Genomic DNA, 115,343 nt, shown 5'->3' with positions numbered 1-115,343 from the left:
GTCGTGCTCGCGCACGCCCACGATGTACAGCGGCAAGCCGATGGCGTACACGATGCAGGCCACCATGAGGTAGTTGAGGCCGGCGGCGTAGATGAGCCAGATGCCGTACAGCGAGCCGGCCGCGCCGGTGAAGATGGCCATGCCGCGGCTGGCGAAGATGCCGGAGGGGTATTCCTTCTTGATGGCGATCTTGAACAGGAACAGGGTGCAGAAGAAGTAGCACGGAAGTGCCATGACGCTCGTGATGCTGATCATCGTGGTCCAGGCGTTGCTGCCGATGAAGAACGAGATGATGAGCACCACCTGCACGACGATGGTCGTCCACAGCAGCGCGGTGGAGGGCGAGCCGTTCTTGTTCTCCTTCACGAACATCTTGGGGAAGATGCCGCTCTTGGAGGCTGCCAGCGGCATCTCGCCCAGCATGAGCATCCACACGAGCCAGGAGCTCAGCACCGAGATGATCACGCCGGCGTTCACCATGATCTCGCCCCATTTGCCGAACGAGTCCAGCATGATGGCGGCCATGGACGGGTCGGCCATGTTGCCGATGGTCTCCTGCGAGTACACGCCCAACGGCAGCAGCGACACGACGATGTAGAGGGCCAGCGTGACGAGGAAGCCGATGGTGGTGGCCTTGCGCACGGCGGCCTGCGACTTCGCCTTGCCCGACACGACCACGGCGCCCTCGATGCCGAGGAACAGCCACAGCGTGACCAGCATGGTGGAGGATACCTGCGGCATGACGTTGTCGAAGTTCAGCGTCAGCGCGATGCCGTCCTTCATGCCCCAGAAGCCTTCCATGAACACCGAGAACTTGAAGATGGTGGCCACGGCCAGGATGAAGATGATGACGGGCACGAGCTTGCCGATGGTGCCGATGATGTTCAGGAAGCTCGTGGACTTCGCGCCGCGCAGGGCGAGCAGGTACATGATCCACGTGATGATGGACCCGCCGATGATGGACGGGATGTTGTTGCCGCCCGAGAAGTCGGGCACGAAGTAGTTCAACGTGGCCATGACGAGCACTGAGTAGGCAACAAGCGCGAAGCAGTTGCAAATCCAGTAGCCGTACGCCACGAAGAAGCCGATCAGCTTGCCGAAGCCCTTTTCGGCGTACGTGTACAGGCCGTTCGTGAGCTCGGGTCGTGCGGCCGACAGGATGCGAAACGTGTTCGCGATGAACCAGATGCCGATGCCGGTGACGACCCAGGCGATGATGATGGCTCCTGCGGAGGCGTCTGCCGCCATGTTCTGGGGGAGGTTGTAGATGCCTCCGCCGATCATGGCGCTGATGACGATGCCAACCAGGCCGATCAGGCCAACTTTTTTCGAGCTGGCCTGGGCTGATGATCCGCCGGAACCGGAAGCGGTTTTATCTGCCATGTTTCCAGTCCTTGTCTAAACGTGATCGAGCCGCCCGGGGACCACCTGGACGGCTCGAAAGATGAAAAATGCCGTCGATTACGCGATGTCGGTGAGAGGCTCGAAGTCCATGTCCTTCAGCCAATCGGTGAGATGCATGTTGTTGAGCGAGCCGAAGCCGGTGGCAGGCACGGCGTTGCGGGCCAGCGTGACGTAGGGGCCGACGGTGATGGCGTTGCCGATCTCGCCCGGCTTCATGATGCGGTGCGCGAAGCCCACGTAGGTGCGGTCGTACAGCACGTTCTGGTCGCGGCCGCATTCGACGACGGACCAGACGATGGCCTTGCGGTGCTGCTCGAGGAAGGCGACCATGTCCTCTTCGCTGTCGTTCTCGGTCCAAATGCCGGCGTCCTCGATGAACAGGTCGGCTGCGAAGTCGCGGTCGGCGGACAGGGAGATGGCGATGAAGGACCACACGCCGTAGCCTTCGCCCTCCTTGAGCGCGCGGTCGGTCTTCGGGCGGTAGGCGACGACGCCTTTGTTCGCGCAGATGGTGTGCGCGCCCGGGATGGGGTGGTAACGGCGGTTCTGCTCGGTGCCGAACAGCTCGACGCCGGCGCTCAGCAGCGGGGCGGCGTCGTACACTTCCAGCTCGCGGCCGTTCCATTGCTTTTCGGTGAACAGCGGCTTGCTCTTGCCGTTGTCGACGGAGTCGTGACGGGCGAGGTCGTAGCCCCATACCTGGCCGGCCATGCCGCAGAACGACGAGGCGGTCAGCATGTTGATCTGGCCGACGTAGGCGTCGGCGGCCTCGGCCTTGTCGTAAGCGACGATGCGGTCGACCAGCTCGTCGTTGGTCTTCTCCACCGTGCCGGCCGAAACCTTCAGCACGGACACGTAGCCGTTGCCGTAGGCGCCGGGCATGCCGTAGCCGTCGCAGTAGTCGTCGTACGGGCTGATGGCCGTCTTGTCGATGTGCGGCGCGCGCATGGTTGCATGCTGATCGGCCTCGCGGGCGATAGTGCGGTTGCGTCGCTCCTCAACGTTCTTCATGGATGGGTCTCCTTTCGTATGTGAACGATTTCAGCGCCGATTGTAGGGCCCTTCGCGCGCGCCGAATTTCGAATACGGGTTTCGATGGCGAGCCGTGCCTTCCCCGATGACTGGTCGTCATGCGCTCGAAACGGGGGCGTGATCTTGACAAGCCGGTCGGGAGGTGTATATTACAACTGTAATATAACGGATGTTATACACGGGAGGAACGTATGCCGGAACAGCGGGTGAGCAGGGAGCAGGTGCTTGATGCGGCGCTTGCCATCGTGCGCGAACAGGGGGAAGCGGCGCTGAGCGCGCGGTCGGTGGCGCAGCGGGCGGGATGCTCGGTGCAGCCGATCTACAGCCTGTTCGGCGACATGCAGGAGCTTGTGCGGCAGCTGTACGACCACGCCCGCGCATGGGTGGGCGCCTACAACCGCGAGCACCGGCACGATGGGGACAACGCGTTCGAGTCCAACGGCCTGTCGCACCTGCGGCTCGCGCGCACGGAGCGCGCGCTGTTCCACTTCCTGTACCTGTCGCCCCACATGGAGGCGACGGGCTTCAACGAGGTGTACGAGAGCGTCGCCATCGACGGCGTGCAGCAATGCATCGAGGAGCTGGGGCACCTGTCGCCTGAGGCGGCGCGCGAGCTGTACCTCAACATGATCGTCTTCGTGCACGGCATGGCCGCGATGCTGGCCACGGGCGCGCAGTTCTCCGACGAGGAGCTGCACGCGCGCATGGACCGCGCGTTCGAGGGCTTCGTCGCGATGGTGCGCTCGTGAGCGCCCCGGACGCCCGCACCGATGTTTCACGTGAAACATCTGGTCGTACAGAACGAATGTTTCACGTGAAACATGCGGCGGCGGCATGCGACGCCGCCGAGGGTTCCCGCGGGGCGACGGCCGGGCTGCGCGAGCGGCGGGCGCGCGGGCGGAGGCGCCAGAGGGTGCGGCGGCTGGTGTTGCTCGTGTCGTTCCTGCTGTTCCCGATCACCATCTTCTACTTCTCGCCCGTGCTGGTCATCGAGGGTGCGCTGTCGGGCGCGGTGGTGGGCAGCACGATCGCGTTCGGCCTGCAGTTCTTGCTGGCGATCGTGCTGCGCCGCGCGTGGTGCGGGTGGCTGTGCCCGGCGGGCGGCCTGCAGGAGTTCGAGGCCGACGCGGTGGGCAAGCCCGCGAAACTGGGCTGGAGGGTGCGCATCAAGTACGCCATCTGGGTGCCGTGGATGTGCTCCATCGCCGCGTGCGCGTGGATGGCGGGCGGCTTCGCGCTGGTGGACCCGTTGGCCGGCATCCCGGGCGGCGTGTCGATGAACAACCCGCTGGGGCTGCCCATCTACTTCGGCATCGTGGCGCTGTTCTTCGTTCCCAACCTGGTTCTGGGTCGGCGCGCCATGTGCCACTGTATCTGCTGGATGGCGCCGTTCATGGTGCTGGGCGAGAAGCTGGGCAGCGCGCTGCGCGTCCCGCAGCTGCACGTGAGCGCCGAGGCCGACCGTTGCGTCGGCTGCGGGAAGTGCGACTGCGCCTGCCCGATGAGCCTGCCGGTGGAGCAGCTGGCGCAGGGCGGCGCGATCGTCGACGCCGAGTGCATCCAGTGCGCCGCCTGCGCCGACGCGTGCCCCAAAGACGTGTTGAAGCTGCGCATGGGAGGCGTGCGATGAGCGGGCGGTTGATCGTGTACGATGCGGGCGAGCGGGATGCAGGGGAGTTCGCGCGCGGCTTCGGGGCCGACGACGCGTTGTTCTCGGCGACGCCCCCGGTGAAGACGTGCGTGGGCTGCTTCGGCTGCTGGGTGAAGACGCCGGCCCGCTGCGTGATCGCCGACCGGGCCGTCGACATCCCCGCGCTGTTCGCGCGCAGCGACGAGGTGGTCGTCGTCAGCCCGCTCGCCTGGGGCGGCTACTCGCGCAACGTGAAGGCGGTGCTCGATCGCTCGATCGGCTACCTGTTGCCGTTCTTCCGCACGGTGGACGGCGAGATGCACCATCGCATGCGCCACGACCACGCCTTCGCCTTCGCCGTGCATTTTTACGGCGAAGCAGCGCCGACCGTGCGGGAGAACGCGCGGCGCCTCGTGGAGGCGAACGCCGTGAACCTGGGCGCGCGCAGCGTCGACGTGCGGTTTCACGAGGGGATCGCGGCGGCGAAGGAGGCCGTGCTATGACGGTGCGCAGGGTGCTCTTGCTGTGCGGCAGCCCGCGGCCGAGCGGCAGCAACTCAGCCGCCCTGCTGAACGGGCTGCGGGACAGGTTGGACGGCCGCGCGGAGACGACGCTCTGCCGGGCTGCGGACGTGCTTAAGGAGTCGCGCGGGCCGTCGGCGGCGGAGGTGCTCGCCTTCGACGCGGCGGTGCTCGCGTTCCCGCTGTACGTGGACGGCGTTCCGGCCAGCTTGTACGATCCGCTCGAGGCGATCGGGCGGGCGGCGGCGAACGATCCGGGGGCGGCGCGCACGCTGCGGTTCCACGCGATCGCGAACAACGGCTTCTACGAGGCGCGGCAGAACGCCGTGGCGCTCGATATGCTGGGGAGCTGGTGCGACGCGTGCGGCATCGCGCGCGGTCGCTCGCTCGCGCTGGGCGCGGGCGAGATGGCGCAGGCGGCGCCCATCGGCCGCGGGCCGCTGACCAGCCTGGGGAAGGCGCTCGACTGGCTGGCGGACGACGTCACGGAAGGCCGTCCGGGCGAGCCGCTGTTCGTCGAGCCCGATTTCCCCCGCGCCCTCTACCAGCTGGCCGGCCACGCCCAATGGAAGCGCCAGGCGAAAGCCAACGGCCTCAAGCCGAAGGAACTGCTGTGGCGCGGGTAGCGTTTGCATCGAGGTGTGGAGGACGGAGAACGGAAAGGGGGAGGCACGAACGTGGTCGCGGGCGTCTTGTCGATAGCGTCGTCGAGCGGGGTATTCTCGTCGTCGAGCACCGTCTGGCTGTTGCTCTTGGGGGCTTGCCTTCTCCAGGGATCGAAATTCACCCTTGACCCTCACGTTACGTGAGGGTGTAGGCTGTGAGCATGATCGCGATCGAAGGAAGGAGGCTGCTCATGGAGCGCGAGCGGGAAGGCGACGGCTACACGGTGCACGAGCTGGCTGCGTTGTCGGGATGCACGGTGCGCACGCTGCACCACTACGACGAGCTGGGGCTGGTGAGGGCGCGGCGCGCGGCGAACGGGTACCGTCGCTACGGGCCCGCCGAGGTGGACCGGCTGCAGCAGGTGCTGCTGTATCGCGAATGCGATATGCCGCTGGCCGACATCGGTCGGCTGCTGGACGACCCGGCGTTCGACGCGCGCGATGCGCTGGCCGGTCATCTGCACGAGCTGCATGCGCGCAAGGAGCGCCTCGACGGATTGATTGCGAGCGTGGAGAAAACGCTCGCCTGTATGGAAGGTTCCACCGTCATGGAAGACCAGGAAAAATTCGAGGCTTTCAAGCAGGGCCTCGTCGACGAGAACGAGCGGCGGTACGGCGAAGAGGTGCGCGAGCGCTGGAGCGACGACGCCGCCGACGCGAGCAACGCGAAGCTCATGGGCATGAGCGTGGAGCGGTACCGCCAAACCCAGGAGCTTGAGCAGGGCGTCAAGGACGCGCTGCGAGCGGCGATGGAGGCGGGCGATCCGGCGGGCGAGGATGCGCACCGCGCGGCCGACCTGCATCGCCAATGGCTGTGCGCCTTCTGGAAGGACGGCACGTACTCGAAGGCTGCCCACGAGGGCCTCGCCGAGATGTACGTGGCCGACGACCGCTTCAAGGCCTACTACGAGGCCGTCGCGCCCGGCGCCGCCGAATTCCTCCGCGACGCCATCCGCGCCTACTGCGCGTAAAGCGTCCGCCCGCGTCCCCGCAGGCTTGCGCGGCGGCAGGGTTGCATCTTCGCCCGAAACACACGCCTCAGGCGCGTGAGGCGTGTGTTTCGGGCGAAGATGTTTTGGGGCGACAGAGATTAGTCGTTCCCTTCGCTTGCCAGCAGATAGGTTGTTTCGAGGGCTTGCGACAGCTCCTTCTCGGTTGGCAGGCAGAGCACGTACTGCGAGGCGAATATTCCTTTCCCGTCGGCGAGTGCGGAATACTTGGCAACCGCCTCGTTGCGATTCGCACAGAGGACGATGCCGATCGTGGGATTGTCGTCAGGCTGGGTGCATTGAGCGCTCCTTGACGGCGGAACGTACGTAAAAGTCGCGACGAATAGGGTCTTCTATACGGATGATCAGGCGATAATGCGACCAGCTCAATTCGGCACACAGTGTGTGCCGAATTGGGAAGGCCAGATACAGTTGCCGCATGGCGCGAAGGTTTCTCTCCGTAAACCCCTTGCCGAACTCGGTTGTCAGCCGCTCTGACAGATACTCCATCAGATGCTTGCCGTATTCGGCGCGATCCCCCTGCGCTTCGGCGATTTCGAGCGTGTTGCGAACGGATTGATAGACGGCTTCATCCGGGGTAGGGTCGTAAATCTGCTCCACGGACAGCCTCCTTTCAAGAAGGCGGCTGTCCTTTGCGGGAAAGTTAGGGTAGCACCCAGCCAAGGTATACGATGCACTCCATTATATAGAACACAAGTTCGTATTTCAAGCGTTTTCTTCCGTCAGATCGAGGCGGTTGATGCGGTCGACCAGGTCGGAGCCTCGTTCGTAGAACAGGAGGTTCTCGTTGTGGGCGAAGTAGCGCTCGCAGCCGTGGTCGTTGATGAAGGCCATACCGTAGCGGTTGACGGACAGGTCGGTGACGAGCAACAGCATCTCCTGGCCGCCGCCGAACGCGTCCTCGACGAAGCGGAAGGCGTTGTCGAGCGCGCTCGAGGTGGCTGCGATGCGCGCGTCGAGCGCGTCGACTTGCTGGGCGAACAGCTCTTTGACGCGCGAGAACGGCACGCCGCCACCCGCCGCGTCGCAGCGCAGCGCGCGGTCGATCAGCGCGAGCGTGCGCTCGTACGCCACGTACTTCTCATCCGACAGCAGCCCCGCTTTGCGCTCGGTGGTCAGCCGCGCCTGCAGCGAGGCGGCTTCTTCGCGCAGGAGGGGCAACGCGTTCGCATCATCGCCTTCGAGCGCGTCGCGCATCGCGGCCAGCCTCCCGTGCATGAACGCCACGGCGCGCTCCTCCAGCACGGCGTCGCGCAGGCGGCTGCCGAGGGCGTCGGTGATGAGGCCCATGAGCGAGACGCGCTCGTCGAAGGCGGCCTCGCGGGCGCGGTCGAGCACGGAGGCGTCGGCCTCGCCGGCCAGGATGCGGTCGATCTGGTAGTCGGCGCGGTACTTCGTGAACAGGTCGTAGTACACGCTGAACCGCTTCGCGATCTCGGCGTTCTGCACGTATTGGCCGATCAGCAGCTCGTCCACGGGAATGTCGCGCTCCTCGTAGAGCTTCATCATGGCCGAGAGGTCGTCCCAACCGCGCGCCGTGACGAACGACTTTCCGTCCACGGTGGTCTCCACGCGGTAGAAGTGATCGCGCTCGATGTCGAGGTAGGTGAGCACGGCGGGGTGCACGCCCGTCTCCACGGCGAAGTCGCGCCAGGCGGCGAAGTCGGGCTCCACGTCGATGCGCTTGAGGCGGTCCCAGGTGGCGATGTCGAAATCGTGCGCCGTGCGGTTGTACTCGGGCGGGTTGCCGGCCGTCACCACGATCCAGCCGTCCGGCACGCGGTGGCGTCCGAAGATCTTGTATTGCAGGAACTGCAGCATCGCGGGCGTCAGCGTTTCCGACACGCAGTTGATCTCGTCGAGGAACAGGATGCCCTCGCGCTTGCCGGTGGTTTCCATGGCGTCGTACACGGCGGCGATGATCTCGCTCATCGTGTACTCGGACACGTCGTATTCCACGCCGTCGTACGTCTTCTTCGCGATGAACGGCAGGCCGAGCGCGCTTTGGCGCGTGTGGTGCGTCATCGAGTACGACACGAACCCCACGTCGAGGTCCTGCGCGATCTGCTCCATGATGGCCGTCTTGCCGATGCCGGGCGCGCCCAGCAGGAACACGGGCCGCTGCCGCTCGGTGGGCAGGCGGTAGTTGCCGAACTCGTCCTTCGAGAAGTAAGCGACCATCGCGTTTTTGATCTGCTGCTTTGCCTGACGGATATCCATGGCTTTCCTTTCTAGCGTGGGCGCGGCCTGCTCGCCGCGTGCGGGGCGTCGTCCAATATGACGGTTTCGTCGAGTTCCACCTTCATGGCCCACGCGGGAACGTGGGGGCTGGCGGCGGCGGACGCGTCGTCGACGAAGACGAACGCGGTATCGTAGTCGGGCTTGCGGGCGGGGTAGGTGCCCTGGCCGTCGGTGAAGTAGATGAGGCCGCCGAGGTTCGTGAGGTCGCCGCGCTCCACGGCGTCGTCCACGTAGGCGAAGACGGGGCGGAAGTCGGTGCCGCCCAGCCCCTTGATCTCGAGGTCGTCCAGGTAGTCGTCCAAATCGCGCAGGTTCGCGATGCGCGCGACGTCCGTGATGGCGGCGTCGCACTGCACGATGAGCACGTTCATGTCGGCGAAGAAGCTCGTCTCCTGCTCGAGGACGGCGTACGTCTTCTCGATGAAACGGCGCACGAGGCCGTCCTTCGTCGAGGCCGAGGTGTCGATGGCGATGACGAAGTCGCGGATGCGCTTCTCCTCCACGTACTCGAGCGGCTCGATGAGCGGGAGGTTGCCGTAGCGCTCGAGGCCGTAACAATAGTAGACGTAATCGAACTCGTCGTCGTTCACGCGGATCTGCTCGCCCATGCGGGCGAATTTGCGCAGGAATTCGCGGTAGTCCTGCTTCTCGCGCGTGACGGCGCGCAGGTTCATGGCGAGGTTCGCGCCCTTCATGCCCCACAGCTTCGCGTACGCGTCCAGCTGCACGCCCATCTCGAGCGCGGCGTTCTTCCACTGCTCGCGCGAACGGTCGAGGTTCACCGTGTCGGCGAACCGTTCGCCCACGGAGGGCTTGGCGTTCTCGGGCGCTTCCTTTTGCGTGATGTCGTCCGGATCCATGCCGCGATGCGAGGCGTGGCTGCGCTTGGCGCGGGCCGCGTCGGGCGGCAGCTCGGCATCGGTGCCGTTCTCGGCGGGGCCCGACGCGGGCGCCGTGGATGCGCCGTCGTCCTGCTCCTCGGCGCGGTGTCCCTCCTCGGTATCGCCGCCATCTTCGCCCTCGGCGGCCGTCAGGCGGTACCAGGGATCGTGGTCGTCCACGTAGAACGGCGCGCGCAGTTCGGCCAGCTCCGCCTCGGTGAAGCCCTCGTCCTGCAGGTAGCGGTAGACGGTTTCGGCGGTGGCCAGCGGTAACGCCGCATCGATGCGGGCGAGGACGGCTTGCTGGCGCGCGGCGCGCACGGTGCGGGTGGCGGGCAGGTCGAGCTCGGCGATGGTGCGCTCCACCACGATGTCGCAGGCCGCGTCCCAGCGTGCGGCGTCCACGTGCGGCCCAGGGTAGAGGTGCAGGAACACGTTGTGCAGCACGATGTGGAGGTAGGCCCGGGTGAGCTCGGCCGGCTCGGCGGCGTAGAGGCGCGCGAGCGCGGCGGGATCGTAGCGGAGGTGCGTGCCGTCGGTGGCCAACGTGGCGCCCGCGATGGGGAAGGGATGCAGGCGCGCGAACGCTGCGTTCATGAAGCGCAGGTTCACGAGCAACGCGTTTTTCGCAAGGTCGAGGGCTTGGCGGGCAAGCGGCTCGGCGGCATCGGACGCCATGGGGCCTCCTTCGACGGATGGTGCGTGGGGCGGCGGGCGGCAGCGCGGTGCGCGCGTGCTCGACACGCGTCGGCTTGGTGCTTGCCATCGCCACCACGGGCAGTGTAGCATGGGGGAAGCGGGTGGTAAACACGCAGCGTGGCGATAAGTTTTGGGAGGTAGCACGAAACTATGCCTATGGGTGATCTGGTGTTCTTCGATGTGGAAACCCCTATCGACAATCTTATTGTGCAAGTGCATAAAAACGAGCCGATGCTGGACATCGCCGAAGTCGACGTGGTGGACGCGGCGCGGGCCGTGGACGGCGAGGTGTGGTCGCCGCAGCTTCCGGCCTATCGGGCGTGGGCGTCGCACGGTGCCGACGAGGGAACCGACGGCGACCTGCTGGTGGTGGGATCGCTGGGGATGGGCCTGACGGACGAGGAGCGCGAGGCGCTGCTTGCCCAGGCCACCGAGCGGGAACGCCGTGCAGCGAAGGCGCGGGAGGAGGGGGCGAAGCCGGAGGCGGTCGACCTGCGCGGGGCGCTCGGCGTGCGCCGCGACGAGGACGGCTACGCCATCGTCGCCGTGGACCTCCGACGCTTCGCAGCGGCCGTCGGGCGAAGCGAGGGGCTCGTGGTGGCGCTGCCTGCGCATCTGGAAGGCGTGCCGGTGGTGCGCATCGCGGCCGAGGCATTCGCACGCCGTTTTGTGCAGGGCGTCGGGGTGCGGCTGCTCGCGATTCCCGACACGGTGGAGCGTATCGGCGCGAACGCGTTTTTGGCGCTGTCGGTGCAGCGCATCCATCTGGGGGCGGGCGTGCGCATTCTGGGCGAGCAGCCATGCGACCTCGCCGGCGTGTCGCCGCGCCTCAGGCGACGCGAGTATTCCGTCGACGCGCGCAACGGGCGGTTCTCCGCGCGCGACGGCAACCTGTTCGCCGATGGCGGGGCGTCGCTGCTGTTCCTGGCTTCGCCGTACGACGAGCGCATCGAGCTGCCGGCGGGGGTCGAGCGCATCGGCGCGGCGGCGTTCGCCGCCGGGTGCGAGCCCCCTTCGGTGGTGTCGTGCCCGGCGACGCTCGCGCGCGTGGACGCGAAGGGATGGGACGACGCCGTGTGGCTGTGCCCGCCCGAAGCGTTGGCGCACCGCCCGCTCGCGGCGCGCGGCGTGCGGCTGGCGGGGCCGCGCGCGGTGGAGCGCGAAGGGTGCTGGTACGACTTCGACGACGCGGGCGCGGTGCTGGTGGCCGGGCCGCCCGCGCCCACCTCGGTGTCGAAGCGGTTCGCGGCCGCCGCGGCCGTGCGCGCGGCGACCTTGCGCGGGCAGAGCGCGGTGGCGCAGGCGCCGTCGCCGGGGCAGGTGGCGCACGTGGCCGCGCATTCGGCTGCGCCGGAGGATGTGCTCGTGCTGCCGCGCGCGGTGGAGGGGCGGCCGCTCGTGCGCATCGGCGTGCGCGCGCTGCCGTACGCTCCCGCTTCGCTCGTGGTGGCCGATACCGTGCGCGTCGTCGAGCGCGACAACGCGTGCCGCAACGCGAAGCGGCTCGCGCTTCCTGAGGGGCTCGAGGTCATCGGCGCGCACTGCTTCTGCTCGCGCGTCCTCGAAGGGCCCGTGTCCATCCCGGCCAGCGTGCGCTCCATCGGGGAGGGCAGCTTCGAATACGCGGTGTGCCGCCTCGAGCATACGGGGACGATCGTGCACGTATCCGCCGATCAGCTGCTCACGTGTTTCGTGGCGGACGCTTCCGACGGCGTGCCGTTCGACTACGGTTGCTACGACGACCTGCTGCGCTCGGGAAAGAACCTGCCGGACAAGCTGGGCGCGGTGCTGCATCGGCTGACCGTGCCGTACCGCTTGGAGGACGCGACGCGCGCGGCGTTGGTGGCGTACCTGCGCGACTGCGAGCGCGCAGCTCAGGAGCGGGTGGCCCAGGAGGGCGACCGGGCGATGGTGGAGGCGCTCGTGCGGGACGGCTTCATCGACGAGCGCACGTTCGATCGGCAGATCGAGCTGCTGCGCGCCTGCAACCGAACCGACTGCGTGCTCTATCTCATGGAGCAGCACCGCGCCCAGACCAAGCCGACGAGCGCGAAGGAGCGGTTCGCCCTGTAGCCCTTTTGCGCTCGAGCATCCTGCCCGCTCGCTACTCGGCGGCAACCGCTTCCGCGTCGGCGGCGTCGGCTGCGGGTTGCGCGGCGGCCAGGGCGTTCGTGCGCGCGTCGAGCGCCCGCACGCTCGGCATGAGCAGCAGCGCCGCGCCCAGCGCCAGGATGACCGCGCCGTCCGCCACGAAGAAGCTCGTCACGCCGATGCCCTGGGCCACCGCGCCGCCGATGGCGGTTCCCAGCGGTATGCCCAGCCCCATGAACGCCGACAGCAGCCCCATCACGCGCCCGAGCTTCTCCTCGTCCACGTTCTTCTGCATGAGCGTCATGAGCGGCCCGTTGAAGCCGGCGCACGCCATGGCCATCACGCCGATGGCGATCACGAACACGGTGAACATGCCGGTGGGCAGCATGCCCGCAACCATGGTGGCCAGCCCCACCACGATGGCGGCGACGGCGATGATGCGGGCGAGCCAGGTGCTGCCGCCGCGTACCATGAGCGCTGCCGAGCCGGCCAACATGCCGATGCCGAACACGGCCGTCACGAGCGAGGCCATGTATCCGTTGCCGTTGAAGTGCGACGACACCATGAGCGGCAGGATGGAGTCGAGCGGCCCGTACGCCATCATGCCCAGCACGACGCACAGCACCACGACCGGCAGCCCCTTGGCCGCCGACAGCTCGCGCCACCCCGACTTCACGTTCTGCAGCGCGCTTTGGTTGGCCACGTCGTGCGCGACGATCGTGGGGACGCTGGCGGCCAGCATGGCGAGCACCGACAGCAGCGCGCCGGCGACGTCGACGAACATGACCGCCTGGAACCCGAGGGTGGTGTACAGGAAGATGCCGAGCGCGGGCGCGCAGATCATCGAGATGCTGCTCAACAGGTTGTCCAGCGCGTTGACGCGCAGCAGGTGCTTCTCGGGGACGAGCAGCGGCATGGTGGCGTTGAACGAGGGCGTGCGGAACGCCTGCGCCACGCCGCACGCCGTGGCCATGACCAGCACGAGCGGGAACGACACGTGCCCGACGGCGATGGCCACGCCCACGACCAGCGCTATGGCGGCGATGAAGAGGTCGCAGACGATGATGACGGTTTTACGGTTGAAGCGGTCGGCCACCACGCCGCCGAGCGGCGCCAGCAAACCGACGGGCAGGAAAGCGCACACGTACACGACGGCCAGCGCGAGCGGGCTGCCGGTGGTTTCGGTGACATACCACACGGCGGCGTAGTTCGCGGCCATGCTGGCGAAGCTGGTGAAGGCGAAGCCCGCCCACACCGCGACGACCGCCGCCAGCCAGCGGCGCGGCAGTCGTCGGCCGCCCACGGCGGCGACGGGTCCGCGGTTGTTGTCGATGTCGGGTGCGTTCGATGGCGTGCTCATGGGGTGCTCCTTGTGATCGGGGAAGGGCGGGTCGTTCGATTCCCCAACAGTTTGCGGTTGCGCCTTGTTCGTCACCAGCGCTTTTGGTTGGAATTCCCCGCAAGAATCGGTTGCGGAGGCAGGTTCGCGTCGGAAACGCGTTGATAGCGCGTTGGATCGGAGAGCCATCCGCGTTGGATCGGCGTGAGAACCGCGCTGGGTTTGCGCGACTGGGGGGAATCTCTCCGATGAGGCTCTTCGACGCTGGTATACTTGATGGTTCCAGAACGATCGAAGGTGTGAAGAGGTGCGCGATGATCGATGAGATCCAGGTTGAGAACCTCGCGTTGATCCGCGAGGCGACACTCGTGCCGGCGCGTGGGTTGACCGTGCTCACGGGCGAGACGGGTGCGGGCAAGACGGCGCTGCTCTCGGCGTTGAAGCTGCTCATGGGCGCGCGCGCCGACAAGGACGCCGTCCGCGACGGCGAGGAAGCCCTCGCCGTGTCGGGAAGGTTTTACGGCATCGCCTCCGCCGACGGCGCCGAATCCGACGCTGACCTGGATGCGGGCGACTTCGACGACCTCCGGGAGCTCGTGGCCACCCGCCGCGTGACGGCCGACGGCCGCTCGCGCGTGTCCATCGACGGCCGCATGGCCAGCGTCGGCGAGCTCGCGCGCGCCGTGGCGCCCACCATCGACCTGTGCGGCCAGCACGAGCACCAGCAGCTCATGAAGACGTCCCAGCACGTGCGCATGCTCGACGCGTGGGCGGGCGAGGCGGTGGCGCAGGCGCATGCCGTCTACGAGGATGCGTTCGCGACGGCGAACGCGGCTGCGGCCGAGCTGGCGCGGGTGCGCGAGGCGGGCGTGGCCTCCTCGGCCAAGCTCTACGAGGCGCGCTTCGTGCTGCAACGCATCGACGCGGTGGATCCGCGCGAGGGCGAGTACGACGAGCTGCTCGACGAGCTGGCGCGCGTGGAGCACGCCGAGACGCTGGCCGTGTCCGCGAACGCGGCACACGAGGCGCTCGCGGGCGAAGAGGGGGCCATCGACGCGCTGGGCAGCGCCATCTCGGCGCTCGACGGCGCGGCGCGCTACGACGCGAAACTCGGCGAGTTCGCCGACGCGCTGCGCGAGGCGGGCTACGTGTTGGAGGACATGGCGCGCGAGACGCGCGACTACCGCGAGGGCGTGGAGTTCGATCCGGAGGCGCTCGCCCAGCAGCAGGAGCGCATGGCTTCGCTGCAGGGGCTTTTGCGCACGTACGGCCCGCGCATGGAGGACGTGCTCGAGCGTCGCGCGGAGGCGGCCGATCTCGTGTCGCTCGTAGACGATGCCGCCGAGCGCGAACGCGCGGCGCAGCAGGAGCTCGATCGGGCCGAAGAGGCGCTCGCGCAGGCGGCGGTCGCGCTGACCGAGGCGCGCGCCGAGGCCGCGCCGCGGTTCGCCGAGGCCGTGACGGCGCAGATGGGCCGTCTGGAAATGGGCGGCGCGCAGCTCGTGTGCGACCTCGTGCCGCTCGAGCGCGACCAGTGGACGAAGGTGGGGCCGCAAGCGGTGGAATTCCTGTTCCGCCCGGGCGCCGGGATGCAGGCGCGCCCGCTCGCGCGCATCGCGTCGGGCGGCGAGGTCAGCCGCGTCATGCTGGCGGTGAAGGTGGTGCTCGGCGAGGTGGACGAGGTGGACACGCTCGTGTTCGACGAGGTGGACGCCGGCGTGGGCGGCTCGACCGCCGTGGCCTTGGCCGACGTGCTGGCCGATCTCGCGCGCACCCACCAGGTGATCGTCGTCACGCATCTCGCGCAGGTGGCCGTCCGCGGCCAGGCGCACTACGTGGTGCAGAAGGCTGCGGGGGACGAGGACGCCATGCCCGAGACCGATCTGCGCAAGCTGGACAGCGCCGAGCGACCCGCCGAGATCGCGCGCATGCTGTCGGGCGACGCCACGGAGACGTCGCTCGCCCACGCGCGCGAGCTGCTCGAGCGGGCCGTCGACTAGCGCGTTCCCGCCGCCGCGCCCTCTACCTGCGGCGTTCGATGAGCCGCGGCAGCGTGCCCGACAGCGCGAGGCCCGCGACCGCCGCGCCGATGCAGAGGGTGAACACGGGCAGCGCGGCGCTCGCGAACGACGCGCCGGCCACCGCGCCGCATGCCGCCGATCCCACCGTGCCGCCCAGCCCGCGGAAGAACAGCGCGAGCGAGGTGACCTTGCCCATGTCGCGCGGCTCGACGGCGGTCTGGGCGGCGATGTTGGTCATGGGCATGTTCACGCCGATGCCGAACCCCAGCACCGCCGACGAGCACGCGAGCTGCACCATGCCGGTCTCGGGGTTCACCAGGCACAGCAGCATCGCCCCGACGCCCAGCGCGAGAAACCCGATGCGGCTGATGATGCGCATGCGGCCGTTCGCCCCGAACACCCGCCCCGCCAGCGTGCTGCCCACCACGAGCGCCAGCGTCATGGGGATGGTGGCCAGCGCCGAGGCGGTCGACGACAGCCCCAGCCCCTCCTGCACGAACCGCGGCACGAACATCACGCCGACGAGCAGGGAGAACTGCGAGCAGAACCCCATCGCCACCGCTCCGTTCACCTGCGCGCGGCGGAAGAACCGCACCGGCACGATGGCGTGATCGCGACGCCGTTCGACCAGCACGAGCACCGCGATCATGACGCCCGCCAGCGCGAGAAGCCCGAAAAACGGCACGGAGAACCAGGCGAACGCGTTGCCGGTCAGGCTGAACGCCAGCGTGAGCGGCACCACGGCGGCGGCTGCGCATGCGGCGCCAGGCAGGTCGAACGACCGCTCCGCATGGGCCTGCTTCCCGGGAAGGAACCGCACCACCAGCACGAGCGCCACGATGCTCAATGGCAGGTTGACCAGGAATATCCAGTGCCAGCCAACCGTGTCGGCGATCAGCCCGCCGGCCAGCGGCCCCGCGATGCTGGCCAGGCCGTACATGGACGAGAGGATGCCCATGTACTTCCCGCGCACGCGCGGTTCGAACAGCTCGGCCATGGCGATGAACACGCCGGCCTCCACGAGCCCGCCGCCCACGCCCTGTACGGCGCGCCACGCCGTGAGCGTGTCGAGGCTGTTCGACAACGCGCAGCACACCGACGCGATGGCGAACACGCTGATGCCGCAGGCGAACACCCGCTTGTGCCCGAAGCGCGTCGCGCACGCGCCGCACAGCAGCGTCGCCAGCGTGCAGGTGAGCAGATACGAGGTGAACGGCCAGGTGTAGTGGTCGAAGCTGCCCAGGCCCGCGGCGATCTTCGGCATGGCGGTGCTCACGATGGTAGCGTCGAGCGCGGCCATGAACAGGCTCAACGCCAGTCCTCCCAGCACGGCGGCGGTGGGGAAGGGCTTGCTCTCCATCTGCGTCCGCCCGTTGCGCCGAGCCGCGCCGCGCGCCGCGTCCTCGAGCGCCCTGGTGCGCGCGGCTGCGGCCGAAGTGCGCGTTCCCGCGTCGAGCGCCTGTTCCCTCAAATCTTCCACGTCCATGATTTCTCCTATCTACAATACTACTATCAATGATAGTTAATGCCGAAAAAGAAACCGGGCAACCCGGTTCATCAGTTCGTTCGTGCGTTGGCACCCCCTCCTTCTCCACGGTGCGACCGCGAGGATCCTCATCGATCCACACGGCTCTCCACGGACGCACGCGGGGCCGATTCGGGGCCGATGAGCGAAACAAGGGGAAAGCGGGCGCAACGCGGGGGAGGGCGTCGGGCGACGCAATGTTTCACGTGAAACATTCGTTCGCGTTTTGCGCGTCAAGCATCGCCGTACAGATTCTTCTCGAACTGCTCGAGGTGCTTGGCGACCAGGCGGTAGGTGTCGGCGCACAGTTCCATGGTCGCTTGCGCCTCGAGGCGCCCGTATGCGGGAATCAGGCGATCCACGCGCTCGGCCGTGCTTTGGTGCGTCTCGATCAGCTCGTCGATGAGGGCGCGGCCGGTCTCCTCGTCCACGAGGCTGATGTTCGCCAAGACGGGCAGGAAGCCGAAGTCCACCCGCGCGGGCAGCGCCGCCGCCACGCCCATAAGCTCGGCGAACCGCTCGCGACCTTTGTCCGTGATGGTGTACACCGTCTTCTCGGGCATCTCGCCCTCCTTGACGACGGTGCCGTCGGCGTAGCCTTCGTCGCACAGGCGGATGACGTTGCGGTACACCGACGGCGAGCTGATGCGTATCCAGCGGCGGACGTTGCGCTCTTCCAGCGTCTTGTCCATCTCGTACGCGCTCATCGGCCGCTCGATGAGCGCTCCCAGGATCATGATCTCGATCGACGTGCTTGCCATGGACGCTCCTTCCTGTCGCTGCAAATACTATCACTGATAGTATTCAATCGCAAGGGGAAAGAACGGGGAGCAGGAAGCGGGAAACAAGAAGCGCTTAACGACGCGAGCGCTTCCGGCGGTTCGCGACGCACAGGGCAAGCGCGCCTCCGGACAGCAGGGCGATGCCGAGCGCGGCCTGCGGCAGCGCGCCGTCTCCCGTTGCGGCAAGAGCGGTGGCGCTCGACGGGACCGCGGGAGCCGCCGCATCCGTGGGCGCGGGGTCGGGCGTCGAAGGCGTCGGCTCGGGAGGGATCGGCGGCTCACCTGCGACAACGCCGTTCGCGACGACGAACAGCGGCCCAACGACGGAGCCCTTCTTGATGGCGATCGCGCCTGATGCCGCATCGTAGGCGTAATCGACGCCCGCGACGAGCTCCGGCCCGCCCGCCGTCCCGCAGCGCACGGAGATCGCGTCGGGCAGCGCGTACCCTTCGCCGGCGACGAGCGTGAGACGATTGCTCTCGTCGCTGTCCTTCTCGTACGTCGCGACCAGCTCCGCGTCTTCGGCTTCCGCTATCGAAAGCCCGGTCAGGGTTGCACGCACCGGATAGACGCACGCGTTCGTCGCTCCGCCCTGCTCAATGAGGGGAAGCGCGAAGAAGCCGCCTTCGATGGTGCCCGCGTTGGTCACGTTGCCGAAGAACGTCCCGTCTTCGATGGTGTCGTGGTTCGCTACCGCGCCCGCGAACGTGCCGCCCGTGATAGTGGCACGGTTGTATTCGGGGTCGAAGTCGGAGTCGCAGTTGCTGACGGGGCCGTCGAACGTGCCTCCCGCGATAATGCCGCCGTACTGGCTCGAAACGGAGCCGGTGGACGCGAACGTGCCGCCCGAAATAGTGCCGCCGTTCGACTCGACCGCTTTGCCGAACGTTCCGTTGCGTATCTCGCCGAAATTGTAGGTCGTGTCGCTGTTGAACACCCCGTCGCCGATGATGCCGTTATTGAAGAACATCACGCCGCCGAACGTGCCGCCCGAAACGATTCCATCGGAGTCGTTTTCCGCGCCGTCGTTGAACGTGCCGTCTTCGATGGTCCCGCTGTTGTATACGTTTACGTTGAACTCGCCGCCGCGTATCGTGCCGTAGTTGGTCACGCTGTTGTTGCCGCCGTTGAATACGCCACCCGAAACGACGCCGCCCTCGTAGTTGTACACGTAGCCGCCGAACTCGCCGCCGACTATCGTGCCTGTATTGGTGGTTGACCCGGTGTATGCGGCTCCGGTAAGCGAGAACGTGCGTCCGGCATCGAGCGTAAGTCTCCCTGCGTCCGCGTCGTAGCGCCAACCTTCTCCCCATGCGGCGACGGGCGTTCCGTCCGCGCCGATCTCGATCTCGACGGCGATGAGGGCGCCGGAATCGCCTCCTTCGTCCGAAAACGCGACGCTCGGCGCGAGCGAGCAGACAAGGGTAAGGATTGCGACCAGGGCGAACAGTCGTTTTCTCACAGAGGGCCTCCTTCGAGTACGGTGACCCTCGAATGCTAGCATGGGGGAGGGAGCTGCAGGCATCCTTTGCGAAACCGGGCGGATGCACTGCGAAAAAAGGCGGCAGCCATCGGGCTGCCGCCTTTTCGGAGCGGAACAGGGGCGCGAACGGCGCTAGATGGACGATGCCACCGCTTCGTCGTCGGGGAGCGCCGCGGCCTCCTCGGCGCGCTCGAGCTTCGACACGCCCTCGGCGTCGCGTTCGGCCAGGTACTGCTCCATGGAGTAGTGGGTGATGTCGGATCGGTTGATCACGCCCACCACCTGGCCTTCGTCAAGCACGGGCACCTTCTTCAAGTGGTTCTCGCCCAGCACGCGGCACACCTCGGGCAGGTCGGCATGCACGTCCACGCCGATGATGCCCTTTGCGCCGATGCTCTTTGCCGGCATCGTCATGAGCTCGTCGAGCTTGCGCGCGAAATCCTGGTTGCCGCCGTCGGTATCCACGGTCTGCATGATCATGACCACGGGGTCCATCATCATGGTGCTGCGCTTCGACAGGTAGCGCATGATGTCGCCGTCGGACACGAAGCCCACGGCCTTGCCCTGCGCGTCCACGAGGGGAGCAGCGCTGATGTGCTTGTCCACGAGCACCTTCATGGCCTCGGCCACGGTCGCGTTCGCGGGCAGGGTGTACACGTCGCGCTTCATGATGGACTCGAGCACCGTGCGGCGCGCGTTGTCCTTGTCCTTCTCGGCGGCCTCGCCCGGCTTGTTCTTCACGAGCGCCACCACCATGATGAAGCCGATGAGGCACAGCACGCCGGCCAGGGCGAACGCCACGTCGATGCCGAAGATGCTGCCCTGGAGCTGCCCCATGGACTCGGAAGTCATGTTCGTGGCGATGGTGGACGCCGACACGATGATGGCGGTGCCCAACGAGCCTGCCACCTGGCGGAACGTGTTGTTCACCGAGGTGCCGTGGTTCACCAGCTCGTTGTCGAGCGCGTTCATGCCCCAGGTGGTGATGGGCATGTTCACCAGCGACAGCGAGAACAGGCGCACCGTGTACAGGATGGTCAGCGTGATGATGCCCGTCTCGGTGCCGAGGAACGCGAAGCAGAACGTGGTGAGCGTCAGCACGCCCATGCCCACGAGCGCCAGCACGCGCGGGCCGTGCTTGTCGAACAGGCGGCCGGCGATGGGGCCCATGGCGCCCATGATGATGGCGCCGGGCAGCAGCACGAGGCCCGACACGGTGGCCGAGTAGCCCATGAGCGACTGCAGGTAGATGGGCACGAGGATGCCGGCGGCAAGCAGGGCGCCCTGCACGAGCATGCCGATGATGGTGGCGATGAGGAACTTGCGGTTCTGCAGCACGCGCACCTGCAGCATGGGATGCTCCATCTTCAGCTGGCGGCGGAAGAAGAACACGAGCGCCACGACGCCCACGAGCGTGCCCGCGATGGCGTCGACGCGCAGGCCGTACGAGCCGATGGTGGACAGGCCGTACAGGAGGCCGCCGAAGCCGAACGACGACAGGACGACGGACGGCACGTCGAGGCTGACGTCCTTGTTCGTCTCGCCGCCCTTCTCCAGCACGAACGCGCCGATGAGCACGACGATGGCCGACAGGACGGTGATGATGTAGAACATGTCGTGCCAGGTGTAGCGGTCGATGATCACGCCGGCGACGGTGGGGCCGATGGCCGGGCCGAACGCGATGACGATGCCGAACAGGCCCATGGCCGTGCCGCGCTTGTCGACGGGGAACGTCCACATGAGCACGGTCATCACGAGCGGCATGAGGATGCCGGCGCCGGCGGCCTGCACGAGGCGGCCCAGCAGCAGCAAGGCGAAGTTGGGACCCCAGCCTGCCAGCAAGCTGCCTGCGGTGAAGATGACCATGGACACGAGGAAGAGCCGCTTCGTGGTGAAGCGGTCCGTCAAGAATGCCGTGATGGGGATCATGATGGCGTTCACGAGGGTGAAGCCTGTGGTGAGCCACTGCGCCGTCGAGGCGTCGACGCTCATCTCGGCCATGACCGACGGCAGCGCCGGGGCGACGACGGTCTGGTTCAGAACCGTCACGAACGTGCCGAACACGAGAACGGCCAGCATGACGATCTGCTTACGCGATAAACCCATATACCTGTTCCTTCCGAGTATGCGCCGCGAACAAAAGCGCCTTTGAAGGGGAGCTTGCAGCAAACCCGACTTCAAAGACGCCCGTTTTCATGCGGTTGACGTAATTTACACTCAGTATAAATATTCATTCGGTAGATGAAAAGTCCTCGCCTGAAAAGTTGTGGTACCCTGCACGGAAACGGCACATCATCGGCATCGAAAGGGCGCGCGTCGTGGAACAGGAACAACCTTCGGCGGAAGGTCTGCGGTATCGCAAAAAGCTCAAGGCGCGGCTCGCGGTGGAGCGATCGGCGTTGGAGCTGGTCATCGAGCGGGGATACGACGGCGTGACGGTGGAGGATATCTGCGCCCGCGCCGAGATCTCCAAGAAGACGTTCTTCAACTACTTCTCGTCGAAGGCGGCGGCCATCATGGGCCGCATGGACTCGTTCCCCGACGACGAGCGGCTGGCCGAAATCCTCGAGGAGCACGACGAGGCATGCTACCTCGACGTGCTCGTGGGGGTGGTGGGCACGAGCCTCGCGTCGGGCGTGGACGAGAGCATCGTCAGCCTGCGCCGCGAGGCCCTGCGCTCCATGCCCCAACTGTTCTTCCAAGGCCAGCGCGACCTGCTGGCCGTGCAGCGCTCCATCGCCGCCGCGCTGCGCACGTACCTCGTCGAGCATCCCGAGCGCCGCATGCTCCCCGGCCGACCCGTCGAGGAAGAGGCGCTCGTGGCGTCGTCCACGGCCATCGGCCTGGCCCGGACGCGCTCCATGCTGCACGTGTGCAGCGACGTGGAACCCTCGGCGGCCGACACGCGCCGCCTTCTCGTCACGTACCTGTCGGCGGAGGACCCCGTTTCGAACTAGGGCGCCGTTCGCGCGGAAACCCCCTGCACCTCGCCGCGTTCGCTCGGTATACTGAAGCGACGAGATGCACGGCGCGCTGCCGTGCGCGTTCGACCGCGTTCCTGAAAGAGGCGCCCCATGCACATTCGCCCCGCTCGCCTGCTGTTCGACCGCTTTGCCGCCGCGCTGTGCGCGCTCGCGCTCGCGCTGGGGCTCGTGCCCCTCGCTCCCGCAGCCGCCGTTGCCGAAGAGCGCGACGACGCGCCTGTCGCGGCTTCCGTCGAGGAGCTGCTGGGTGCCGGGGCGTATCTCGAGGGCGAGGCACTCGTGGTGTACCGCTCCGACGATGCGTCCGCGCGCTCGCGCTCGCTCGATGCGGCCGATCCGCTTGCCGCGGCGGGCTTCTCGGTGGGCGAATCGTGGGACTTCGCGGGGGCCGACGGCGCGTCGGGCGCGAACGCGCTCGCGCTCGACGAGGATGCCCCGCAGGACGATGCGGCCGTGGTGGCGCGCGTCACGAAGCCCGGCGCCGACACCGCCGCGCTGCTCGAGGAGCTGCAGGCGATGGACGGCGTGCTGGCGGCGGCCCCGAACTACGTGCACGAGAGCGTCGGGGCCGTGGAGCCTGCCGAGCGCGGGACGGGGCCGGCGTCCGACTCCCTGTTTGCGCCGGCGGGCGAGGCGGAGGTTTCCGAGCAGCCGATCGTCGGGGGCACGGGCGTGCTTTCTGCGAACGGGTCGACCCCAACTGCCACCAACGATCCGCTGTCCGCTCTGCAGTGGTCGCTCAACAACGAGCTCACCTCCGATTCGGGGATTGCGGCCAATTCGGACGTCGACTTTTCCTCCGTGTACACGAGGGCGATAGCGGGCGAGGAGAACATCGTCGCCGTGCTCGATAGCGGCGTCGACTACAACAACGAGGATCTGCGCGAGGCGATGTGGGAGAACCCCGGCGACCTCCCCGGCGTGTCGGGACGCGCGGGCACGCACGGCTTCGATTTCGTCGACGGCGATGACGAGCCGCTTCCGGAAAGCGACAGCCTCGAAGAATCGCACGGCACGCATTGCGCCGGCGTCATCGCGGCGACCGGCAACAACGACACGGGCGTCGCGGGCGTCTCGCCGAACACGAAGATCATGGCGTTCAGGACGAATGGGGCTTCGACCGGCGGCAACGTCAACGACGGCGCCATCCTGTCCTCGTACGAGTTCCTGCTGCATGCGAAGCTGGCAGGCGAGAACGTCGTGGCCGCCAGCAACTCGTGGGGCGGCGTCATCTCGCCGGTGACGGAGTACGCGATGAACCAGGCCGGTCGCGCCGGGGTGCTCACCGTGTTCGCCGCCGGCAACGACGACGCCGACGTGGGCTCGATCGCCGATGGTCGCATCACGTACGGCCTGTCGGACAGTCCCTACATTCTTTCGGTCGCGGCATCGTCGCCGCTGGGCACGTACGCGACCTATACCAATTACAACGAGACCATCGTGGATGTGACCGCACCTGGCTCGACCATCCTGTCGACGGTTGCCGAGGGTGCGCAGACCTACCTGCCCGCCGTGGCGAAACTGCAGGACAACGCGGACGGCACGCCGGGCACGCGTTCGCTCTACTACCACAATATGGTGGACTTTTCCCAGGTGGACAGCGGTGCTGACATACTCCTCTACGGGGAAGAGGGGAAGCCGGCGGCCGATCAGAACAGGCTTGCGGTAACGACGGGCGCCGGCCTTGATGGCAGGCAGGCGCTCAAGCTGATGGTGAACGATATGACAAGTTCGGAAAGCGTCACGATTACCTGGCGCATCGACAACCCCTTCAAGAACATGACCTGGGAGCAGGCCGAAAAAGTATGCGTGAGCGCCCTGCCGGGCGTTTCGGTAGGCGATGGCATCGCCGATGATTCAGTGTGGGCTCTGCCCCTTCTGCTGACCGACGACGGGTATGCGCTTACCAATGCCGCCTATTCGGGAGGGAGTCAGGACAACCAGTCGCTCGCTTCTGCCCATCTGCAAGATCAAGAAGCCTTCGAGAGTATCAAGGATCAAGACACGCTGCGCGTCGGCGTCGACCTGTCGCTCTCTCCAGATGCTTCAACCAAGAACTCCGTTTCGTTAACCGTTACCGATTTCGGCATGGGGTATGCCAGCAGCGATCAGGCGTATGACTACATGTCGGGCACCTCTATGGCGTGCCCGCTGGTGGCAGGAGCCGTCGGTCTGCTGGCGTCGCTCTACCCGGATGAAACGGCGCTTGACCTGCGTGGGCGCATCGTCGGCGGCACGAAAGCGAGCAACCTTGCGAGCGATCCGGTCAAGCAGACTGCGTCGGACGGCACGCTCGATTTGGCGGTGGCTGCGGACGACGCCGTTCATCCGAACACGTGGGGCGCACACGAGGGGGAAGATGCTTCGGGCGGCGCGGCGCTCGTGCTGGAGGGGTACGGGCTGGCGGCCACGACGCAGCTCTCGATCGACGGCGCGGCGGTGGACGCCGCCGCGTGGTCGGTTGACGCTGATGGTTCCGAGCTGGTCGTTCGCGACGCGGGGCTGCTCGACGGCGCTCGGCATGTCGTGGAGGTGGAGGACGGCACGGCCGCCCATAAGGCGGCGTACTCATTCCCGAAAACCGATCGGCGGCTATCCTTCGAGCGGGTGGTCGACCTGCCCGATCCGGAGATTCCCGGCGAGGTCGGGTTCGATTCGGGCATGCTGATAGCCGCAGCGGATCGGCTGTTCTGCATAGATTCCAAGGGACGCTACCTGTACGCGTACGATCCGGAAAGCGCCGATGGGTGGACGGCGTGCGCGTCGCCGAGCGATGCAGGGTTTGACTTGTCGTACTTCCGGGCGAACAGTGCGGCTGCCTATGCCGATGGGAAGCTGTATATGACGGTGTTCCACGATGAGGAAACGGACGATCCCGAGAACCCGTATACGCTGTTCATGGGAGTTGTCACGTATGATATAGCCACCGATACCTGGGATGGCGAGGTGCTCGATTTTATACAATCGGCCCCCGGTGCAGCCGGCAGGCATTTTCCATCGCCGAGCTTGGCCTCGCTCAAGGGTTGCATCTACTTCAGCATAGGTTCAGGCGAGGATCGTACGATCATGCAGTACGACCCTGCAACGGGCGAAGGGGCCTCGATCGACTTCGAGGAAGCTGATCCTCAGGGGAGCTTCGGCACGCTGGCGTCGGGGCGCACGGCTCCGCTTGCGGCGGTCGGCGACGAACTGCGCTTCGTCGGCTTCGTCCCCGAGGGAGACGGCTATGCGATGACGCTCGGGACGTTCGACGGCGAGACGTTCGGCGTGCTGGAGCCGGGTGCCGACGCGCCCCGATTCGGTGCCGACGAGCTCGACGCGTTGGAAGGGTATGCGCGGCAGGCCTCGGCCGCCACGGGTGACGAGATCGTGTTCGCGGGCGCGTCGGCCGACGGGCTGGGCGACGCCTATGCGGTCGATGCGGCCACCGGCGCCTGGCGTGCGCTCGATGCGAAGGCTCCCGGCGACGGCTCGGCGGCCGTGCCCACCGCGTGCTTCTATCGCGGAACGTACTACGTGCTGGCAGCGAGCGCGAGCGCGGACGGCACGCCGACGACGTCGCTGTACCGGCTGCCGGACGAGGCGGCGCTCGCGCCGAACGACCACGTGGCGAGCGCGCAGGCGACCGAGGGCGGCACGGTGGACGTGCGCTACGGTGCCGTGTCCGCGGCGCGCGTTGCGGCGTCCTCGCAGGTCGAGCATGTGGCCCTCGGCGACACGGTGACGTGGATCGCCACGCCCGACGAGGGGTACGCGTTCTCGGGTTGGTACGGAACGGACGGGTCGCTGATCAGCGAAGATGCCAGCTATCGGCAGCCGGTGACCGCCGACGTCGCGCTGAGCGCCCGCTTCGTCGCGACGAGCGGCCCCGCGCCGGCCCCCGATCCCGCGCCGGGCGACGGCCTCGATCCGAAGCCGCTGCCCTCCACCGTCGCGAAGCCCCTCGCCCCCACCGGCGACGGACTGGGCGCCGCACGTACGCTCGCCGCGGCGACAGCCGCCGCAGGGCTCGCCGCCGCCCTCGGTGCTCTCGCACGGATTCGAAAAACTTCTTGACAGCTTTCCGGATCATTGTGCTATAGTTTGCGCCACAACTTAATACCTTGAAACCTATGAGGCGAAAGTCAAGCCATCATGAGCACTCACAGAGAGCGGGCGTAGCTGGGATTCCCGCAGTAAGCTGGATGGTAAATGGATCGCCGAGGGAAAGGGGAAAGGGAGGCGCGGCGCGCAAGCGGCCAAACCGACCGAGTATCTGGACCGTGAGCCTGCGTTAAGGGCAGAACATGTGTTGGCATGTTCGTGAGAGGGTTCTGCATTGCAGAATCAACGGTGAAGGTGGCACCGCAGGTTACAAGACCTGTCCTTCGATGAGAAGGACAGGTCTTTTTCATTGTGGGGGAGCGGGGCGCCGAATTCATGCAGTTGTCTGCGAGGTCGATCCTCATCCGCGAAGTTCGTGCCGGCAAACCAAACGCCCCGGGAGGGGCAATGACCGGCGGGAACTCCGCCAAAGAAAGGATTGAGGAACATGGAACAGCAGATCAAGCGCGAGGTTGCAACGCAGACGGCAGCGGCGGGCGAGGCGGCCGCGCCGCGCAAGCGCGAAGTGGCGGCAGCGCCCAAGAAGGCGGGCCTCTCCACGCAGGATCTCATCCTCATCGCCGTGCTGCTGGCGGCCGGCGCGGTGCTCAAGCTGACGGTGGGCTCGCTGCTCTCGTCGATGGGCATGAAGCCGAACTTCATCATCGCCATGTACTGCCTGGCCATCATCCTGACGCGGCCGAAGCTGGGCCAGGCCCTGATCATCGGCTTGCTGGCGGGGCTCATCTGCCAGATTCCCCTGCTGAACGCCACGCCGCTCTTGAACATCCCCTCCGAAGTGCTCGGCGCGCTCGCCTGCGGCCTGCTCATCAAGGTGCCGATGCGCATCGGCGGCAAGCTCGACCTCAACCCGCTCGTGAACACGTTCATCTCCACGGTGGTGTCCGGCGGCACCTTCGCCCTGCTGTCCATCTACATCAACGTCGTGTCCACGGGCGGCGACGTCATGGTGGCGCTGGCGACGTACGCGGCCATCGTCTTCGGTACGGCCACCTTCAACTGCATCCTCGTGCAAGTTCTGGCCGTGCCGCTGAAGAAGGTTCTCAAGCGCTAGGAGGGTTCCACGGGCCTACGTCCCGCGGAACCTGCCGACGCTGCGGTCGGCCGTGGCGCCCGATCTCGCGGCGATGACGAGGGCTCGCGTACGCAAGTACGCGTCGCCCTCGCCCTCCCCACGATCTCGGGCGCCACGGCCGACCTCGCTGACTTACTGCGCCAACCTGCGATTCGGAAGAAAGACTCGACATGATAGAGATACGCGATTTCACGTTTCAGTACCGCGAAAGCGAGCGGCCGGTGGTGAGCGGCATTGACCTCACCATCCCGGACGGCGCGTTCGTCGGCGTCACCGGGGCCGCCGGCTCGGGCAAATCGACCCTGACCTACGCGCTGAACGGCATCATCCCGCATTGCTATCCGGGCGACTTCTACGGCTCCGTCGTCATCGACGGGCTCGACACCTGCGAGGTTGCGCTGACCGACGTGTCGCAGGTGGTGGGCAGCGTCTGCCAGGACGTCGACAGCCAGTTCGTCACGTCGGTTGTGGAGGACGAGGTGCTCTACGGCCTCGAGAACTTCGGCGTGCCGCGCGACCAGATCGAGGGCCGCGTGAGCCGGGCACTGGCCGACATGGGCATCTCCGACGTGCGAGACCGCGTGATCTCGTCGCTGTCCGGCGGGCAGAAGCAGAAGGTGGCCATCGCGTCCATCCTGGCGCTGAACCCGCGGGTGCTCGTGCTGGACGAGCCCACCGCCGAGCTCGATCCTCTGAGTTCGCGCACGGTGTTCGACCTGTTGGCACGCTATGCGCGCGAGCACGGCACCACCGTCGTGGTGGTGGAGCAGAAGATCGCCCTGCTGTCCCAGTACGCCGACCTGCTGGTCATCGTCGACGAGGGGCGCATCCGCTTCGCCGACGAGCCCGCGAAGGTGCTGGAGCACAGCGACGAGCTCAAGCGGATCGGCGTCAACTGCCCGCGCTCGACCACCCTCATGAACCGTCTGCGCGCCGAGGGCCTGTACGGCGGCGCGTCCGTCCGCAACGTGCGCGAAGCGCGCGAGGCTTTGAAGGAGGTGCTCGCATGATCGAGTTCGACGACGTGCGCGCGTCCTACGACGCGTCGCTCCCCATCTTGAAGGGCGTCAGCTTCACGATCCGCGACGGCGAGTTCGTCGCGTTCGTGGGCACGAACGGGGCCGGGAAATCGACCACGATGCGCCTGATCAACGGGCTGCTCAAGCCCGATGCCGGCCAGGTGCTCATCGACGGCGTGCCTACGACCGATCTGCGGACGAGCGAGCTTGCGCGGCGCGTGGGCTTCCTGTTCCAGAATCCCGACAGCCAGATCTGCTGCAACACGGTGCGCGAGGAGCTGCTGTTCGGCTTCAAGGCGCTTGGGGCGGACGGCCCGGACGCCGATGCGCGCGTGCAGGACATCATCGAGGAGTTCCATTTCAACGCCGACGACGACCCGTTCCTGCTGAACCGCGGCGCGCGCCAGCTGCTGGCGCTCGCGTCCATCGTGGTGCTTGCGCCGCCGGTGGTGGTGCTCGACGAGCCCACCACGGGCCTGGACTACCGCGAGTGCGTGAAGGTGATGGACATCATCCGCCGCATCCACGAGCGGGGCACGACGGTGGTCATGGTATGCCACGACATGGAGGTGGTGGCGGACTACGCCGAGCGTTGCATCGTGATGAGCGGCGGCACGGTGGTGGACGACGCCCCCACGTTCGACGTGCTGCGCAATCGCGACACGCTCGAGCGCGCCTCGCTCGTTCCGCCGCAGATCGTTGACTTGTCGCTTGAGCTGGCGTGCGAGATGCCGCAGCTCGCCGAGACGGCCGTCGCCCGCGCCAACACGGTGGACGAGATGCTGGCCGCCGTCGCGGCGCAGGCTCGAACAACCCAGGATGTCGAAAGGGGCGTGTGCGCATGAGCTCGTTTCTCGAATACGTGCCCGGCACCAGCCTGCTGCACCGCATGAACCCGGTGGCCAAGCTGGTGGCGGCCGTGGCGTTCGCGCTCGCGTGCTTCTGCTCGAGCAACCTCGTGTTCCTGGCCGCGATGCTGGCGGTCGGGTTCGCGCTGGCCGCGACGTGCGGCATGGTCAAACCCACCATCGGCCTGGCGAAAGCGGTGTTCGCGTTCTCGCTGATCCTCGCCATCGTCCAGATTCTCACGACGCCGAGCGGAGCGGTGCTGGTGGAGCTGCCGTGGGGCTACATCGGCACGGACAGCCTGCGGGCGGCGCTCACCACGGTGGTGCGCCTCATGGCCGCCGCCATCCCGCTGTTCCTCGTGTTCTACGTCACCAAGATGAACGACATCACGAACGCCGTGGTGAAGGTGCTGCACGTGCCGTACAAGTACGCGTTCACGTTCACGTCCACCATCCATTTCATCCCCATGTTCATGAACGACATGAGGGGCATCATGGAGGCGCAGACCGCGCGCGGCGTGGAGTTCGACGCGGGCGGCATCGTGCGGAAGGTGCGCCTGATGGTGCCGCTGTGCGTGCCGCTGCTCGTGTCGTCGGTCCGCAAGACCAACAGCGCCGCCATCGCCGCGGAGGTGCGCGGCTTCAACCTGCGCACCGCGACGAGCGGCTACAAGGAGTACCCCTTCGCCGGCTCCGACGTGGTCGCGATCGCGGCCTCGCTCGCGCTGGTCGCCTGCGCCGTAGTGTTGGGCGTCGTGTTGTAGGGAAGGTCAGGCGTCCTTGCGAAGGTACACCATGTCTCGGAGTTGGATGCCGTCTTCGAACATGGGGTGGTCGTAGTTGTCGGTGAAGAAGTTCTTGTCGCGGTGCGAGATGCGGAAGCCGCATCGCTCGTAGAAGCCCAAGGTTTCGGTACGTCGCCCGTGCCGACGTACATGGTTTCGAACGCTCCGAGGTAGCGGTCGCAGAGGTATTCGACCATGGCCCGCCCGTACCCTTTTCCCTGGTGCTGCGGGTACGTGGCGATGTTCTTCAGCTCGAACTCCTCGGCACTCAGCGCGACGACCACGGCAACGCACTTCGTCCCGTCGTCGTCGAGGACGAAGAGCCTGCCGTCGTCCAGGTACCGGTCGATCATGTCCTCCTGCTCGTCTGCCAGCAGCAGCAAGTCGAGGTACCGCTTCTTGTCGGCGGTCACCTCGACGATGCGGTATCCCATGGCCCATCCCTTCGCAGCTTCGGTTCGTTAACGGCTAGTATACCCCGAAGCTTGTGCGATAATAGGCGGCCATGATGGCGGCGAAGGAGGGCGGATGGAGTACGCGGTGGCTGCGGAAAGTCAGGTCGACGAGCTGTACGAGCTGGTGCAGCGCACGATACGGGCGGTGTATCCGCGCTACTACCCGCAGGCGGTGGTGGAGTCGTTCTGCGGGCTGCACAGCCGCGACGCGATCGCGGCCGACGTGGCGGCGGGGCGCGAGGGCGTCGTGCTCGTGGACGGCCGCGTGGCCGGCACGGGCTGTCGCGACGGCAACCACATCACGCGCGTGTACGTGGCGCCCGCCTTCCAGGGTCGCGGCGTGGGCAGCTTCATCATGCAGCGCCTCGAGGACGAGATCGCGCGCGATCACGCGACGGCCCTGCTCGACGCCTCGCTGCCGGCGACGGGGCTCTACGAGCGCCGCGGCTACCGCACGCTGCGCCACGAGCAGTTCCCCGTCGAAGACGAAGCCGTGCTCGTCTACGCCGTCATGGAGAAAGAGCTTGCCTAGCCCTGCATATCCTTGCAGGCGAAGTACGAGCCGACGATGCTGACGAGGGTCCAGGCGACGAAGATGACGATGGCGACGACGAACGCAACCTCGCCGTCGAAGAGGATGCCGCAGGCGACCATGAGGATGCCGGCGGGGATGGACGCGTACGCGCCGAACCGCTGACCCTTTCGCCAGGCCTCGTCGCTGCTCTGCGTCCACGGCAAGCGGATGCCGAACGCGGCGTTCCGCGTCGTCTTCGGCATGAGGTTCCCGAGGAACAGCAGCGTGGCTCCCACGATGACAGCGGCGATCTTCGACATGCCGCTGTCGGGCGTGCCCACGGCGACGGCGGTGGAATCGTACGACAGGGTGTTGAGCGACACGAACACCGATACGGCGATGAACATCGCCTGCATGCCGACGTTGAGCTTCATCATGGTGGCGCGGTTCTCCTGCTCGCCGAACCTCGCGAGCAGCATCAGGAACAGCCCGAACACGAACGCGAGCGCCACCACCGTGAAGGTTTCGTAGCGGCTGCCGATGCGGTCGACTTCGCCGCCCGTGAAGTGAACCGGCACCTGATCGGGCATCATCGCCACGAACGCCGCCGTCACCGCCACGTCGATCGCGAACAGGACGCCGACGGCGAGATACCCCTTCTTCATGCTCCGCTCCTTCGGCTCCGCTCTTGCACGACGACCCGCCCCCACGCGTTCCAGTATAAAACTTCCGGGGGGGGGGGGGGGGGGCGTCAATGCGGGCTTCTTTCCGGGCGGCCCTACGCGCGCTTCTTGCGGAACTTGGCGGCGGCCAACGCGAAGAACAACGCGACGAATCCCCAGATCACGGCAAGGTCGAAGCCGACGCTGGCGAAATCGGCGCCGCGCAGCATGACGGCGCGCAGCGCGTCCACGCCGTAGGTGATGGGGAAGCATTGGCTGAGCACCTGCATCCACTCCGGCGCGCTCGCGAGGTCGAACAGCCCCGACAGCAGGATCTGCGGCACCACGAACAGCAGCATGAGCTGGATGACCTGGAACCCGCTTTTGGCCAGGCCCGACACCAGCAGCCCCAGCGTGACCGAGGCGAGCGCCATCGACACCACCACGAGTGTGACGAGCCAGACGGGCCCCTCGTTGGGGAAGCCGATGAACGCGAGCGCGATGAACAGGATGACCGCGGCCTGCACGAGCGCCAGCAGGCCGAAGCCCGCGGTGTAGCCGCCGAGGATCTGCACCGGCTTCACGGGCGTGGCCAGAAAGCGCGTCATGGTGCCCGCGCCGCGCTCGTTCACGAGCGACATGCCGCTGGTCAGGAACACGAACACGAATACGAATATGCCGATGAACACGGGGCCGTAGAAGTCGAACATCTTCCAGTCCTCGGTGCCGTGGAGGTACGTCGTCTCGACGTCCTGCACGGGAAGGTAGGCCGCCGTGTCGAAGTCGAGGGCGTCGAGCTCTTCGGCCAGCGGGCTCGCGGCGGCGCCCTGGGCGAGCAGCATGTCCGCGATGCCGTCCTTGCGCTCTTCGACGTCGGCCTGCATCTCGTCGGCCGCCTCCTGCTGCGCCTCGCTCAGCGCTTTCGCCACGACGTTCGCCGCTGCGGCCGTCTTCGTGGAGTCGCTCCCCTCGGCCCACAGCTCCAGCGTGGCGTCGTCGCGCATGCGCAGCACGGCGTCGGCCTCGTTCGCGCGCAGCAGGCGCTCGGCTTCGGCCTCGGTGGTGTCGACGATGCGGGCGTCCTGGCCCTCGAGCGCGGTTTGGAAGCTGGCGGGCAGGTCCACGGTGGCCAGCCGCGGCTCGTAGGCGTCGGTGCCCAGCAGCACCGACAGCAGCCACAGCACCAGGACGGGGGCCACGAACAGCAGGGCGAGCGTGCGCTTGTCATGCGCGAACTGCGACAGGACGCGCCGCGCGATGGCGAAGGTGTTACGCATGGGAGGCCTCCTCCCGCTCGTTGCCGGCCAGCGCGAGGAACGCGTCTTCCAGGTTCGCGGCGCCGGTCTGCGCGAGCAGCGCGGACGGCGTGCCCTGGGCGATCACGCGCCCGGCGCGCAGCATGGCCACGTCGTCGCACTGCAGGGCCTCGTCCATGATGTGCGTGGTCACGAGCAGCGTGGCGCCCCCGGCGGCCAGCTCGCGGAAGCACTCCCAGATGTGCCGGCGATGCTCGGGATCGAGGCCCACCGTGGGCTCGTCCAGCACGAGCAGGTCGGGGCGGTGCAGCATGGCCACGCCCAGCGACAGGCGGCGCTTCATACCGCCCGAGAACGCTCCCACCAGCCTGTTTCGATCAGAGTCGAGCCGCGTGAAGGCCAGCATGTCGTCGATGGCGTCGGCCAGCTCGGGCGCGCGCAAGCCGTTGAGCGTGCCGAAGAAGCGCAGATTCTCCGCGGCGGTCACGTCCTCGTACAGCGCCGTGTCCTGCGGCATGAAGCCGATGCGTCGGCGCGCCGTGGGGTAGGGCGCCTGCTCGCCCAGCACGCGCACGGTGCCCGCGGTGGGAACGAGGATGCCCATGACGAGGTTGACCATCGTGGTCTTGCCGCAGCCCGACGGCCCCAGCAGGCAGACGATGCGTCCTGCCGGAACGTCGAGATTCACCTGGTCGAGCACTGTTTTGCGCCGGTCTCCCAGCGGCGTTTTGCGCCCGAAGCGCATGGTCGCGTCGGAGAACGCTATCATCGGCTGCGCGTGTTCCATACGGGGTCCTTTGCGGTCGTCTGTCCTTTTCTGCTATCATAAATCAAACAGGTTGTTGGAAAAAAGGAACAAGAGTGGAACGCCTGTTGGATTATCGCGTCGTCGCACGTCGGAAAGGAACGCCCATGGCCCGCCCTCGCAAGGATTCGCCCGGCCCCTCGGCGGAGGAACGCCTCCAGGCGGCGTTTTGGGAGCTCATCGAGGAGCAGCCGCTCGAGCGTATGACGGTGGGCGACCTGACGGCGCGCGCGGGATGCAACCGCGGCACCTTCTACTATTACTACGACGATATGTACGAGATGCTCGACGCCATGATCGACCGGAACCTGCCCAAGCAGCTGCCGTCGTTCCTGTTGCAGCATTTCACGGGCGAAGCCCCGTCGGCGGATCACGATCGCGAGCTCGCGGTGGCCCTGCGCACGTTCCAACCCATGATCGACCGGCTGTGCCTGCTGCTGGCGAACGCGTCGTCTCCCCTGGTCACCCGACGCGTGAAAGGGGCCGTCATGGAACTGTGGGCGGGAGAGTTCGCCGCGGGCGGCGAGGCCGCGCTTGCGGGCGACGCCCGTATCGTGCTCGAGTTCGTGGTGAGCGGCATCCTCGGGCTCATGGCGTACCGTGCCGAGACGGGCATGCGCGTGTCCGTCGAAGAGATCGCGCAGGTTCTCGCTCCCGCTCTGCCCGACGCGCTCGCGCCGATACTCAAGCGCATCCTGGAAGCCGACGCCGCTCCTGCCTGAGTCGTCGGCGTTACAACCGCTTCGCGAAGCAGATGAGGCGGTTCGCTTCCTCGAACCCCGCGTGGAGGTGAAACGCCAGGCTGGCCGCGTCGCCCAACTCGCAATCGCTGGCGAATTCGGTGCAGCCGCGCTCCTTCGCCCACGCTTCGCAGGCGCGCAGCAGCTCGCGCGCGTGCCCCCGATGCCGGCACGCCTCGTCGACGTAGATGCCCTCCAAGTACCCGACGGGGCTCGAGGACGTGCCTTCCACGTAGTCGCGGCGTGCGCCGCACGGGCGCGGCGGTGGGGTATGATGGTCGTCGTCGGATACGGTAGCAGAAACGCAGGTGACTTGTCTTGGATGGTTCGGTGCTGGTGCAGGGGTTCACCATGGGGCTCGCGTACGTCGCGCCCATCGGCATGCAGAACCTGTTCGTCATCAACGCGGCCGTGTCGCAGCCGCGTTCGCGCGCCCTGGCAACGGCTCTGTTCGTCACCATGTTCGACATGATGCTGACGCTGGCCTGCTTCTTCGGCATCGGGGCCGTCATGGACGCCGTCCCCTGGCTCGGCCCGCTCATGCAGCTCGTGGGCGGCGCGCTCGTGGTGCTCATCGGCGTCGTGCTCGTGCTGCCCCGCAAAAAGGCGTCGAAAACCGAGCCGAATGCGGCGGGGAGCGCTGCGTACGAGCGCGCGAAGGGGCCGGGCCTGCGCGGCGTGTTCGTGGCAGCGCTGCTGGTCACCTGGTGCAACCCGCAGGCGTTCATCGACGGCACGATGATGCTCGGCGCGTTTCGCGCCACGTTCGGCGGGGCGGACGGCCTCGCGTTCGTGACGGGAGCGTGCGCGGCGTCGCTCGTGTGGTTCCCGGGGATGGCCCTTATCGTGTCGGTTCTCGGCAGCCGTTTCAACGATCGCGTGCTGCGCATCATCAACGTGGTGTGCGGCCTCGTGGTCATCGCGTACGGCGTGCGCCTCATCGCCGCGTTCTTCGGCATCGGGTGATCGGGCCGCAACAGCCTGCCAACAAATGCGCGGCGGCGCGCGCCTGCGCGTCGCGTGCCCGCGGGCCGTTCGCTAGGATAGACGGCATTGTTCCCTGATCGTCCTGATCGGGCCTGATCGGCTCCGATCGGAAAGGATGCCGCTATGTTCACCATCGGCTGCCATCTCTCGGATAAAGACGGATACCTTCACATGGCGAAGGACGCCGTGTCCATCGACGCCAACACGTTCCAGTTCTTCACGCGCAACCCGCGCGGCGGCGCGCAGAAGGCGCTCGACCCGAAGGACGTCGCCGCGTTCCGCGCCTACGCGCCCGAGCACGGCATCGACGTCATCATGGGATACGCGCCCTACACGGTGAACCCCGCCAGCGACAAGATGAGCGAGCACGATTTCACGATGATGGTGCTGGCTGAGGATCTGGCGCGCATGGAGGAGACGCCGCATGCGCTGTACACGCTCCAGCCTGGCAGCGCCCTCGGGCAGCCGGAGGACGTGGCGCTGGCTCAGGTGGCCGCAGCCCTCAACGACGTGGTGACGCCCTCGCAGACGACGCGCGTGCTGCTGGAAACCATGTCGGGGTCGGGGACGGAAGTGGGCAGCACCTTCGAGCAGCTGGCCGCCATCCTCGAGGAGATCGACCTGCGCGACCACGTGGGCGTGTGCTTCGACGCGTGCCGGGTGTGGGGCGCCGGCTACGACATCGTGGACGACCTCGACGGCGTGGTGGAGGAGTTCGACCGCGTGATCGGCCTCGATAAGCTGTGGGCCATCCACTTGAACGACAGCGTGGACGCCTGCGGCTCGCACAAGGACCGCCATGCGCCCATCGGCGACGGGCGCATCGGCCTTCCGGCGCTCGCCGCGATGGTGAACCATCCGAAGCTACGCGCCGTGCCGTTCTACCTCGAGACGCCGGACCCGACGCTCGCGAAGTACGGTGCGACTATCGAGAAGCTGCATCAGGCTCGCGCGAACGCGTAGGCGCATCTGCTACTATATGCGTCACGATTAAATCACCGGAAAGGACGCGGGCATGTTCACCATCGGATGCCACCTCTCGAGCGCCAAGGGCTACCTTCACATGGCGAAGGACGCCGTGTCCATCGACGCCACCACGTTCCAGTTCTTCACGCGCAACCCGCGCGGCGGCCGCGCGAAGGCCATCGACCCGAAGGACGTGGCGGCGTACGCGGTCTACGCGCCCGAACACGGCATCACGCGCATCCTGGCGCACGCCCCCTACACGCTGAACCCCGCATCCGACAAGCAGCAGACGCGCGATTTCGCGCTCATGGTGCTGGCCGAGGATCTCGGCCGCATGGAGGAAACGCCGCATCAGCTGTACAACATGCACCCTGGCAGCGCCGTGGGCCAGACTCACGAGGAGGCCATCGCGAAGATCGCCGACGCGCTCAACCAGTCGCTGCTGCCCGTGCAGACCACCACGTTGCTGCTTGAAACGATGGCGGGGAAGGGCAGCGAGATCGGCGGGACGTTCGAGGAGCTGGCGGCCATCATCGCGCAGGTGGAGCTCGAGAGCCACGTGGGCGTGTGCCTCGACACGTGCCACGTGTGGGATGCGGGCTACGACATCGTGGGCGACCTCGACGGCGTGGTGGAGGAGTTCGACCGCGTGATCGGCCTCGACCGCCTGCGCGCCATCCACCTCAACGACTCCCAGAACGCCCGCGGCTCGCACAAGGACCGCCACGCGCGCATCGGCGAGGGCGAGATCGGGTTCGCGGCGCTCGCCGCCGTCACGAACCACCCGAAGCTGCGCGACCTGCCGTTCTACCTGGAAACCCCCAACGACAAGCTGTCAGGCTACGCCGAAGAAATCGCCGCGCTTCGAGAAGCGCATGCCATTTCCTAGGGCGCGGCAGAGGCGGAGGGACGCACGCGCCCTGTGCCGCGCCGACCGCACGGCGCACCCATCTCGAATCAGGAAATCGTACAAATGTTCTTGACTACCGAACCGATGTTCGTTATACTGATGCTATAGCGGCTGGACGTTCATCCTAACCGCAGGGCAACCTGCGGAACAGTCGCCTTCCTTAACGGTAGGCAGCTGAGAGAAGGGATGGACGCATGGCTGCTTTTTCTGATCCTCAAACCCCTGACGCTTGCTTTTTACTATATATATGTAGTAAATTGAATACGCAAGGGAGGCGAGTATGATGCTCGTCGATTACTATGCGCTTCCGAGTGGCCGTCAGCCCGCGAAAGACTACATCAAATCGCTTGACGGCAAACTGAAGAGCAAGACGATGCGCTCGGTCGAGCTGTTGCGCACGAAAGGGCACCTGATAGGCGAGCCGGAATCGAAGCACCTCGAAGACGGCATATTCAAGTTGCGAACGACGATGGGAAACAATACCAGTCGGATACTGTTCTTCTTCTGCGTCGGCGACGTGGCGGTTTTGACGCACGGGTTCGTCAAGAAGACCCAGCGCACGCCCCGAAGGGAGATCGCAAAAGCGAAACGCTATCGTGAAGACTATCGAGCTAGGGACTTGAAAGGGTGATGGACGTGGAAGATCACTACGAAGACGATTTCACGAGGCATTTGGCCGAAGAGTTGAAAGACCCCGAATTCCGGAAGTATTGGGAAGAGGACGAGGCGGAGTTCCAGCTGCGGCTCGCCATCATCGACGCGCGCAACGAAACCGGCATGACGCAGGAGCAGCTTGCGAAGGCGTCGGGGCTGAACCAGCGCGTGATCAGCCGCATCCAGACCGGCAACGCGAACCCGACGCTGCGCACCATCGGCAAGCTGGCGCGGGGGTTCGGCAAGAAGGTCGAGATCAGGTTCGTGTAGGCGCGGGCTCTACTTGATGACCACCGCTTGCGCCCCCAGCTCGTAGTAGCGGGCGGCGAACTGCTGCAGGTCGTAGCTCACCTGGCCGGCAAGCGAGTCGCTGACCAGTACCACGCCCGCATCCAGATCGTAGCCGCTCACCACGACGCAGTGGCTGTTCGCGTACAACCGGTACGTGCGGTCGCCCGCGCGCTCCACCTGGTAGGCGGTGCCCGGATCCGCGAGCCCGATCGTGCACCAGGCGATGACGGGATTCCCGGCGGCCACTTCGTCGAGCACGTCTTCAAGCGAGGCTCCGGTGAGGTCGACGGCCTCCAGGGTGGATTCTTGCGCGGCGAGGTAGGCGGTGGCGGTCTGGGCGATGGCGGGTGCCATGCAGCTGTGGCCGTCGGTCGCGTGCGGGTCGCCCATGAACGCCGTCACGAAGTCGCTGTCGCTGAGGGGCAGCCATGCGTCGGCGATCTCGGTTTTCTCCAGCTCGAAGCCGAACGACAGCAGCGCGTTCGTCAACGCGACGGACTCGCAGCCGGTGGGAAGCTCGGGATACTGTTCGAGCGCGGGCACCTCGAAGGAGGCGGCGCGCTGAGACTGGGAGACGCCCGCTTGCAGGGCGGCCACGTCCTGCGTGGCGCGTTTCTCGGCATCGATGTCGGCAACCGCCAGAGGGGAGGATAGCAGCGAGAACGACACCACGCCCACGAGCAGCACTGTCGCGGCCGAGAAGCACAGGCGCGTGGCGGTCCAACGACCGCGCCGCCGTCTGAAGATCGGGCGCTCGCGGCGCATGCGCGGGAGGAACTGCCGGGCGAACAGCCGACGGCGATACGTGGTGCAACGGACGCGCGAGGTGCGCCTGCGGGGCGGTTCGATGGCCATGCTCGCACCTTTCTCTTGGGTCGGCTTGCTTCTAGCTTATCGGTCGATGTTGAAAACAACCTGAAAGACGCTCGTGGGCAACCCCTTCACCTCGAACACGCCATCCGACGCCGAATTGTTTCACCCGTCGCAAAACCTCCTCATTTTCACGGAGCGCATGCGCGCGGCATGGACGATACTGATTTCGAAGAACCCCTTGACCCTCCTGTTGCAGGAGGTTGTTGAATGCGATGAGAAGGAGGTGAGACACGTGTTCTACATCGGAGAGTTCTCGAAGATGGGCAAGACCACCATCAAGACGCTGCACCATTACGACCGCATCGGGCTGTTGCGTCCGGCGGCGGTGGACGGTGTGACGGGGTACCGCCTGTACACCACCCAGCAGCTTGCCGACCTGCACCGCATCCAATCGCTCAGGCAGGCGGGGCTCACCATCGACGAGGTGGCCTCCATCATCGGCGGCGCCGACCCGCGTCCCATACTGACGCAGCGCCGCGACGAGATCGAGCGGGAGCTCATCGCGCGTGAGGACCGACTCGCGCGCATCGCATTCATGCTTTCAGATGAAGAAAAGGGGTTTACCATGGACTATCAGGCAACCATCAAGGACATTCCCAGCTGCATCGTGTTCTCCAAGACGATGACCGTACCCGACTATTCCGCATACTTCGAGGTCATTCCCGCCATCGGGCGCGCCGTGCAGGAGGCGAACCCCGATCTTAAGTGCGCCACGCCCGAATACTGCTTCATCACGTACCTCGATGGCGAGTACAAAGAGCGCGACATCACGATGAAGTACAGCGAGGCGGTGGAGGCGTTCGGGGTCGAGAGCGACGGCATCGTGTTCGAGGAGGTTCCCGCCGCGACGGTGGTGTCCGTCATGCATCGCGGCTCGTACGCCGACCTGCCGCGCGCCTACGCGTTCGCGATGGAGTGGATCGAGCAGAACGGCTATCGCACGACCGACCTGCCGCGCGAGAGCTACCTCGACGGCATCTGGAACGGCATCCCCGAGTCCGAATGGCTCACCGAGATCCAAGTGCCCATCGAGAAGAACTAGTGCCGAATGCGAGGCGGGGCGGATTGCTCCGCCCCGCCTCGTTCGATCGCTTCGGCTCGTCCGTCTACCGCATCAGCATTCTCAGCAGCTTGATCTTGTCGCCGAACGGGGGGTTGCGGATGGGCATCTCGATCCAGGTGCCCTTCGCGAGCGTGGACTTGTAGTGCGTGAAGCAGTCGAAGCCCACCTTGCCATGGTAGGCGCCCATGCCGGAGTTGCCCACGCCGCCGAAGCCCATGTGGTTGTTCGCGAGGTGGACGACCACGTCGTTGACGGTAGCGCCGCCGAACGGCAGCTCGCGGATCACGCGTTGCTGCACGTGCTTGTCGTCCGAGAACACGTACGTGGCCAAGGGCTTCTCGAACGTGCGCACGATGGCGAACGCCTCGTCGAGCGTCTTGTACGTGAGGACGGGCAGCACGGGCCCGAAGATCTCCTCGTTCATGACGGGGTCGTCGAGCGTCACGCCGCGCAGGCAGGTGGGCTCGATGCGCAGCGTGTCGGGGTCGCCGTGGCCGCCGAACGCCACCGTGGCGTTCGGGTTGAGCTGCTCGATGAGCACCATCACGCGCTCGAAGTGGCGCTGCGAGATCATGTGCGGCCACTCGTCGCAGGCGAGGATGTCCTCGCCGTAATACCGATGGAAGCATGCGTCCAGCTGCTCCACGAAGTCGTCCACCACGCGCTCGTGCACGAGGAAGTAGTCGGGCGCCACGCAGGTCTGTCCGCAGTTGATGCCCTTTCCCCAGGCCACACGCTGTGCCGCGCGCTTCACGTTGGCTGTTTCGTCCACGATGCAGGGGCTTTTGCCGCCCAGCTCCAGCACTACGGGCGTGAGGTGCTTCGCCGCCGCTTCCATGACGGTGCGGCCCACGTTCGGGCTGCCGGTAAAGAAGATCTGGTCCCAGCGCACTTCCAGCAGCCAGTCGTTCATCGCGCCCGAGCCGGGGAACCCGCACACGAACTCGGGTGGGAACACGTTCGCCAAGATGTCGATGAGCAGCTCGCTCGTGTGCTTCGACGTGCGCGAGGGTTTGAGCGCCACGCAGTTGCCGGCGGCGATGGCGTCGACCATCGGCACGAGGGCCAGCTGCACGGGATAGTTCCACGGGCTGAGCACCAGCACCACGCCCATCGGGCTGGGGTACACCTTCGATGTGGAATGGAAGTGCACGATGGGGGTGGGCACCCGGCGCGGGCGCGCCCAGCTGTTCAGGTGCTTGAGGCACGTGGCTATCTCGTCGTAGACGATTCCCAGCTCGGTGGCGTAACCCTCGAACGGCGCTTTGCCCAGGTCGGCGGTCAGCGCGGCCAGGATGCGCTCCTCGTTCGCCTTGAGGTACGCCCTGAGCTTCTCGAGGGTCTGGCGGCGGTACTCCACGTCGAGCGTGGCACCCGTCAGATAGAACGCGCGCATCTTCTGCGCGGCGGCCTCGACGTCGGCGACGCTCTCGTATGCGGGATGTGCGGGGGTGACGCTCATGCGGCGCTCCTTCGGAATCGGCAGGGTCGGGCGGGATCAGTAGGCGGCCTCGAGGATGGCGAGCGCGTCATCCAGCGTGATCTCGGTCTCGTTGTACAGCGCGGCGCCGTCGTAGCGCGCCTGCTTAGCCACGGCCGGCAGGTCGTCGCGCGACACGCCCAGCTCGGACAGCCTGAGCGGCACGCCGTACCCGTCGCGGTACAGCTCGTTGAGCGAGAACAGGTGCTCGGCGAACGCCTCGTCGCGCACGCTCGGCGCGGCATCGGCGCCCAGGGCCGCGGCGCGCGCGGGGGTGAGGGCGCCCAACAGCTGGCCGTACACTCCGGCGTGGATGCCGCGGTCCAGGTTGAACCGCACGCAGTGGGGGAGCAGCATCATCATGGCCTGGCCGTGCGGGATGTGGCAGAGGCCGCCCAGCGAGTGGCCGATGGCGTGGACGATGCCCACCATCGCGTTCGAGAACGCCGCGCCCGCCATGAGCGAGGCCAGCGCCAGGCTCGTGCGTGCTTCGGCGTTCGCCCCGTCGCGGCAGGCCAGCGGCAGGTTTTCGGCGATGAGCTCGATGGCCTTCACGGCGAACGCGTCGGACACGGGGTTCTTCTGGATGGAGGTGTACGCCTCGATGGCGTGCGTGAGCGCGTCCATGCCGGTGGTGGCCGTCAACTTGGGCGGCAGCGAGGACGTGAGCGCGGGGTCGAGGATGGCCGTGTGCGGAACGAGCTTGTACGAGGTGAACGACAGTTTCGCGTGCTTCTTCGTGTCGGCCACCACGGCCACGAGCGTCACCTCGCTGCCGGTGCCGGCCGTCGTGGGCACGGCGATGAACGGCGGCAGGTCGGCGTGCAGGATCTCGGAGCCCTGCAGCGTGGCGAAATCGACGCCCTCGCAGGCGAGCGAGGCGGCCGCGCCCTTCGTCGTGTCGATGACCGAGCCGCCGCCGATGGCCACGAACCCGTCGCAGCCGCGTGCCGTGAACAGGTGCGCCACCTCGTTCACCACGTCCATCGACGAGTCGGGCGGCACCTGGTCGAACACCTCGTAAGCTACGCCGGCGGCGTCGAGCACGTCGGTCAGCTTCGCGGCCACGCCCAGCTTCACCAGGCCGGCATCGGTCATGACCAGCGGGTGCTCCATGCCGCGGTCGGCCACCTCGTCGGGCAGCTTGTCCAGCGCGTGCGCGCCGCAGACGATTTTCGTGGGGCAGGAAAACTCGAATCCTTGCATATGCTCCTCCAGGCGATCAGGGACGGCGATCAGGCGCGCGGGGCGGACGGGGACGACGGGCGGGCAGCGGACGTGCGGTACGCGGCGCGCCATCCGAAGAACAGCTTCAGCAGCGCCGTGAACATATAGGTGAGGGAGACGCCCGTGTTGTTGGGCCCGCGCGTGGAGAACGCGCGCTCGGCGAGGGCGGCTTTGAGCGTCGTGCCGCCCGAGAAGCAGCTGAACGCGTAGGCCAGCGAGCGGAACGCGATGACGTAGTCGACGGAGACGGCCTGCGCGTCGGCGCTGGCCAGGCCGCTGCCGGGCTCCACGTCGGTGGCCAGCCGGTCGGGTGGCACGCGCTTGAACGCGCCGGACTCCGTGCGCCGGCACGCGCACGCCAGACTCGTCCCGTTCACGGACAGCATGAACGTGTAGCCCGGCTCCAGGTAGTCGACCTCCGCGCGGATCTTCGGCGACACGTGCTTGAACAGGTTGATCAGATGCGGCAGCAACCGCAACAACACCCGAACATAGAGCGCCTGGAAACGCTGTCCCATGCTGCGAGGGTGCGATGATTCGGTCATGTACGGCTCCTCTGACGTCATCGTTGGACATGCTTCGTATGATACCGCGCCGCGCCATCCGCGGGAATCACGTTCTTCGGAAAACAGGCTCGTCGGGTGCCTCTCTTCCCGGGTCCTGCGCTGGGCGGTGTACGGGTTGGTTTCGCTCCGTACACCATTTGGTGTAATTCCGTGTCGCAAAGGTGACAAATGGTTTCGAGCGTCTTTGAACGGGGGAGGGGAGTGCTAAGGTGACGGCATTCAAAAAAGAAAAGCTTGGCGATCATAGACCAGCACGAATCGAAGGAGCGTGAAGCACATGACCGATACCCATGGCAGCACCCCCGGCAACGGCCCCGTGCCGCCGACGCAGGGCGACGAGCATGCTCAACATGCCGCCCCGACGGGCCAGCAGCCTTATTATCAGCAGCAACAGCAGTACTACCAGCAGCCGCAGCACCCCCAGCATCCGGCGGGCGGGGTGACGGTGCAGAACAAGTCGCACGGCGGCAGGACGTTCCTGCTCGCCTTCTGCGGCGCGGCCGTCGCCTGCGCCATCGGCTTGGGCGGTTTCGGCATTTGGCAGGCCAGCACCGGCGGCAGCGACGCGGGTTCCTCCTCGTCCTCGACGCAGCTCGGCTCGCAGAACTCCGGCAGCATCAACGCCACCGACGCCGAGTCCGACCAGACGCTGGCCGAGGCCGTGGCGCAGAAGGCCCTGCCTTCCGTGGCCGCCATCGACGTGTACACGAATCAATCGTCCGGCATGTCGGGCATGTACGGTTCCGGCAACTCCGGCTCCAGCACCGGCACGCTGACGCAGTCGTCGCTCGGCAGCGGCGTGGTGCTCACCGCCGACGGCTACATCGTCACGAACTACCACGTGATCGAAGGCGCCGACGCGGTGGAGGTCACCGTCGAAGGCGAAACCTACGAAGCCGACGTCGTGGGCAGCGATCCCAGCTCCGACATCGCGGTCGTCAAGGCCAAGGATGCCAGCGGCCTCACGCCCATCGAGATCGGCGATTCCGACGACCTCATCATCGGCGAGTGGGTCATGACCATCGGCAGCCCGTTCGGCCTCGAGCAGTCCGTCGCCACGGGCATCGTGTCGGCCACGAGCCGTTCGCAGATCATGGACAGCTCCACCGACCAGTACGGGCAGAGCACCGGCGAGACCACCATCTACCCGAACATGATCCAGACCGACGCGGCCATCAACCCCGGTAACTCCGGCGGCGCGCTCGTCGACGCGGACGGCAAGCTCATCGGCATCAACACGCTGATCACGTCCTACTCCGGCAACTACTCCGGCGTCGGCTTCGCCATCCCGGTGAACTACGCGGTGAACCTCGCGCAGCAGATCATCGACGGCAAGACCCCGACCCATGCGCAGCTCGGCGTGTCGCTGTCCACGGTGAACGCCCAGAACGCGCAGCGCTACGGCCTGTCCGTTGACTCCGGCGCCTACGTGGCCGCCGTCAGCGAGGGTTCCGGCGCCGCCGAGGCCGGCCTGAAGGAAGGCGACATCATCACCAAGTTCGACGGCGAGAACGTGGAATCTGCCAGCGACCTCATGCTGGACGTCCGCTCCAAGAACCCCGGCGACAAGGTGACGCTCGAAGTGAACAGCAACGGCGAGACCAAGCAAGTCGAGGTCACGCTCGGCTCCGACGAGAGCACGCAAAGCGCTTCGACCCAGCAGAACAACGCCCAGGAGTCCATGCTCGAGCGCCTCTTCGGCGGCGGCTCCAGCAGCTCCCAGCAGGACGCGGCGTAACCCCTCCCTGCCATCTCCTCTCCTTCGACGGCCCCCGCTTCCCCAGCGGGGGCCGTTGTGCGTGAAGGGCCCCTTCCTCTGTCCTTTGCGTGAAATGCCTGAAAACGGCCGCGAGCTTGACGCGGTCGTTTTCATTTTCAGGTAAGATGGGCGGTTAGAACAACCTATATGAACGACCACCGAGAGGATAAGGCTTATGTCTGAAGGATACCGATACGACCGCGTGCTGCTCAAGTTGTCTGGCGAGGCGCTGGCGGGCGACGTCGGCTACGGCATCGATCCGAAGGTGGTGGACGACCTCGCCGACCAGATCGCCGAAATCGTGCGCTCCGGCGTGCAGATGGCCGTCGTCGTGGGCGGCGGCAACATCTTCCGCGGGCTGGCCGGCTCGGCCGAGGGTATGGACCGCGCGCAGGCCGACTACATCGGCATGCTGGCCACGGTGATGAACGCGCTCGCCCTCCAGGACGCCTTCGAGCGCCACGGTATCTTCTCCCGCGTGCAGAGCGCCATCAACATGCAGGAAGTGTCCGAGCCCTACATCCGCCGTCGCGCCATCCGTCATATGGAGAAGGGCCGCGTGGTCATTCTGGCCGCTGGCACGGGCAACCCGTACTTCACCACCGACACCACGGCGGCGCTGCGTGCGTGCGAGCTGGACGTGGACGTGCTGATGAAGGCCACGAAGGTGGACGGCGTGTACGACAGCGATCCCAAGAAGAACCCCGACGCCCAGCGCTTCGACCGCATCAGCTACATGGACGTGCTGTCGCGAGGCCTCAACGTCATGGACTCCACGGCCACGTCGCTGTGCATGGACAACGACGTGCCCATGATCGTGTTCGACCTGACGGTCAAAGGCAACATTTCGCGCGCTTTGAAGGGCGAAGACGTCGGAACCACGGTAGAATCGCGGTAGAATAGCAAGAGCGCATGCGCGTGCGCGCCGTTTTGCGGTTGGCGCGTTGCGAGGAGCAGGGTGAAAGGAATCGGGATGAGTATAGACGATAGCATGTTGCAGGCCGAGGAGCGCATGGACAAGGCGCTGGCTTCGCTGGGCGAGGCGTTTGCGTCCGTCCGCACCGGGCGCGCGAACGCCATGGTGCTCGATCGCATCAGGGTGGACTACTACGGCGTGCCGACGCCGGTGAACCAGATGGCGGGCGTCAAGACGCCCGACGCGCACATGCTGGTCATCGAGCCGTGGGACAAGGGCGTGCTCGGCGCCATCGAGCACGCGATCATGCAGAGCGATCTGGGCGTGACGCCGTCGAACGACGGTTCCGTCATCCGCCTGCCGTTCCCCGCGCTCACCGAGGAGCGCCGTCGCGAGCTGGTGAAGCAGTGCAAGACGTACGCCGAGGAGGCGCGCGTGGCCGTGCGCAACGCCCGTCGCGACGCGAACGCCGCCATCGAGCGCGCCGTCAAGGAGGAGAGCCTCCCCGAGGACGACGAGCGTCGCGGCCAGGCCGAGGTGCAGAAGCTCACCGACAAGTACATCGCCGACATCGACGAGGCGTTCAAGAAGAAGGAAGCCGAAGTGATGGAGATTTAACGTTCCGGCGGTCTGCCGACCGCCGGAACCGCTCGACGCTGCGGGCTTCCGGGGCGCCCGATCTCGCGGCGATGCCGATGACTTGCGTACCGAAGTACGCTTCGCCATCGCCATCCCCACGATCTCGGGCACCGCGAAAGCCCTCGCTGACTTACTACGCCAACCTGGGTGTTTTGCGAGGTACTCTTGAACAAGTCGCTCGACTACATATTCCCGAACCCTCCTGCGGATCTCGACCCGACCCGTCTCGACCCTGCGGCGGTGCCGCAGCACGTGGCCGTCATCATGGACGGCAACGGGCGCTGGGCGAAGGAGCGCGGGAAGAACCGCCTGTTCGGCCACAAGGCCGGCATCGAAGCGGTGCGCGAGACCATCCGCTGCGCGTCCGACGTGGGCGTGCGCTACCTCACCATCTACTCGTTCTCGTCCGAGAACTGGAAGCGCCCGCAGGACGAGGTCATCGGCCTCATGAACCTGTTCGCCACCACGATGCTCGCCGAGGTCGACGGCCTGCACGAGGAGGGCGTGCGCGTCATGACCATCGGCCGCACCGACGAGCTGCCGAAGAAAACGCGCGACGCGTTCGCGAAGGCGTGGGAGAAGACGAAGGACAACGACGGCATGACGCTGGTCGTGGCCGTGAACTATGGCGGCCGCGTCGAGCTGCTCGACGCCATGCAGTCCTACATGGACGGCGCGCACGCCGCGCTGCGCGAGGGCCGCGCCCCCGAGCCTTTGAGCGAGGAGACGCTGGCGCGCCACCTGTACACGGCGGACATTCCCGATCCCGACCTGCTCATCCGCACGAGCGGCGAGATGCGCGTGTCGAACTTCCTGCTGTGGCAGATCGCCTATTCCGAGTTCGTGTGCACCGAGACGCTGTGGCCGGACTTCGACCGCTACGAGCTTCTACGCGCGCTGCTGGAATTCCAGTCGCGCGATCGGCGATTCGGGGCGGTGAAGTAGGTGGCATCGCGGCCCGACGAACAGGTTGAGGCGGGCGACGACCGCAAGCGCACGGGGCGCATCAAGGATTTCGCCTACGAGAAAACCCCCAAGAAGCTGAAGAACGCCACCGACCTGCAGGTGCGTTTCCGCACGGGCTTCGTGTACGTGGCGCTGTCGGTGCTGTGCATCCTCATCAGCGATTGGACCACAGTGGCGTTCCTCGTGGTCACGGCCGGCATCACGGCGGGCGAGTTCTACTACATGCTGCGGTCGGACGCGAAGCTGCCCAACGAGATGCTCGGCATCATCGCGGCCATGCTGTACCCGCTCAGCGTGTTCCTGCTGGGATTGAACGGCGCGCTGTTCGTGAGCCTCGCGTTGCTGCTGGCCTTGATCGTGTGGTACGTGTTCTGGATGCGAGCGCGCGTGCCCGACGTGGGCGTGAGCTTCTTCGGCGCCGCGTACTGCGGCATGCTGCTGTCGGGTCTCGTGGTCATCCGCACGGCGCTGCCCCAGCCGTGGGGCGGCGTGCTGGCGCTCGGCATCTTCTTCAGCGTGTGGGCGAACGACTCGTTCGCCTACCTCGTGGGCAGCAAGATCGGCAAGCACAAGCTGGCGCCGCGCACGAGCCCGAAGAAGAGCTGGGAGGGCTTCATCGCCGGGCTCGTCGGGTCCGCGGCGTTCTGGTGCCTCATGACGCTCATCCCGGGCGTGACGATGTCCATCCCGCAGGCGCTGATGTTCGGCCTGATCAGCGGCTTGATGGGCGTGCTCGGCGATCTGGCCGAGAGCCGCATCAAGCGCAACTCGGGCTTCAAGGACTCCGGCACCATCATGCCGGGCCACGGCGGCCTGCTCGACCGCTGCGACTCGCTGTTCCTGGTGGCCGTCACCTCGGCCATCCTGCTGCTGGGCTTCGGCTGCATCCCGTTCCCCGTTCCGCTGCTCTAGGAGGCGCGCATGAGACGCATCGTTGTGTTGGGTTCCACGGGTTCCATCGGCACGCAGACGCTCGACGTGGTGCGCCGCCATCCCGACAAGCTGGACGTGGTGGGCCTCGCGGTGAACACGCGGGCCGACGAGCTGTTGGCGCAGGCGCGCGCGTTCGGCGTGCGCCACCTCGCGGTGGGCGACGAGCGCCTGGCGGGGGAGCCGATAGCCGACGAGCTGGCCGCGCAGGCGCGCAGCGGCGCGCAGTCGGCCGCAAGCGTGCCGTCGTCGCTGGCCGAGGCCGTGGCGTGCCGCAACGCGGGCGGCGAGGGGTCGCTCGGGTTCGGCGCCGACGCCGTGGTGGACCTCGTGCGCCTTCCCGAAGCCGACATCGTGGTGAACGCGCTCGTGGGCGCCGCCGGCCTGCGCGCCAGCTACGAGACGCTCGCGGCGGGCAAGGTGCTCGCGCTGGCGAACAAGGAATCCCTCGTGGTGGGCGGCGACCTCATCATGCCCCTGGCGGCCGAGCCGGGGCGCCTCATGCCCATCGACTCGGAGCACGGGGCCATCTACCAGTGCCTGCTGGGCGAGGACCCGCGCGAAGTGTCGCGCTTGTGGGTGACGGCGTCGGGCGGCCCCTTCCGCGGGCGCACGCGCGCCGACCTCGCCGACATCACGCCCGCTCAGGCGCTTGCGCATCCCACGTGGAACATGGGCGCGAAGATATCCATCGACTCGTCCACGCTCATGAACAAGGGGCTCGAGGTCATCGAGGCGCACCATCTGTTCTCCATGCCCTACGACCGCATCAGCGTGGTCGTGCAGCCGCAGAGCGCCATCCACTCCATGGTGGAGTACTCCGACGGCAGTGTGAAGGCCCACCTCGGCACCACCGACATGCGCATCCCCATCCAGTTCGCGCTGTCGTACCCGGAGCGCTGGGACGCGCCCGTCGAGCCGCTCGATTTCACGAAGCTCGGCAGCCTCGAGTTCGCCGCGCCCGACACCGACACGTTCCGCTGCCTCGCGCTGGCCCGCGCGGCCGGCGAGCGCGGCGGCACGCTGCCCTGCGTCATGAACGCCGCGAACGAGGTGGCCGTGGCCGCGTTCCTCGCCGAAGAGGGCAGCTACTTAGGCATCGCCCAGTGCGTCGAGGCCGTCATGGACGCCCACGAACGCGACGGCGTCCAGCATGTGGAGAGCCTCGGCCAGCTCGAGGAGCTCGACGCCTGGGCCCGCGCGGAAGCCCGCCGCCAGATCGTGCAGTAGGAGCGAACGCCCCGCCTGCCGCTCGACCCCGCGAAGGGCCTATGCGCCGAGCGGGGAACTGGAACAAATGTTTCACGTGAAACATTCGCCCTGCGCCCCTCGGGGGGGGGTAGCGGCGACAGGCGCGCCGCGTCCCCGCGAATGCGTCACGGCCCCCGCTCCACCGCGGCGCGCCTCCGTCAGAATATCGGGTGGTCCAGGCGGTCGATCAACCCGGGGACGTTGCCGTAGTGGTTCTCGGCGGGCAGGTAGTAGGTGTAGCGCCCGCCGCCGCGTTTCAGGATGCCGCCCTCCTTCACCAGCGTGGCGAGCGCGCGCTCGATCGTCGTCTCGCTCATGAGCGGGCACGAGCGGACGATGTCCTGCTTGGTCGTCCCGTAGGATCGCTGGGTCACGATCATGTTCACGCGATCGACGTTCGTGGGCGGCTTCCCGTCGGCGATCAGGTACACCTGGTAGAACCGCAGATAGGATTCCACCAGTATCTCGAGAAGGTACTCGGTGAAGGGCCGGTAGTCGTTCCTCCCCGTCTCCCAGCCGTGCGAGCTCGCTCGCATCGCCTTGACCATCTGGGGATACGTGTGCTCCACGAGCGAGGGCACGCTGATGTAGCGGGCGATGCGGTGATTGGCCCGGTTGAGCAGGTGCACGCCGACGAGCAGGCACGTCAGCTCTCTGTTCCGGTCGAACACGCCGAGGTTGTACAGATCGACGACGAAGGGGCCGAGGATGAGCAGCGGGTCGAGCCTTCCGTCCCCCACCGCGTGCTCCCATACCTCGCACAGCCCGCGCAGCTGGGTCGTGCGCGCGCCCAGCCGCGCGGGCTTCGGGAGCCGCTCGACCGTCTCCGGCGGGAAGAACGCGTCGTCGGGGGAGGGGCCGTCCAGGGGCTCCTCCGCGCACAGCGCTTGGTGCAGCGTCATCACGGCGCCGGCCGTGGGCGCGATGTCGAAGCGGTGGGCGTCCGAGGCTTCGAGGAGGTGGCGGGCGGTGCGCTCGAAGCAGGCGGGAAGCGGGTCGGGCGGCAGGCCGAGCGCCTGCTCGTGCTTCGCGTGGAGCGGCCGAAGGCAGCGGACCGTCTGCTCCAGCGCCGACGGGGCCAGCACCTCGAGGTTCTCGGGGTGCTGCCGAAGGAGCAGGAGCAGCCGGGCCTTCAGGTCGTGGATCATCGTCGTGGCCCAGTACATCCGGTGCGACGCCAGGGTTTCGGGGCATTTCGAGTAATCGAACGCGCGCGAGACGGTATGGAAGGTCGAGGTGCCCATCTGCTCCAATTTTCTTGGCGAATGATGCAATTATCCTTGTGAAAGGATAGCACGAAACGGATCGCGAGAAAATGATCAGCCGCTTCATCAGGTATTTTTACTCAAAGGCAGCATTTATTCGCAAAAAAGATAATAGATTACGGACGCGCAACCTATACTACAAGGCGCAAAGGGAAGCGTTCGCAAGGAGGAATGAATGGAAGCCATGAATCGTCGGCAGTTCGTCAAGATCGGGGCCGTGGCGGGGTTGAGCATCTTCGCGTTCGGCGCGTTGCCCGGGTGCGGGCAGGAGGCCGTGGGGACCGACGCGGGGCAGCAGGGCGGCAAGACCATGCGCACGGTCACCGACATGCTTGGGCGCGACGTCGAGATCTGCGTTCCCGAGGAGATCACCGCGTACGGATGCAACGCGTGGGCGGAGGTGCCGTTCATGTCGATGCTCGGCGTGACGGACGCCCTGCTCGCGGGATACGACCTGGACATCACCGAGAACATGAAGATCCTGTACCCGGGGTGCGACCACTATACCGAGCGACCCTTCACGAGCGAAGGCGCCGCCAACATCGAGGAAGCGCTCACGCTCGATCTGGACTTCGTGTTCCTGCGGACGAACGACGCCGCCGACGAGCGCTTGAAGCAGATGGAGGACGCGGGGATCAAGGTGCTGTGCTGCCTACCGGGCGGCATGGACGAGATCGACGAGTATCTCCTGTTCATGGGGACGGTCTTCGGCGATGCCGCCACGAAGCGCGCCCAGGAGCTCATCTCGTACCAGGAAGCGTGCCTGAAGGATCTCAACGACGCGGCGCGCACTGTCACCGAGCGCCCGCGCGTGGTCATCTTGTGGGGCATGGGCGACGGCACGTACCGCCTCCAGGGCAACGATGCGGAAGTGATCATGGTGGCGAAGCTGGCGGGCGCCGACCTGTGCTACGACGAGCCGCAGTACACCGAGGTGTCGATGGAGCAGGTGCTCGCCTACGACCCCGACATCTTCATCAACTTCCGCGACAACGTCGAGCGCGCCGACCTCGAGGCGAACGAGGCGTTCACCTCGTCGCGCGCCTACCAGGCCGGGCAGTTCTACTCGGTGCCCTACACGCTTGCGGGGCAGGCTCCCTCGTCGTTCCCCTTCACCGACGTCTGCGCCTACTACCTCATGTCCGTGATCCGCGGCGACGCGTACGAGGGCCCCACCGTCAAAGAGGCGCTCAAGAACAACGCGCTGAACTTCTTCGACTACGAGCCGAGCGAGGATGAGCTGACCGCGATGGAGAACGGCGAGGTCATCGAGCTGACGGCAAGCCATAAGAAGATCGCGTAGGCTGCTGGGCGCCACGATGGACTACTCGGTTTCCGACAACGACATCCTCGGCGAGTCGCTCGAGCGCGGGCAGAAGAAGCGCACGCGGCTCCTCGGCGTGCTCGCCGGGGTCGCGCTCGTCGTCTCGTTTTTGTTCTGCCTGGTGGTGGGCCGTTACACCACGGGGGTCGTCGAGACGTTCGCCGCCTTCGCCTACGGCACGGTGGACGCGGTCATCGACCTCCTCGAGCTTCCCACGCTCGTGCCGGGCATCTCCTACGACATCCCCAACCCCGTTCCGATCATCTGGGACACGACGAGCTACCTCGTGCTGTGGACCATCCGGCTGCCGCGCATGATCGGCGTGGTCTTCGTCGGCGGCGGCTTGGCGATGGCGGGCGCAAGCTACCAGGGCGTTTTCCGCAACCCGATCGTGTCGGAATCCATCCTCGGCGTCACGGCGGGCGCGGCGTTCGGCGCCGGCCTCGGGTTCTACCTCTACGGCGGCCAGTACCTGGTCATGGCGCTCGCGTTCGTCGGGGCGCTCGTGGCGGTGGCGCTCTCGTACGTGTCGAGCCGGGCCATCAACGGCAACCCGACGCTGCTGCTCGTGCTGGCGGGCACGGTGGTGGGGTCGCTGTTCTCTGCGGGGCTCACGGTGCTGCAGTACCTCATCGGGCCGGAAGATTCTCGACTCGGCGATATCGTGTTCTGGCTCATGGGCTCGTTCTCGAAGATCAGCGGAGGCGACGTCGCGTACCTCGTCGTGGGCATCTCGCTGTGCGCGCTCGTGCTTGCCAATCAGCGATGGAAGCTCAACGTGCTGTCGCTCGGCGACGAGGAGGCGCGCGCCCTCGGCATCGACACGCGCAGGACGCGCCTCGTGATCATCGTGGCGGCCACCCTCCTGACGGCGGTCGCCGTGTCGGTGTGCGGAACCATCGGCTGGGTGGGGCTCGTCGTTCCCCAGATGGTCCGCATGCTCGTGGGGCCGGACAACCGCCGGCTTATCCCGCTGTGCTTCTTCTTCGGCGGAACGTTCATGCTCCTGATCGACTGCCTGTGCCGCAGCCTCATAGCGGGCGAGATCCCCGTCGGCGTTGCCACCGCGGTCATCGGCGCACCGTTGTTCCTGGTCATCCTCAAGCGCCTGAATCGCGGGTGGGTGTGATGACGAGGATAACCATCGAGCACGCGACGTTCTCCTACGATGGGAAGACGGACATCTTCTCCGACCTGAGCTACGAGATCGAGGGCGAGCAGGTGTTCTGCATCCTCGGCCCCAACGGCATCGGCAAGTCAACCCTGTTGAAGGCCGTCCTGAACCTGCATCCGCTCAAAGAGGGGCGCATCTTGCTCGACGGCAAGGACATCCGGGCGATCTCGCCCGCCGCGCTGGCCCGCATCATCGCGTACATCCCCCAGAACTACCAGTTCGCCTTCCCCTATTCGGTGATCGACCTCGTGCTCATGGGCCGGACGCCCCACCTGAACCGGTTGGCGAAGCCCTCGAAGAAGGATTACCGGGCGTGCGCCGACGCCCTCGTCTCCCTGGGGCTGGAGGGGCTGGTCGATCGCCCGTGCACGCAGCTCTCGGGGGGTCAGCTGCAGCTGGTCATGCTGGCCCGCGCCATCGCGCAGGAAGCCGAGTACATCGTGCTGGACGAGCCGACCTCGCATCTCGATTTCGGCAAGCAGATGCAGACGCTCGAGGTGATCGAGGCCATGCGCGACCGGGGCATGGGCATCATCATGACGACGCACTACCCCGATCACGCGTTTCTGGTGTGCGACACCGTGGCCATCATGCAGCGCGGGTCCTTCGTCGCCATCGGCAAGCCGGAGGACGTGGTGAACGAGCAGAGCCTGCAGGACATTTACGGCGTCGAGGTGAAGATCGCTGACTTCACGTTCGGCGATCAGCATCGCAAGGTGTGCGTGCCCATGGGGCATGCGGATGCGCGCTTCGCGCCTCGGGAAAGGTGAGGGTATGTGGCAGCAAGGGCCGGAAGCCGGCACGTTCTATCGGAACCTCGTCAAGCTGGGGATCGGGTTCATGGGCAAGCCGTGCGAGTCGGCGTGCATGCACTGCAAGGGACGGGGCGGGGGAGGCGCGGGCGAGAAGCGCCCCGTCGGCAACCCCCGCAAGCCCGTCTCCTGCCATGAGGCCATGCGGGTGGCGCAGCGGATCGACGAGTGGCGCAAGGAGCGGGGCGTCGACCTGCTCATCACGTTCGGCGGCGCGGACACGCCCGACTACCCCGGGGTGTTCGACGAGATGCGCTTCGTGCGGCGCCTGTACAACCGCCGCGGGTTCGCATGCAACGGCATGGCTATGCGCACGCGCGCCGAGCTGGACGAATGGTTTCGCGAGGCCAAGGAGGCGGGGACGAAGATCGTCTTCACGACGTTCTACGGCACCCGCGAGTTCCACGACTGGTTCGCGGGGCGCGACGGCGACTTCGACCTCATGATCGACACGGCCAAGGCAATCGCGCACAACGGGCTGTACAACTGCCACACGCTGTTCGTGTCCAAGAGCACCACGCCCTACCTCGCCGAGCTGAGCGACATCCTCGATGCGCTTCCGGGGAAGAAGCACCTCGGCTACCGTCCGATCCTCAACAAGATGGAGGTGCTCACCGACGAATCCGAGCGCTACACGCGCGACGAGTACCTCGCGCTGCCCGAGCGCTATCGGAAGGCCCATCACTACCCGATGGGCACGCGTCGGGAATGGCGCGACCACGTTCTGGGCGACCGGTTTCGCGAAGATACCCGCGACGAGCGCCTGCACACGATAATCGACGTGGGCGACGTGGATCTCGAGGCGTTCTACGCGCGGCCCGTCGAGGCGTTCCTCGACGAGGTGATCGACGCCGAGCTGGCCAAAAGGGAGCGCACGCCCACGGTGCGCGAGCTCGCCGAGCGCTACGGCGACCGCCGGATCGACAGCGAGCTGCTGTTCACGCTGTTCGACCTGCACATGGAATGGATGTACCTCTGGCGCCAGGAGCACCCCGGATTCGTCCCCTACTACGCCACGATCGAATAGAAGCCGAGCGTCCCCCAGCGCTACGCTTCCGCACCCTCCGAACGCTAGTACCCCATTCGCTCCAGCTTGCGATACAGCGTGCTTCTCGAGATGCCCATGTCGCGGGCGACAAGCGACTTGTTACCTCGATGCTTGATCATGAGCGATCGGATCTCCTCCGCTTCGTAGTCTTCGTAGCTGATCTCAGAAGCCGATTGCCAAGTTGCCGACGAGGCGTGCCCGGTGTCGGGGATCGTCGGGTGCGACGGGCCTTTGCCGCCGCGCAAAGCGCGCACCACGTCGGGCGGCATCGATGCGAGGGTGAGCGTCGAGGTCGTGCTCACGTTGACGCAGCGCTCCAGGATGTTGCGCAGCTCGCGCAAGTTGCCCGGCCAGGGGTAGCGCGAGAACAGCTCGATGACCTCGGGGTTCGCCGCGCGCACGTCCTTCCCGAGCCGGCCGGAGATGCTGGTGAGGAAATGGTCGACCAGCAAGCTCATGTCGTCGACGCGGTCGCGCAGCGAGGGTAGCTCGAGATGCAGCACGTTCAAGCGGAAATACAGATCCAAGCGGAACATGTTCTGGTTCACGCACTCCCACAAGTCCTTGTTCGTGGCGGCGATGATGCGCACGTCCAGTTTGAGGAACTTCTTGCTGCCGATGCGCGAGATCACGCCGTCTTCCAAGAACCTCAACAGGAAACTTTGCATGTCGAGGGGCATCTCGGCGATCTCGTCGAGGAAGACGGTGCCTCCGTTGGCCTGCTCGAACTTGCCCGGCGCACCCTCTTTGCGAGCGCCGGTGAATGCGCCGCCCTCGTAACCGAACAGCTCGCTGCCGATGAGCTCTTTCGGGATAGCCCCGCAGTTGATGGGGATGAACGGTGCCTTCCGTCGAGAGCTCGCATTGTGGATGGCCTGGGCGAACATTTCTTTGCCCGTGCCGCTCTCGCCGGTGATCAGCACGTTGCTCGGGCTTGCAGCCGCGCAGGCTGCCGTTTCCTTGGCCGAGCGAAATGCGGGGGCCGAACCTTTGAGGTCGTCGAACGTGAATAGCGCCGATTTAGAGGGTTCGTTGCGCACCGAGTGCTGGGAAGTGATGGTGATCTTCAGTCCCGCGATGGAGCCGTCGTCTTCGCGTATGTGCTGGCAGTTCACGGGGTAGAAATGGCTCTCGCCGCGCTTGTTCTCGATGAAGCTTTCGCGAGGCACCTGCGCTTTGCCTTTCAGGCATATGAGGTACGGCTTGAGCTCGGGCATGAACGAGGCGAGCGGCACGCCGTTCGAAGAGGTGACGGCACGTCCGAATTCTTGCTGGAACAGACGGTCGACGAACACCACCTCCCCGCGCTTGTTCACGAGGATGAACGCGTCGGGGCTGGTGTGAGCGGATTTTTCCAGCAAGCCGATACGCTGTTCGATAGCGGGGTAGAGCAGGCGGTTTTTAAAAGCGAAGTCCTCTACGTTGAGCGCGTAGCAAATGGATTCGTGCACCTGATGGGTCAGACGCTCGAGCGGCAGCAGAACGAGGTTCACGGAAGCGAAGCTCGAGGCTTCCTGCACGCCAAAGCGAGCGTAGCACGCGTAGTCGCAGAACAAATCGAGGTAGTTCTCCTGGCCGATGCGGATGAAGGTGACGAACGGGGTCTGCCGTGCCTGGTTAGCAACGAATACGCCCACATTCTCCTCCGAGAACACGGTGCCCATGCGAACGCCTTGCGCCTTGAGCTCGGTGAGAAGCTTCCGGTCGCCTCCTTTGGAAAATACCGAGAGGGTTTCGTCGAGGTAGAACAGGGCGGCGCCTTGGCTGCTGAAGAAGTTCTTCTTCGCGTTGTAGTACTCCTTCAGGTAGGCGAGATGGGTGAAGTGCTGGCGATCGAGATCCTCGAACACCTTGAGGTTGCGCTTCGAATCGTCAAGAGAGCGGAGGCGTCGATCGATCCCCGCGGCCTGCGATTGCTTCCATTCCGCGCCCAAATGGGCAAAAGGCTCGTCTTGAGCGATGCGCCCCCCGGCGAGCACGCGTTTTTTAAGCGCGAGAATCGGTTCCGCTTCGTATTGGTCGATGCCCATGCTCGAATCCCCTTCCCCTGGGTGGCAGAGCGATGCTTGTTCCTATCATAAAACGAAACAGTACAAAATGATACAAAACGATACATTTTATGAAACAGCATGCAACAAGCTTTTCACTTCGCGTTGCGTTTTCGATTCGTCAGAACTGGGTGGAAACCCTGTTTCAGCAGGTTGGAATCTGGCCATTGTTTTGCATGGAATAAGGGCAAGGGGATACTTCGAATTGCATGAAGGGCGGTGTGCGTTCATGTCGCAAGCGATAATCGCGCTCATCATCTTGGCGGTCGTCATGGTCCTGTTCGTCTCGGAGGCGTTGCCTCTGCCGGTTACGGCGCTTTTCGGAGCCATCGCCATGGCGGTCTTCGGCATCATCGGCTTCGACCAGGCCTTTGCGGGCTTCGGGAGCGACACGCTCATGATGGTGGCGGGTATGCTCGTCATCGGCCAGGCGGTGTACGAATCCGGTGTCGTCGATCGCATGGGAGGATTGCTCCGCAAGCTCGTCTCGATGGGCGAGCGATCTTCCATAGCGCTGGTTTCCCTCGTTGCAGGGTTGCTGTCGGCGTTCATGAGCAATACGGCTATCGTCGCATCGATTCTTCCTATGGTGGACTCTCTGGCGGAATCCAGCGGAAAGCGATCGCTGCGCACGGGTTTGGCCATGTCGGTGGGGGCTGCCGCCATCTTGGGCGGCAGCCTCACCTTGGTGGGGTCGACGCCGCAGCTCGTAGCCCAGGGCATCCTCGAAAGCTCGGGCGGAGAGACGCTTGGTTTCTTCACGCTGTTGAAAGGCGCGCTTCCGCTGTTCGTGCTGGGCATCGCCTACTACGCCACGGTTGGGCGTCGGCTGCTGGCTCTTCGAGCTGATATCCCTGCTCAGGGCGAAGCCGTCTCTCTTCCCATCGAGGAGGAACCGAAGGCTCGGCCTTCGACGAGAAAGGCTGTGATCACCGCAGCGACGTTCGCGGCGTGCGTGGCCGGTTTCGTGGCTGGCATGTGGACGGTAGGGACCGTGGCGTTGGCGGGCGCATTGTTCTTGATCGCCATGGGTTGCATCGATATGAAAAGCGTGGTGCGCAACGTGGACTGGTCGGCCGTGGTGATCCTTGGCGGGTCGCTGGGCTTTTCGGCGGGGCTCGAGGAATCGGGTGCGGGCGCGCTCGTCGCGAACACCATCATCGACCTGTGCGGAGGCGCTGCGGCGAATCCGCTTGCTATCTTTGCGGCGATGGTGGTTATCACCGCCGTCCTGTCCAACTTCATGAGCAATACCGCTGTCGTGGCCATGTTGGCGCCGATGGGCTTGTTCCTCGCGGAGACTATGGGTTTCAACCCCATCACCATGGTGGTCGGCATCGTGCTTGCTGCCAGCATCTGCCTCGCTACGCCCATCGGCTCGCCTCCTATGACGCTCACGCTGTCGGCTGGCTATCGTTTCGGCGACTACCTCAAGGTGGGCGCTCCGTTATGCGTTTTGCTCGTGCTCGCCACCATCGTGGTGGTGCCGCTGTTGTACGGGGTTTCCTGAGCCTTTAGGCGTCCGAGCGCGAGAGTTGGCCACCGATTTGCATGGAATGGTAGATGAAGGATCCTGCGGCATTCGATGCCGCGGGAACGTGCAAGGAGAAAGGAAAGGGCTATGAGAGACGTACTTGTCGGCTTCAAATGGGTGCTTGACGAAGCCGATGTGCGCATAGGGGACGATCTGGCGGTCGATCTGGGCGCGGCTACGCGCAAGATCAGCGACTACGACAAGAACGCTATCGAAGCGGGATGCCGCGCCGCCGAGCAACTGCAGGGCTGTGCCATCGGCGTGTCGTGCGGTGCGCAGGAAACGAAAAAGGCGTTCGTCGACGCTTTGGCGCGCGGGCTCGATGCCGGTGTGTGGGTGAAAACGACCGAGGCTGCTTCCGCCGCCGTGGCGGCGCGCGCCATCGCAGCAGTTGCGCGTGACCGCGACGTGGCGCTCGTCGTGTGCTCCGAAGGGTCAAGCGACGACTACGCGCGGCAAACGGGTTCTCGCGTCGGGGCGTTGCTCGATTGGCCGGTTGCCACCTCGGTCCTTTCGCTGCAAGTGGAAGGGGATGCCGCGTTCGTGAGGCGGCGCATGGATACTTGCGAACAGGTGGTGCGTTTGCAGCTTCCCGCCGTGGTGTCGGTGTTGCCCGAGATCAACCCAGCGCCCATCCCGGGGCTCAAAGCCGTTTTGGCGGCCAAGAAGAAAGCTGTCGATGAGCTGGATGCTGCCGATCTCGACATCGACGAAGCGACGGGCATCGTGCTCGACGGTATGAGCGGGTATGCGAACGATCGCAAGAACGTGCTGATCGAAGGAGACTCCGTCGCAGAGGTGGCAGAGAGGCTGCTCGAAGCTCTCAGGAAGGAAGGGGTGCTGTGATGGCGGGGGTGTTTGTGTTCGGATCGACGCCCGAGCTTGCTGCTGAAGCGCTTGCCTGCGCAAGCGAGGCAGGTCGGCGTGCGACGGTGGTGACGACGGGCGGCCAGGACGCTCAAGAGTATCGCAGCCTCGATTGCGAGGGGATCGTGCACGTGCAGGGCGGAAACCCTCTTCCCGAGGCATACGCGGCCGACGTGGCCGCGCTGCTCGAAGATCGCGGCGCTCAGGCGTTCGTCGTGTGCGGTGACCCGACGGGGCGCGATCTGGCGGCGCGCGTCGCCGGATTGTTGGACGCTCCCATGGTAAGCGAGGCGTCCGTGCTGCGCATCGAAGACGGAGGCATCGTAGCGCATCGGCTCGCGTTCGGCGGCGCTGTGGTACGCCGAGAACGTATCGCGGGATTCGGCGTGGTGAGCGTTGCCCCCGGCGCTTGGACGCCGAGCGCTCCTCCGGACGCTGATGCGCCGGTTGAGATGGCGGACGGAAACCCCGATGCGCGTATGCAGCTGATGGAAGTGCGGCCACTCGAGAAGGGAACCGTCGATTTGACGAAGGCCGAGCGTATCGTGTGCGCCGGCATGGCGTTCTCGACGAAGGAAGAGCTCGAAGCCGCGTATCGGGTCGCGCGTGCCCTCGATGCCGAATTGGGTTGCTCGCGCGGGCTTGCCGAGGACCATCACTGGTTCTCCGAGTACATCGGACTCTCCGGGGTGCAGGTTGCTCCGAAGCTGTACCTGGGCCTGGGCATTTCGGGGCAAGTGCAGCACACCGTGGGAATTCGCGGCGCGCAGGTGGTCGTCGCGGTGAACAAAGACGCTGCAGCGCCGATCATGAACGCGTGCGACTACGGGGTGGTCGGCGATTTGTTCGCGGTGTCGGATGCGCTTGTGGAGGCACTCGGCCGATAAGGCCGTGCGTACGAAAGGGTGCCGAGCGCGCCTGCGTCTGCGAGCGCGCCGGGAAACGATGTGGAGAAGGAGGCAGTATCGATGAAGGACAATCTGATCGGCCAAGAGTACGGACCGCTGCAAGGGGTGCGCGTGATGCTGACGGGCGTCGCGTTTGCGGGCCCCTTCGCCGCTCGTTGGCTGGGTGACATGGGCGCTGAGATCATCAAGATCGAGATACCGGGGGCGGGGGATACCTCGCGCATCGGGCGTCGGGTGGGAGAAGCCGGCGTCGTGCCGAAATGGATCAGCCTCGGGCGCAACATGAACAGCTTCGAATTCAACATGAACTTCGACAAGGCCCCGGATTCCAAGCAGGTATTCGAAGACCTGGTGAAGCAGTGCGATATCTGGATCAACAGCGTGCCGAACATCGGCAAGCACGGTGCCACCGACGAGCTTGCGTTCGCGGCCAACCCGAAGCTGGTCATCGTGCATGTGACGGGATACGGGCTTCCCGAGAACGGGGGAGACGAGCGGTTGCTGGGCCGTCCGAGCGTCGATCCGGTGGCGCAGGCGTTCAGCGGGCTCGCGGCCATGCAGGGCATGCCCGACGGCCCCTTCCTCACGGCGAACCCCATTCTTGCCGACATCGTCACCGCCCATCAAGCGGCGTGCGGGGCGCTGGCTGCGTACATCAGCGCGCAGCATACGGGCAAGGGCCAGGTGGTCGACTCGTCGTTGTACGAGAGCGCCGCGTACCTCATGAGCTATCACTGGTGCTCTCAGCTGAACGGCGAGGGCCTGTACCATCGCTCCGGTCCGCTCAATCAGCTGTGGCGTCCCTTCGGGTACTACGAATGCAGGGATGGCGAATGGGTGGCCGTGGGTGTATGGGGCCTTGGCATCTGGCAAAAGTTCTGCGACCTCATGGGCGTGAGCGTCGAGGATTTCCCCTACATGGCGACGTGCGGTCAGGAAGATCCCGACAAGGTGGCGCAGATGGACGCTATCTGGCAGAAGTATCTCGATAGCCATACGGCGGTGGAGGTTGAAGCGGCGTTCATGGCGGCCGGCATGCCCACCTCGAAGCTCAACAACGCCGAGGACGCTTACCGGCATCCCCATTGGCAGGCGCGCGGCGATTTCATCAAGATCAAGGATGTCACCTCGGGCGACGAGTTCGTGGACATCGCTACGTCGCCCAAGTTCAACGGAACGCCGTGCACGGTGTACAAAGGGGCACCGCTTCTGGGCCAGGAAAGCGAGCGCGTTATGAAGGACATTCTCGGTTACGACGACGATCGCATCGAGGCGCTCAAGGAGAGCGGCTCGGTGGCCGCCTCGCTCATCACGAAGTAAACCAGTCATTGCGAGAAGGGAAACGACTATGGAGTTGACGGAAAACCAGGAGATGTACCTCAAAATACTCGATGAGTTCATCGAGCAGGAGATCGAGCCGCGCATCAAAGAACTCGACACGGTCGACGAGTATCCCGTATGGATGCAGCAGCGCGTGGCCGAACTCGGATTCACGCGATTGGTGGCCCCTGAAGAGCACGGCGGCCTTGGCGAGAACATGACCACGCTGCTGCTGCTCATCATGCGCGCCTGCCGCTACAACAATACGCTCGGGTCGCTCATCAACTGCTCGAACAACGCGAACAAGCTGTTGAGCTTTGCGAACGAGCAGCAGATCGAGACGTTCTTGCCGCGCATTCTGGACGAGGGCCGCTTCATGGGCATGGCCTACACCGAGCCTTCGGGCGGTTCGGATTCGCGCGCCGTGCAGACCACCGCCGTGCTCGATGGAGACGAATGGGTCATCAACGGCACGAAGAGCTTCATCTCGTACCGCAGCGCCGTGGGCAGCTGGCAGGTGAGCGCCAAAACCGTGAACGAGGAGGGCGTCGAGGGCATCAGCGTGTTCCTCGTCGACGCCCAGGCGCCCGGCGTAAGCTACGGCGCGCACTACGACAAATTCGGTTGGTGCGGTTCCGACACGGGCGATGTGTACTTCAAGGATTGTCGCGTGCCCGCTTGGAGCGTATGCGGCGAGGTCAACAAAGGCCTGCATGTGTCGTTGTCCACGCTCGACGGAGCACGCCTCGTCATCGGTGCCCGCGCGGTGGGCTATGCCGAGGGCGCGTTCGAGAAGGCATGGGAGTACGCTTCGACGCGGGAGGCGTTCGGCCGCATGCTCACCGACTTCCAGGCGCTGCAGCATTACTTCGCCGACATGTACAGCGATATCGAGGTGAGCCGCGGTTACCTCATGCACCTCGCATCCGAGCTTGATGCCGGCCGTTCCGTTGGCAAAGGCGGCTCCATCGCGAAGCTCAAGTGCACCACGATGGCGCAGCAGGTGTGTCAACGCGCTATGGAGATATGCGGCGGTATGGGCCTGCTCAAGGATTTCGGGCTGTCGCGTTACTACGAGGACGCATGCGTCCTCATCACGGGCGAGGGAACCAGCGAGATACAGAAGAACATCATCTTCAAATCCATCAAGAAGGATCGTCGATAAGCCATCGAGGATAAGGGGTATGCAATGGAATTCTCAGTGAAGAAGATCGCGTTTCTCGTCGTTGCGATCGTGGCGGGGGTGGGGCTCGCGCTCGTTCCTCCGCCGGGAGGGCTTGAAGCGTCGAGCATGCAGGTGCTCGGTATCCTGCTGGGTGCCGTCATCCTTTGGGCGGGCGGGGTGCTGCCCGAGGCGGCCACGGCCATCCTCATGAGCATGCTGTTCATCGTGGTGGCGAAAGTGCCTATCGACACCTCGCTGTCGGCTTTTTCGGGTTCGACGTTCTGGCTGCTTGTTGCCGCGTTCGGCCTGGGGGCGGCCATCAAGGAGTGCGGTCTGCTCGAGCGCATCTCCATCCTGCTGTTGAGGCTGTTCCCGAAAAGCTACAAGGGGCAAGTGTTGGGGCTTTCCGCAGTGACCACCATCACGGCCCCCATCATTCCCAGCAAGGCCGCCAAATGCTCCATCCTCTCGCCGCTTACACGCGGCATCAGCGAGGCCATGGGCTACAAGAACGAAGGCAAGGAGGCAACCGGCCTGTTCCTGTCGTACTACGCGGCGACCTGCTTTTCCCCTGCCATGTTCATCACCGCGTCGGTGACCACGGCGGCGCTCGTGGGCATGTACTCGCCCGAGATCCAAGAGCAGTACACGATGGTCACCTGGGCGCTGTGCGCCGCACCGTGGCTCATCCTCATGTTCGTCGGCAACTATCTCTTCATCAGCCGCCGGTATCGTCCGGCTTCGGGAAACAAGCTTGACGTAAGCTTCCTCGACCAGCGCCTGAAGGAGTTGGGCGCGTGGACGAAGAAGGAGAAGATCATGGGCGTCGTCATGATCGTCACCATCCTTCTGTGGGTGTTCAAGAGCCAGCTGGGCGTTCCCGAGTACGCTGCCGCGCTGTTCGCGCTCGTCGCAGCGCTCGCGTTCGATATCTTGCCCATCAAGAAGTGGCGCTCGAACGTGGCTTGGGATTCGCTTATCTTCATCGGTTGCGCCGTCAGCTTGTCCACCGTGCTGCCCGCCGTCGGCGTCACCGATTGGCTTGTCGCGGCGGTCGGCCCGTATACGTCGATGTTCTTCAGCAACCCGTTCCTCATGATCGCGGGTCTTGCGGTGCTCACCATCGTGGTGCGCTTCCTCATCCTGTCGGAAATCGGGTACCTGTCGGTATTCACCGCGTTTTTGTTCCCGCTCGCCATTGCGGCAGGTGTGAACCCCTGGATCGTTGGTTTCATCATGAACGCCTTCGTAATCGTATGGTTCTTGCCCTATCAAAGCTCGGTGTACCTGACCGCCATCCACAGCGCTGGCGAAGGATGGGTTACGGAAGGGGCCACGACGAAGTACTGCTTCGTGTACTGCGCTATCGCGTTGGCGGCATCGTTCATCTCGTACTTCGCATGGCAGGCAATGGGTATCTGGACGATTTGAGAACGCGTGTCGTTTTGGGGAAATCGATGACGTATTAGCAGGGGAAGTGGAATGGATGTTTCAAGTCGACTATTTTCTGACAAGAAATGCGACCTGTTATCCCGATCGGCTTGCCGTCGCTACGGGGAAAGGCGCGCTCACGTGGAAGGAGCTCGATGGGCGCGCCACCTGGCTAGCTCAAGCGCTTGCGACGAAGGGGGTGCGCAAGGGGATGCGGGTAGCTGTGCTGTGGCACAATTCCATCGAATGGGCGCTGATTTGGTACGCCTGCCAACGGTTGGGGGCGGTTCCGATGCCCTTGAACACGCGCCTGCTTCCTGAGGAGATCGTGCGTCATGTAGAGTTGGCGATGTGCGAGGTGATGTTCTGCGCCGCCCGCTTCACGGCGGCGGCGCAGAGCGTGGCGGCGACGAGCGAGCTTGAGTTGCTGATTGTGGAAACGTCGCCTGCGACCGATTCGCTCGAAGCCGTGTCGTAGGACGACCTGCTTGCTTGCGGGTCGTCCGAGCGGCCCGACGTCGATGTGGAAGAGGACGATGAGTCCGTCGTCCTCTTCACGAGCGGCACGACGGGGGAGCCGAAGGGCGTGGTGCGCACGCAGCGTATGGTGCGCGATCACGCGCTCGTGCTGGCGATGGGCGATGGCGCATCGCGCGACGAAGTGATGGTGACGGCGTCTCCGCTGTATCACACGGCGGGATTGCTTTGCGTGCTCAAGATGGCGGCCCTTGCCGGCACGCTCGTGCTCGCAGAGCGGCTCGACCCGTCGGCGGTGCTCGACTTGATCGAGCGGTACCGGGCGACGCAAGTGATGTTGGTTCCTCCGGTGGTGTACGGTCGTCTGGCCGCTTTCGAACGATGGCGCTCCTACGACCTTTCAAGCGTGCGCCAGGTGCTCATATCGGCGGGCCGTTGCGATCTGAGTTATGCGCGCATCGCGTTCATGCTGTTTCCGAATGCGAGCTTGAGATTTTCGTGGGGTTCGACCGAGGCGTGCTCGTTGACGGGTGAGGCGGTGAGTCGTGAAGAGATCGAACGCGACCCCGAGCTGGTGTGCACCGTGGGCTCGGTGAATCCTTTGGTGGAGATTCGCCTGGTCGATGAGCAGGGATTCGACGTGTCGGATGGAAGCGTGGGCGAGGCGCTTGTGCGATCGCCCATGGTGTTCGGGGGGTATCTGGGGATGGGGGAGCTTGACGAACCGTTCGTCGATGGATGGCTTAAGACGGGCGACATGCTGAAACGTGATGCGCGTGGGTTCTACTACCTGGTCGACCGCAAGAAGGACATGATCAAAACTGGAGGGGAGAACGTGTACGCGCTCGAGGTGGAGCGGGTGCTGCTGCAGCACCCTTCCGTCGAAGACTGTGCCGTCGTCGGCGTGCGCGACGAGCGGTACGAGGAGGGCATCGCCGCCGCTTTCAAGCTTGTGCCGGGGGCGACGCTGACAGCCGACGACGTGGTGACGTTGTGCGAAGGTCGGTTGCCGGGATTCAAGAAGCCCCGCTATTGGGCCGTCGTCGACGAGCTTCCCGTCAACAGCGTGGGGAAGGTTCAAAAAGGAAAGCTGCGCGCGCAGGGCAGATCGCTGTTCTCGCCGCTGCATGGATAGAATGGAAAGGACTAGGGCATGGCAGATTTCGACGCGATCGTCGTGGGCTCGGGATGCGCAGGTTCGGTGGCGGCGCACGAACTTGCGAAAGCGGGCAGAAGCGTGCTGGTGATCGAGCGCGGCGCCTTCGCCGGAGCCAAGAACATGACGGGTGGACGCCTCTACACGCACTCACTCGAACAGGTGTTTCCCGATTTTCGAGAAGAAGCTCCGCTCGAGCGTCGCATCGCGCATGAGCGTATCTCGATGATCACCGAAGACGCGAACTTCACGGTGGACTTCACGAGCCGAGCGATGGGTGCGAAAGGCCAGGAGTCGTATGCGGTGCTGCGCGCGCCGTTCGATCAATGGCTTGCCTCGAAAGCCGAAGAGGCCGGTGCTGAGTACATCTGCGGCATCGCGGTGGAGTCGCTCATCAAGGACGACGTCGGCCGCGTATGCGGTGTGCGAGCGGGTGAAGACGAGATCACGGCGGATGTCGTGCTGCTTTGCGATGGCGTCAACTCGCTGTTGACCGCACAGGCGGTGGGTGCCGAGCGTCCGCCTGCAAGCGCCGTGGCCGTCGGCGTCAAGCAGGTAGTGGAAGTGCCCGAGCGCGTTATCACCGATCGCGCGCTGGGAGGATCCGACGACGAAGGTGCAGCGTGGCTGTTCAGCGGCTATTCCACGCATGGCTCGTTCGGAGGCGGCTTCGTGTACACGAACCGCGCATCGGTTTCGATCGGCGTGGTCGCAGGAATCGAGGCTACGATGGAGCGCGGTTCGGTGTCGGTGTGCCGGATGCTGGAGGATCTGAAAAGGCATCCTGCCGTGGCCCCCCTGATCAAGGACGGAAAGGTCGTAGAGCATTCGGGTCACATGGTTCCGGAGGGCGGTCTCGCCATCATGCCGAAACTCGTCGGCGACGGCGTGATGCTGGCAGGAGAGAGCGCCATGATGTGCGTGAACCTCGGCTATCAGGTGCGCGGCATGGACTACGCTATCGCGGCGGGCATGCACGCGGGGCGCGAAGCCGCCAAGGCGCTCGATCGCGGCGATACAAGCGCGCTCGCTCTTTCGGGGTACGAGGCGGCGCTTGAAGCCAGCTTCGTGTTGAAGGACTTGCGGCAATTCTCTCGAGTTCCTGCGTTCATGGAGGGATTCGACCGCATGTTCTCGGGGTATCCCGAAATGGTATGCGACCTCATGGATCAGCTGTTCATCGTGGATGGTGCGCCGGTCAAGCCTCTGAAGACGGGCTTGATGCCCATCGTGAAGCGGATCGGCATGATGAACCTGCTCAAGGATGCGAGAGGGGCGATGAAGGCCTTATGAGCGAAATCGAAATCACGGTGAACGTCGACGAGTATCTGGCACTCAACAAGTACGAAGTCGATGAAGAGAACGCGCACATTGCGCTTGTCGACAATCCCTCCGATGCGGAATTCAGAAAACTCGTTTTGGTCTGCCCCGCAGCCCTCTACAAGGTGGACGAGTCGGGCGCTCAGTCCTTTGACTACGCCGGATGCCTCGAGTGCGGCACCTGCCGCATCGCATGTGGCGACACCATCGTCGAGAGGTGGCAGAATCCTCGGCCTACGATGGGCGTGGAGTACCGGTTCGGCTAGGCGTCATGAAGCAGTCCCAGCACATCACCCAAAAACTCGGTTTGTCGCAGCGCCACGTGCAGACGATGAATATGCTTGCCATGACGGCGACCGAGCTGGGCGCGTACCTCGATGAGGTCGCGCTCGAGAATCCGGTGATCGAGGTTGTGCGCCCCGCTGTCGAAGTGGGCGTGTTCGGCGGGGCGCGCTCGGGGGCGGGCGCGCTTGGCATCGACGAGGAGCTCGTCGATGCGGAGACGCCCGATAAGGAGGATTTCCTGCTCAGCCAAGTGAATACCGAAAGGCTCTCGTGCGAGGAGCTGAGCGCGCTGCGCTACCTGATCGGGATGATCGACGAGAACGGATTCTTGCCGCAATCTGCCGAACAGGCAGCGCGAGGCGTCGGGATCGATCGTCCGACGTTCGTCGATATGCTGAAGCTCCTCCATTCCCTCGAGCCTCACGGTATCGGTGCGCGCACGGTGCAGGAAAGCTTGCTGCTCCAACTGCGCGCGCTCTCGCACGATGCGTGGCTGGCGGAATCCATCGTCCGCGATCATGTGGCGCTTCTTGCGAAAAACAGGGTGTTCGAACTTGAACGGGCTTTTCCCGACGCGACGCGTGAGGAGGTGGTCGAAGCGCTGCGCCTCATTCGCGGGCTCGATCCGCGCCCGGGATCGATGTTCGTCGTTGAACGGACCCAGTACGTTCTCGCCGACGTGATCGTGGAAGAAACCGAAGCGGGGTTCGAGATCGGGTTGGGGCCGGCCGGGGGATACGACGTGCGTCTCGATGGGGCGTATAGGTTGACCGTGCGGGAGGGCGCCGATCGGGGCGCGGAAGCATGGGTGGAGGCAAAATACCGACAAGCGTACGGGCTGCGTGCGAGCTTGAAGCAGCGACGCGAGCTGATGCTGACCATTACCGAGTGCGTCGTGCGCAGGCAGAAAGCGTTCTTCTCGTTAGGAGCCCGTTACCTGGAGGGGCTGACCATGAGTCAGGTTGCCAAGGACTTGGAACTCAGCGTGTCCACCGTAAGCCGAGCGGTCAAAGGGTCGTACGTGCAATGCCGTTGGGGCGTTCTCCCGTTCAGATCGTTGTTCTCTCAATCGGCCATAGAGCGTCCTGCGGCAAGCGGCGATCCGCACATGATGCTGCGCGATATCGTGGCTGGCGAGCAGCGTTCCAAGCCGTTGAGCGATCAGAAGATCGTCGAAGAGTTCGCCCGCCGCGGCGTCGATCTTTCTCGGAGGACCGTCGCGCGCTATCGACAAGAGCTCGGCATCCCCCCTGCCTCCGAACGCCGGTATCGGTAGTTCCTACTCCTCGTTGCTTGCGAGGAGCTTTTCGTGGTCGTCGGGGAGGGCGGCGCGGGCGAGTTCGGCGCCGGTTTCGTCGATTACCACCGCTTCGCAGGGGCCCAGGTCGGCAGCGCTGCGGTACACGTAGGCCGCCGCGGCCGCCGCCTGCGCGTCGAGCGCCAAGGCGCTGCCGTCGGATCCGGCGTACGCATCGCTGGGCATCGTGAGCGTGATGGTGGCGAAGCCGTCGTCGGCTGCGAGCGTCGCGCCCAGCGCCTCGGCCTCGGCGCTCAGCTCGTCGACGATATCCTGCACCTCGCTCTTCATGCCGGCCACGAACGCTTCGGCGTAGGCTTCGGGCATGGTCACGGCGAAGGAATCGTGCGAGCGTTCGGCGCTCGTGCAGCCCGCGTTCAACAGGATCTCGATCACGTCGTCGTCGCTCGTGTTGTTGAAGTACCAATCGGGCAGCAGCAGGGTGCGCCCTGCCGCGTCGCTCGCGGAAGCCGTTTCGTTCGTGCCGGCCGCCGCATCGGCCGCCTCGTCGACGGCCGATGCGGCGCATCCGGCGCACGAGAGCGCCCCCAGCGCGCAAGCGGCGGCAAGCGCGAAGGCTATCGGCGCCGCGAGTCGGTTCGTTTTCATCGCATTCTTCCTTTCCTCCTGAGGGGGGGGTGCAGGGGCCGCGCGGCCCCTGCACCGGACCGCGTTACTGCACGCTGAAGTCGAGCGAGGCGGTGAGAGGGGACACCGCTCCGTCGGCCGTCTTGGCGCGCGCGATCATCCGGTAATCGCCTGCGTCCTCGAACGACGTGGTGAAGCTCCAATTCACCCACTTGTCGGCCGTGGCGCCGTCGGTCGCGCACGACGTCCAGGTCGATCCGCCGTCGAAGGAGAACTCCACGGCTTCGATGGGGCTTCCCAGGTCGTCGGCCACGCCTTCGAAGGTGATCTGGTCGCCCGCCGCGAACCGGCAGCCGTCGGCGTCGTTCGCGATGTTGATCTTGTTGCGGTAGCACGGGTCCACCTGCTGCACCTCGGGCTCGCTGTCCTCGCGCGTCAGCTGGATCTCCACGATGTTGCGCGTGAAGTAGTTCGCCACCGTCTCGGGCATCCACAGCTGCAGCGACGAACCGGCTTCGGAACGCAGCTCCTGGCCGTTCACCTGGTACACGAGCAGCGCGTTCTTCTCGAGCGCGTAGCGCAGCGGCAGCGGCTGGCCGAAGCCGTCCGCGCCGTAGGCGGTGATGGTGTTCACGCCGTCCTCGAGGTCGGCCATCTCCACCACGGAGGCCAGCGGCACGCCCACGACGTAAGCCTGACCCAGAGGCGAGCCGGTCATGCACGAGCAGCCCATGAGCACGCCCTGCTCGCCGTCGAGCTCGGACACGTCCAAGCTCAGCGATTGCCTCATGTTGCCCGAGACGTTCACGTAGAAGTTCGCGGTCCCTTCGCCCGCATCCACCAGCTCGGGGGCGGGCTTCGAGCACATGGACAGCACCGCGGTTCCGAACACGTTGAACAACTCGTCGTTGGGGGTGGTGCCCAGCTGGTTGAACGCGAACGAGCCCTCCACGTTGGCAACGCGCACGTAGTCGCTTTCCGCGGCGTCGAGCCATGCGGACCGTATCGTGTAATCGCCCGCTTCGTGCACGGCGCCGGCGGGTTCGGCGCTTTCGTCGGCCTGGGCCACGTTCGGCTGCAGGTTCGCGAGGGCCGCGCCCGCGCCGGACACCAACAGCATCGATCCGGCCACGCTCGACAGCACTTTTTGAGAAGTCTTCATGCGATTTGCTCCTTTCCTCTACTCGGCGGTCTTGTCCGCGTCGGCGACCTTGACGAGGCCGGTGGTGTCGTACACCACGGTGTCCTCGACGTTCGGCATCTCGTCCTTCGCGTTCACCATCACGGTGTGCGTCTGGTAGCTTTGGCTGCCCTCGACGGTTGCCGCGCGCACGGTCACCGTGTACGCGCCGTGCTCGGGCGGCGTCCAGGTGAGGTTCCACCACACCACCTTGTTCGGGTCGGAGCCGTCCACTTCGTATTTCGTCCAGGTCTCGCCGTTGTCGAACGAGAACTCCAGGTAGTCGATCTCCTCGTTGTACGCGTCGGCGTAGCCGTGGAAGGTGTACGGTTTGCCGGTTTCGACGATGAGGCCTTCCGGCACGTCGAGGATGGTGGCGTTGGGACGGTTCACGATCACGCCCTCTTCGTTGAACCAGCCGTTCGGGCTGCCGTCATGATGGTCGAACAGGTACTGCCAGTCGGTGAAGTCGGGGCAGTCGCTGGCCACCACGTAACGGTCCACCTGCTTGGAGCACACCTGCGCGTCCACGCCTTCCACCCAGTTCGTGCACGGGAAGCCCTGCTTGGCGCCCAGGTACTCGCCGTCCATCTTGTACACGAGCAGCGCCTCGCCGTCGTTGAGCTTGTCCAGCGAGAACGAGCGCTTCGACGTGCCGTCGGCACGCATCACGCGCACGCCGTTCGAGCCGTCGGTATAGCCGTCGGCCTTCTCGACGAGCCAGCTGACGGGGATGCCCGTGATGTTGGCGTTGGAGATGCCTCCGCCGCCCACCATGTTCCAGTTGCACACCAGCTTGGAATTCTTGGTGACCACGACGCCTTCCTGCTCGGCCTCGGCGACGAGGTCCTTCAGCAGGGCGGTGTAGGGTGCGCCCACGTTGCCTTCGATGGTGATCTCCCACGAGTCGAACAGGCTTTGCGGAAGGTTCGTGTCGGCGATTTCGGCTCCGTGGCGCATCTGATCGAAGTAGCCGTGCATCCATTCGAACGAAAAGACGTCGGACTGGGTCGTCTCCTGTTCGAACGAGAACTCGGTTGCGGTCAGGTCCTCGGCCGCGACGTCGACGAGGCCCCAGAGGCGATCGTATTTGACGAGGTCCCACATCTCCATGCCCGCGCCGTTCTCGGTGGCGTTGTGGCAGCTCATGCAGGTTCCATCGTAGGCGTCCTCGAACTCCGCCTTGTTGCGCGAGCCCATATGCACGCTGTGCATGAGGGTGCCGAAGTCCTGCGGCACGGTGATGTAGCCCGGCGCGTAGCGGTGGCAGTCGATGCATTCCTGCACGGTCATCTGGTTGTTCAGCTCGTCGTTCCAGACGGTGGGATGCTCGAAGGCGCTGTTCTTGATCATCGTCGACAGGTCGACATGGCACGAGCCGCATCCCTTGTTGTCGGCATCGAGCCAGTACGTGTTGTGCGAGTTCGTCTCGGCCTGCGTCTGCCAGGTGCCGGCCTCGATCTGGTACTCGCTCGGGGTGCGCTGCACCATGCGCCCGTCGGGCAGGGTGCGGATCTCGGGCGCGTACTCCACGGCGATGTCGGCCCACTTGTCGTACAGGCGGTCGATGTAGTCCTTGCCGGGGAAGGCGTCGGCGTCGATGTCGCCGTAGACGGTGTCCCCCTCCTCGCCTTCGATGATCGCTTGCTGCTCGTCGGTGTAGGTGCGCGTCTCCGTCGTCGATGCGGGCGCCGACGTGCCGGCGTCGCCCGACCCTTGCGCGTCGTCGGCGCCCGTCGCGCCTTGCGGCGTGCAGCCCGCTGCGGCGAATAGGCCGCAGGCGAGGCATACGCTCAGCCCGACAAGCTTGCTTTTCGTTGACATCATCCTCTCCTCTCGTTCGGTTTCTCATCCTTCGCGGTGCGGCGTGCGCGAAGCGGTAGCCCCGCCGCTCCGGTTCGCACGCCGCTTCGCATACTAGGGATGACGGGGGTCGCCGCCATCGGACAAGAGGCCGATATTGCGCCCCTGGAGGCGGATTAGAAAAAATCGGCCAAAATGGCCGATAGACAAAACGGAGTTTTGACCTGGAGATATAAGGGAAACCCCGCAAGGTGATCCAATGCGTCATTCTTTTGAGGGTGCGGGGGTCGGTTTTGACATACAATGAAGAAAACGCAGGGGCGCGTCGGGGGAATCGGCAGGTCGCGGGGTCAAGCAGGAGGGTCGTGGAGTGGGCGATACGTGGGAGAAGGGCAATCCGTTGCGACGCATCGAGCCGTGCGACCTGCTGTGCGCGCTGGGGATCGCCTTGAACCTGACGTGGTGCTCGCTCGAGGGTCACTCGATCGGGTTCGAGCTTCCTTCGGCCGGCATGAGCGCCGTCGTGAATCCGCGGTTGTTCTGGCTGGCCGGCATCGCGGCGGTGGCGCTGTGCTTCCTGTGCGCGCCGCAGGCCATCAAAGCCCGGGACGGCGCGATGCGCTTCGTCGTGCCGCTGTGCGCGGCGGCGGGCACCGCCCTGTTCGCCTGGTCGTTCTCCCAGACGATGGCGGACCCGATGCTCGTGGCCATGCTCGGCGTGTTCCTGTCGGGGTTCGGCCACTTCTGGTTCTCGGCGCGCTACTACCTGCTGCTTGCGCGCATGCGTCCCTTCACCGTCATCGTCTGGGTCATCGTGGCCGGGTTGCTGGCGAAGACGCTGCTCCTGTCGTTCAGCGCGATGGCGCTTCCGCTCGAGGCGCAGGTGGGGTTCGCCGTGCTCATTCCCATGGCGAACGCGCTCGTGTTCGAGCTTGCGCGCGATCAGGCCGGACGACGTCTGCGCATAGGGGAGAAGGGCGAGTCGGCGCAGACCGGGAAGCACACGGCGTTCGGGCTGCCCACGCTGCCGCGCCGCATCGTGCTCATGAAGAGCGGCCAGCGCAACCTCGTGCTGCTCATCGTCATGGGCGGCATCATGCTGGCCACCGTGCGCCGGCTGAGCTTTTGGGGCCTGTGGGGCGGCGACTCGTCGTTTCCCATCAAGACCATCTGGGGGCTGTCCGAGTTCCTCACGGTGGCCGTGTGTCTCATCGTGTTCGCCTACCTCGCGTTCGTGAAAACATCGCGGCTTTCCATGTCCGTCAGGTTCCAGCCGGCAGCCGTCGTGGTCGTGGCGGGACTGTTCCTCATCGCCATCCAGCAACCGGGCGACTTCGCGTTTTTGAGCGATGCCCAGGCGGTGGTCATCCACGTTGACGAGGCGTACGCGTACCTGCTGTTCTGGAGCGTGATGGCCCTCGCGCTCGACGCGCTCGACATGCCGCCGTTTCGGGTGCTGGGCATCGGGGGCATGACGTTCGCGCTCGTGTCGCTCGGTTGGGTGCTGCTGTCGGGCTACGTGGGCGACATCGACAGCGCGTTCATCGTGCTGGCGGCGTACGGCATCATCGTGGTGCTCATGCTGTACTCGTACCGCGAGTCGAAGCGCTACAGCAAGCTGCAGGAGGCCGAGGCCCTCCAGGTGATGCAGGTGAGCATGCGCGCCTCCGAGGGCGACGAGTCCGGACGCGCGAGCGACGGGGCCGGTGCCAGCATCGTCGACTCCATCACCGATCGCTGCGCGGTGCTCGCGGTGGACTACCGCCTCACGCCGCGCGAGTCCGAGGTGTTCTGCCTCCTGGCGCAGGGCCGCACGCGCGCCTTCATCCAGGAGGAGCTCGTGCTGTCGGCCAGCACGGTGAAAACCCATGTCAGCCACATCTATGCGAAGCTGGGCGTGTGCGATCGCCAGGAGATGATGGACCTCGTCCTCACCGAGGCCGAGTAGATCGGCCGCCAAATCGGCCGCCAAAAGGGCGCGTGCTTGTTTCACGTGAAACATTTGCCGCAATGTACTGCGATAAGGAAACGGGTGTTTTAGTTTTGAGGCGACCTCCTCCGCGCCAAGGAGCGAGGGAGGGTGCCCGTCGAGGGCTTTTCTTGGTGGTATTCGATTGCGCGGGCCCGCTCTTTCAGTATAGCGAGCTGGTCTTACGTTTCCATGGCGCAGATCCAGCAGGGATTCTTCTCGATCCAGCGCGGTTCCCACGCGGATTGCACGCGCCTCGCCCGCGAATCCAACGCCGATCCAACGCCCCTCCCCTCGGAGCCGGGGGTGCGGAATGCGGAACGTGGGTGCCAGGTGGAGAATGCGAAAGCGAGGGCTCCATGCAGCCCTTGTAGTTTTTTCGCACATCGGTTCGCAGCAGCTATGGCGGTGCGCCCTTCTCCCTATAATGGGGGCACGCAAGAAGCATTCCTCGCAACCGAAAGGGAACCGAGTATATGGATATCGTTCTCATGATCATCTACGCCACGCTCATCCTGGGCTTCCTCGTGTTCATCCACGAGGGCGGGCACTACCTGGCCTCGCGCGCCTTCGGCGTGCGCGTGACCGAGTTCATGCTGGGGCTTCCGGGGCCCAGCATCGGCTTCACGAAGTGGGGCACGAAATTCGGCGTGACGCCCTTTTTGCTGGGCGGCTACGCGAAGGTGTGCGGCATGGAGCCGGGCGAGATGAGCCCGCACCTCGAGCCGGTGCTCGCCGCGCTCTACCGTCGCGGCACCGCGAACATGGAAGACATCGCCGCCGATTGCGGCATCACCGACGACGAGGCGTACGAGGCGCTCGACGAGCTCGTCGAATGGGGCAGCATCGCCGGCCCCACCAAGCAGGACAAGTACAACACGTACCGTGCTCCGGTGGTGAAGCCGACCAGGAAGCAGCTCGATGCGGGCATCCGCCCCTACGAGCTCGGCCAGGCGCGCCCGGTCGCCGACGCGCACGCGCTGTTCGAGAGCGAGTACAAGCAGCAGTACCGCAGCCTGCCGTTCTGGAAGCGCTCCGTCATCCTCGTGGCCGGCGTGGCCGTGAACCTGCTGTTCGCCGTGTTGCTGTTCGTGGTGCTGTTCTCCCTCATCGGCGTGGACGTGCAATTGACGTCGGGCGAGATCCGGCACATCAACCTCAACCCGCTCGAAGCCGTGCAGATGGGCTTCATGTACATCGGCATGGTGGTGCAGCTTATCGCAGGTCTGTTCAACCCGTCGACGGCGGGCGAAGTCGTGCAGAACTCGACGTCGGTCATCGGCATCGCCGCGATGTCGAAGCAGGCGGTGGACATGGGGTTGGCCAGCGCCATCTCGTTCGTGGCCTCCATCTCGGTGTCGCTCGGCATCATGAACCTGCTGCCCATCCCGCCCCTCGACGGCGGCCGCTTCGTCATCGAGGTGTTCCAGAAGGTGTCGCGCAAGGTCGTGTCCATGAAAGCGCTCAACTACCTGAGCGCCGCCGGCATGATCCTGTTCATCGGCTTCTTCCTCGTCATGGCCAACCAGGATATCCAGCGCATCATCTCGGGGGCGGGATTCGGCGGCTAGGTCGCCTCATCCGCGGAAACCCGGTGCAGATGCGCCCGAAAGCTTCCATTACGGGTTAGAATATCCTCCATGCGCGCAAGCGCTGGCAACCACGACCCTGAAACGGAGGCCCTTGTGGCAACGCATGCCAAACCGAATGAGGCTACCCGCCGCGTGATGGTGGGCTCCGTACCGCTCGGCGGCGGCGCGCCCGTCGTCGTGCAGTCCATGCTGAACGCGCCGGCCAACGACGTCGACGCCAACCTCGCGCAGATCGAGGCGCTCGCGAACGCGGGCTGCGAGATCGTGCGCATGGCCATCCCGCACCACGCGAACCTCGACGCGTTCGAGGCCGTGTGCAAGCGGTCGCCCCTGCCGGTGGTCGCCGACATCCACTTCGACTCGGGGATAGCCATCGAGGCGGCCCGTCGCGGCGCGGCCAAGCTGCGCATCAACCCCGGCAACATCGGGGGGCTCGCCAAAACCGACGCCGTGCTCGACGCGGCGGGGGAGGCGGGCATTCCGATACGCATCGGGGTGAACGCGGGCTCGCTCGACAACAAGCTGGCGGCGCGCGATGACCTCACGCTGCCCGAGAAGCTGGCGCGCTCGGCCGCCGATTACGTGCGCTACTGCGAGGGCCGCGGCTTCCACGACCTCGTGGTCAGCGCGAAGGCCCACGACGTCATGACCACGGTGCGCACGTACCGCCTGCTCAGCGAGGAGCTGCCGCAGGTGCCGCTGCATATCGGCGTCACCGAGGCCGGCACGACGTTCCAAGGCGTCATCAAAAGCGCCAGCGGCCTGGGCATCTTGCTGGAAGAGGGCATCGGCGACACGCTGCGCATCTCGCTCACGGACGATCCCGTGCAGGAGGTCCGCGCGTGCTGGACGCTGCTTGCGGCGCTCGACCTGCGCCGACGCAACGCCGAGCTCATCAGCTGCCCCACGTGCGGGCGCTGCCAGGTGGATCTCATCGGGCTCGCGCGCGAGGTGGAAGGGCGCATCGCGCACCTGGACAAGCCGCTCAAGGTGGCCGTCATGGGCTGCGTGGTGAACGGTCCGGGCGAGGCCGCCGACGCCGACATCGGCGTGGCGTGCGGTTTGGGGTCGGGCGTGGTGTTTTCACACGGGAACGTCGTCCGCAAGGTGGAGGAGAATGCCATCGTGGACGCTTTGATGGAGGAGATAGGAAAGCTATGACGAACGCGAATATCATGCGCATGAGCCAGGTCTACGCGCCCACGCTCAAGGAAGATCCCGCCGATGCGGAAATCGCCAGCCACAAGCTGCTGCTGCGCGCCGGTTTCATCCGCAAGACGGCGTCGGGCGTGTACACGTTCCTGCCCCTGGGCAAGCGCGTGCTGGCCAAGGTGGAGAACATCGTGCGCGAGGAGATGGACGGCATCGGCGCGCAGGAGATCATGATGCCGGCGCTGCAGCCCGGCGAGCTGTGGCACGAGAGCGGCCGTTGGGACGACTACGGCCCCGAGCTCATGCGCCTCGTCGATCGCCACGACCGTGAATTCTGCCTCGGGCCCACCCACGAGGAGCTCATCACCTCGCTCGTGCGCAACGAGCTGCGCTCTTACAAGGAGCTGCCGCTGTCGCTCTACCAGATCCAGGTGAAGTTCCGCGACGAGATCCGCCCGCGCTTCGGCCTGCTGCGCAGCCGCGAGTTCATCATGAAGGACGCCTACAGCTTCCATGCCGACCAGGAGTCGCTGCAGAAGACCTACGACGACATGAGCGAGGCGTACGGCCGCATCTGCGACCGCATGGGCATGGACTACCGTCCCGTCGAGGCCGACCCCGGCCAAATCGGCGGCAGCGTGACCTGCGAGTTCATGGCGCTCGCCGATGCGGGTGAGGCCGAGCTCGTGCACTGCACGTGCGGATACGCCGCCAACACCGAGGCCGGCGACTGCCTGGCGCGCCCCACCGTGTACGACGTGCCGCAGATGGAGAAGATCGCCACGCCCGACGTGCACACCATCGCCGAGCTGGCCGCGTTCCTCGACATCCCCGAATCGTCCACGGTGAAGGCCCTGTCCGGCAAGAACGACGAGGGCAAGCTCGTCGTCATGTTCGTGCCGGGCGACCACGAGCTCAACGAGCTGAAGGCCGCGCGCGTGGCCGGCGGCTTCACGCTGCTCACCGACGAGGACATGGAAGCCTTCGGCCTGCACAAGGGCTCGATGGGCCCCGTGGGCCTGCCCGAATCCGCCTACGTCATCGCCGCGCGCAGCCTGCAGGCCGTGCCGAAGTGGGTCGTGGGCGCCAACGAGGACGGCTACCACTACGTGGGCGCCAAGCTGGGCGAGGACTTCCAGGTGGACGAATGGGCCGACCTCTGCATCGTGCAGCCGGGCGACAGCTGCCCGTCCTGCGGGCTGCCGCTCGAGGGTGCGCGCGGCATCGAGGTGTCGCAGGTGTTCCAGCTGGGCGACAAGTATTCGAAGGCGATGGGCGCCACGTTCATGGCGGAAGACGGCTCCGAGCAGCCGTTCCTCATGGGCTGCTACGGCGTGGGCGTCTCGCGCACCATGGCCGCCATCGTCGAGCAGCACAACGACGAGAACGGCATCATGTGGCCGCTCACGGTTGCGCCGGCGCACGTGTGCGTCATCCCGCTGACGGTGGGCGATGACGAGGTGCAGCCCGCGGCCGAGAAGCTGGCGAACGATCTGGCGAAGCTGGGCCTCGAGGTGGTCATCGACGACCGCAAGGAGCGTGCCGGCGTGAAGTTCGCCGACGCCGACCTCATCGGCTGGCCGCTGCAGGTCATCGTGGGCAAGCGCGGCCTGGCCGAGCAGAAGGTGGAGATCAAGCGCCGCAGCACGGGCGCCCGCCGCGACATCCCGCTGGCGGCCCTCACCGACGCGCTCGCGTTCTCCCAGCGCAACGCCAAGGTCTGGGGCTCCGAACTGTCCCTGTTCGGCGGGTTGTTCGAGTAGTCCGCTTTTCATGGCGCGGGGAGGGGCTTTTGGTTCGTTGAGCGCTGTCGCGCCGATTCGTGACGGAAACGGCATGCGATCGGCGCGGCGGGAGACGCTCGACAATGCACGCACCCTCCGCGCCACGGGGATGAGGCACGATTCACCAGGGAAGGACCTATGACTACGCGCACCATGCAAGCCGTCCTGTTCGATCTCGACGGGACGTTGCTCGACACGCACGACCTGCTGCTCACCACGTTCCGCTACACGGCTCGCACCGTGCTGCGCGAGTCCGTTCCCGACGAGCGCCTCATGGCGAAGGTGGGCCAGCCGCTCAACACGCAGATGTGGGACTTCACGGACGATCCGGCCGTGCACGACGAGCTGTGCCGCGTGTACCGGGAGTACAACGCCGCGGTGCATGACGACCTCATCAGGCTGTTCGACGGCACCGTGCCCATGCTCGAGCGGCTCAAGGAGGCCGGCTACCCGCTGGCCGTGGTCACGTCGAAGCGCCACGAGGTGGCCATGCGCGGGCTCGACCGCTTCGAGCTGGCCGGCTACTTCGACTTCCTCATCGGCTCCGACGACTGGACGGAGCACAAGCCGCACCCCGGCCCCGTGGCGCACGGCTGCGAGCGGCTGGGCCTCGCGCCCGAGACATGCCTGTACGTGGGCGACAGCCCGTTCGACATGCAGGCGGGCAACGGTGCGGGCTGCGCCACCGCCGCGGCGCTATGGGGCATGTTCCCCCAGGTCGTGCTCGAGGCCGAGCGCCCCACCTACGTGTGCGCCGACGGCATCGAAATCCCCCCGCTGCTCGGCTGCTAGCGCATCTCCGGTCCTGGTACGCCCTCCCCCTCAGCGGGCGTACGCGTCGGCGATCCAGGCCTGCGTCACGTCGAGGAACGCGCGCGTGGCCGTCGAGGCCGTTTCCAGCGAGCGCAGCGCGATGGCGATCTCGCGGCTCGTCTCCACCTCGGGCTGCTTGACGGCCAGGGGAAACGGCGCGTCGCGCAGGATGAGGTCCGCCAGCACGCTGAAACCCAGCCCCGCGCTCACCATGCTCATCACCGCGTAGTCGCTGTCGATGGTGAAGCGCACGTTGGGCTCCACGTCGTTCGCACGGAACAGCGTCTCCATCTCCGACGACGTCCCGCTCTTCAGGCGGATGTACGGCTCCTCCGCCAGCGCCTCGCGCGGCACGAACGGCGCGTCGGCCAGCGGGTGGTCGGGCGGCAGCACCACGAGCAGCGGGTCCTTGCGCAGGGGCACGGCGTGCAGGTCGTGCTTGATGGGGTAGACGAAGAACCCGCAGTCGGCGTCGCCGCGCCACACGGCCTCCTCCAGCTCGTCCTCGTCGTCGACGCAGATCAGCTGCAAGTCGATGCCGGGATGCTGCGCGAGGAAGCGCTTTGCGATGCCGGGGAACCACTGGATGGCCGTGCTCGTGAACGCCGCCACGCGCACGATGCCGCTCTCGAGGTGCTTGAGCTCGGCGAGGCGCATCTCCAGCTGCCGCTCGCTGTTGCACACGTTCTGCATCCAGGGCAGCAGGTCGGAGCCCTCCGCGGTGAGGTGCGCGCCGCCGTAGTCGCGCACGAACAGCGGCACGTCCAGCTCGCGTTCGAGCGTGCTCACGAGGTAGCTGATGCCGGCTTGCGTGTATCCCAGGTCGTGCGCGGCCTGCTTGAAGCTGCCCGTCTCGGCCACCTTTAGAACCGCTTCGTATTTCTGGTTGCTCATGCGCCTATCCTTCACCGCTCACGGAATCTTCACAATCGGGGCTCATACCGTGCACTATACGGAGTGCGACATGGGTAAACAAGGTTTTCTTGAAATATTAAAAAGAAAATCTCATTTTACTTTTACCAGGCGAAACCATACCATAGTCCGGCAACCCAAGAACATCGTTCGAGAAGCCCCGCAAGGGCGGGGCTTGGAAGCCTTGCGCTGCCTTGTGCCGTGCAAGCTGTGAACCGGAAGGAGGCACCCCATGGAAACCCGTAGCAAGCGTTGGCCCTATGTCGCGTGCGTCGTGCTGCAAACCGTCATCTTCGGCTCGGGCAACGCCATCACGAAGATGGCGTACGAGAGCATCACGCCCATGTGGTGCCTCGCCATCAGGTTCGGCCTGGCCACGCTCGTGTTCGCGCTCTTCTTCGGTCCGCGCATCGTGCGCCAGCTGCGCGGCGCGCGCCTCGGCGCCTGGCTGCCCGCGGCGCTGTGCATGGCGCTCGCGTACCTCACCTGCAACGTGGCGCTCGACCTCACCACGGCCACCAACGTGGGCTTCCTCGTGGCGCTGCCCGTGGTGTTCGCGCCGCTGCTCTCCTCGGTGGTGAATCGCCGCCGCTACCCGCTGGCCTTCCTGCCGTTCCAGGCGGCGGTCGTGGTCGGGCTCTACCTGTTGTGCAGCAACGGGGGAGCGCCGTCGTTCGGCTTGGGCGAGATCCTCGCGCTGCTGTCCTCCGTGGCGCTGGCCGGCGCGCTCGTGTTCGGCGAACGGGGCCTCGAGCAGCTCGATGCCGTCACCGTGGCCGGCACGCAGATCGCCGCGTCGTTCGTCGTGGCTCTCGCGTGCGCGCTGGCCTTCGAGCCGACCGTGAACGTGCTGGCTGTGCAGCCCATGGCGTGGGGCACCATCGCCTTCCTCGCGCTGCTCAGCACCTGCCTCACGTTCATGCTGCAGAACGTGTCGCTGACGAAGCTGCCGTCGTCCACCGTGTCGCTGCTGCTCACGGGCGAGCCGGTGTTCACCGCGGCGTTCTCGTTCGCGTTGCTGGGCGAGGTGCTGTCCACGGCGGGCCTCGTGGGCGCCGCGCTCATCGTGGCCAGCGTCGTGGCCGCCACGTGGGTGGAGGGCCGCCAGGCCGCGCCCGCCGCGTCGCCGGCGCTGCAGGCCGAGCAGGGGCTCGCGTTCGAGGAAGGATGGTTCGAAGGTGCGGAGTTCGGCGCTTCCGCTCCCCTGGCCGGGGTGGAGCTGCCTCACCTCGTGCCTCCCGAACGTCGCTCCTTCGCTTCCGAGCGCGCGGCGTAGCTACCTTCCCGCGCCCGGGTCGCCCCCTGGCCATCCCTTTTCGCGCGTCAAGCGGCGAGCGGCTCATGCCCGCTCGCCGCTTCGTTTCTGCCGTCCATGCGCGGCGGCTCGGCGAAAACGTCCTTTCGTCTGGTCACGTTGCCCCGATTGGTGGTTGTTCGCCGGCGCGCAGGGTATCTTTCTCTATAGTACAAGGGTAACAACGCCTTGACTGCTTGTCGCTATATGGGAGGAGCGTGCATGTCCGATGGCATCGAAACCCTTGTCCAACGATGAAGCGAAGGATCTGATGAAGCAGCTCGGCATGGCCGAGTCTTCCGCGCGTTCCGAGGAGCGCACCCCGAGGAAGGGGAGCGCGTCGGGCGATTCGAGCGTCGCCCAGCTGCTGAGCGAGCTCTATCGCTCCGATATCGGCCGCAGGCCGCCGCGCGTCACGCGCGGCTGACGATCCCGACCGACGACCGTCGCCCCATCGGGGGCGGCGGGGCAGGCGGAAAGCGGAGAAGCGGCAACCTTCCCTTGACGACTCCGCGCTCACCCGTTGCGAGCATTGCCCTTTTCGCCGATTTGGTGCATCATGATTGCAGAGGCTGTCCGCGAGCGGACGGCAGATCGCCAAGCATAGGAGGCTCTCATGGCTAACCTCAGCGACGGATTCAAAGACATCTTCCTGGCCGGCATCGGCGCGATGGCCATCACCGGCGAAAAGACCAAGGATCTGGTGGACCAGCTCATCTCCAAGGGCGAGCTCACGGTGGACCAGGGCAAGCAGATCAACACCGAACTCAAGCACAAGGCCGAGGACATGGCCGCATCGGTGCGCTACGACGTGCTCGAGGCGCGCATGGCCGCCATGACGCCCGAGGAGCGCGCGGCGTTCGCCGCCAAGGCCGCCGAGATCGCCGAGAAGGCGAACGCGAAACCGGCTCCCGAGGCCGAGGTGGGCGACGCGTCCGCCGTGGCCGTGGACGACGAGGCGGCTGCGGCTGCCGAGCCGCAGACGCCGGGCGTCTAGCGCGCGGCTGCGAGCTGCCCGTCCATGCCTGAGAACACGCTGCTGCGCTACTTCTTCAGTTCCGGTTCGGAGGTCGATCCCGAGGATCGGTTCCACCTGAACCGCAAGACGCGCACGCGGCGCCTCAAGGAAATATCCGATATCCTGCGGAAGCACCACTTCCTCAAGGGCTTCTCGCCCGAGGAGTTCCGCGCCATGCTGGAGGATTTGGGCCCCAGCTTCGTGAAGATCGGCCAAACGCTGTCCACGCGCTCGGAGATCCTGCCGAAAGCGTACTGCGACGAGCTGGCGAAGCTGCAGATGGAGTGCGACCCGCTGCCCTTCGAAGCCATCCTTGCGGCCCTTGACGATATCTACGGCGATGCGCAGGGCGACGTGTTCGACGCCATCGACCCCACGCCGCTCGGCAGCGCATCGCTGGCGCAGGTGCACAAGGCGCGCCTCGTCAGCGGCGAGATCGTGGCCGTGAAGATCCAGCGTCCCGGCGTGAAGGCCACCATGGCCCAGGATATCGACATCATGCGCATGGTGGCGCGCCACGCCGCGCGCTTCATGAAGGACGAGCAGATGCTCGACCTGCGCGACGTGGTGGAAGAGCTGTGGGCGACGTTCTTGGAGGAGACGGACTTCCAGCGCGAGGCCGCCAACCTCGAGGAGTTCGCGCGCCTCAACGCCAACGTTGCCTTCATCGACTGTCCGAAGGTGTACACCGAGCTGTGCGGCGAGTACGTGCTGGTGATGGAGTACATCGACGGCATCCCCATCCTCGCGGTCGATCGCCTGCGCGAATCCGGCTACGACCTCGGGGAGATCGGCGAGAAGATCCTCGACAACTACGCCTCGCAGATCCTCGATCACGGCTTCTTCCACGCCGACCCGCATCCGGGCAACCTCCTCATCCGCAACGGCAAGATCGTCTACATCGACCTCGGCATCATGGGCCGCCTGTCCCCGCGCGACCGCGCCGGGTTCGGCAACATCATCGAGGCGGTGGGCATGGAAAGCTCGTCCGAACTCAAGGACGCGCTCATGTCCTTCGCCATCGCGAAGGACAACTCGGCCATCGACCACACGCGCTTCCTGGCCGATCTCGACCTGCTGCTCAGCGACTACGGATCGTGCGACGTGGCCGATATCGACATCGGCTCGTTCCTCAACGACATCCTCATGCTCACGCGCTCGTGCAAGGTGACGCTGCCGTCGTCCATCACGAGCGTGTCGCGCGGCATCGTCACGCTCGAGGGCACCATCGCGCCGTTCATCCCGAACCAGAACGTCGTGTCCATCATCAACGCGCACATCCAACGGTCGAAGAATCAGGGCGACGAGCTCGTGCAGGCCATGCAGGACCTCGCGCTCGCGTTGCGCTCGTCATCGCGCGGCGCGCTCGACGCGGCGCAGTACTCCGGCGAGACGCTCAAGATGCTCACGCGCGGGCAGCTCAAGATGAACATGGAGGTGCTCGGCAGCGAGGCGCCGCTGTCGAAGCTGGCCAAGATCATCAACCGCCTGACCATCGGCATCATCATCGCGGGTCTGTTCATCGGGTCGAGCATGCTGTCGCTGTCGTCCATGGAGCCGCGCCTGCTGGGCGTGCCGGTGCTCGCGTTCTTCGGCTACCTCGGCGCCGCGGTGCTGTCGGTATGGGTGGTCTTCGATATCAGCAAGCGCAAACTGTAGTGCTGAAACGCTGCGATTTCCCCAGTTCAGGCGTTCCGCAACCAATAATTGCGGAAAATTCCAACTGAAATAGGTCGCGCTCGTTTCCTCGCAACCGTAGTCTTTTGGGTACGCTACTATGGATGAAACGAGAAAGGCAGCACACCATGAACGTAGAGATCGCGCAACGCCTGGCCGACCGCCGCAAGCAGGCGGGGCTTTCGCAGGAAGCGCTCGCCGAGCAGCTAGGCGTGTCGCGACAGGCCGTGTCGAAGTGGGAGCGCTCCGAGTCGTCTCCCGACACCGACAATCTCATCGCGCTGGCGCAGCTGTACGGCTTGTCGCTGGACGATCTGCTGTACGTCGACGACGAGATCCGCGACGACGTCACGTTCGAAGCGGCCGATCGCGCTGCCAAGCGCGAAGCCGAGCAGGCTGCCCCGGCGGCGTCCGCCGTGGCGGACCCGCCGCCCGCGCCCGCCGATGCGGCCGCGGCTGCGGGCGCGACGACCGAGGCCGAGGCGACGTACGGCCCCGGCGTCTCGTCGTCGGACAAGAAGGGCAAGGTGCACATCGGCCCCGGCGGCATCCACGTGGTGGACGGCGACGAGTACGTGCACGTGTCGTGGCGCGACGGCGTGCACGTGAGAGACGGCAAGAAGGGCGAGGAAGTGCACGTGGGCTGGGACGGCGTGCACGTGAAGAGTCCCGGCAACGGCGCGGGCGACGACGACGTGCTCGTCGACGGTGCCAAGGTGGTCATCAACGGCGAGCAGTTCGACAGCTGGCAGGATGCCCACGAGCGATACCGCCACGGGTGGGATCAGGACGAGCGCTGGTACGAGCCGTGCGCCTACAGCGTGCAGGGCGAGCGCTTCGACAACCTCGACGACGCCCGCGCGAAGTACGGCGACGAGGTGGGGAAGTCCATCCCCGTGCGCAAGCACTACCTGCGCGACTTCGAGAAGTCGTGGGTGAAGTTCCCGTACCCGCTCGTGGTGATCATCGTCTACCTGCTGCTGGGCATCCTCAACGGCGCCTGGGCCATGGGGCTGTTCCTGTTCCTCACCATCCCGCTCTATTATATGGTAGGGCACGCCATCGGCCGCAAGCGCATCGTGCCGCTGATCTCGGGCGCATACCCCATCGCCGTGGTGGCCTGGTTCTGCTGGATGGCGTTCGTGCTGAACCAGCCGCATCCCGCTTGGGTGGCCTTCCTCACCATCCCCGTGGTGGAATGGCTCGTGCACAGCCTGTCCCATTGGTGGCGCGACCGCAAGCGCCGCAACGCCGCCGCGAAAGACGCCCCCATCGACGTCGACGCGCAATAAAGAACCGGGCCGCAAGATGCGGCCCGGTTTGCGTTCATGCTCTTGTCTTCGGCGCGTTAGTCGTTCTTGCTGGCGAACTTGCTGAAGTTGTAGCCGCCGACGCCGGTCTTCTTCTTGGAGCCGCCCTGCTTGGCCGCGCCCCGCTCGCCCTGGCCCGCCTTCGCGTGCTTCTTCTTCTCGTTCAGCTCGAGGCGACGCTTCGCATGGTCCATGTTGGTGCTGCGCGGGCCGTCGGCCTTCTCGAAGGAGCGCTTGCCTTCGGCGCGCTTGCCGCGACCGGGGCGGTTGTCGGAGCGGGTCTCGAACTCGCGCTTCTCGCCGCCGTGCTTGCCCTCGTGCTTGGCGCCCGCCGGACGCTCACGACGGTCGCCGCTGCGCGCGGGACGCCCGGAGCCGGAGCCCTTGGCACCCTTGTAGCCGCCCTTGCGCGGGCCGCCGCTCTTCTTGCCCTTCTCGATGTCGGCCATGTTCAGCTCGTACGTCTCCAACTCCATGAGCGGGATGTCCTTGCCGATGAGCCTCTCGATGTCGCCCATCGTGCGGCGCGACTCGCGCGTGACGAACGAGATGGCGTAGCCCTGCTCGCCGGCACGGCCCGTGCGGCCGATGCGGTGCACGTAGTCCTCGGGCATGTCGGGCAGGTCGAAGTTGATGACGTGGTCCACGTCGGGCACGTCGATGCCGCGCGCCAGCACGTCGGTGGCCACGAGGATGGACGTGCGGCCACGACGGAAGTTGTCGAGCGCGCGCTTGCGCTGGCCCTGCGACTTGTCCGAGTGGATGGACTCGGCGCGGTACCCGGCGTCGCACAGCGCCTCGGAGCAATCCTCGGTGCGGTTCTTCGTGCGCGCGAACACGATGATGCGGTCGGAGCCCTTCTCCTCCAGCACGGCTTCCAGCAGCTCCTGCTTCTTGAAGTTCGCGATGGGCATCATGAACTGCTCGACGTTCTTCGCGGTCTCGCCGTTGCGGGCGATCTCCACGATGGCCGGGTCGTTCAGCAGCGAACCGAGGTTCTTCTGGATGGACTGGTCGATGGTGGCCGAGAACAGCAGCGTCTGGCGGTTGTCGGGCGTCGCGTCCACGATGGTGGTGACGGCGGGCAAAAAGCCCATGTCCAGCATGCGGTCGGCCTCGTCGAGCACGAGGGCCTCGATGCTGCCGAGGTCGATGACGCCTTTGTTCATCAGGTCGTTCAAGCGGCCGGGCGTGGCGATGAGCACGTCGGTGCCGCGGCGGATCTCGTTGATCTGGGGGCCGTAGGGCGTGCCGCCGAACACGGTGGTCACGTAATGGCCCGTCTTGCGGGTGATCTGCATGCACGTCTGCGAGATCTGCTGAGCCAGCTCGCGCGTGGGGCTGACCACCAGCACGCGCGGGGCGCGCTTGCCCTTCTTGCCGCGCGGCAGCGTGCTCAGGATGGGCAGCAGGAACGCGGCGGTCTTGCCGGTGCCGGTGCTGGCGGCGGCGATGAGGTCGCGGCCTTCCAAGACCAACGGGATGGCCTGCAGCTGTACGGGGGTGGGGTTCTCGTAGCCCAGACGCTCGACGGCGGCAAGGGCAGCCTCGGACAAGCCGAGGTCGGCGAAATTCTGCATATTCGTTTCCGTTTCTCTTCGTACGCGCCCGGTGCGCGCTTTTCGGTCGCACCCGCTCCTGCGGTGTGCTTGCGCTTGACTCGAGCCGCTTTCTGATTCGTTGGCGATTGCGCGAAAAGAAACAGGAAAGAATTTCGTGTAAAGCGACTGACCATTATGACCGCCCGTAGGGGGGAAAGTAAAGAAAAATGTAAAAAGTGATCACGGATATGTACTAAACTCCATGAAATCGGAAGGCTTTCGGGGTCGTATTTGCTTGGTTACCGCCCACCGGCGAACGATGTGTGGTTCTGGTGACCGTGCAGGCTGTCGCAAAGAATTTATAATCGCTTACATCACCTTTGACGTGGGAAAACGAAAAAAGTCGGGGGGGGGGGGGGGGCTTCATTGAAGGTGCTTTTTTCTGTTGCTAAACTGCAACCGTGCTATTATCATAAGGCAGGAAAAACGAGTGCTCCGCCTCAAATCGGAGTTGAAGGTTTTCGCGACGGGCGAGGCGGACGGTAAGGAAACGCATTTTCCCTATGGGACTTGACGATAACAACAGAAGGGCGGCCTCGGGTCGTCATGGCTCCTCCGCTCCCCGCGGAGGTTCTCGCGCCTACGGGCAGCCATCCGCCGGCGCGTACAACGCGGCCCCGCGCGGCGAGCGTCCCTATCCGCAGGGCGGCGGGCACGCTCCGCGGCCGACCGGCCAGGCGCCCTATCCCGGCCAGCAGCCGGCGAACTACGGCTACGCTTCGCAAGCCGACGAGATCATCCGCGTGCGCAAGAAGCGGAAGAAGCACACCAAGCTGAAGAGGGCCGCGCTCATCGCGCTCGCGGTCATCGTGGTGCTTGTGGGCGGCGTCGCCGCGTATGGCGCCTGGTACACGAGCAGCCTTTCCAGCAACATGGCGCTCGATGCGCAGGAGCAGAACGAGCTCAACACCGTGCTCGCCCCCTCCGATTCCCAGGTGGAGCCGTTCTACGTGCTGCTCGTGGGCTCGGACAACTGGGAAACCTACGGGGAGCGCTCGGACGCCCTCGTGCTCGTGCGCATCGATCCGGTGGATCACGTCATCACCATGGTGTCGGTGCCGCGCGATACGCCGTACCAGCTCAACGGTACGACGACCAAGATCAACCAGGCGTTCGCCGAGGGGGGTGCGGCCGGCGCCGTCACGGCGGTCCAGGACCTCACCGGCGTGAAGATTTCCGACTACGTCGAGATCGAGTTCGCCGGCCTGGCCGAGTTCGTCGACTCGATGGGCGGCATCTACGTGGACGTGCCCTACACCATCGACTACCAGGTGTACACGCAGGACCAGGCTCCCATCCACATCGAGGCCGGCAACCAGCTGCTCAACGGCGAGCAGTGCGTGGCGCTCGCTCGCATGCGCACCGCCTACGGCGACGACCAGGAGGCCATTCGCCAGTCCAATGTGCGCGCGATGGCCGTGGCGCTCATGAAGAACGTGCTGCAAGCTCCGCCGGTCGAGATTCCCGGCTTGATCCAGAATCTGTCCCAGTGCGTGTCCACGAACATCGATCTGCAAACGATGATCTCGCTCGCCACCGATTTCGCCCAGGCAGGCGATCCCACCATCTACACCTGCACCGGCCCGTACAAGGGCGACTTCATGGAAGAGCTCGGCGGTCTGTGGCTGTGCTACGAAGATCCCGAGGGTTGGGCTACACTGATGAAGGCGGTCGACTCCGGCGAGAACCCCGAAGCCGCTGAGACCACCGTGCAGGGTAAGTAACAGCGTTCCGTGCGCTGGTGACAGAAAGACGAACGAATGACACTGCTCGAACTATTCAAATTGCTGCGCAAGCACCTGGCCTTGGTGGTCGCGCTGCCCGTCGTGCTCGCGATCGCGACGGCAGGCTTCAGCTGGGGCCTCATGCAGAACCAGTACACGGCGACGGTTTCCGTGTACGTGTTGACGTCAAGCGGCGAGTCGGGGTCGAACTCTACCGAGTACAGCGACCTGACCGCCAGCCAGCTCATGGCGAACGACATCTCCACCGTGGCCAAGTCCGAGACGGTGCAAAGGCGCACGGCCGAGGCGCTGGGCATGAGCTCGCTTGACGGGTACAAGATCTCCGTCGAAGCGGGCACCACGACGCGCGTGATCAGCATCTCGGTGACGGCAGGCAAGCCCGACGCGGCCGCTATCGTCGCCAACGAGATCGCATCGGTGCTATCTGGGTTTGCCCAGGAAACCATGGGCGTCGAGAGCGTCAACGTGGTCGACACGGCCCAGGTGCCGACGTCGCCGTCGGGCCCGCCGCGCACCATGTACACGGCGGTCGCGTTCCTCGCGGGCATCTTCCTGGCGGTGGCCATCGTGGTGCTGCTGGACATGCTGAACACGCGGGTGCGCAACCCCGAAGAGGCTGAAGAACTGCTGGGCGTGCCGGTCATCGGCCGTATCCCCACGATCAAGGGTTAGGAGGGAACAGGCCATGGCTAAGAAAAAGAAGCAGTCGTCCAATCAGCTCGAGGTGCAGAACGCGGCGAAGACGCTGTTCGCGAACATCCGCTTCATGTCGCCCGACAACCCCATCCGCTCCATCGTCATGACGAGCTCGGTGCCGAACGAAGGCAAGTCCACGTGCTCCGTGGAATTGGCGCGCGCCATCGCGACGTCCGGCAAGACCGTGCTCCTCGTGGAGGCCGACATGCGCCGTCGCACGCTCGCCAGCTTGCTGAGCGTGCGTCCCGCGGCGGGCGTGTACGCCGTGCTCACCGATGCGGCCCCGCTGAAGACGGCCGTGACGGCGACGCAGACCCCCAACCTGTTCTTCCTCGACGTCGAGCCGAACATTCCCAACCCGGCCGACATCATCTCGTCCAAGCGCTACCAGAAGCTCGTCGCCACGCTTGAGGACAGCTACGACTACGTGATCTTCGACATGCCGCCGGTCGGCACGTTCGTCGACGCCGCCATCCTGTCCACCCTGGTGGACGGCACGGTGCTCGTGGTGAAGCCCGGCTCGACGAAGCGCGCCGAGCTCGTGGACGCCTGCGATCAGCTGAAGAAGGCCGATGCGAACATCCTCGGCATCTGCGCGACGTTCTGCGAGGGCACGGGTTCCGAGTACTACTACGCGTACTACACCAAGGACGGCGGCCGCGTGAAAGACGACGGCGATGTCGCTGCGTTGCAGACCGAGGGCCGCGTACCGGCTCCTGCGGCGGGCCGTCGTGCAAGCCGCGGAGCGCAGGGGAGCGCGGTGCCCGCGGGTGGACGTGGCGGTTTCGCCAAGATCGAGCCCCCGGCTGGAAGGGGCCGTAACGCCCGATGAGAGATCTGCACTGTCATATCCTTCCCGGCGTCGACGATGGCGCGCGCAACCTGGACGAGTCTCTGGCCATGCTGGAGGCCGCCAAGGCTGCGGGCATCACGTCCATCGTGTGCACCCCGCATTGCCGCGACCCGTACTTCGATTACGACGCGATGTGGGATGCTTACGAGCTGCTCGTGGCGCACGCCGACGGGTTCCCGTTGACGATGGGCTTCGAGGTGAACCACGCGAAGCTCATGGATTTGGGTATGGACTGGGCCGATCGGCTGCACTACGACGGCACGAACGAGTTTTTGCTTGAGCTTTCCACGCGGGCCCGCAAGCCCGATTTCGAAGTGTACGAGCGGACCATCTTCGAGTTGCAGGGGAAGGGCTACCAGGTGATCATCGCCCATCCCGAGCGCTACCGCGCCATTCAGGAGGATGTCGAGGTAGCGCGCAACCTGGTCAAGATGGGTTGCAAGCTGCAAGCGTCGGCCGATTTCGTGGCCGGCGGGCGCATGGGCGCCGAGCGCAAGCCCGCGAAGCGCCTGTTCGACGAGAACCTGTACGCGTACATCGCGAGCGACGCGCACCGGGTGGAGCACTACGACTACTTCGCGGAGGCGAAGCGGACGTACCGCACGCGGGGAGCGCACGCGCGCCTGTAAGCGTGCGTCGGGTTGACGGCTTCCTGCCGTTAGGCCACAGGTCCGGCCTGTGACCTAACGGCAGGAAACTGCACACATATCTTGAGGAAAGCGGGATCGTCGCTGGGTGCGCGTTCCGGATCGATCAAGAGGATGCATATCGTTGTTGCGTTTTGGCCGAATGGCTAGGGCGAAGCCGTATCTTTATTTCGTCTTGCCAGGGAGGTGATGGCATTGTGGTACGTCGTGCAAACGGTCGGCGGCCAGGAAAAGCACGTGCTTGACCTGATCAACAAGCTTGTCGACGAAGAATTAATCCAAGAATCCTTCATCCCCCAATATGAAGTCAAGAAGCGTATCCAGGGCGTATGGAAAATGCGCACCGAAGTGCTGCTTCCTGGCTATATTTTCGTCATCACCGATCATCCTGGGAAGCTGCGGGAAGCGCTGCGAAGCGTGCCCAAGTTCACCAGACTCCTCGGCAACAACGATGTGTTCACGCCTCTTGACGATCAAGAAGCCGCCTTCATCAACGCGTTCACCCAACCCGGCCATCGCGTGGTCGAGTTCTCGAACGGCGTGATGGAAGGAGACGAAATCGTGATCCTCAACGGCCCGCTCATGAACCAGACGGGCCTCATCAAGAAGCTCGATCGCCACAAGCGCCTGGCGTATCTGGAGATGGAGATTCTTGGCCGTATGAAAACCATCAAAGTCGGATTAGAGATTGTTCGAAAAAAACCCTGACAACTGTATAGATGTAACCGCCGGCGGAGCCGCCGCGTTGGCAGACGACGACTTCGCGTCAGCGGGGGAGAGCGCCTCAAGCGCCCCGGAGATTTCCACGCCCCCAAAGTCTGATAAGCGCGGTTATGTTAAGTTGACTGTCGGAGTCATGTCAGACGACCGGATCGCTGACTGTAAAGGAAAGGTCGCATGAAGGGGATCATCCTAGCGGGTGGGTCGGGTACTCGGCTGTATCCACTCACCACCGTCACGTCTAAGCAACTGTTGCCCGTGTACGACAAGCCAATGATCTACTATCCGCTTTCGGTGCTCATGCTGGCAGGCATCCGTGAGATATTGGTCATCAGCACGCCGCATGACCTGCCGAAATTCCGGCAGTTGCTTGGCGATGGATCGCAATTTGGCATAGAGTTGACCTACGAAACGCAGCCCAGTCCAGACGGCCTCGCCCAGGCTTTGGTTATCGGAGAGCCCTTCGTTGCCGGGGGACGATGCGCGCTTATCCTGGGGGACAATATCTTTTACGGCGGTGGGTTTACGGCGAAACTGAAAGAGGCTGCCGCGCGCGAAAGCGGCGCGACTGTTTTCGGGTACTACGTGCCTGACCCTGAGCGCTTCGGCGTCGTCGAGTTCGACGGTGTGGGCCGGGTGCTGTCCCTTGAGGAGAAGCCGGAGGAGCCCAAGAGCCACTACGCAGTCACCGGCTTGTACTTCTACGATGAGCGTGCGGTGGACTTTGCTGCTTCCGTCAAGCCTTCGGCTCGCGGCGAGCTTGAGATCACTGATGTGAACCGTATGTACCTTGAGGACGGTTCTCTTAACGTGACGCTTCTTCATCGCGGGTCTGCTTGGCTCGACACGGGTACAACCGAGAGCCTCTACCGGGCTGCTGAGTACGTACGCGTGGTGGAGCGGAACCAGGGATTGCAGATAGCCGCTCTTGAGGAGATCGCATTCAATTCCGGCTGGATTGATGAGGCCGCCCTCGAACAGGCTGCATTGTGCTACGGCAAGTCGCCGTACGGAGCGCATCTGAAGAACGTTTTGGAGCGCAAGGTCCTGAACAGCTATATGAATGCGACCCAATAAGACGATGGAGGGGAATATGAATGTGCTCGTAACGGGCGGGGCTGGCTTCATCGGGTCGAACTTTATCTATCACCAACTGGGCAAGCATCCGAACGACCGCGTGGTGTGTCTTGACAGCCTCACGTACGCCGGAAATGTGGAGACGTTGCGTCCAGCGTTCGAGAACCCCCGTTTCCGCTTCGTGCGCGCCGATGTGCGCGATGAAGCGTCTGTGCGAGCACTCTTTTTCGAGGAGGGTTTTGATGCTGTGATCAACTTTGCCGCCGAGAGTCATGTAGACCGCTCGATCTCCGACCCAGATCTGTTTCTCAAAACCAATGTTACCGGCACGCGCGTGCTTATGGACGCCTGTCTCGAGTATGGCGTCGGCCGCTTCCATCAGGTGTCAACCGACGAGGTGTACGGCGACCTGCCGCTTGACAGACCCGATCTTCTGTTCGTCGAGGAGGCGCTCTTGTTTCCCTCAAGTCCCTACAGCGCTTCAAAGGCTTCCGCTGACCTTTTAGTTGGTGCCTATGTGCGCACTTTCGGCCTTTCCGCCACCATAAGCCGCTGTTCAAACAACTACGGGCCCTTTCAGTTTCCTGAAAAGTTGATTCCACTCATGGTGTCGCGCGCCTTGGCCGGAAAACCTCTGCCCGTGTACGGAGATGGTTTGAACGTGCGCGACTGGCTCTACGTTGAGGACCATTGCGAGGCGATCGATCTCGTGATGCGAGAGGGCGAGCCGGGGCGGGTCTACAACGTTGGTGGGCACAACGAAATGAGCAACATCGACATCGTTCGCTTCATCTTGGAGCGTTTGGGTAAACCAGAAAGTCTGATTTCCTACGTGGAGGATCGCAAGGGACACGATCGGCGTTATGCCATCGACCCCGCTCGAATTCGCAACGAGTTGGGCTGGGAACCCCGGACCGTGTTCGCTGATGGCATCGAGCAAACCGTCGACTGGTATTTAGCGAACGAGGGTTGGTGGCAGCGCATTTTGGATGGTAGATACCTAGAGGCCAATCAGATGCAGTCGGTATACAAGGGAGGCGAGCATCTTGGCTAGAGGGAGGCTTGTCGTTGTCGAGGGCCTCGATGGCTCTGGCAAGGAGACTCAGACTAACTTGCTGCGCGCAAGCCTTATCGAGCGTGGCATCGATTTGCGCTCGCTGTCTTTCCCTCGCTACGGTAGCGCCTCCTCGGCCCTTGTGCGCATGTATCTTTCGGGGCAGTTTGGATCCAATCCTGATGATGTGGGTGCTTACGCTGCATCGACCTTTTACGCTGTGGATCGTTACGCGTCGTACAAGTCGGACTGGAAAGGGTTCTACGAGGCTGGTGGGATGGTATTGGCTGATCGCTACACGACGTCGAATGCGGTCCACCAGTGTGCGAAATTGCCCCGGGAGGAGTGGGACGGTTTTCTGGACTGGCTGTTCGACTTTGAGTATGACCTTTTGGGGATCCCGGAACCGGACTTGGTTATCTATCTGAGCATGGATTCGGCTGCAAGTCGCAGACTTGTCGAAGAACGATGCGCACGCGAAGGCGTAGCCAAAGACATCCATGAGGCGGACGGCGCCTACCTGGATCGCTGTCGAGAAGCCGCCGACCACTGCGCGTTGCGTTGCGGCTGGAAGAGGGTTGAGTGCGCGCCAGAAGGCAAGTTGCGTTCAATCGAGGATATACACGAGGAGGTTTCGAGGCTGATGGAAAAAGAATGTTTCGGTGAACATCGAAAGCTAGAGCAGCATTGATGACTCCTGCAGGATCGCTGCGATGGCGTCACAAAACGGTTGGAATTGATTCGGTTCTGTAACGGGGCCCAGCCATTGGCTGTTTCAGTCTGCTCGCATGGCTGATATCGCTGAAAAGGAGAGTCGAAGATGAGGCATCATCAACATAATGAAAACTACAATTTTGTAGTATCACCTGAAAGCTTCAATAAGTACTCGGAAAAGAAGTTTCTGGCATATTGCTTAGGGGCGACGATGTATATGCCGGGAACAAAAGATTTCACCCGGAAGATCCTTGATCGCGATATGCCTGGCTTGACGTCGATTGTTCTAGATTTCGAGGATGCTTGCAGAGCCGAAGACGTCGAAGATGCCGAGGCGAACGTTCTGCATCTTTTATCAGAGGTGTCGGCGGAATTGGATAAAGATGCAATCTCATACGATAGCGTCCCCCTTGTTTTTTGCCGCGTTCGTTCTCCCGAACAGTTTGAACGCTTCTCGAAGCAGCTGGATGGCCGGCATGTTCGCGCTTTAGCGGGTATTAATTTTCCGAAATTTGATACGACAAATGGAAACGATTACTGCAGAATTTTGCGAGAGCTCAATGATCGATGTGGGGAAATCGTTTACGGCATGCCGATCCTTGAGAGCGAGAGAATAGCTTTCAAGGAAAGTCGCATCGACGAACTCTTGGGGATTCGAAGAATCGTTGATGAGAACAGTGATCTTATTCTGCACATACGGGTTGGCGGTACTGATTTTTCCGGATGTTTTGGCGTCAGGCGTGGAATGGATTACACGATATACGACATCATGACCGTACGCGCGTGCCTCATGGACATCATGAATGTTTTTGGACGCAACAATGATTATGTCGTCTCTGGACCCGTTTGGGAATATTTCAGGGCAAGCGGGCGAATGAAGTTCGAAGACATCCCTGCCGTGAATGTGGATAACCTGCTTGTTAAAAGAACTCCCATTTTCAACAATGAAGTAGATGGACTCTTGCGCGAGGTCATCCTGGATAAAGCAAATGGGTTTGTGGGCAAAACGGTAATTCATCCAACTCATGTGAAATTCGTAAACGCTCTCGAAGCGGTTACTCGCGAAGAATATGAAGATGCCGCCCAAATTCTGGAAGCAAGCAGCGGCGTGCTGAAAAGCGCAGAATCCAACAAAATGAATGAAATCGGGCCTCATCACAATTGGGCTGAAAAAGTCTTATATCGAGCCCGAGCGTATGGCGTCGTGGAAAACGAGTCGGAATACTTGAAACTATTCTTTGATGGAGAAGGATCTTGCTAAAGGAATCCTCTAAAACCTCTTCATGGATCAGGAACGAAGAAATAGAACGTGCTCAAAGTTTCGCAGCGCAAAACCTCGAACATGCTAATGAGATATCGTTAGCCGTACGACCTAGACAGGGTTTCTACATCAAATACGTTAAGCGATTGCTTGATATAGTGCTCTCCCTTTTCGCGCTGATAATCACCCTTCCAGTAAATCTTGTTCTTGGAATAGCCACGTTTTTCGATGTCGGGCGCCCTCTTATCTTTAAGCAGGAGCGTACAGGTAAAGATCTCAGGACCTTCACCATACTGAAATTTCGAAATATGACCAACGAAAGAGATGAGACTGGCGAACTTCTTCCTCCTTCGCAACGGGTAACGAAATTGGGCAAATTTGTTCGGAAGTATTCCATCGACGAGCTTCTGAACTTCTGGAGTATTCTGAAAGGTGACATGTCGATTATAGGGCCACGCCCTATGCCAAAAGAATACATCGACCGGATGACAGAGAGGCATAAGGGGAGATATGCGGTGCGTCCTGGTTTGGAATGCCCCCTCGTTGAGGAGATAGTTTCGAGGTATCCATTTCCGGAACCCTACAGCCGTTACCAGGCTCAGTTCGAAAACGATCTTTGGTACGTAGAGAATGCGAGCTTCGCAACCGATGTGATGCTGGTGTTTCGTCTCGTAAAGATGACGTTTGATTCGGAGCTGCGCTCGGGTTCCGCTGCGGCTGCAGCTCCATTCATAGGATACGACGAACGGGGCAATGCTGTTAGCGAAAAACATTGGAGAAGGATGATCCAGCAAAAAGAAGAAAGCTAGCGGGGGCAATCGAAATGTATGAACATGTCAAGTATGAAGTGCTTGAAATCAAGACGGTGGCGTCGGGCGAGAGCGGTTCTCTCTCGTTTGTTGAAAGCGATCATGATATCCCCTTTGAGATCAAGCGCATTTATTACACCTACGAGGTTCCCGTAGGGTTTCGACGGGGAAAGCATGCCCATAGGCAACTCGATCAGCTTTTGTTTTGCCCAAATGGATGCATCGAAGTGTATTTGGATGACGGCAGCAAACAAACAAGCGTCATGCTTGACAGTCCTTCCAAGGGTTTGCTTCTGCATTCGATGATCTGGCGGGAAATGGTTTGGCGAAAAGAAAACTCATTGCTTGTCGTAGCTGCATCGGATTTTTATGACGAAAGCGACTACATTCGAGATTATGACGATTTCATGCTTGCTGTCGAAACTCAAGGAGCACGGTAATGGCGGTTGCTTTCACTGATCTCAAGCTCACGTTTGAGCTTCATCAAGAGGAGTATGAGGAAGCGTTGCTCTCTTCTCTTCGTTCAGGATGGTACATTCTTGGCGAACAACTTGAGAAGTTTGAAAAAGAATTCGCCCATTATCTTGGCATCAAACACTGCATTGGCTGCGGATGCGGGCAGGACGCTCTCACTTTGGCCGTTCGATCGCTCGGATTAGGGTCTGGCAATGAAGTGGTCGTGGCGGGAAATACGTTTATCGCATCTGTTCTTGCGGTGACTGAGAACAAGGCCACTCCGGTCTTTGTGGATTGCAACGAATACTTCGAAATAGATGAGTCTAAAATCGAGTCTGTTCTGACGGGAAGAACCAAGGCGATACTTCTTACGAATTTGTATGGGCAATGCTGCAACCTGCCCGCGATCAGAGACATATGTGACAAGAATGGCTTAAAACTGATTGAAGATTGCGCGCAGTCGCATGGAGCGAGATTTCACGATGTCCTTGGTGGAACGGCTGGCGACGTTTCGTGTTTCAGTTTTTACCCGACAAAGCCACTTGGAGCTTTCGGAGACGGTGGCGCAATAGTCACCGACGACGACTCTTTAGCAGAAAAGCTAAGGATGTTGAGAAACTACGGAAGCCGAGAGAAGTACGTCAATGAAATCTGCGGCACCAATTCCAGGCTCGATGAATTGCAGGCTGCAGTTCTCCGAGTGGGTCTTCGGCATCTCGACGAATCGAATTCTGAACGTATCCGAATAGCGAGCAGATACCTTCGCGAGATCAAGAACCCTCTGGTTGAGTTGCCGAAAACCAGGGAAGGCGCCGACCATGTATTCCACGTTTTTGCCTTGAGGACTGCATTGAGGGATGAGTTGAGAAAATACTTGGCTGATTGCGGGATTCAGACGCAGATACACTATCCGTTTCCGCCGAATCAAGCGCAATGTTATGCCACCGAGTCTTTTGCAGCGGTTGACTTGCCGAACACTGACCAATACGCAAAGGAAGAACTCAGTCTCCCGATATATTGCGGCATGCCTGAAGAGGACGTTGATCAGGTAATTGCCGCAGTGAACAGTTTCACAGGAGGTTTTTCTGCTCATGTGCTCTAGCTTCAGGATTGAAAGACTATCTTCAACGGGAGAAGCGGAATGGGACAGATTTGTGGAAAACGAATCCGTCAACGGGACGTTTCTGCAATCTCGTCGATTCATGAATTACCACCCGAAAGGCAAGTTCGAGGATTGTTCTCTCGTTTTTTACAAAGGGAACAGCATCTCGGCAGTTGTTCCTGCTTGCATTGATCGAGGTGAAAACGAAAAAGTCTTTCTCTCGCACGGAGGCAGCACATTCGGGGGCTTTGTTGTCAATAAGAAGTGCCTGACAACGAGCAAGGCAATCGAGCTTGTTGAGTTGCTGGATTCGTGGTTGGTTCAGAACGGATTCGATAAAGTCATAATGAAGCAAACGCCGAGTCTCTTTTCTAAAAGGCCGGTCGATGCTTTGGACTACGCCTTTCAGCATGAGGGTTACGAAGCGGTAGGAGAGATAAGCTACGTCATCGATTTCGCAGATTATTCTGATCCGATAGAATCGAATTTCTCGGCAAGCCGACGTCGAGATTGTCGCTATGCTGAAAGAGAGGGTCTGAGTTTTCGAAGAATTACGACCGATGCTGACGTGGCTCGTTTTTACGGGGTTTTGAAAGTTTCCTTGAAGAAATATGGCGCAGAGCCTGTCCACGCGCTCGCAGAGTTACTGGATTTCAAAAACGAAAGACTCTGTAACGAAGTTAGATTTTATGGAGTATACCTCGATGAGAGGCTTATCGCCGGAAGCATGGTTTTCGCCATGGGGAGCGTATTTCATGCTCAATATTTGGCAGCTGATCCTGAATTTTTAAACCTGTTCCCTATGAATCTTCTGGATAAAAGCCTGATATCTCTTGCGAAAAAAGAGGGCTTCTCGGCGTTCTCGTTCGGTATCAGCACAGAAAACCATGGGAGGGATATAAACCTCTCGTTGGCAGCGTTTAAAGAAGGGTTCGGTGGAATTCACTCGACCAATAGGACATTCCTCAAAAGCATTCAGAAAGGGGAGCCAAAAAGGATCGAAGGGATCGGAGGACAAAAGGGTGAAGGCCGATGAGCGTTAGGAAAACGGAAAACCTTCTTGACGCCGTTATCGGGAAAGCCGTTTCGTTGGTTGATAATACGTGGGATGATGCGATCCGCGATGCGGCATTGAGTTGTCTGCTCGATTACGTGGGCGTTACGCTCGCAGGGTCCGCTTTCCTGAAAAAACGCCACGAAACATTTTTGGATAAGGTGGGGCCATGTGACGGGTCGTATCCCATCATTGGAATGCACCGAACGGCTGATGCGTATACTGCTGCGCTTTTGAACGGCCTCAGCTCTCACGTGCTCGAACTGGATGATGGCCATCGATACGGCATGCTTCATCCTGGAGCGCCGATAATTACAGGGCTGCTGTCATCGTCGCGCATCGATCCTCTGGACTCAGAGCACTTCCTCAAAGCCATAGCAGCGGGCTATGAGGCAATGATCACCTTAGGTCGCATGATCCAGCCAGAGCATAAGAAGAGGGGGTTTCATGCAACTGCAACGTGCGGATCGTTCGGGGTTGCAATCGCGATTTCAATTTTAAGGCGATATCCTCCTAAACGGTTGCGGTCGGCTGCCTCGGCGGCCTTGACTGCTTCGGGAGGTCTTTTGGCTATGGGGGACGGCGAGTCTCAACTCAAACCCTATAATTGCGCCCAAGCGGTGGTTTCTGGAATTACGGCTGCCAATATCGCCCTGTGTGAATATGGCTCACCAGTTGATGCGATAGGTGAGAAACGCGGATTCATTCTATCCTTCAACGGGGGTTTGGATTCTTGTTGCATAGAGGATGCTTTGCGAGATGGTTGTTACATCCTCGGGGTTTTCAAAAAAGTCTATGCATCTTGCAGGCATATTCACCCAGCGATAGAGGCTGCTTTGGCAATTCGCTCGGAGCCCGATTTCGATTTGAAAGCTATAGCGAGCATCGTTATAGAAACATACGATTTAGCTATTTCCGGACACGACCACAGTGTCGCGGGCAATGCAAGTTCGGCGAAAATGAGCATTCCATTATCTGTTTCTATTGCATTGTGCACAGGGGAAAGCGGTATAGAGGCTTTTCGGGATGACGTTCTGCAAAGTCAGCAAGTTCGTATGCTCGCCAGCAAAGTGAAAGTGGTTGAAAACAAGGACCTTTCTCTGCTTGTTCCGAAAAAACGATCAGCGATCGTTACGGTTAATCTTGCGTCCCTGTCTATTGCAAAGCGGGTTGACTACCCGAAAGGGGAGCCTGAGAATCCTTTGGCTCCGGAAGAGCTGCGATGCAAATTCATCGATTTGCTCGGCTATGCGGGCAGGTCTTGTCAGGAAGCGGAAAAGCTGTTCGAGAACGTATCGTCCCTTGAAGCAAACATGTCCGAATTTCTTAAAGGAATCGAATAGCGTGAGGAGCTGACTGTGTTTATGCAAGAAACGCGGGCGTTTTTAAAGAGAATCGGTCTACCTGAGGGCGATGCATATGCGTTGCCTGACTCAAAGCAGCGTTTTGAAGACGGCGGGCAGTATCGGTTTGAGGTCCCGGGCATCCAAGGCCCATCTGCTATGAAAGCCCTCCTCGAAAGCGTCGAGAGGGAGGGGATCCATCTTCATAGGGTAACTCAAACTAAAGGGATTATGTCACTTTTGGATGAAGAGATAACGCAAATGGTCGGTCTTGCGGATGAGTACCAGGTGGATCTGTATCTAGCGATTGGGCCGCGTGCGACTACCGATACGAGCGCTTCCGTCAACACTGCCGAAGGCTGTCGTATGGGGTATCGCCTTCGGGGGCAAGAGCAAATAGTGCGCGCCATAGAAGAGGTAAAGCGTGCGACGAGGCTTGGTTGCCGCGGAATCCTGGTTTACGACGAAGGTTGTTTATGGGTGCTCAACGAGGCGCGCAAGCTCGGTGAGATCCCTCCTGATTGCAAGTTTAAGATGTCAGCGCATTCTGGTCATGGCAACCCGTGTTCTGCCAGGCTGCTTGAATCTATTGGTGCAGATTCCTTCAATCCAGTTCGGGATATCCAAATGCAGATGCTGTCCGCGATTCGTCAATCTGTTGGCATTCCTTTGGATGTGCATACGGAGAATCCAAAATCAAGCGGTGGGTTTATTCGCCATTACGAAGTGCCCGAGATGGTACGAGTCGCTTCTCCTATCTATCTGAAGACAGGAGGGTCGGTTGCTCAAACCCATAGCTGGGATAGCTCCGATGCGGATGCACGCCAGCGTGCGAAACAGGTTCTTTTAGTCAAGCGAGTTTTAGATGAGTACTATCCCGAAGCTAAGCAATCCCCAAAAAGAAACATGCAAGTTGATGCTTAGCGAAGAGTGCGCTATGAAGACGATCCTTTTGACAAATGACTACGATGATGCCGTTCTTCACGTTGTCGAAAGCGAAGTGCCTCGCGGCTTTGAATTGATCACGCTGAAGGACGCCGGCGACGATCCTGGAATAATTCCTCGAATCGATTACATCCTGGCTGGAGGACGTCGATGGATAGGGCGAGATTTATTGGAAAACGCTGCGCAGTTGAAGATGATCCAGCGTTCGGGTGTCGGCCTCGACTCCTTGGATCTCAACTGCATCAAGGAGCGGCGTATACCGCTTTATGTAAACCCGGGCATCAACGCTCAAAGTGTTGCCGAGCATACCGTCATGCTCATATTGGCTACGCTGAAAAATCTTCCGCTTGTAAATGATAACGTGCACAGGGGAATTTGGAAAAAGCAGTCCCAAGGCATAAAAAATCATGAGTTACATGGGAAAACTGTCGGGGTGGTAGGCCTTGGCAATATCGGAAAAAGGGTATGCGCCCTACTTCGCGCTTTTGGAGCCGAAGTTCTGTATTTCGACAAAACAAAGCTTTCGCAATTTCAAGAGAAGGAAATGAGTATTTGCTTCTGCCCTTTAGATCAGATGTTTTCTTGCGTAGATATCATTACCCTTCATTGTGGCTTAACCGAGGAAACGCGAAACCTTGTGAACGAAAAACGACTCAGCTCCATGAAGGATGGGGCGATCGTTATCAATACTGCTCGTGGGGGGCTTGTCAATGAATCCTCGCTCGCGAGGCATGTGGAAATGGGCCGTATTGCTGCAGGGTTGGATGTGTTCCAAAAGGAACCGGCGAACTTGGACAACCCGCTTCTTGGGCTAGAGAAAGTTATCGCAACGTCTCATATCTCAGGAATAACGTACGAGTCTTTTCGGGCGATGATGAATGAAGCGATGAAAAACATCGCTCTTTTCGAGCGGGGCGACTTCGAAAAGATTTCCGACAAAAGGGTGGTGCTATAACGTGGTTGATGCTTTCCAAGGCGGTTCGGTAGTGGTTTTGTGCGGAATTGCAGCACATACCGAGTTTATCCGATGCCTGAAAAGAAGAGGATTCTCTACTATTCTTGTAGACTATCTTGAGCATCCTCCGGCAGCAGATGCGGCTGACTTGCATATACAGGAAAGCGCATTCGACCTCGAGACGGTTATAAGAATTGCTCGGCAGCATCACGCGAAATTCATTGCAGCGCCGTGTATTGACCAGGTCAACATTATTGCATGTAAGGCATCCGAAGCCTTAGGCCTCTCCTGCCTTTACAGCTCGGAAATCGCACTGAAAGTGACCGATAAGTATGAAATGAAAAAGATCATGCATCGAGTGGGGATCCCAACAGCTCGATTCGCTCGAGCGCGAGAAAAGGGTAGCCTGGAAAGGGATGTCGGAGGGTTTCGCTACCCGCTCATAGTGAAACCGATTGACGGATTCGCTTCAGCGGGCGTTTCGAAAATCGACGCTCCCTGTGAACTTGCTCAAGCATTCGACTGCGCTTTAGCGGCAAGTTCGAGGGGGGAGGTTATTGCGGAAGAGTTTCTGTCTGGGTACGAATTAAGCGTGTACGCGTTCATTAGCAATGGGCGGGCTCGTGTCGTCATGGGTGCGGATAGGTATACTTATATATCAGATGCCGGAATAAGATGCTATGCGACGCTTGCTCCATCAATGATCGCGTCGAGGCAAATTGAAAGAATAGAAGGGATGGTCCAGGACATCGCTGACGAATTGGCGATCCGCGATTCGCCTTTCTTTATTCAATTCTTTCATGATGGGGATTCGCTCTGGGCTACCGAGTTCGCGGGGCGCATGGGAGGCGGCTTCAGCTACTTCACTACGCTGCGTAATACCGGGTTTGACTTGATGAACGCAACGATCGATGCGTATTTGGGGATACCTCCAAACGTTACCGTAGCATCTTCTAGAAACGTTTCGCTCATTGAGATTCTATACTCGGACTATGGGGTGTTCGATCGCCTCGATGGAGTGAAAGAGCTTATCGATGAAGGAGTTGTCGATGAGTTCTTTCTGTATAAGAATTCCGGGGATGAGATAACGCCCGAAAAGCCTGCACGCGCCCGAATCGCTACGGCGGTAATAAATGGGAACGACATGGAAGACGTATTGAAAAAGGCCGAGGTTATGATGGGACGGCTTGAAGCTTATGATGTTCACGGTAAGGAAATCTTGCTCAAGGACGTATATTTGAAGCGGTCGAACGCTTTCTGCGGAACTGGAAACATTTCGCATGTGGCGAAAGCATGACAGGAGCTCGGTCGGACATGGTTATTGAACTGAGCATTCCAATTTCCTCTGAAGATGTGAAGAAATTGAAACCCGGTGATTTCATCACGGTAAGCGGAACGATATTAGCAGGCAGAGATGCGGCATTGCCGAAAGTCGTGTCTCTTGCGGAACGGGGTATGCTTGACTCTTTGGGGTTTGACTTGAACGGGTCTGCAATATTCCATACTGCAGTGAGCCCCGCAGGTGTGGGCCCGACGTCGAGCAACAAACTCGAAATAGAGGCCAGCATGCCTCCTCTGTCTCAAGCTGGGGTGCGATTGCATTTGGGAAAGGGGGCCATTGGCGGCTCTACCATCCAATCTCTTGCCGCGTCCGGATCGGCTTATGCGATCGTCCCTCCGGTAACGGCGCTTCTCCAGGAAAGAACAATCGAAAAAAGAGTCATCGCGTTTCCGGAGCTTGGTATGGAGGCGCTCCATGCACTTACGGTGAAAGAGTGTCCGGCTGTTATTGCTGCCGTGAATGGAGAGGCTGTTTCCTGATGTTGAATAATGAAAACGGGCCTTCTCAGAACGCCACCATCGAGCTCGTGGCGCAAACACTTGTGCGCGCGGGCTCCGTCTTCTGCCCTGAGAAGATCTGCGCATACAAAAGAGCTTGCGCGGGTGAAACGAATGAAAAAGCGCTTTGGGTTATGAACTCAATTTTGGAGAACGCTTCTGTGGCGGAAAAGAACCGAAGTCCTCTATGCGACGATACAGGCATTCCTCATTTGTTTTTGGAAGTTGGACGAGAAAAAACGGTTACGGGGAAACTCTTGGCCGATATACGCGAAGGGGTTCGCCTTGGATTGCGGCGTCTTCCGGGTCGCCCTATGGCCGTGAAGGGGAATGAAATCCAGCGGCTCGATCAGTCGGAGGGCCTTTCGGACGATCCGGGCGATGTTCTTCCCGCTCCTTTTATCATAAAAGACACGCAGGAAAACGTAGTAAGGCTGCATATTCTGATGCAAGGAGGCGGACCGGCGATAAGGGGCCAGACCTTGAGGGTATTTCACAAACACGACATTCGCGTGGTCGTTGACGAAATCGTGAGTCGGTCAGTGAAGGCGGTCTCTGAACTAGGCTGCTCGCCATGCACCTTGGCTATTGGAATTGGCCGTTCCCAGCTTGAGGCAACGGCGTTGATGACCGAAGCTCAGGTCTTTGGGTCGTACGGGCGGCAATCTGAGCTTGAGCAGGAAATTACGAACCGTGTCAACGAGGGCAGTGGCGGACCTATGGGGCTCGGTGGCAAGACGGCGGTTCTCGGCACTTTTCTTAAAGTTGGTCCCCAGAGAGCAAGCGGCGTACGCATCGTCTGCATGCGTCCGTGCTGCTGCTTCGAGCCGCGGCATGCGAGTGTTGAGCTGTAAGGGAGCGTTATGCAGGTTAAGGAAGCGATTAGGGAAAGATGCCCGAGGACGTTGTGGATCCGAAAAGCTTTGGCGCATGCGAAAATGAGACAGTATTTCAAATATGTTTTGCCGGAGAAGACGGTTTTGAAAGCCGAAGCGAATTTCGAATTCAAAATGGAAATCGTTGAGAAGTATACGAAGGAATGGCTTGAATATAGTCGTGCGGTAGACTCGAAGATAGATACCCTCTTGGATTCTGCGCCTGCATATCGGGTACGGAACGATCTTGGGCCCCTTCGAATCGATATGAAGTTCTGTCGCTTCGCTTATGGTTTTCAGCCCGACGAGTATCTCACGTTTCATTTGGAGGGAGCCGATTGTGCAAAGAGGCGGGAGTATATTTCCGATTTAGAGAAAGACAGATACCTTTGCCGGATGAATGATGTTGTAGATTTCGTCCTGTTCATGGATAAGGCAAAAACATACGAGCGTTATTCCCCCTATTACAAACGAGATGCCGTTAGCCTAAGCGGGCCAAAGGATTTCGAGCGTTTCGCGTCTTTTGCGGAGAAGCACCCAACGTTTGTGAGGAAGCGTGTCGACCTATCGAAGGGGGACAGCGTAGAGCTTGTCGAATTTGAAGCATATAAAGGGTCGCCGAGATCGTTCTTTGACGGGCTTGTTTCGGAGGGGCGCTACATTGTCGAAGAACTTGTTTCGCAAAGCGAAACGATGTCTGCGATCAACTCGTCAAGCGTCAATACCGTGCGCTGCATCACGTTTAATACCAAGCATGGAATAGTCACCCCCTTTTGTTTTTTGAAAACGGGACGCCAAGGATCGTTCGTTGACAATGGAGGTGCGGGAGGGTTGCTCGTCGGCGTGGACAAGAACACAGGTGTTCTGTGCACTGATGGATTTGACGAGTATGGCCAGGTGTTCTCTGAGCATCCCGATTCTAACGTGAGGTTCAAGGGGGTTCGTCTTCCTGATTGGGAAGACATGCTTGAAATGTGCAAGGAGATGTCGTCTTTAGAACCCCGGGTGAAATACATAGGTTGGGATATGGCTCATACTGATGATGGATGGATTGTCATCGAGGGGAATTCTCGCGGACAAATGATCGGTCCGCAGATAGTGTGGCAGCGCGGTATCAAAGCGGACGTCGAAGCCCTTATGGAGAATATGGATCTACTGGCATGAAAAACTCGGAAATCGTAAAAATAAGCTTTTTGGGAGATATCATGTGCGAATCTCCTTTACTTGCTGCGGCGGCGAACCGGGCGAAAGGTTCTTCCTACGATTTTTCGGAAGTTTTTAGGGGAATGATAGATATTTGCTCCGAATCGGATTATGTTGTGGGCAACCTGGAAACCCCCTTTGCAGGACGAGATGCTGGTTATACGAGAGAGATGTATTCCTTCAATACGCCGGATAGCTTTGCAGTTGCAGTGAAACAGATGGGCCTTTCTTTGGTGCTTACGGCGAATAACCACTGTTGCGATAGGGGTATACAGGGCTTAAAGAGAACGCTTGATGTGCTCGATGATTGCGGCCTTGCGCATGTTGGCACGTTTGCCACCGGATCGGACAACATGCCAGCTGTGGCAGAAATAAAAGGGATACGCATAGCTGTTGTCTCCTGCACAGCATCGACGAATGCCGGTCGAACGAAAATCGCTCCGGATTTGTCAAACGTAAACCTTATCGATCGACAATATGTGAAGTCGAAAAACATAGGCGTTGTTTCCCGAGCCAAAACATATGCTGTGCGACATGTTATCGGCGAAGAAGCTCATATAAAACTTCGAGCGCTTCGGGGTCTCCCTCCTAAGGCTGCGAGCGTCGATGATGCTTTGGATGAAGAGCGCGTTGAATCTTGTCTGCGTTCCGTTTGCGATCAAATCACCTGGGCGAAACGGCATGCCGACGTCGTATTCGTGTGCCCCCATATGGGTGGGCAATTCAACGTTCGCCCCGGAAAGTTCAGCGAATATGTGATGCGCAGATTGGTGGATTTCGGTGCTGATGCCGTAGTGGCATCTCATCCCCATGTAGCGCAGAAAGCGGAGATAATCGAAGGCGTTCCTTGCGCTTACTCTATCGGAAACGTGTCTATGTCGATGTCTACTCCGTATGTTTTGCGTGACAACCTGCCCGACTACGGGGTGATGATGCATTTTTATATAGCTGGCAAAAAAATATGCAGAATGACCTACAGCCTGATCAAGATGGAAGAAGATGATATCGGGTATGTGCGAGTGCGTCCGTTGTCGGATGTATACCATGAAGCTTCCGAGATAGAGAAGAGGGTAGTGAAAGACGAGGCGACACGTGTTGCTCTGAGGTTCTGCGGAACGTGTCCTGAGAATGCAGTTGCACGAGAGCTGGAGCTTTCTTTGCCGTCCGCCGCATCTAATCTTCGAGGAGCAGTTGAATGACCGAAGTCAGCATCGTCCTTCCGGTGTACAACGTCGAACCTTTCTTGGAGCGTTGTCTTGACAGCTTGTTTTCTCAGACGTTTCGAGATTTTGAGATCGTGGCCATCGATGATGGTAGCACGGATAACAGCGGGTATATACTCGACCTCTACTCGAAGCTCGATAGTCGCGTGATGGTCGTCCATAAAGCCAACGGAGGGGTCTCGTCTGCCAGGAACGAGGGAATTGAGTTATCCACCGGGGAATATATCTTTTTTTGCGATCCGGATGACTGGCTAGAAGAACAAAGTTTAGGGGTAATGTATAACGAGGCGAAGCGATGTGGCGCTGACGTGGTGATTTCAGATTTCTTTAGAGATTGCGACGGCATGTCCTCGAGCGTGAAGCTATTCCCAGGCAATTTTGCCACAACTGATAAAGGATCGATTGGCGTGTTGCAAAATGCGGTTCTTTACAGTCAGGCTTCCACCTTCTCTTCGTCAGCCTTTTCTCGTGTCAACAGCTTTGGTGGAGCGGCGTGGCATCATCTCATCAAGAGGGCGCTTGTAGAGGAGCACGGGATTCGATTCGATTCGTATCTGGATGGCATGTTGGAGGATGGGCTGTTTATGCTGCATGTCTTCCAACATGCTGCTTCAGTAGCGTATTTTCAATTCCCGACGTACCATTATTGCGTATCCCTAACCTCCTCGACCCATCGGTTTTTGCCCGATTTCGAAGAAAAGTTCAACCGCGTATGCCTGCGGCTCTCTGAATTTGAGAGGCAGTTCGACAAAGGGGATGATTTCCGGCAGGCTCGATATATGAGATTGATTTCATTTATCGGCAAGGCGTGTGAGGTTTTCTACTTCAATCCTGAAAATCGCTTGGGTCAAAGCGAGCGGTACGCTCATTTTAAGCAACTCGTACAGGGTGAACCATATCGCTCGGCAATAAAACAGGTGGACATCAGGTTGTTTGAAAAACTGAAGACGCGCATCCAGGTGCTTGCATTGAAGATGGGTTTAATCCGCGCGTTTTGGAATGTCAAGAAAAGGCGGTATTCGTGATCGGCACATCGTCAACAACCGTAATGCAGACTGGATGCACTTCCGATGGGAATTTTCGATAGCATGCAAAACGAACAGGCATTACCGGGGAAGAAGTCGTCCAATCTTCGGATCCGTGGCATTGTCCGGCAAAACTCCAAAGAGGTTGCCGAAGGAAAGGACAAGAAGGATTCCGGGGGAGGAGTTCTAGTCTGGCTGTGCGTCGGCTTCCTGGCGTTTTTCATACCGGCGGAGTATGCGGTATCGCCCGCACTCTACACGCTGTGGAAAGCCTTGATCGTTCTGGTTTCCTCCGTTTCCTTGGTCTATTTGCTGGCGCGACTCCGCATAAGCTTAAGGTGGGTCTGTTTTGCTTTATTCTACCTGTGCCTTCTGGTCGTCTCCACGCTCGTGTCGCCAGAAAGCTCGACTTCTTTATCCAATGTCGCTTACTTATTTGTTAAAGGTGCTGGATTCATTACTTTTTTGGAATGCGCATTCAGCTTTGGCCCAAAACTCTGCACGAAGGCTTTCTTGGTCGTTGGAGTTGTTGTTGGATGCGTTCACCTCGCTTCCTTTTTTGCGTACGGGGACGTTGTGGGAGGAATGCGCCATGGCTGGATAGAGGAAGCGATCGGGGAGCGCAGCGGAACGAAGCAAAACTGGTATTTTCTGACATACGACAATGCGTCCGTGTTCTTTTTTCTTCCGGTCATTGCCGCATTGTGGTTTTACGTGAAAAACTTCAATCGGCGGGTAGTGCTCGTATTTGTGCCTTTTGCGGTAGTCACCGTTTTCATGTTCGTGTACAAATCCTCAATAGCTGGAATGCTCGCATTCGCCTCTTTTTTCCTGATCGCGTATCTCAGCGCTGTTTTTTCAAGCAATAGACGTGCGAAAAAACGGATCCTGACGTATCGTATAGCGGTGATAAGCGGGCTGGTGATAAGCTGCTTCGTAATTTTTAGCGTGGGCGGCGATATCGTCGAAGCTGTTGCGGGCCTTTTCGGCAAGGGGGCGGATCTTTCGGGCAGGGACTATATTTGGGCTCAATGCTTGAATTATATTTCGAAGTATCCGATCATCGGTTCTGGTGTGCAGAATAGTGCCGACGCATTTTTGAGAATAGGGCAGACGCATTGTCATAATCTATTGCTCCAGATCATGTATACCGGAGGAATCGTTTCGCTGCTCTTCTTCCTCATCGGCGTGGCTACCTGTTCCCCAAAGGCGAAGCGTAATCGAGACAAGCAAGATTCACCTTTCAGCGGTCAGCTTTTTGCAGCAGCGATCTTGGCCTTTTTCATCGCAAGCAGCGTTGACTGGTCCTATAACAATCCAATGTCCTTCATCCTGTTCTACTTTGCCTTTTTCTGTTCTTTCGATCTGGAAGACTCAAGAATAGACGGTGGGAATTAATGGTCAAGATCGAAACGCGTAAGCAGGATATCGTATGGAACTACATCGGAACTATCGTATCTATGGCAAGCGGGTTCCTGCTTCTCCCGTTTCTGCTTGCCTTTCTTGACGATTCGGAAGTGGGCCTCTGGTACGTTTTTATAGCCATAGCAAATTTGACGTTGCTTTTCGAATTCGGATTCAACCCGGCTTTCGCAAGAAACATCGTCTACTGCTTAAGCGGGGCCAGAAAACTGACCAAGCAGGGGTGTGATTCAGGCTCAATCGAAGAAGGTGTATCGTGGCATTTGCTTAAAACCATCATGAAATCCTCGAAGCTCCTATATGGCGCGTTGTCCGTGATGGCGTTGCTCCTTATTGCTTCGCTCGGAACGATCTACATAGGGTATGTGACAAGAGGTTTGGATGGCGTTGGGCATTGGACAGCATGGGTGATCTTCTGCGCAGCAATCTTCCTCAACCTCTATTTTTACTACACTCTGACTTTTCTTCGGGGATTCGGTGATATTGCGAGCGAGAATCGTGCAAAAACATACGCTCGTTTGCTTCAGCTCGTTTTAAGCGCGGCTCTGCTAGGGCTTGGTTTCGGTCTCGTGGGGGCAGCCCTTGGGTACCTCGCAAATAGTGTATCGCTGCGCCTGTTCGCGCATCGGTACATAAAAAGACATGAAGAAATAAACCAGGGACTCGTTTGCGACAACGCTCCAGTCAGCAAGAGCGAGATTAAGAGCGCGTTAGGGACGATATCGTTTGTCGCGTGGCGCGATGGGGTGGTTCAAGTGTCCTGTTACGCTTCAACCCAGGCGATGTCCATTATGTGCTCTCTTTTTCTGAGTTTGGCGGCAACGGGCACGTATTCGATTCTCCTGCAATTTGGCACAGCCGTTTATCATTTCGCTTCCGCTTACGCAAAGTCGTATTATCCTGCTTTTCAGTCAGCTCGCATGCTTGGGGATCTTGATCGTCAGAGAAATATTATATGCAAGAGCATAAGCGCTTACTGGGTGCTTTATATCATTGGGGCATTGGGCGTTATTCTTGTAATATTTCCGCTGCTGCCATTTGTTAAACCGGGTATCGATCTGGATGTCCCTCTTTTCCTTGGTTTGCTTGTGTATCTCGGCCTATGGAACCAGCATTCCATTTTCTGCAATTTCATCATCTGCATGAATCGCATTCCATATGTGCGTGGGTATTTGATCGCTGCAATTATGGGTGTTGTGCTCTCTGCGATTCTGATGTCTTGCACAGGGCTAGAAGCTTGGGGGCTCGTTTTGGGGCAGGCTGCTGCTCAAATTGTCTACAACAATTGGAAATGGCCCAGATATGTTGCCAAGGAACTTGGTACAACGTATTTCGGTCTGCTTGTTGACGGGTTTGCGTGGTGGAAAGGCAGGTTGTTTCGGTTCAAAAGCTTTCGGAAGAATCAGAGCATTGATTGAGAGGCGGGATTGATGAGCAAGGTTGGCGCTCGTACTTCCAAACTGTTTTTGTCTCTGGCGCTCGTGGCGAGCACTGCCCCTACAGCGGCATTCGCCGACACCGTAGAAGACGACACCAGTTCAGATGAGGATTCTTTATCGGATTCCTACCGTAAGGAATCGGCCGTGCAAAGCGAGGAGGCAGAGGATTCGGCCGAGGAGCCAAATGATCCGAGCGAGGTGGTGTCTGGGCGGGAAGACGTGCCGTCCAAGGACACGTCTTCGACGGAAGGCGCTTCAGGGAGCTCAAGTACCCTGTCGGGAGATGAGTTGTCGAAAAACGACGTTCTGCCGGAAGGAAACGGCCAGGATGTTCTGAGCTTCAATGCGGAGGCGGCTGCCGACGCCTCCGGGGCCACCGCCACCTCCGACGCCGCCGTGCTGAGGGTGGCCTCGGCGGTCTCCATCCTGTCCCACCCCCGCGACGCCGAGGGCCGCGACGGGGAGACGGTCACCTTCTCGGTGTCCGCGAGCGGCTCCGGGCTGACCTACCAGTGGCAGTACAGCACCGACGGCGGGGCGACCTGGGCCGACAGCGCGAGGAGGGCCTCCGCCTACCCGGTGTCGGTGGCCGCGCGCAAGGACGGCTACCTCTACCGCTGCGTCGTCGCCGACGCCTCCGGGGCCACCGCCACCTCCGACGCCGCCGTGCTGAGGGTGGCCTCGGCGGTCTCCATCCTGTCCCACCCCCGCGACGCCGAGGGCCGCGACGGGGAGACGGTCACCTTCTCGGTGTCCGCGAGCGGCTCCGGGCTGACCTACCAGTGGCAGTACAGCACCGACGGCGGGGCGACCTGGGCCGACAGCGCGAGGAGGGCCTCCGCCTACCCGGTGTCGGTGGCCGCGCGCAAGGACGGCTACCTCTACCGCTGCGTCGTCGCCGACGCCTCCGGGGCCACCGCCACCTCCGACGCCGCCGTGCTGAGGGTGGCCTCGGCGGTCTCCATCCTGTCCCACCCCCGCGACGCCGAGGGCCGCGACGGGGAGACGGTCACCTTCTCGGTGTCCGCGAGCGGCTCCGGGCTGACCTACCAGTGGCAGTACAGCACCGACGGCGGGGCGACCTGGGCCGACAGCGCGAGGAGGGCCTCCGCCTACCCGGTGTCGGTGGCCGCGCGCAAGGACGGCTACCTCTACCGCTGCGTCGTCGCCGACGCCTCCGGGGCCACCGCCACCTCCGACGCCGCCGTGCTGAGGGTGGCCTCGGCGGTCTCCATCCTGTCCCACCCCCGCGACGCCGAGGGCCGCGACGGGGAGACGGTCACCTTCTCGGTGTCCGCGAGCGGCTCCGGGCTGACCTACCAGTGGCAGTACAGCACCGACGGCGGGGCGACCTGGGCCGACAGCGCGAGGAGGGCCTCCGCCTACCCGGTGTCGGTGGCCGCGCGCAAGGACGGCTACCTCTACCGCTGCGTCGTCGCCGACGCCTCCGGGGCCACCGCCACCTCCGACGCCGCCGTGCTGAGGGTGGCCTCGGCGGTCTCCATCCTGTCCCACCCCCGCGACGCCGAGGGCCGCGACGGGGAGACGGTCACCTTCTCGGTGTCCGCGAGCGGCTCCGGGCTGACCTACCAGTGGCAGTACAGCACCGACGGCGGGGCGACCTGGGCCGACAGCGCGAGGAGGGCCTCCGCCTACCCGGTGTCGGTGGCCGCGCGCAAGGACGGCTACCTCTACCGCTGCGTCGTCGCCGACGCCTCCGGGGCCACCGCCACCTCCGACGCCGCCGTGCTGAGGGTGAACACCTCTTCCATTCGGATTATCGCACAACCTAACGATTGGTCCTGCGGAGAGGGAGATAGGTTCTTCTTTTACGTCGAAACGGAAGGCAGCGGGCTGAGCTACCAATGGCAGATTAGCGCAAACAACGGTCTAACCTGGACGGACAGTAGCGTTAGAGACAACGAGTACAGTTCCAGCGCTTCGCATGCAAAAAATGGCTATCAATATCGCTGTGTGGTGTCAAACGCGGCTGGCGAACGGGTTGAATCGGCTTCGGCAGTTTTGAGCGTTTCGAACGACTTCGGTATTGTTGAGCAGCCTGTCGGTTATGTCGGACAACTAGGGGATGTCGTACGCCTTTCCGTACAAGCTGGCGGGATCGGTACGACCTATCAATGGCAGATGAGCGACAACGGTATTTCCGACTGGGTAGATGTTAGCTCGACCGTCACATCGACTCAGGCGAGAATGCGCTTGACGCTTAATCCTTGGACTTTGGGGAAGTGCTACCGTTGTGTTGTGACGAACGAAGATGGCGCTCAGCTTTTCAGCGATACGGTTCGCGTCAATCTGTCGAGTGTTGGATTTGTTGAGTATGATAGTAAAAAATACTACGTGATGGACGATGGGACGATAGCCGTCGGCCTTCACTCGATGGAAAAGGGCTGCTATTACTTTAGCGCATCGGGAGCAATGCAAACGGGCTTTCGGAATTTGGATGGAACGCGCTACTATTTCGACGAGCAAACCGGAGCCGCCATTACGGGCTTTAAGGTTTTGGAATCCAATGGCAGAACTTACTATTTCGATGGAGCGAACGGTACGCTATCGGGTCTGCAGAGAATCGACGGGTCATTATATTATCTGAACTCGGCGGGAATCGTTCAGTACGGGTTGCATACTATTGAGGGCAAGAGGTACTTTTTTGATGACGGCGGCAAGGCGGCGCATGGATTCTTGCAGGTTGGATCTG

At 62.9% G+C, this 115,343-nt stretch carries 103 protein-coding genes and 1 pseudogene (2 of these 104 running past the window's edge); 77 read left to right on the top strand and 27 right to left on the bottom strand.

The features are described 5' to 3' along the window. Positions 1–1,383, bottom strand: partial view of a basic amino acid/polyamine antiporter gene (locus GS424_RS14435; RefSeq protein ID WP_160941181.1) — the 5' portion only. The gene continues 117 nt to the left of window position 1, outside the view; 1,383 of the gene's 1,500 nt are visible here — the first part of the coding sequence; it begins with the start codon at positions 1,381–1,383; its stop codon lies off the left edge, out of view. 78 nt (positions 1,384–1,461) lie between these two features. After that, complete coding sequence (hdcA, locus tag GS424_RS14430; protein WP_160941180.1) at positions 1,462–2,415, bottom strand: histidine decarboxylase, pyruvoyl type; 954 nt, start codon at positions 2,413–2,415, stop codon at positions 1,462–1,464. Between the two features lie 212 nt (positions 2,416–2,627). Between hdcA and GS424_RS14425 the strand changes: the two genes are divergently transcribed. From GS424_RS14425 to GS424_RS14405, 5 genes are all read left to right on the top strand, one after another. Further along, positions 2,628–3,185 (top strand): TetR/AcrR family transcriptional regulator, encoded by a 558-nt coding sequence (locus GS424_RS14425; protein WP_160941179.1) that lies wholly within the window; start codon positions 2,628–2,630, stop codon positions 3,183–3,185. A gap of 56 nt (positions 3,186–3,241) precedes the next feature. Beyond that, a complete protein-coding gene (locus GS424_RS14420; RefSeq protein WP_160941178.1) occupies positions 3,242–4,066 on the top strand; it encodes a 4Fe-4S binding protein in 825 nt (274 codons plus the stop codon). Then, positions 4,063–4,569 carry a flavodoxin family protein gene (locus tag GS424_RS14415; protein ID WP_160941177.1) on the top strand — a complete coding sequence of 169 codons (507 nt, stop codon included), beginning with the start codon at positions 4,063–4,065 and terminating at the stop codon, positions 4,567–4,569. The genes GS424_RS14420 and GS424_RS14415 overlap by 4 nt, the downstream gene beginning before the upstream one ends. Beyond that, positions 4,566–5,213, top strand: coding sequence for an NAD(P)H-dependent oxidoreductase (locus GS424_RS14410; RefSeq protein ID WP_160941176.1), 648 nt, complete (start codon positions 4,566–4,568; stop codon positions 5,211–5,213). The genes GS424_RS14415 and GS424_RS14410 overlap by 4 nt, the downstream gene beginning before the upstream one ends. 200 nt (positions 5,214–5,413) lie before the next feature. Further along, the gene (locus GS424_RS14405; protein WP_244977732.1) at positions 5,414–6,223 is read left to right on the top strand and encodes a MerR family transcriptional regulator; all 810 of its coding nucleotides are present in this window, start codon (positions 5,414–5,416) and stop codon (positions 6,221–6,223) included. A 119-nt stretch (positions 6,224–6,342) separates the two neighbouring features. On the opposite strand, the gene GS424_RS18010 is transcribed toward GS424_RS14405, so the two are convergent. The 4 genes from GS424_RS18010 to GS424_RS14390 form a co-directional block, all read right to left on the bottom strand. Further along, entirely contained in the window at positions 6,343–6,507 is a 165-nt protein-coding gene (locus tag GS424_RS18010) for a hypothetical protein (protein WP_244977731.1), read from the bottom strand. A gap of 19 nt (positions 6,508–6,526) precedes the next feature. Beyond that, a complete protein-coding gene (locus GS424_RS18005) occupies positions 6,527–6,862 on the bottom strand; it encodes a DUF1016 N-terminal domain-containing protein (RefSeq protein ID WP_244977568.1) in 336 nt (111 codons plus the stop codon). A 105-nt stretch (positions 6,863–6,967) separates the two neighbouring features. Beyond that, positions 6,968–8,482, bottom strand: coding sequence for an AAA family ATPase (locus GS424_RS14395; RefSeq protein WP_160941175.1), 1,515 nt, complete (start codon positions 8,480–8,482; stop codon positions 6,968–6,970). An 11-nt stretch (positions 8,483–8,493) separates the two neighbouring features. Next, positions 8,494–10,062 carry a vWA domain-containing protein gene (locus GS424_RS14390; RefSeq protein WP_160941174.1) on the bottom strand — a complete coding sequence of 523 codons (1,569 nt, stop codon included), beginning with the start codon at positions 10,060–10,062 and terminating at the stop codon, positions 8,494–8,496. 171 nt (positions 10,063–10,233) lie between these two features. Here GS424_RS14390 and GS424_RS14385 point away from each other — a divergent pair, with 171 nt between their 5' ends. Further along, complete coding sequence (locus GS424_RS14385) at positions 10,234–12,156, top strand: leucine-rich repeat protein (protein WP_160941173.1); 1,923 nt, start codon at positions 10,234–10,236, stop codon at positions 12,154–12,156. A gap of 31 nt (positions 12,157–12,187) precedes the next feature. On the opposite strand, the gene GS424_RS14380 is transcribed toward GS424_RS14385, so the two are convergent. After that, positions 12,188–13,534, bottom strand: a complete 1,347-nt coding sequence (locus tag GS424_RS14380; protein ID WP_160941172.1) for an MFS transporter — start codon at positions 13,532–13,534, stop codon at positions 12,188–12,190. Between the two features lie 293 nt (positions 13,535–13,827). On the opposite strand from GS424_RS14380, the gene recN reads away from it, so the two are divergent. Beyond that, complete coding sequence (gene recN / locus GS424_RS14375; RefSeq protein WP_160941171.1) at positions 13,828–15,513, top strand: DNA repair protein RecN; 1,686 nt, start codon at positions 13,828–13,830, stop codon at positions 15,511–15,513. A 22-nt stretch (positions 15,514–15,535) separates the two neighbouring features. On the opposite strand, the gene GS424_RS14370 is transcribed toward recN, so the two are convergent. The 4 genes from GS424_RS14370 to GS424_RS14355 all read right to left on the bottom strand — a co-directional run bounded on the left by GS424_RS14370 (position 15,536) and on the right by GS424_RS14355 (position 21,430). Next, positions 15,536–17,020, bottom strand: coding sequence for an MFS transporter (locus tag GS424_RS14370; RefSeq protein WP_160941170.1), 1,485 nt, complete (start codon positions 17,018–17,020; stop codon positions 15,536–15,538). A gap of 272 nt (positions 17,021–17,292) precedes the next feature. Then, the gene (locus tag GS424_RS14365; protein WP_160941169.1) at positions 17,293–17,820 is read right to left on the bottom strand and encodes a PadR family transcriptional regulator; all 528 of its coding nucleotides are present in this window, start codon (positions 17,818–17,820) and stop codon (positions 17,293–17,295) included. A 94-nt stretch (positions 17,821–17,914) separates the two neighbouring features. Beyond that, positions 17,915–19,303, bottom strand: a complete 1,389-nt coding sequence (locus GS424_RS14360; RefSeq protein WP_160941168.1) for a hypothetical protein — start codon at positions 19,301–19,303, stop codon at positions 17,915–17,917. Between the two features lie 153 nt (positions 19,304–19,456). Next, positions 19,457–21,430 (bottom strand): MDR family MFS transporter, encoded by a 1,974-nt coding sequence (locus GS424_RS14355; RefSeq protein ID WP_160941167.1) that lies wholly within the window; start codon positions 21,428–21,430, stop codon positions 19,457–19,459. A gap of 212 nt (positions 21,431–21,642) precedes the next feature. On the opposite strand from GS424_RS14355, the gene GS424_RS14350 reads away from it, so the two are divergent. The 6 genes from GS424_RS14350 (at position 21,643) to GS424_RS14325 (ending at position 30,118) form a co-directional block, all read left to right on the top strand. Then, positions 21,643–22,281, top strand: coding sequence for a TetR/AcrR family transcriptional regulator (locus GS424_RS14350; RefSeq protein WP_160941166.1), 639 nt, complete (start codon positions 21,643–21,645; stop codon positions 22,279–22,281). A gap of 117 nt (positions 22,282–22,398) precedes the next feature. Continuing rightward, the gene (locus GS424_RS14345) at positions 22,399–26,364 is read left to right on the top strand and encodes a S8 family serine peptidase (protein ID WP_160941165.1); all 3,966 of its coding nucleotides are present in this window, start codon (positions 22,399–22,401) and stop codon (positions 26,362–26,364) included. Positions 26,365–26,839: 475 nt separating this feature from the next. Next, positions 26,840–27,466, top strand: coding sequence for a tryptophan transporter (locus GS424_RS14340; RefSeq protein ID WP_160941164.1), 627 nt, complete (start codon positions 26,840–26,842; stop codon positions 27,464–27,466). Between the two features lie 191 nt (positions 27,467–27,657). Then, positions 27,658–28,497 (top strand): energy-coupling factor ABC transporter ATP-binding protein, encoded by an 840-nt coding sequence (locus tag GS424_RS14335; RefSeq protein WP_160941163.1) that lies wholly within the window; start codon positions 27,658–27,660, stop codon positions 28,495–28,497. After that, entirely contained in the window at positions 28,494–29,351 is an 858-nt protein-coding gene (locus GS424_RS14330; RefSeq protein WP_160941162.1) for an energy-coupling factor ABC transporter ATP-binding protein, read from the top strand. Before GS424_RS14335 ends, GS424_RS14330 begins: the two co-directional genes overlap by 4 nt. Then, on the top strand, positions 29,348–30,118 hold the full coding sequence (locus GS424_RS14325; protein WP_160941161.1) for an energy-coupling factor transporter transmembrane component T family protein: 771 nt from the start codon (positions 29,348–29,350) through the stop codon (positions 30,116–30,118). Before GS424_RS14330 ends, GS424_RS14325 begins: the two co-directional genes overlap by 4 nt. Here the strand turns inward: GS424_RS14325 and GS424_RS14320 are convergent. Beyond that, positions 30,022–30,573 carry a GNAT family N-acetyltransferase gene (locus tag GS424_RS14320; RefSeq protein ID WP_218958869.1) on the bottom strand — a complete coding sequence of 184 codons (552 nt, stop codon included), beginning with the start codon at positions 30,571–30,573 and terminating at the stop codon, positions 30,022–30,024. The genes GS424_RS14325 and GS424_RS14320 overlap by 97 nt on opposite strands. 94 nt (positions 30,574–30,667) lie before the next feature. Between GS424_RS14320 and GS424_RS14315 the strand changes: the two genes are divergently transcribed. Further along, positions 30,668–31,126: a GNAT family N-acetyltransferase gene (locus GS424_RS14315; protein WP_160941160.1), complete on the top strand. Its 459-nt coding sequence runs from the start codon at positions 30,668–30,670 to the stop codon at positions 31,124–31,126. Here GS424_RS14315 and GS424_RS14310 read toward each other — a convergent pair. The 3 genes from GS424_RS14310 to GS424_RS14300 form a co-directional block, all read right to left on the bottom strand. Then, on the bottom strand, positions 31,123–31,773 hold the full coding sequence (locus GS424_RS14310) for an SdpI family protein (RefSeq protein ID WP_160941159.1): 651 nt from the start codon (positions 31,771–31,773) through the stop codon (positions 31,123–31,125). The genes GS424_RS14315 and GS424_RS14310 overlap by 4 nt on opposite strands. 113 nt (positions 31,774–31,886) lie before the next feature. Further along, a complete protein-coding gene (locus GS424_RS14305; RefSeq protein WP_160941158.1) occupies positions 31,887–33,047 on the bottom strand; it encodes an ABC transporter permease in 1,161 nt (386 codons plus the stop codon). After that, entirely contained in the window at positions 33,040–33,813 is a 774-nt protein-coding gene (locus GS424_RS14300) for an ABC transporter ATP-binding protein (RefSeq protein ID WP_244977567.1), read from the bottom strand. The genes GS424_RS14305 and GS424_RS14300 overlap by 8 nt, the downstream gene beginning before the upstream one ends. A 125-nt stretch (positions 33,814–33,938) precedes the next feature. Here GS424_RS14300 and GS424_RS14295 point away from each other — a divergent pair, with 125 nt between their 5' ends. Next, complete coding sequence (locus GS424_RS14295; RefSeq protein WP_160941157.1) at positions 33,939–34,553, top strand: TetR family transcriptional regulator; 615 nt, start codon at positions 33,939–33,941, stop codon at positions 34,551–34,553. 10 nt (positions 34,554–34,563) lie between these two features. Here the strand turns inward: GS424_RS14295 and GS424_RS14290 are convergent, their stop codons facing one another. Next, the gene (locus GS424_RS14290; RefSeq protein ID WP_160941156.1) at positions 34,564–34,803 is read right to left on the bottom strand and encodes a GNAT family N-acetyltransferase; all 240 of its coding nucleotides are present in this window, start codon (positions 34,801–34,803) and stop codon (positions 34,564–34,566) included. Positions 34,804–34,889: 86 nt separating this feature from the next. Here GS424_RS14290 and GS424_RS14285 point away from each other — a divergent pair, with 86 nt between their 5' ends. The 5 genes from GS424_RS14285 to GS424_RS14265 all read left to right on the top strand — a co-directional run bounded on the left by GS424_RS14285 (position 34,890) and on the right by GS424_RS14265 (position 38,358). Next, positions 34,890–35,537, top strand: coding sequence for a LysE/ArgO family amino acid transporter (locus GS424_RS14285; RefSeq protein WP_218958868.1), 648 nt, complete (start codon positions 34,890–34,892; stop codon positions 35,535–35,537). 144 nt (positions 35,538–35,681) lie between these two features. Beyond that, complete coding sequence (locus GS424_RS14280; RefSeq protein WP_160941155.1) at positions 35,682–36,521, top strand: deoxyribonuclease IV; 840 nt, start codon at positions 35,682–35,684, stop codon at positions 36,519–36,521. A gap of 52 nt (positions 36,522–36,573) precedes the next feature. Next, positions 36,574–37,413 (top strand): deoxyribonuclease IV, encoded by an 840-nt coding sequence (locus GS424_RS14275; RefSeq protein ID WP_160941154.1) that lies wholly within the window; start codon positions 36,574–36,576, stop codon positions 37,411–37,413. 301 nt (positions 37,414–37,714) lie between these two features. Then, positions 37,715–38,065: a type II toxin-antitoxin system RelE/ParE family toxin gene (locus tag GS424_RS14270; protein ID WP_218958867.1), complete on the top strand. Its 351-nt coding sequence runs from the start codon at positions 37,715–37,717 to the stop codon at positions 38,063–38,065. Positions 38,066–38,070: 5 nt separating this feature from the next. Continuing rightward, on the top strand, positions 38,071–38,358 hold the full coding sequence (locus tag GS424_RS14265; RefSeq protein ID WP_218958866.1) for a helix-turn-helix transcriptional regulator: 288 nt from the start codon (positions 38,071–38,073) through the stop codon (positions 38,356–38,358). A gap of 9 nt (positions 38,359–38,367) precedes the next feature. Here the strand turns inward: GS424_RS14265 and GS424_RS14260 are convergent, their stop codons facing one another. Further along, entirely contained in the window at positions 38,368–39,234 is an 867-nt protein-coding gene (locus tag GS424_RS14260; protein ID WP_160941152.1) for a C39 family peptidase, read from the bottom strand. A 250-nt stretch (positions 39,235–39,484) separates the two neighbouring features. Here GS424_RS14260 and GS424_RS14255 point away from each other — a divergent pair, with 250 nt between their 5' ends. Continuing rightward, the gene (locus GS424_RS14255) at positions 39,485–40,294 is read left to right on the top strand and encodes a MerR family transcriptional regulator (RefSeq protein WP_193666529.1); all 810 of its coding nucleotides are present in this window, start codon (positions 39,485–39,487) and stop codon (positions 40,292–40,294) included. 64 nt (positions 40,295–40,358) lie between these two features. Here the strand turns inward: GS424_RS14255 and GS424_RS14250 are convergent, their stop codons facing one another. The 3 genes from GS424_RS14250 to GS424_RS14240 are packed head-to-tail and all read right to left on the bottom strand — an operon-like array spanning position 40,359 to position 43,567. Beyond that, positions 40,359–41,777 carry an aldehyde dehydrogenase gene (locus GS424_RS14250; protein ID WP_160941150.1) on the bottom strand — a complete coding sequence of 473 codons (1,419 nt, stop codon included), beginning with the start codon at positions 41,775–41,777 and terminating at the stop codon, positions 40,359–40,361. Between the two features lie 36 nt (positions 41,778–41,813). After that, entirely contained in the window at positions 41,814–43,001 is a 1,188-nt protein-coding gene (locus GS424_RS14245) for an iron-containing alcohol dehydrogenase (protein WP_160941149.1), read from the bottom strand. 29 nt (positions 43,002–43,030) lie between these two features. Beyond that, on the bottom strand, positions 43,031–43,567 hold the full coding sequence (locus tag GS424_RS14240) for a D-alanyl-D-alanine carboxypeptidase (protein ID WP_160941148.1): 537 nt from the start codon (positions 43,565–43,567) through the stop codon (positions 43,031–43,033). A 298-nt stretch (positions 43,568–43,865) separates the two neighbouring features. Here GS424_RS14240 and GS424_RS14235 point away from each other — a divergent pair, with 298 nt between their 5' ends. The 6 genes from GS424_RS14235 (at position 43,866) to dxr (ending at position 50,028) form a co-directional block, all read left to right on the top strand. Next, positions 43,866–45,326: a S1C family serine protease gene (locus GS424_RS14235; protein WP_160941147.1), complete on the top strand. Its 1,461-nt coding sequence runs from the start codon at positions 43,866–43,868 to the stop codon at positions 45,324–45,326. A gap of 196 nt (positions 45,327–45,522) precedes the next feature. Continuing rightward, complete coding sequence (gene pyrH, locus GS424_RS14230) at positions 45,523–46,245, top strand: UMP kinase (protein ID WP_154333165.1); 723 nt, start codon at positions 45,523–45,525, stop codon at positions 46,243–46,245. Positions 46,246–46,320: 75 nt separating this feature from the next. Next, the gene (gene frr, locus GS424_RS14225; protein ID WP_160941146.1) at positions 46,321–46,881 is read left to right on the top strand and encodes a ribosome recycling factor; all 561 of its coding nucleotides are present in this window, start codon (positions 46,321–46,323) and stop codon (positions 46,879–46,881) included. A gap of 186 nt (positions 46,882–47,067) precedes the next feature. Continuing rightward, positions 47,068–47,847: an undecaprenyl pyrophosphate synthase gene (locus GS424_RS14220; RefSeq protein WP_160941145.1), complete on the top strand. Its 780-nt coding sequence runs from the start codon at positions 47,068–47,070 to the stop codon at positions 47,845–47,847. Beyond that, positions 47,848–48,780: a phosphatidate cytidylyltransferase gene (locus GS424_RS14215; protein ID WP_160941144.1), complete on the top strand. Its 933-nt coding sequence runs from the start codon at positions 47,848–47,850 to the stop codon at positions 48,778–48,780. A gap of 9 nt (positions 48,781–48,789) precedes the next feature. Next, a complete protein-coding gene (dxr, locus tag GS424_RS14210; RefSeq protein ID WP_160941143.1) occupies positions 48,790–50,028 on the top strand; it encodes a 1-deoxy-D-xylulose-5-phosphate reductoisomerase in 1,239 nt (412 codons plus the stop codon). A gap of 179 nt (positions 50,029–50,207) precedes the next feature. Here dxr and GS424_RS14205 read toward each other — a convergent pair whose 3' ends face one another. Continuing rightward, positions 50,208–51,293, bottom strand: coding sequence for a Fic family protein (locus GS424_RS14205; RefSeq protein ID WP_160941142.1), 1,086 nt, complete (start codon positions 51,291–51,293; stop codon positions 50,208–50,210). A gap of 196 nt (positions 51,294–51,489) precedes the next feature. On the opposite strand from GS424_RS14205, the gene GS424_RS14200 reads away from it, so the two are divergent. The 4 genes from GS424_RS14200 to GS424_RS14185 are packed head-to-tail and all read left to right on the top strand — an operon-like array spanning position 51,490 to position 55,651. Then, entirely contained in the window at positions 51,490–52,617 is a 1,128-nt protein-coding gene (locus tag GS424_RS14200) for an ABC transporter substrate-binding protein (RefSeq protein ID WP_160941141.1), read from the top strand. Between the two features lie 16 nt (positions 52,618–52,633). Further along, positions 52,634–53,767, top strand: a complete 1,134-nt coding sequence (locus tag GS424_RS14195; protein ID WP_160941140.1) for a FecCD family ABC transporter permease — start codon at positions 52,634–52,636, stop codon at positions 53,765–53,767. Beyond that, positions 53,767–54,582, top strand: a complete 816-nt coding sequence (locus tag GS424_RS14190; protein WP_160941139.1) for an ABC transporter ATP-binding protein — start codon at positions 53,767–53,769, stop codon at positions 54,580–54,582. The genes GS424_RS14195 and GS424_RS14190 overlap by 1 nt, the downstream gene beginning before the upstream one ends. A gap of 4 nt (positions 54,583–54,586) precedes the next feature. After that, on the top strand, positions 54,587–55,651 hold the full coding sequence (locus GS424_RS14185) for a radical SAM family protein (RefSeq protein ID WP_160941138.1): 1,065 nt from the start codon (positions 54,587–54,589) through the stop codon (positions 55,649–55,651). A 44-nt stretch (positions 55,652–55,695) separates the two neighbouring features. On the opposite strand, the gene GS424_RS14180 is transcribed toward GS424_RS14185, so the two are convergent. Beyond that, the gene (locus tag GS424_RS14180) at positions 55,696–57,702 is read right to left on the bottom strand and encodes a sigma-54 interaction domain-containing protein (RefSeq protein WP_160941137.1); all 2,007 of its coding nucleotides are present in this window, start codon (positions 57,700–57,702) and stop codon (positions 55,696–55,698) included. A gap of 247 nt (positions 57,703–57,949) precedes the next feature. On the opposite strand from GS424_RS14180, the gene GS424_RS14175 reads away from it, so the two are divergent. The 11 genes and pseudogenes from GS424_RS14175 (at position 57,950) to rpoN (ending at position 69,459) form a co-directional block, all read left to right on the top strand. Further along, entirely contained in the window at positions 57,950–59,230 is a 1,281-nt protein-coding gene (locus tag GS424_RS14175; protein ID WP_160941136.1) for an SLC13 family permease, read from the top strand. Between the two features lie 75 nt (positions 59,231–59,305). Continuing rightward, entirely contained in the window at positions 59,306–60,100 is a 795-nt protein-coding gene (locus tag GS424_RS14170) for an electron transfer flavoprotein subunit beta/FixA family protein (RefSeq protein WP_160941135.1), read from the top strand. Next, entirely contained in the window at positions 60,100–61,008 is a 909-nt protein-coding gene (locus GS424_RS14165) for an electron transfer flavoprotein subunit alpha/FixB family protein (RefSeq protein WP_160941134.1), read from the top strand. Before GS424_RS14170 ends, GS424_RS14165 begins: the two co-directional genes overlap by 1 nt. Positions 61,009–61,089: 81 nt before the next feature. Beyond that, positions 61,090–62,349, top strand: a complete 1,260-nt coding sequence (locus GS424_RS14160) for a CaiB/BaiF CoA transferase family protein (RefSeq protein ID WP_160941133.1) — start codon at positions 61,090–61,092, stop codon at positions 62,347–62,349. Positions 62,350–62,377: 28 nt separating this feature from the next. Further along, complete coding sequence (locus tag GS424_RS14155) at positions 62,378–63,514, top strand: acyl-CoA dehydrogenase family protein (protein WP_154333174.1); 1,137 nt, start codon at positions 62,378–62,380, stop codon at positions 63,512–63,514. Positions 63,515–63,538: 24 nt separating this feature from the next. Next, a complete protein-coding gene (locus tag GS424_RS14150) occupies positions 63,539–64,945 on the top strand; it encodes an SLC13 family permease (RefSeq protein ID WP_160941132.1) in 1,407 nt (468 codons plus the stop codon). Between the two features lie 55 nt (positions 64,946–65,000). Beyond that, positions 65,001–66,113, top strand: a pseudogene (locus GS424_RS18000) (class I adenylate-forming enzyme family protein); the annotation flags it as partial. After that, positions 66,105–66,557, top strand: a complete 453-nt coding sequence (locus GS424_RS17995) for a class I adenylate-forming enzyme family protein (protein WP_342354569.1) — start codon at positions 66,105–66,107, stop codon at positions 66,555–66,557. The pseudogene GS424_RS18000 and the gene GS424_RS17995, both read left to right, overlap by 9 nt. Positions 66,558–66,575: 18 nt before the next feature. After that, complete coding sequence (locus GS424_RS14135; RefSeq protein ID WP_160941129.1) at positions 66,576–67,871, top strand: FAD-dependent oxidoreductase; 1,296 nt, start codon at positions 66,576–66,578, stop codon at positions 67,869–67,871. After that, positions 67,868–68,164: a ferredoxin family protein gene (locus tag GS424_RS14130; protein ID WP_160941128.1), complete on the top strand. Its 297-nt coding sequence runs from the start codon at positions 67,868–67,870 to the stop codon at positions 68,162–68,164. The genes GS424_RS14135 and GS424_RS14130 overlap by 4 nt, the downstream gene beginning before the upstream one ends. A gap of 5 nt (positions 68,165–68,169) precedes the next feature. Next, positions 68,170–69,459, top strand: coding sequence for an RNA polymerase factor sigma-54 (gene rpoN / locus GS424_RS14125; protein WP_160941127.1), 1,290 nt, complete (start codon positions 68,170–68,172; stop codon positions 69,457–69,459). A 3-nt stretch (positions 69,460–69,462) separates the two neighbouring features. Here rpoN and GS424_RS14120 read toward each other — a convergent pair whose 3' ends face one another. The 3 genes from GS424_RS14120 to GS424_RS14110 all read right to left on the bottom strand — a co-directional run bounded on the left by GS424_RS14120 (position 69,463) and on the right by GS424_RS14110 (position 73,075). Continuing rightward, positions 69,463–70,089 carry a hypothetical protein gene (locus GS424_RS14120; RefSeq protein ID WP_160941126.1) on the bottom strand — a complete coding sequence of 209 codons (627 nt, stop codon included), beginning with the start codon at positions 70,087–70,089 and terminating at the stop codon, positions 69,463–69,465. Between the two features lie 64 nt (positions 70,090–70,153). After that, complete coding sequence (locus GS424_RS14115; protein ID WP_160941125.1) at positions 70,154–71,230, bottom strand: molybdopterin-dependent oxidoreductase; 1,077 nt, start codon at positions 71,228–71,230, stop codon at positions 70,154–70,156. 18 nt (positions 71,231–71,248) lie between these two features. After that, positions 71,249–73,075 (bottom strand): molybdopterin-dependent oxidoreductase, encoded by a 1,827-nt coding sequence (locus GS424_RS14110; protein ID WP_244977566.1) that lies wholly within the window; start codon positions 73,073–73,075, stop codon positions 71,249–71,251. A gap of 346 nt (positions 73,076–73,421) precedes the next feature. On the opposite strand from GS424_RS14110, the gene GS424_RS14105 reads away from it, so the two are divergent. The 5 genes from GS424_RS14105 (at position 73,422) to GS424_RS14085 (ending at position 80,340) form a co-directional block, all read left to right on the top strand. Further along, a complete protein-coding gene (locus GS424_RS14105; protein WP_160941123.1) occupies positions 73,422–74,999 on the top strand; it encodes a response regulator transcription factor in 1,578 nt (525 codons plus the stop codon). Between the two features lie 497 nt (positions 75,000–75,496). Further along, the gene (locus GS424_RS14100; RefSeq protein ID WP_160941122.1) at positions 75,497–76,591 is read left to right on the top strand and encodes a site-2 protease family protein; all 1,095 of its coding nucleotides are present in this window, start codon (positions 75,497–75,499) and stop codon (positions 76,589–76,591) included. A 69-nt stretch (positions 76,592–76,660) separates the two neighbouring features. Continuing rightward, positions 76,661–77,773 carry a flavodoxin-dependent (E)-4-hydroxy-3-methylbut-2-enyl-diphosphate synthase gene (ispG, locus tag GS424_RS14095; protein ID WP_160941121.1) on the top strand — a complete coding sequence of 371 codons (1,113 nt, stop codon included), beginning with the start codon at positions 76,661–76,663 and terminating at the stop codon, positions 77,771–77,773. Continuing rightward, entirely contained in the window at positions 77,770–79,527 is a 1,758-nt protein-coding gene (locus tag GS424_RS14090; protein ID WP_154333182.1) for a proline--tRNA ligase, read from the top strand. Before ispG ends, GS424_RS14090 begins: the two co-directional genes overlap by 4 nt. 159 nt (positions 79,528–79,686) lie before the next feature. Beyond that, positions 79,687–80,340 carry an HAD family hydrolase gene (locus GS424_RS14085; protein ID WP_154333183.1) on the top strand — a complete coding sequence of 218 codons (654 nt, stop codon included), beginning with the start codon at positions 79,687–79,689 and terminating at the stop codon, positions 80,338–80,340. A gap of 30 nt (positions 80,341–80,370) precedes the next feature. On the opposite strand, the gene GS424_RS14080 is transcribed toward GS424_RS14085, so the two are convergent. After that, a complete protein-coding gene (locus GS424_RS14080) occupies positions 80,371–81,255 on the bottom strand; it encodes a LysR family transcriptional regulator (RefSeq protein WP_160941120.1) in 885 nt (294 codons plus the stop codon). Positions 81,256–81,505: 250 nt separating this feature from the next. Between GS424_RS14080 and GS424_RS14075 the strand changes: the two genes are divergently transcribed. The 5 genes from GS424_RS14075 (at position 81,506) to GS424_RS14055 (ending at position 86,554) form a co-directional block, all read left to right on the top strand. Beyond that, positions 81,506–82,549 carry a DMT family transporter gene (locus GS424_RS14075; protein ID WP_160941119.1) on the top strand — a complete coding sequence of 348 codons (1,044 nt, stop codon included), beginning with the start codon at positions 81,506–81,508 and terminating at the stop codon, positions 82,547–82,549. Positions 82,550–82,838: 289 nt separating this feature from the next. Further along, positions 82,839–82,994, top strand: coding sequence for a hypothetical protein (locus GS424_RS14070; RefSeq protein ID WP_244977564.1), 156 nt, complete (start codon positions 82,839–82,841; stop codon positions 82,992–82,994). A gap of 189 nt (positions 82,995–83,183) precedes the next feature. Next, positions 83,184–83,564, top strand: a complete 381-nt coding sequence (locus GS424_RS14065; protein ID WP_154333187.1) for a phasin family protein — start codon at positions 83,184–83,186, stop codon at positions 83,562–83,564. Positions 83,565–83,588: 24 nt separating this feature from the next. Next, positions 83,589–85,244 (top strand): ABC1 kinase family protein, encoded by a 1,656-nt coding sequence (locus GS424_RS14060; RefSeq protein ID WP_160941118.1) that lies wholly within the window; start codon positions 83,589–83,591, stop codon positions 85,242–85,244. A 146-nt stretch (positions 85,245–85,390) separates the two neighbouring features. Beyond that, complete coding sequence (locus GS424_RS14055) at positions 85,391–86,554, top strand: helix-turn-helix domain-containing protein (RefSeq protein ID WP_160941117.1); 1,164 nt, start codon at positions 85,391–85,393, stop codon at positions 86,552–86,554. A gap of 56 nt (positions 86,555–86,610) precedes the next feature. Here GS424_RS14055 and GS424_RS14050 read toward each other — a convergent pair whose 3' ends face one another. Continuing rightward, a complete protein-coding gene (locus GS424_RS14050) occupies positions 86,611–88,152 on the bottom strand; it encodes a DEAD/DEAH box helicase (RefSeq protein WP_160941116.1) in 1,542 nt (513 codons plus the stop codon). 524 nt (positions 88,153–88,676) lie between these two features. Here GS424_RS14050 and GS424_RS14045 point away from each other — a divergent pair. The 25 genes from GS424_RS14045 to GS424_RS13925 form a co-directional block, all read left to right on the top strand. Beyond that, the gene (locus tag GS424_RS14045) at positions 88,677–89,897 is read left to right on the top strand and encodes an LCP family protein (protein ID WP_160941115.1); all 1,221 of its coding nucleotides are present in this window, start codon (positions 88,677–88,679) and stop codon (positions 89,895–89,897) included. Between the two features lie 36 nt (positions 89,898–89,933). Next, positions 89,934–90,590, top strand: coding sequence for a YveK family protein (locus GS424_RS14040; protein ID WP_160941114.1), 657 nt, complete (start codon positions 89,934–89,936; stop codon positions 90,588–90,590). A gap of 13 nt (positions 90,591–90,603) precedes the next feature. Beyond that, positions 90,604–91,446, top strand: coding sequence for a CpsD/CapB family tyrosine-protein kinase (locus GS424_RS14035; protein WP_160941113.1), 843 nt, complete (start codon positions 90,604–90,606; stop codon positions 91,444–91,446). Further along, positions 91,443–92,096, top strand: coding sequence for a CpsB/CapC family capsule biosynthesis tyrosine phosphatase (locus GS424_RS14030; protein WP_160941112.1), 654 nt, complete (start codon positions 91,443–91,445; stop codon positions 92,094–92,096). The genes GS424_RS14035 and GS424_RS14030 overlap by 4 nt, the downstream gene beginning before the upstream one ends. Positions 92,097–92,303: 207 nt before the next feature. Continuing rightward, positions 92,304–92,822 (top strand): antiterminator LoaP, encoded by a 519-nt coding sequence (gene loaP, locus GS424_RS14025; RefSeq protein WP_244977563.1) that lies wholly within the window; start codon positions 92,304–92,306, stop codon positions 92,820–92,822. Between the two features lie 189 nt (positions 92,823–93,011). Next, positions 93,012–93,911, top strand: coding sequence for a glucose-1-phosphate thymidylyltransferase RfbA (rfbA, locus tag GS424_RS14020; RefSeq protein WP_160941111.1), 900 nt, complete (start codon positions 93,012–93,014; stop codon positions 93,909–93,911). A 16-nt stretch (positions 93,912–93,927) separates the two neighbouring features. After that, positions 93,928–94,965: a dTDP-glucose 4,6-dehydratase gene (rfbB, locus tag GS424_RS14015; protein ID WP_160941110.1), complete on the top strand. Its 1,038-nt coding sequence runs from the start codon at positions 93,928–93,930 to the stop codon at positions 94,963–94,965. Then, a complete protein-coding gene (locus GS424_RS14010) occupies positions 94,958–95,656 on the top strand; it encodes a dTMP kinase (protein ID WP_160941109.1) in 699 nt (232 codons plus the stop codon). The genes rfbB and GS424_RS14010 overlap by 8 nt, the downstream gene beginning before the upstream one ends. Positions 95,657–95,785: 129 nt before the next feature. Then, positions 95,786–96,940: an HpcH/HpaI aldolase/citrate lyase family protein gene (locus GS424_RS14005; protein WP_160941108.1), complete on the top strand. Its 1,155-nt coding sequence runs from the start codon at positions 95,786–95,788 to the stop codon at positions 96,938–96,940. Then, positions 96,934–97,749, top strand: coding sequence for a sugar transferase (locus tag GS424_RS14000; RefSeq protein ID WP_218958865.1), 816 nt, complete (start codon positions 96,934–96,936; stop codon positions 97,747–97,749). The genes GS424_RS14005 and GS424_RS14000 overlap by 7 nt, the downstream gene beginning before the upstream one ends. After that, positions 97,713–98,189 carry a sugar 3,4-ketoisomerase gene (locus GS424_RS13995; protein ID WP_218958864.1) on the top strand — a complete coding sequence of 159 codons (477 nt, stop codon included), beginning with the start codon at positions 97,713–97,715 and terminating at the stop codon, positions 98,187–98,189. Before GS424_RS14000 ends, GS424_RS13995 begins: the two co-directional genes overlap by 37 nt. Then, positions 98,189–99,307: a DegT/DnrJ/EryC1/StrS family aminotransferase gene (locus GS424_RS13990; protein WP_160941107.1), complete on the top strand. Its 1,119-nt coding sequence runs from the start codon at positions 98,189–98,191 to the stop codon at positions 99,305–99,307. Before GS424_RS13995 ends, GS424_RS13990 begins: the two co-directional genes overlap by 1 nt. A gap of 52 nt (positions 99,308–99,359) precedes the next feature. Then, positions 99,360–100,343 carry a GNAT family N-acetyltransferase gene (locus GS424_RS13985; protein ID WP_160941106.1) on the top strand — a complete coding sequence of 328 codons (984 nt, stop codon included), beginning with the start codon at positions 99,360–99,362 and terminating at the stop codon, positions 100,341–100,343. Then, the gene (locus GS424_RS13980) at positions 100,340–101,704 is read left to right on the top strand and encodes an MmgE/PrpD family protein (protein ID WP_160941105.1); all 1,365 of its coding nucleotides are present in this window, start codon (positions 100,340–100,342) and stop codon (positions 101,702–101,704) included. Before GS424_RS13985 ends, GS424_RS13980 begins: the two co-directional genes overlap by 4 nt. Before the next feature lie 15 nt (positions 101,705–101,719). Further along, positions 101,720–102,628, top strand: coding sequence for a hypothetical protein (locus GS424_RS13975; protein WP_218958863.1), 909 nt, complete (start codon positions 101,720–101,722; stop codon positions 102,626–102,628). A 13-nt stretch (positions 102,629–102,641) separates the two neighbouring features. Beyond that, positions 102,642–103,604, top strand: coding sequence for a 2-hydroxyacid dehydrogenase (locus tag GS424_RS13970; RefSeq protein ID WP_160941104.1), 963 nt, complete (start codon positions 102,642–102,644; stop codon positions 103,602–103,604). Between the two features lies 1 nt (position 103,605). After that, positions 103,606–104,901 (top strand): ATP-grasp domain-containing protein, encoded by a 1,296-nt coding sequence (locus GS424_RS13965; protein WP_160941103.1) that lies wholly within the window; start codon positions 103,606–103,608, stop codon positions 104,899–104,901. A gap of 17 nt (positions 104,902–104,918) precedes the next feature. After that, positions 104,919–105,425: a fumarate hydratase C-terminal domain-containing protein gene (locus tag GS424_RS13960; RefSeq protein WP_160941102.1), complete on the top strand. Its 507-nt coding sequence runs from the start codon at positions 104,919–104,921 to the stop codon at positions 105,423–105,425. Continuing rightward, on the top strand, positions 105,425–106,297 hold the full coding sequence (locus GS424_RS13955; protein WP_160941101.1) for a fumarate hydratase: 873 nt from the start codon (positions 105,425–105,427) through the stop codon (positions 106,295–106,297). Before GS424_RS13960 ends, GS424_RS13955 begins: the two co-directional genes overlap by 1 nt. Before the next feature lie 9 nt (positions 106,298–106,306). Continuing rightward, positions 106,307–107,482: a sugar-transfer associated ATP-grasp domain-containing protein gene (locus GS424_RS13950; RefSeq protein WP_160941100.1), complete on the top strand. Its 1,176-nt coding sequence runs from the start codon at positions 106,307–106,309 to the stop codon at positions 107,480–107,482. After that, positions 107,479–108,720 carry a CapA family protein gene (locus tag GS424_RS13945; RefSeq protein ID WP_160941099.1) on the top strand — a complete coding sequence of 414 codons (1,242 nt, stop codon included), beginning with the start codon at positions 107,479–107,481 and terminating at the stop codon, positions 108,718–108,720. The genes GS424_RS13950 and GS424_RS13945 overlap by 4 nt, the downstream gene beginning before the upstream one ends. Further along, on the top strand, positions 108,717–109,769 hold the full coding sequence (locus GS424_RS13940; protein ID WP_160941098.1) for a glycosyltransferase family 2 protein: 1,053 nt from the start codon (positions 108,717–108,719) through the stop codon (positions 109,767–109,769). Before GS424_RS13945 ends, GS424_RS13940 begins: the two co-directional genes overlap by 4 nt. Positions 109,770–109,832: 63 nt before the next feature. After that, complete coding sequence (locus GS424_RS13935) at positions 109,833–111,167, top strand: O-antigen ligase family protein (RefSeq protein ID WP_160941097.1); 1,335 nt, start codon at positions 109,833–109,835, stop codon at positions 111,165–111,167. Further along, positions 111,167–112,609 carry an O-unit flippase-like protein gene (wzx, locus tag GS424_RS13930; protein WP_160941096.1) on the top strand — a complete coding sequence of 481 codons (1,443 nt, stop codon included), beginning with the start codon at positions 111,167–111,169 and terminating at the stop codon, positions 112,607–112,609. The genes GS424_RS13935 and wzx overlap by 1 nt, the downstream gene beginning before the upstream one ends. A gap of 12 nt (positions 112,610–112,621) precedes the next feature. Continuing rightward, a protein-coding gene (locus GS424_RS13925) for a hypothetical protein (protein ID WP_193666528.1) crosses the window boundary here: on the top strand, positions 112,622–115,343 show its 5' portion. Its footprint extends 3,878 nt past the window's final position; only the first 2,722 of its 6,600 coding nucleotides appear in the window; its start codon is at positions 112,622–112,624; its stop codon lies off the right edge, out of view.

Source organism: Eggerthella guodeyinii (assembly GCF_009834925.2).
Taxonomy (GTDB): domain Bacteria; phylum Actinomycetota; class Coriobacteriia; order Coriobacteriales; family Eggerthellaceae; genus Eggerthella; species Eggerthella guodeyinii.
Note: the sequence above shows the minus strand (reverse complement) of the source record. Positions and strands in the feature narration are given on the sequence as shown.

Excerpts from the sequence above, each read along its gene's own strand:
- hdcA (WP_160941180.1), bottom strand. The coding sequence starts at position 2,415 with ATGAAGAACGTTGAGGAGCGACGCAACCGCACTATCGCCCGCGAGGCC.
- GS424_RS14425 (WP_160941179.1), top strand. The coding sequence starts at position 2,628 with ATGCCGGAACAGCGGGTGAGCAGGGAGCAGGTGCTTGATGCGGCGCTT.
- GS424_RS14420 (WP_160941178.1), top strand. The coding sequence starts at position 3,242 with ATGTTTCACGTGAAACATGCGGCGGCGGCATGCGACGCCGCCGAGGGT.
- GS424_RS14415 (WP_160941177.1), top strand. The coding sequence starts at position 4,063 with ATGAGCGGGCGGTTGATCGTGTACGATGCGGGCGAGCGGGATGCAGGG.
- GS424_RS14410 (WP_160941176.1), top strand. The coding sequence starts at position 4,566 with ATGACGGTGCGCAGGGTGCTCTTGCTGTGCGGCAGCCCGCGGCCGAGC.
- GS424_RS14405 (WP_244977732.1), top strand. The coding sequence starts at position 5,414 with ATGATCGCGATCGAAGGAAGGAGGCTGCTCATGGAGCGCGAGCGGGAA.
- GS424_RS14395 (WP_160941175.1), bottom strand. The coding sequence starts at position 8,482 with ATGGATATCCGTCAGGCAAAGCAGCAGATCAAAAACGCGATGGTCGCT.
- GS424_RS14390 (WP_160941174.1), bottom strand. The coding sequence starts at position 10,062 with ATGGCGTCCGATGCCGCCGAGCCGCTTGCCCGCCAAGCCCTCGACCTT.
- GS424_RS14385 (WP_160941173.1), top strand. The coding sequence starts at position 10,234 with ATGCCTATGGGTGATCTGGTGTTCTTCGATGTGGAAACCCCTATCGAC.
- GS424_RS14380 (WP_160941172.1), bottom strand. The coding sequence starts at position 13,534 with ATGAGCACGCCATCGAACGCACCCGACATCGACAACAACCGCGGACCC.
- recN (WP_160941171.1), top strand. The coding sequence starts at position 13,828 with ATGATCGATGAGATCCAGGTTGAGAACCTCGCGTTGATCCGCGAGGCG.
- GS424_RS14370 (WP_160941170.1), bottom strand. The coding sequence starts at position 17,020 with ATGGACGTGGAAGATTTGAGGGAACAGGCGCTCGACGCGGGAACGCGC.
- GS424_RS14365 (WP_160941169.1), bottom strand. The coding sequence starts at position 17,820 with ATGGCAAGCACGTCGATCGAGATCATGATCCTGGGAGCGCTCATCGAG.
- GS424_RS14355 (WP_160941167.1), bottom strand. The coding sequence starts at position 21,430 with ATGGGTTTATCGCGTAAGCAGATCGTCATGCTGGCCGTTCTCGTGTTC.
- GS424_RS14345 (WP_160941165.1), top strand. The coding sequence starts at position 22,399 with ATGCACATTCGCCCCGCTCGCCTGCTGTTCGACCGCTTTGCCGCCGCG.
- GS424_RS14340 (WP_160941164.1), top strand. The coding sequence starts at position 26,840 with ATGGAACAGCAGATCAAGCGCGAGGTTGCAACGCAGACGGCAGCGGCG.
- GS424_RS14335 (WP_160941163.1), top strand. The coding sequence starts at position 27,658 with ATGATAGAGATACGCGATTTCACGTTTCAGTACCGCGAAAGCGAGCGG.
- GS424_RS14330 (WP_160941162.1), top strand. The coding sequence starts at position 28,494 with ATGATCGAGTTCGACGACGTGCGCGCGTCCTACGACGCGTCGCTCCCC.
- GS424_RS14325 (WP_160941161.1), top strand. The coding sequence starts at position 29,348 with ATGAGCTCGTTTCTCGAATACGTGCCCGGCACCAGCCTGCTGCACCGC.
- GS424_RS14320 (WP_218958869.1), bottom strand. The coding sequence starts at position 30,573 with ATGGGATACCGCATCGTCGAGGTGACCGCCGACAAGAAGCGGTACCTC.
- GS424_RS14315 (WP_160941160.1), top strand. The coding sequence starts at position 30,668 with ATGGAGTACGCGGTGGCTGCGGAAAGTCAGGTCGACGAGCTGTACGAG.
- GS424_RS14310 (WP_160941159.1), bottom strand. The coding sequence starts at position 31,773 with ATGAAGAAGGGGTATCTCGCCGTCGGCGTCCTGTTCGCGATCGACGTG.
- GS424_RS14305 (WP_160941158.1), bottom strand. The coding sequence starts at position 33,047 with ATGCGTAACACCTTCGCCATCGCGCGGCGCGTCCTGTCGCAGTTCGCG.
- GS424_RS14300 (WP_244977567.1), bottom strand. The coding sequence starts at position 33,813 with ATGGAACACGCGCAGCCGATGATAGCGTTCTCCGACGCGACCATGCGC.
- GS424_RS14295 (WP_160941157.1), top strand. The coding sequence starts at position 33,939 with ATGGCCCGCCCTCGCAAGGATTCGCCCGGCCCCTCGGCGGAGGAACGC.
- GS424_RS14280 (WP_160941155.1), top strand. The coding sequence starts at position 35,682 with ATGTTCACCATCGGCTGCCATCTCTCGGATAAAGACGGATACCTTCAC.
- GS424_RS14275 (WP_160941154.1), top strand. The coding sequence starts at position 36,574 with ATGTTCACCATCGGATGCCACCTCTCGAGCGCCAAGGGCTACCTTCAC.
- GS424_RS14270 (WP_218958867.1), top strand. The coding sequence starts at position 37,715 with ATGATGCTCGTCGATTACTATGCGCTTCCGAGTGGCCGTCAGCCCGCG.
- GS424_RS14260 (WP_160941152.1), bottom strand. The coding sequence starts at position 39,234 with ATGGCCATCGAACCGCCCCGCAGGCGCACCTCGCGCGTCCGTTGCACC.
- GS424_RS14250 (WP_160941150.1), bottom strand. The coding sequence starts at position 41,777 with ATGAGCGTCACCCCCGCACATCCCGCATACGAGAGCGTCGCCGACGTC.
- GS424_RS14245 (WP_160941149.1), bottom strand. The coding sequence starts at position 43,001 with ATGCAAGGATTCGAGTTTTCCTGCCCCACGAAAATCGTCTGCGGCGCG.
- GS424_RS14240 (WP_160941148.1), bottom strand. The coding sequence starts at position 43,567 with ATGACCGAATCATCGCACCCTCGCAGCATGGGACAGCGTTTCCAGGCG.
- GS424_RS14235 (WP_160941147.1), top strand. The coding sequence starts at position 43,866 with ATGACCGATACCCATGGCAGCACCCCCGGCAACGGCCCCGTGCCGCCG.
- pyrH (WP_154333165.1), top strand. The coding sequence starts at position 45,523 with ATGTCTGAAGGATACCGATACGACCGCGTGCTGCTCAAGTTGTCTGGC.
- frr (WP_160941146.1), top strand. The coding sequence starts at position 46,321 with ATGAGTATAGACGATAGCATGTTGCAGGCCGAGGAGCGCATGGACAAG.
- dxr (WP_160941143.1), top strand. The coding sequence starts at position 48,790 with ATGAGACGCATCGTTGTGTTGGGTTCCACGGGTTCCATCGGCACGCAG.
- GS424_RS14205 (WP_160941142.1), bottom strand. The coding sequence starts at position 51,293 with ATGGGCACCTCGACCTTCCATACCGTCTCGCGCGCGTTCGATTACTCG.
- GS424_RS14200 (WP_160941141.1), top strand. The coding sequence starts at position 51,490 with ATGGAAGCCATGAATCGTCGGCAGTTCGTCAAGATCGGGGCCGTGGCG.
- GS424_RS14195 (WP_160941140.1), top strand. The coding sequence starts at position 52,634 with ATGGACTACTCGGTTTCCGACAACGACATCCTCGGCGAGTCGCTCGAG.
- GS424_RS14190 (WP_160941139.1), top strand. The coding sequence starts at position 53,767 with ATGACGAGGATAACCATCGAGCACGCGACGTTCTCCTACGATGGGAAG.
- GS424_RS14185 (WP_160941138.1), top strand. The coding sequence starts at position 54,587 with ATGTGGCAGCAAGGGCCGGAAGCCGGCACGTTCTATCGGAACCTCGTC.
- GS424_RS14180 (WP_160941137.1), bottom strand. The coding sequence starts at position 57,702 with ATGGGCATCGACCAATACGAAGCGGAACCGATTCTCGCGCTTAAAAAA.
- GS424_RS14175 (WP_160941136.1), top strand. The coding sequence starts at position 57,950 with ATGTCGCAAGCGATAATCGCGCTCATCATCTTGGCGGTCGTCATGGTC.
- GS424_RS14170 (WP_160941135.1), top strand. The coding sequence starts at position 59,306 with ATGCCGCGGGAACGTGCAAGGAGAAAGGAAAGGGCTATGAGAGACGTA.
- GS424_RS14165 (WP_160941134.1), top strand. The coding sequence starts at position 60,100 with ATGGCGGGGGTGTTTGTGTTCGGATCGACGCCCGAGCTTGCTGCTGAA.
- GS424_RS14160 (WP_160941133.1), top strand. The coding sequence starts at position 61,090 with ATGAAGGACAATCTGATCGGCCAAGAGTACGGACCGCTGCAAGGGGTG.
- GS424_RS14155 (WP_154333174.1), top strand. The coding sequence starts at position 62,378 with ATGGAGTTGACGGAAAACCAGGAGATGTACCTCAAAATACTCGATGAG.
- GS424_RS14150 (WP_160941132.1), top strand. The coding sequence starts at position 63,539 with ATGGAATTCTCAGTGAAGAAGATCGCGTTTCTCGTCGTTGCGATCGTG.
- GS424_RS17995 (WP_342354569.1), top strand. The coding sequence starts at position 66,105 with ATGGTGTTCGGGGGGTATCTGGGGATGGGGGAGCTTGACGAACCGTTC.
- GS424_RS14135 (WP_160941129.1), top strand. The coding sequence starts at position 66,576 with ATGGCAGATTTCGACGCGATCGTCGTGGGCTCGGGATGCGCAGGTTCG.
- GS424_RS14130 (WP_160941128.1), top strand. The coding sequence starts at position 67,868 with ATGAGCGAAATCGAAATCACGGTGAACGTCGACGAGTATCTGGCACTC.
- rpoN (WP_160941127.1), top strand. The coding sequence starts at position 68,170 with ATGAAGCAGTCCCAGCACATCACCCAAAAACTCGGTTTGTCGCAGCGC.
- GS424_RS14120 (WP_160941126.1), bottom strand. The coding sequence starts at position 70,089 with ATGAAAACGAACCGACTCGCGGCGCCGATAGCCTTCGCGCTTGCCGCC.
- GS424_RS14115 (WP_160941125.1), bottom strand. The coding sequence starts at position 71,230 with ATGAAGACTTCTCAAAAAGTGCTGTCGAGCGTGGCCGGATCGATGCTG.
- GS424_RS14110 (WP_244977566.1), bottom strand. The coding sequence starts at position 73,075 with ATGATGTCAACGAAAAGCAAGCTTGTCGGGCTGAGCGTATGCCTCGCC.
- GS424_RS14100 (WP_160941122.1), top strand. The coding sequence starts at position 75,497 with ATGGATATCGTTCTCATGATCATCTACGCCACGCTCATCCTGGGCTTC.
- ispG (WP_160941121.1), top strand. The coding sequence starts at position 76,661 with ATGCGCGCAAGCGCTGGCAACCACGACCCTGAAACGGAGGCCCTTGTG.
- GS424_RS14090 (WP_154333182.1), top strand. The coding sequence starts at position 77,770 with ATGACGAACGCGAATATCATGCGCATGAGCCAGGTCTACGCGCCCACG.
- GS424_RS14085 (WP_154333183.1), top strand. The coding sequence starts at position 79,687 with ATGACTACGCGCACCATGCAAGCCGTCCTGTTCGATCTCGACGGGACG.
- GS424_RS14080 (WP_160941120.1), bottom strand. The coding sequence starts at position 81,255 with ATGAGCAACCAGAAATACGAAGCGGTTCTAAAGGTGGCCGAGACGGGC.
- GS424_RS14075 (WP_160941119.1), top strand. The coding sequence starts at position 81,506 with ATGGAAACCCGTAGCAAGCGTTGGCCCTATGTCGCGTGCGTCGTGCTG.
- GS424_RS14070 (WP_244977564.1), top strand. The coding sequence starts at position 82,839 with ATGAAGCAGCTCGGCATGGCCGAGTCTTCCGCGCGTTCCGAGGAGCGC.
- GS424_RS14065 (WP_154333187.1), top strand. The coding sequence starts at position 83,184 with ATGGCTAACCTCAGCGACGGATTCAAAGACATCTTCCTGGCCGGCATC.
- GS424_RS14060 (WP_160941118.1), top strand. The coding sequence starts at position 83,589 with ATGCCTGAGAACACGCTGCTGCGCTACTTCTTCAGTTCCGGTTCGGAG.
- GS424_RS14055 (WP_160941117.1), top strand. The coding sequence starts at position 85,391 with ATGAACGTAGAGATCGCGCAACGCCTGGCCGACCGCCGCAAGCAGGCG.
- GS424_RS14050 (WP_160941116.1), bottom strand. The coding sequence starts at position 88,152 with ATGCAGAATTTCGCCGACCTCGGCTTGTCCGAGGCTGCCCTTGCCGCC.
- GS424_RS14045 (WP_160941115.1), top strand. The coding sequence starts at position 88,677 with ATGGGACTTGACGATAACAACAGAAGGGCGGCCTCGGGTCGTCATGGC.
- GS424_RS14040 (WP_160941114.1), top strand. The coding sequence starts at position 89,934 with ATGACACTGCTCGAACTATTCAAATTGCTGCGCAAGCACCTGGCCTTG.
- GS424_RS14035 (WP_160941113.1), top strand. The coding sequence starts at position 90,604 with ATGGCTAAGAAAAAGAAGCAGTCGTCCAATCAGCTCGAGGTGCAGAAC.
- GS424_RS14030 (WP_160941112.1), top strand. The coding sequence starts at position 91,443 with ATGAGAGATCTGCACTGTCATATCCTTCCCGGCGTCGACGATGGCGCG.
- loaP (WP_244977563.1), top strand. The coding sequence starts at position 92,304 with ATGGCATTGTGGTACGTCGTGCAAACGGTCGGCGGCCAGGAAAAGCAC.
- rfbA (WP_160941111.1), top strand. The coding sequence starts at position 93,012 with ATGAAGGGGATCATCCTAGCGGGTGGGTCGGGTACTCGGCTGTATCCA.
- rfbB (WP_160941110.1), top strand. The coding sequence starts at position 93,928 with ATGAATGTGCTCGTAACGGGCGGGGCTGGCTTCATCGGGTCGAACTTT.
- GS424_RS14005 (WP_160941108.1), top strand. The coding sequence starts at position 95,786 with ATGAGGCATCATCAACATAATGAAAACTACAATTTTGTAGTATCACCT.
- GS424_RS13990 (WP_160941107.1), top strand. The coding sequence starts at position 98,189 with ATGGCGGTTGCTTTCACTGATCTCAAGCTCACGTTTGAGCTTCATCAA.
- GS424_RS13980 (WP_160941105.1), top strand. The coding sequence starts at position 100,340 with ATGAGCGTTAGGAAAACGGAAAACCTTCTTGACGCCGTTATCGGGAAA.
- GS424_RS13970 (WP_160941104.1), top strand. The coding sequence starts at position 102,642 with ATGAAGACGATCCTTTTGACAAATGACTACGATGATGCCGTTCTTCAC.
- GS424_RS13960 (WP_160941102.1), top strand. The coding sequence starts at position 104,919 with ATGGTTATTGAACTGAGCATTCCAATTTCCTCTGAAGATGTGAAGAAA.
- GS424_RS13955 (WP_160941101.1), top strand. The coding sequence starts at position 105,425 with ATGTTGAATAATGAAAACGGGCCTTCTCAGAACGCCACCATCGAGCTC.
- GS424_RS13950 (WP_160941100.1), top strand. The coding sequence starts at position 106,307 with ATGCAGGTTAAGGAAGCGATTAGGGAAAGATGCCCGAGGACGTTGTGG.
- GS424_RS13945 (WP_160941099.1), top strand. The coding sequence starts at position 107,479 with ATGAAAAACTCGGAAATCGTAAAAATAAGCTTTTTGGGAGATATCATG.
- GS424_RS13940 (WP_160941098.1), top strand. The coding sequence starts at position 108,717 with ATGACCGAAGTCAGCATCGTCCTTCCGGTGTACAACGTCGAACCTTTC.
- GS424_RS13935 (WP_160941097.1), top strand. The coding sequence starts at position 109,833 with ATGCAAAACGAACAGGCATTACCGGGGAAGAAGTCGTCCAATCTTCGG.
- wzx (WP_160941096.1), top strand. The coding sequence starts at position 111,167 with ATGGTCAAGATCGAAACGCGTAAGCAGGATATCGTATGGAACTACATC.